A 115343-nucleotide genomic window follows, 5' to 3' on the forward strand; every position below is an offset into this window, starting at 1 on the left:
CGAATAATAGATGATGAAGTCTTTGATAAGAATCTGGGAGACCTTCCTAAATTTTGTGTAAGTATTTAATCTAAACGTCAGTTACACAGAATCTGGGATGGTCTCTTCAAGTCCTCACTAGCGCACCGATCATAGATAGAATATCTATGGTAAGTACATCATGAAGTACACTGTGGCTATCTCAGCAAGTTGAAACCTTAATAACATTAGCTCACAGCCAAAGATTCAAGTCCTCACTAGGGAACCACTCGTTGTTCCCTTAACAAAACTGACGAAAAACTAAAAAGGACGCCGAAGCATCCTTTTTATTCATACCAAGTCCACTAAAGTGCTATTTTAATGATGCTCGCCTGGCAGGATTCTAGCAAAGGCGCGCTGCGCTAAAGTAGGCTTAGTATCTGTCGTTTGCGCAGCCGATGAGCTTGGGAAGATACGATAGCCGATAGACTGAATGCCAACGTTGATGGCTGGCGCTAGCGAATAAGTTGCAGAGGCAAACTTACCCATGCCGCTGGCGATACTATTGGGTTTTTTCACGATAGCTTTGGCTACCATCATAGCCGCCTCATTAGGCATCAGTGCTGGCATGTAGCGATATAGTTTGGTCGGTGCAATCATCGGCGTGCGCACCAGCGGCATAAAGATATTGGTAATGGTAATGTTATCGCCTTTGACCTCAGCAGCTAAGCAGCGACTAAAAGCATCTAGAGCAGATTTTGAGGCGACATAAGCGCCAAAACGTGGGCTATTGGCTAGTACACCAATCGAGGATATATTGACGATTTGACCGGTTTTTTGCTCTATCATGCCGGGTAAGCAAGCCAGGATAATCTTAACTGCGCCAAAATAGTTAATATCCATGGTGCGCTCAAAATCGTGAAAGCGATTGACTGACTCATGAACAGAGCGGCGGATGGAGCGGCCTGCATTATTGACTAGAACGTCGATACTGTCGAAGTCTTCTTGAATAAGCTTGCTAGTCTTTTCGATATCATCCATGTCGGTCAAGTCACAAGGATAATAGCTGGCCTTGCCGCCTAATACTTCAATGTTTTCTTTGACGACTTTTAGCTTCTCTTCAGTACGGGCAAGTAAGATAACGTGTGCACCGCACTCACTAAGTAAAAAAGCCGTACGCTCGCCGATACCACTTGAAGCACCGGTGATGATAATATTTTTACCTTTGACGACTTTGCTAATTTTTTTCTTTGAAGGGTTTGCCATAAAACATCCTTGTTATTTAATTATTGTATATGTGACTGGCTGTGTGTACAGCGTAACCTCGAGCAAAATATAGCCCCTACTCCTATAAAGACTACATAGTAAGACCTGCGTCTTTGACTTTACTTGATTTGGAGAATATATACAATGGTCATCGAGACACTCTAAGCGTAAAAGGTGCTTTGAGAACGTTTTATCTAGTGACTTCATCTTAGCTTTGACGCTGCATACCGTTTGAGCAGAAAAATAAAGGCTTACTATCATTCGTGCGCTTGTAAGAACTCCTCCACTACTCGAAACTGTCCTGCTGTACTCTCCTCGCCATACATCGCTTGACGAAAGGCGTTAGAACTAGGAATACCTGTGGTGTACCAAGCGATATGTTTACGTGCGATACGGCATCCTGAATACTCACCATAAAAGTCATACAGCTCTTGCAAGTGCGCTAACACTATATCTTTGATCTCGCGGATAGTAGGCGCAGCTAATTGTTCACCGGTACGCAAGTAGTGCTCAATATCGCGAAACAGCCACGGCTGGCCTTGTGCGGCGCGGCCTATCATCACCGCATCACAGCCGGTCAGCTCATACACTTGTTGCGCTTTTTGCGCGCTATCGATATCGCCATTAGCAATCACTGGAATATTGATGCTGTCTTTGACCGCGCGGATAAGCTCATAACGGGCATTACCTGTGTACATATCCTCGCGCGTACGCCCATGAATGGCGATAGCCGCTATGCCTGCTTGCTCTGCGCGCTTGGCAACTCGCAAGATATTTTCACGGCCATTTTCAAAGCCCAAACGCGTCTTTAGCGTCACAGGCGCATCAACGGCATTTACCGCCGCATCAAGCAAACGCGCAACCAAATCCTCATCCTGCAATAGCGCCGATCCTGCAAGCTTACGGCAGACTTTTTTAGCCGGACAGCCCATATTGATGTCGATAATCTGGGCGCCGTTGTCGATCTGATAACGCGCCGCCTCAGCAAGTTTATCCGGCTCAGCGCCCGCTATCTGAGCTGATATTGGCGCAATCTCACCATCGAAATTGGCTCGGTATAAAGATTTTTTACGGGCATAGAGCGCGGTATCTGCGATGATCATTTCACTGACAGCATGCCCGGCGCCAAAAGATTTGCACAGTCTACGAAAAGGGTTGTCCGTCACGCCGGCCATGGGCGCGACCATCAGACGGTTTTCGATACTCAGACCACCGATATCAAGCGGCTGTAATAAGGGATGCTGAGCGGCAACTGGTGCTGAAGAATCAGCCATCGCAGAATTCGCAGAAGTATTTATAGACATAAAAAACGGCTTGATTTGCATAGAAAACAAGCCGTTATTCTAAGGGTTCGTACGCATATTGCAAGCCATTCACGTCAATCCTTTGCCGCTATGACTTTCAATATGACTTCCAAATAGGCGATGCGCCGCTTACTTATCAAACACACTGCCCTGCTCTAGGGTAATATTGTCATCATGCTCTTGCATACGCCACGGCAGGCTGTTGGGAGATTCATGTAAGAACTTGAGGTACTTCTCAAAGTGATCAATGATGTCATTAATCACTGACTCCGATTGATAGCCATAGAGATCATAGGTCTGAGCGCCGCGGCGTAGATACACTTGCGCGCGGTACTGATGCTCTTGTGTCGCTTCTTCTGTGTTATCTACTGCTGTCTTGTCGTCTGCTGAGCCATCAGTGTCTTCGGCATAGTAGTCGGGCAGCTCATGATTAGATAGGCGCACCTCATACCAAAACTCAACATCATCTCCACGCTGCAGCTCTAGTACCGCGCGATTATTGATATCATCGTAATTGACTTCAGGTACCCAGCCTCTCTCGGCGAATTTTTCAGCGACCTTAGTCATCGACTCCATGACCGTACCCTGAATATAAGCGAGCACTTCCTCACGACTTGGCTGATCAGTAATATAGTCAATACGATCTCGCCAAGCCTCAAGCTTTAATAGATGCGGCGGCAGATGATTGTTGTCGGCTAAGCTTTCATTACGATGCCCCTCGATACGGAGCGCGCGCCACATACCAAACATCGCAATCAAGATAATCATAGTAAACGGCAAGGCACTGACGATAGCTGCCGTCTGCAATGCTTGAAGACCACCTGCCAGCAGCAGTACAGACGCCACAACCCCTAAGATAAGCACCCAAAACGTGCGCTGCCAAGCTGGCGTATCACTACGGCCACCCGCCGCTAGCGAGTCTATCACTAGTGAGCCTGAGTCTGACGAGGTAATAAAAAAGGTAATAATCAGCACGACTGCTAACCCCGACACCACTTGCGTCAATGGTAGGTTCTCTAACAGTTTAAACAGCGCAATCGCTTGGTTGTTCTGTACTTCCGTAATGAGCGACTCATAGCCTTGCACCATAATCATGTTTAAGGCGGTATCACCGAAGACGGCAAACCAAAAGAAAGTAAAAATAGTCGGCACTAACATGACGCCAGCGATAAACTCGCGAATCGTACGCCCGCGGCTAATCTTGGCGATAAATATCCCGACAAAAGGCGACCATGAAATCGTCCAAGCAAAGATAAATAGCGTCCAGCTGGTGATCCAATCGCCATGCTGATAGGCTTGCAAGCTAAAGGTACGCTCAACGATATTACCCAAATAACTGCCAGTATTCTCCATAAAGGCATTCAAAATAAAGACTGACGGACCGACGACGAATACAAACAACATGAGCGCCGTTGCTAGTATCATATTCAATATTGACAGCCTTTTTACGCCCTTATCCATCCCTGCTAATACGGAAATCAGTGCCAGAGCCGTTATCAGTGTAATCGCAATGACCTGTACTGTAGTATTGACAGGGATGCTTGGCACCAAATAATTCAAACCGGTGTTAATCTGCGAGACTGAAATACCTAAACTTGTGGCAAGGCCAAATAGCGTGCCTAAAATAGCAAAAACATCGACCGCATGACCGATAGGTCCATATATCTTGTCGCCTATGATAGGATAAAGTGTCGAGCGCATGGACAAAGGCAACCCTTGACGAAAAGCAAAATAAGCCAAGGTCAGCGCCACTACCCCATTAATCGCCCAAATATGAAAGCCCCAGTGAAAATAAGCAATCTGCATGGCCTCTTTTGCCGCGGCAATCGTTTGTGGTTCTGATAGTGGCGGCGTAGCAAAATGCAGTACCGGCTCAGCCACCCCATAAAACAACAAGGCAATACCGTAGCCGGCTGAAAACAGCATTGCAAACCATTCTATAAAGTTATATTGCGCGTCGCCGTGATCCGGGCCAAGCTTGATACTGCCATAAGGAGAAAAAGCCAAAGCTACAATAAATATCAAGAACAGCGCCGTGGCAAGCATGTAAAACCAGCCGAAACCCTCTGTAGTAAAGACAAGCACTTGCTCAAATAGACCGCTTGCCAGTTGCGGATTCACCGAAGCTCCAATGACAAGCAGTATCATTACGATGGCTGTCGGTATAAAGACCGGCATCAAAATCGTAGAACGCAGATTCTCATTTTTCATAGTATTATGACTCTTTTTTAGGCGCAAAAACGTTTATAAGCATAAATAAAGCTGAACCCAATGTAAAACATAGCTCGGCATTAATCCAAAAATATAGGTAAGTTTTAACAAACTTCTGAGTCATAAATAGCCGACCAAAAGGCTGTAAAAAGAAGACGGTAAAAAAAGGGCAACTATACAGCTGCCCTTATCGAGAAATGAGCGATTTTCGATATGCCATATTGCAACGATGAAATGCTCGCCATCCTATTGAATGCATCAAATTGTTTAAGGTTATAACCTTTTCGTACTTATTGGTTTAGTACTTATCAGTACTTTAAACTATTGATTATCTATAGCTTCAGCCAGTTGTTTTGCAATAGTAGCAAGCTCATCGCTGTCAGCTTGTGTCACCGCATGACGACCTAACTCATGAATACTACTAGGTAGCAGATGTATATGATAATGAAACACTGTCTGCCCAGCTTGCGAACCATTTAGCTGCATTTGGATGATACCTTCGCGCTCAAACACTTGACGCTGCGCTTGCATGACTTTTTTGGCAGTCATCAGTACCGCTGCCGCATATTCTGGCTCCAAATCAGCCAAATCGATTGCTTTTTGTTTGGGAATGACCAGTACATGACCTTTGGCCTGTGGCATGATATCCATAAAGGCAAGGGTTTTATCATCTTCATACACCTTATGATATGGAATCTCACCCTTTAGCATTTTTGCAAAGATGTTATTGTCATCGTAGCGGCTAGGTTGATTGTTTTGACTCATAGTCTATATCCTTAATAGTAATTTTTAGTTCTAAATATTTTGAAAACGTCGATCCAAATACAAAAGAAGTCTGCAATATAGTGAGCGAAATAGCAAGAGAGCATAAATAATGACTGACAGCTTTTTAGATAGAGTAAAGAGTTATAACCGATCTTTTGCCCTGTCACTCCACTAATTTATTAACGTTTTCTAGCTATCAATGTTATATTAAACCTCTACTCTGATAACACAACTGTTATGGATTTAACTGCCTTGCCGACTCAATCAGCGACGAATATGACTACTGATCAAAATACTCCCTTAAACTCCTCAAACTTAGCGTCATCAGATAACATGACATCTACTGCTAAGGCTGAAGATGGTTCGTCACAAAAGCAAGCAAACGTCATTGACCCTAATGCGATTATTTTGGCACAAGCGCTCACGGATACTGCTATTAGTTGGCGCATTCATAACTGCAAAATCAGCGAAAAAACCGTTAGTCAGGAGTTGCCGCTGCAATTCTTATATCACTATGATAGCCTTGATGATGCTATTAAACAGGCCCATCCTTTGACGCCAAAGCTGCTGGCACAGTTTAATACTCTGATGAGTGCTAAAGAAGCGGCAGCAGCTTTGGGCATCAGCGCCGATTTGATAGCGACGCCTTGGCATGTCAAAGTGATCGGCTCGTTAGTAGTCTTTAGTGAAGCGCTGCAATTAGCAGTACGGCTACATTGGACCAATACGGCCAAGACGACTGAGCAAATTTACACCCAAAACAAAGCTGATGCGGTGATTGCTGCCTTTAAAGATTGGCAGTTTTTTGGCCGCGTTGATGTGCTCTACAAAAACGACAAACAAGCTTTAATCAGCATCGATGAGTATAGTATCGATAAAGATAGCAGTGTCGATGATTGGGTGCTGACGATTGCTGCGGGCAATGACTACCAACTGTTACCCGCTACCCACGCTCTAAGCATCCTCTCAAAACTTGAAGAGCACAAACCTAAGCTGCCTTGGTTTGAGGCGGCTATACTAGAACGCATTGAGTAGCGTTAGCCACTGATTATGTGCCGCGCGCTATCTGGCAGTCTACTATTGATATCAATACAAATTATCACTGTTACATTCTAACGATGGCATCAAAAAACAAACGTACCCTTTATTAGATTAGTAAGGAATAACACATGGATTATCGCTCAAAAACCTCTACTGGTGGCCGCAATATGGCAGGCGCACGAGCGTTATGGCGCGCAACGGGGATGACGGATGGCGACTTTGGTAAGCCTATCATCGCTATTGCCAATTCTTTTACGCAGTTCGTACCCGGTCATGTCCATCTAAAAGATCTTGGCCAATTGGTCGCACGTGAGATCGAGCGCGCAGGCGGCGTGGCAAAAGAGTTCAATACTATCGCGGTGGATGACGGTATTGCGATGGGTCACAGCGGTATGCTCTACTCGTTGCCGAGCCGTGATTTGATAGCGGACTCTGTGGAGTATATGGTCAACGCTCACTGCGCTGATGCGTTGGTCTGTATCTCTAACTGTGACAAAATCACCCCCGGTATGCTGATGGCAGCGATGCGTCTCAATATTCCTGTAGTCTTCGTTTCAGGCGGCCCAATGGAAGCGGGTAAAGTCGTCGCTAGTACCGTCGGCAAAAGCCATAATAATGAAGACTCGCAAGGTAGCGCTATTCGCAAATTAGATCTAGTCGACGCAATGATGGACGCCGCTGACGATACCATCAGCGATGAAGATGTACGAGAGATCGAAGTCTCTGCTTGTCCAACTTGTGGCTCGTGCTCAGGGATGTTCACCGCAAACTCCATGAACTGTCTGACCGAAGCGCTAGGTCTATCGCTGCCGGGTAATGGCTCGCTGCTTGCCACACATGCGCTACGCCGTGAGCTATTTTTAGAAGCGGGTCGTACTATCGTCGATTTGGCGAAACGCCGTTATGAGCAAGATGATGATTCGGTACTACCGCGCTCTATCGCTAGCAAAGCGGCGTTTGAAAACGCTATGAGCCTCGATATCGCAATGGGCGGCTCAACCAACACTATCTTGCATCTGCTCGCTGCGGCAAATGAAGCAGAGATTGACTTTAAGATGGCTGATATCGATAGACTCAGCCGCCGTGTGCCTTGCCTATCAAAAGTCGCGCCTGCCACGCAAAAGTACCACATGGAAGATGTACACCGCGCAGGCGGGGTTATGGCACTGCTAGCAGAGTTAGATAGAGCGGGCTTATTGAGCACAGAGGTGCCTACCATTCATAGCCCATCAATGCGCGCAGCTCTTGATAAATGGGATATCATGAATCCTGATAATACTGAAGCGCGGGCGCGTTATATAGCAGCTCCTGGCGGCGTGCGTACGACAGAAGCGTTTTCGCAAGATAAAGAATGGCCTAACCTCGATGTCAACCGCGAGTCAGGCTGTATCCGCAGTGCTAAGCATGCTTACTCAGAAGATGGCGGTCTTGCTGTACTCTACGGCAATATCGCCGAGCGAGGCTGCGTGGTCAAAACCGCAGGCGTCGATGAGAGTATCTTAGTGTTCACCGGTCGCGCGCGTCTGTTTGAGTCGCAAGATGCGGCTGTCGAGGCGGTATTATCCGATGAGATCGTAGCAGGTGACGTGGTTATTATTCGTTATGAAGGGCCTAAAGGCGGTCCTGGCATGCAAGAGATGCTCTATCCAACCACTTATTTGAAGTCTAAAGGCTTAGGTAAAGAGTGCGCTTTACTCACCGATGGCCGCTTCTCTGGCGGTACGTCAGGATTATCTATCGGCCACGCCAGCCCAGAAGCCGCTGAGGGCGGCGCTATTGGCTTAGTGGTCGAGGGCGATACGATTCACATTGATATCCCCAACCGTACTATCAATATGGACGTGAGCGATGCGGATTTAGCAGCGCGCCGCGAAGAGATGGAAGCACGCGGCCGCGACGCATGGAAGCCCGTTGATCGTGCCCGTCACGTCTCCCCTGCTCTACGTGCTTATGCGGCGATGACGACGAGCGCTGATACTGGCGCGGTACGTGATGTCAGTCAAGTGGAGCGCTAATCGCTTACTTATAAATACGCTATCGCCTCAAAAGTCAGCCTAAGTGCTGGCTTTTTTGTTGTCTATATAAGCTGGCTTATTATCAGTAGCCGCTGTTTGCTCTACGCGCTATTACCAAAAACCAACGTATTTTTTAAAGTGATAACGTTTTTTTGCGGAAATGTTTAGCCTTTTTCTACATGATAAGTAACGATTCAGGCCATTTAGATACTGGCGAATACTAACTTATAGGCATACGCAACTTTTATGATCGAAAATTATAACTATATTCTGTTGATAGGCGGCGTCGCGTTTTTACTAGGGGCTATCTTTCCTATTATCTCCAAACGCGTCCCTATCTCGTTGCCTATGCTGCAAGTCGGCTTTGGGATGATCGTTGGCTATTTTTGGCTGACGTTATCTTTTTTGAACCCTTTAGACAATGGCCTCCTCATCGAAAAGGTGACTGAGATTGTGGTATTGGTGTCTTTAGTTGGCGCAGGTATCAAGATAGACACTGAGCTGGCTTGGGACTTATGGCGTCCTACGCTGCGCTTATTACTGGTCACTATGCCGATCTGTATTTTTGCTATGGCAGTACTCGGCTATTACACGTTTGGACTGACTATAGGCGCAGCGATATTATTAGGCGCAGTGCTCGCTCCAACGGACCCGGTGTTAGCGTCTAGTATTCAAGTAGGGCCACCAAATAGCGGCGGTGAGGATACCCCGCGCTTCACTTTGACTTCAGAGGCTGGTCTCAATGATGGTCTTGCTTTTCCCTTTGTTTATTTAGCGATTAATATTGCTGAGGCCTACAATGATGGTCAGCGCATTACTGGGGATCTGTTGTGGTCGTGGTTTACTTATGAGGTACTATGGAAGATATTAGCCGGCGTTGTCGTCGGTATCTTAGTGGGTAAACTCTTAGCAAAAGTTGTTTTTTCGAAGTCTTCTGATGAGACCAATATCTCGCAGGGCTACACTGTTATTGCGTTAACCTTGCTGTCTTATGGGGTAGCAGAATACGTGCATAGTTATGGTTTTATCGCGGTATTTATCGCCGCCTTTGCTTTTCGCCGCTCAGAACATGAACACTCATACCATCAAAAGCTACACGACTTTGCAGAGCAATCTGAGGGCCTGCTGATGTCAGTGATCTTGGTAGCTTTTGGTATGCTTATTGGTCAATGGCTACATTCTGACATTGAGCTGACGTGGTCGGTGTACCTTGTCAGCTTGGCCTTCTTGTTTCTCATACGTCCCATCGGCGGCGTTATAGGACTCACTGGGCTGAATATGCATCATACCGAAAAGTATGCCATCTCTGCACTTGGTATTCGCGGTATTGGTACACTGTACTATCTATCCTATGCGCTTAATAAAGATCTATTTAGCGAAGCTGATGCCACTAAGCTTTGGATAGTTTGCATCATTGTCATCTTGATCTCTATCTTCATTCATGGGCTAAGCGCGCCGTCACTATTGAATATGACACCAGATAAATCACGCCGGTAAAGACTGTGTGCTTAATCCTGCGTATCAATCATCTTTATCACTGCTTCGGTCAGCGCAAATTGACGAATATCATTTAGCATTGTGACATCGAAGTTATGAATAAAAGCAAAAGACAACTGCCGCGACGGCTCGCACCAAGCCACTGAACCGTTATAACCCATATGACCAAACCCTTGCTCAGTGCTTGGAGTCACGCTATCATCGCTACTTTGACATATACTAAAGAGCTTATGATAACCCAAGCGCCAATTCATCGAAGCAGGCATCACTGCATCCATCCCTATCACTTGCGGCTGAGACAGCTGTGCAAACGTCTCTGCATCTATCAAAGTTTTACCTTGCCATACGCCGCCATTAGCGAGCATCCCGTAGATAGTGGCGAGAGCTTGCGCTGAAGCGACACCATTGGCTGCAGGTATAACCGCTTGCAGCGTTTGTGCGTCATAGTAATCGATAGGTTGCTTACTTGCTGGCACTAGTGCGGCGCGGTAATTGCTGGCATTAATAGCGCTATGATCGAAGTATAGACGGTTGATTTTCGTAGCGGTCAATGACGTAACGTGCTGTTTTTTATCAGCTGGTGATATAGACTTTTTCTCGTCAGCCAGTTGTTGCCAACACTCATAGCTTGGCAGCTGCCTATAAGCCGCTAACGTCTGCTCCGACTCCGCTTTTAGTACTGGCTTATGGCGTCTTGTTGGCAGTGACCGATTTTCTGACGCAGTATTGATAAAGTCTTTTGCTAATTTAGCGACCTTATCGACTTGATCTGCAGGCACGCCAAAATAGCAGCTGCCCACGATGCCTAAAGGCTCAGTCAGATACTTGCCTAGCGCGGCAGCTAGCGTCATATCAGTCGCTTTTTCTATCAAGCCGCCTAGTATCCATCCATATACCAGCGCGCTATAGGCACTAACAAAATGATCAGCAGCATCAATCTCATTGATCGGCATCGCCGCCACTTCTTCAAGCATTCTCGGCCAGTCTAATAAAGTCGCGTTATCCACATCGATAGCACTAATGGCGAACAAACTGGCTTGATGCGACATCAGCTTGCGTAGCGTAATCTTTGCTTTCCCATTAGCCGCAAACTCAGGCCAATAGCTGGCAATCGGCTCGTCATAAGCCAGCATACCCTCAGAGACCAAAACGTGTGCTAGCGTCGCCAGTACGCCTTTACCCGTAGAAAAATTAAGCGCTAAAGTATCTGCTTGCCACTTATCATTGCTTTGTTCATTGCTTTGTGCTTGGCCTATGCTAGCAGCAGCTACGAACTCGCCTGCCTGATAAACCACTACCGAGCCACCTGCTGGCGCGTCCTCTAGCTGCAAATCATTGAGTAAGCGTTGCAGTTTTTGTTGCAGCTCGTTATTGACACTCTTGCTCATCGTTATTTCTTCCTTAAAATTATGCTAATAAAAGTACTTAGTTATAAATAAACAGGCGACTTATATAATATAGGTCGCCTGTTTATTTATAACGTCTATGTGCCTGCTAGCAACCTTTTATCGCTTAACGCGGTACTAGTAGCCGATTATAAGTTTCTTGCTCAAGCTTCTCAGTGAGTCCATGGCTATGACCACGATCCATAGCAGTATCCATCTTCCGGCCACGTAACCAGCCTGCACGTAGGGCAACAGCTGCGCCTACTCTGCTGCCGGAGCCGCAGTGCATGACGGTTTTTTTGCCGTGATGTTGACGCAAAATATTATCAAAGGCTAAGATGTTGAGCTGCTTGAGATCAGCGGCGCTAGCGATAGGCAAATGCTCGTAAGCCATGCCAGCTTGTTGAACGGCTTTGGCCTCATCGAAGGCCAGCTCTTCATTGGCTTGTAAGTTGATGACAAGCTCCACGCCTGCCTGCGCAAGAGCGCTCACTTTTTGTTCATCAAGCGCTCCGCACACGATAGTCTGCTCAGCAGGTCGAAAATAAGGCGACAGCGCCTCGGTGAGGACGACACCATTATCAGAGTCGTAGCGAGTATCTGCATCTTGTGATGGTGTCGATTGAGTTGTATTTTGGCTCATAATGATAAAAGAAGATACGTAGTAAGTGAATAATTAAGAATGGCTGAGTTAGCTGTCTTGGCGCTAAACAGTTGTATGTTTAGTGCGGTAACCCCATAAAATACTGAGCGTATTTAGTGCCGAAATTAAAGCAGTTTAACGCTGATAGCGAATATCTATCAGCGTTACTTACTCAAATGTGAGTTACTTCAATATAAATAAAACGGTGCTGTTTATTACTGCGAGTCTTCTATTAACTTGACGACGCCAGCTAAGTGCGGCTTGTCATTTTTGGCACTATATAGGCCAAAATTACAACGATCATCGCTACTTTCAAGTTGATCGACAGGTTCAGCGATGAGCTCTACTTCTGAAGGCAAGAAGATAGGCAACTTAAAAGACACCTCAGCGCTATAAGCATCCGGCAGATCATTCATCAGCGCTAAGCACTTTGCTTTTGACCACATGCCATGCGCGATAGCTTTTGGAAAACCAAATGCTTTTGCTGATAAAGGATGCAGATGAATCAAATTAAAATCACCTGAGATAAAAGCATAACGGCGGCCGATATCCTCTGGCACCTCAAATACTTTATGCACCCCTTTTTCATTAACCATAGGCTTGACGGTCACTGGGCGCGGTTTACTTCTCTCAGTGCTATTGGCTTTAGGTTTTTTACCGCGAGCCAGATAAGTAGACGTACCCTCCCAAATGATGTCTTCTTGCGATTTTACCGTCGTCACAAAATCAAACTGCTGACCTTGCGCATGATCACGCAGATTAGCAAAACTCACTGACAAGGTCACCGTCTCACGCTCACCAATAGGACGATGCTGAGTCACTACGTTGTCAACGTGTACTAACCCTAGCATCGGAAATGGGAATGGCTCTTTGACCATCATATTCATCTGCAGGGTCTGTGATAGCACCGCAAAATAAGTAATCGGCACCTTGCCGTTGTCACTAAAGCCGCAAATTTTACGATAATCATCCAAGTTGCTTTGATCAATATGTAAATCGTCTACAGTATAAGTAGCTGATGGCAATGCATCCTTACTGACTTTAGTGTTATCACCGATTGGCAGTAAGCTTTTGATGATATTGGCATATGTGGTATGCGCTTTTGGCAGGGCATCATAATGGGTATCTGACATAAATCTATCCTAGGTAGGGCTTAGCAAACTTTTAATAAAACGAATGAGCTGACGGTTTAAGTCTTATAGCTATCTATTCCTGTGTTTTTATCATAAAAAAGCCACCCTCGGGCAGCTTTCTTAACAATTATTAGTATTTTTTTCGTAAGTATATGTGAGCTGACTTAAACTATCTTAATAAAATCAGTAGCTTGCATAAAATCTGTATATTAAGCGCCTAACATGCTTTGACCACAGACGCGTACCGTATTACCGTTCAAGCCGCCAGAGGCAGGAGACGCCAGCCAAGCGATGGTTTCTGCCACATCGACAGGTAATCCGCCTTGGCTCATAGAGTTCATACGGCGACCTGCTTCACGAATAGCGAACGGGATAGCTTCTGTCATTTGTGTTTCAATAAAGCCTGGGGCAACCGCATTGATGGTCATGCCTTTGCCTTCATTAGCCAATTGTCTGGCAGTTGCATCGACTAAACCGATAACACCTGCTTTTGAAGTCGCATAGTTGGTCTGACCTAAGTTACCGGCGATACCTGAGATTGAAGAGACGCAGACGATACGCGCATCGTCTTTTAGCACTTGTTTTTCAAGTAAGTACTTATTGAGCTCAGCTACGCTATTTAGGTTGATATCGATAACCATATCCCATTTTTTCTCATCCATATTGGCAAGCGTCTTATCACGCGTCACGCCAGCATTATGGATAATAGCGTCAAGGCCACCGCGCTTTTGCGCAGCATCAGCGATCTGTTCGCCTGCATCGGCGCTGGTGATATCTACAGTCAAGGTCGAGCCGCTGATTTCACTAGCGACATTTTGTAGGTCCGCTTGTTGCTGCGGCACATCTAAACAAATCACATGCGCGCCTTCGCGAGCTAATACCCGTGCGATAGCTTCGCCAATACCGCGACTTGCGCCAGTGACGAGCATCGTTTTGCCCGCAAGAGGCTGTGACCAATCGATATCGATGGTGTTACCTGCGCCAACACGGACAACTTGACCTGAAACATAAGCGGAGCGAGCTGAGGTAAAGAAGCGCAGCGCTGAATCTAGATTCTTCTCACTACCTTTAGCCACATAAATGAGCTGTGCGGTGATACCGCGTTTGAACTCTTTACCCACTGACTTCACAAAGCCCTCAAGCGAGCGCTGAGCAAGTGCAGTTTGCACATCGTCGATATCTTCAGGCGGGCGACCAATGATGACCACGCGGCCAGACTTTTCAACGCTACGCGCGACTTGATGAAAAAACTCATACACTTGCTTGAGCTGATCGGCGTTACTGATGTTACTTGCATCAAATAGTAAGACTTTAAACTTATCTTTGCTGCCTGTATTGGCTTTGGCTTCGATACCTGCCTCTATCAACGCATCTTTGGCGTCATCACGGCTATTGACATAAACCTCAGCATGCAAGTCAGATAAGATACGCGCAACTGAGTTACTGACACTCATGTCATCGCCTTCGGCACGGCCAACTAAGACGCTACCACGTACCAAACGTTGACCGCTCTCAAAACGATCTAGACTTACCGGCTGCGGCAACCCTAAGTTTTTGGCTACTTTTTTACCAATTGAAGATTGTACAAAATCACCATAACGGTCTGACATAAAATACTCCTGTATATAAAGATAAAAATAGAGTCTAAAAAATAATACCTATTATAAAGACTCACTTGGGCGATGATTATAAGTGTTTAGTAATTCCGGCTATACAGCTTTTGGCCACAATAAGCCTACTATAGAGTTTAACCAATTTGTCATCGCTAACGTTAGCGCTTGTCGACCGTAACCCTATTTATTAATAACCGTCTTAAACCGCTTTTAACTCGCCTTACCAAAGCGTCTAAAGCGTCTATAGTAACGAATTACCAGCCCCATCTGCAAACCAGATAAAAGTCAATAGAGTGCCGCAAGCACAAACGTAGACAGCACAGTTACTCTATAATCATTTAAAAAAAATCCGCTTATGTTAAAATCTGATCGGTACTTACTATAAGTTATGATCTACACTGTCAATGATAACAATATATTATTGAATGAGCCACTCAGTATTCAGCCTAGTCGATACTGCTCAGTCTAATCTTTGCAGGTTACTTTTTGCACTCTTGTTGCTTTACCTTGTAAATATTTGCTAAAGCCCTACAAGAAGGTTATTAAAATTATTGTGATTAGCAGCTATCATATTATGTATTGACTAATTTTATTGACGAATACTTTTATACCCTAACATTCACTACTACTTTAAGGATACTTTTATGAGTAACAAAAAAGACAGCCCTATTGTTGGAACGACAGTCGTCAAAGGTGACGATGATAGCGCCAAAAAAACGACGACTAGCAGCCAAAGTGCGGCACCATCTACAGACAACGACGCGCAGTATGACTCTATCGCTGACCTAAAGCAGCATACCGATATTCTTGATGCCGATGGCAATCGGGTTACCGAGCAAGCGAATAGCGCTGAAGCGGATAAAAAAGCAAAGATCACGGAAGACAGAGCGAGCGATAAAAAAGCGGCTAAAGAGGAAGAGCTGGCTACTCTTGGTGCAGCTCCTGAGTCTACCACCACTGACAAAGAAAAAACGGATAGCGCTGATAAAGCCAAAACAGACAGCACTGATAAGAATAGCTCTAGTAAAAACAGCGCTGACGAAAAACCAGCCAGCAAGCGCACAACTGCTAGCAAAAGCACTAATGCCAGCACTAAGACAAGCACCACGACTAAAAACAACACTACCGAGAAAGATGCTATGACAGATAAAAAAGACGAAACAAAAGCCGCCAGCAAAAAACCTCGCACTACGCCTAAAAAGAAAAGCGCAGCGTCAAGCACAGGTCAGCAGCGCGTTGCAATCTTAGGGGGTAACCGTATTCCATTTGCACGCTCAAATGGTCCCTATGCCGATGCCAGTAATATTGACATGCTTACCGCAGCCTTAAATGGTCTAGTCGAGCGTTATAACTTACAAGACGAGCAAATAGGCGAAGTGGTTGCCGGCGCGGTACTTAAGCTTAGCCGCGACTTAAACTTGACTCGTGAGGCGGCGCTGAATACTGCACTAAACCCGCATACGCCAACTTATGATATCGCTCAAGCTTGTAATACTGGTCTGCAAGCGACCTTTGCTTCAGCGAACAAAATCGCATTAGGTCTTATCGACTCAGCTATCACTGGCGGTGTTGATACCACATCTGATGCGCCTATCGCAGTCGGTGATGGCCTACGTAAGGTCTTGATCAAACTAGGCGCGGCTAAGACGAACAAGCAGCGTCTAAAAGCGCTAATGGGTCTGAATCCAAAAGACATCATCGACTCTCCTCAAAACGGCGAGCCGCGTACTGGTTTATCTATGGGCGATCATCAAGCGATCACTGCTCTTGAATGGAACATCAGCCGCGAAGATCAAGACGAGCTGGCATTCAATAGCCACAAAAACTTGGCGCGTGCCTATGACGAAGGTTTCTTTGACGACTTGATCACTCCTTATAAAGGTCTGACTCGCGATAACAACCTACGCCCAGACACCACTTTAGAAAAACTCGCTAAGCTCAAGCCAGTATTTGGCAAGAAAAACGCCAACCCAACGATGACCGCTGCGAACTCAACGCCGCTCACCGATGGCGCATCATGTGTACTATTAGCCAACGATGAGTGGGCCAAAGAGCGCGGTCTAAAGCCATTGGCTTATATCGTCCATCAAGAGACCGCTGCGGTAGATTTCATCGGTAAGTCTGGCGAAACTGAAGGCTTACTCATGGCACCTGCTTACGCCGTACCGCGTATGCTTGAGCGTGCAGGTCTTACCCTACAGGACTTTGACTTCTACGAGATTCATGAAGCTTTTGCCTCACAAGTACTATCAACGCTTGCCGCTTGGGAAGATGAGACTTTCTGCCAAGAGCGTTTAGGTCTTGATGCGCCACTAGGTTCCATCGATCGTAGCAAGCTTAACGTTAACGGTTCATCACTAGCAGCTGGTCATCCTTTTGCTGCAACTGGTGGTCGTATCTTAGCCACAGCGGCTAAATTACTCGACGAAAAAGGCTCAGGCCGTGCGCTTGTCTCTATTTGCGCTGCTGGTGGTCAAGGCGTCACTTGTATCTTAGAGAAGTAAGCTCAATACCTCTCAAGTTAAGAAGACAAGCTGAACTGTTCTTCTAATCAATACATATTTGTTGACAAAAGAAATGCCCTTTAATGTATTTAAAGGGCATTTTTTATTGTCTTTACTTTGCTATGATAGAACCGACCAAGATAGTAATTAAAAAAAGCTGATACGTCAAACAAAGGTAATGTTTATGGGTAAGACGAAAGTTTTATTAAGAAAAATGAAACAAATCATTTTTGGCTCTGACAAACAGGTGATGACAGAACCACTTACAACCACTGAATTTCAATCTCTAACCACTCATGAGCAATTAGATCAATACAATCAGGAACAGGCCATCCTAGCCGAACGTATTGAAAAAGACATTCTTGACGATGAGCTTCGTCGAAAAATGCACCAAGACTTAATCGATACCTATGATGAAGAGCTAGAAAACGAAATAGATGATTATGTGCGTGATTTTCGTTTTGATGGGCGGGAGATGAGCGAACAAGAAAGGCTGGATCGCCGACTGTACTTTCAGGAGCTGGTGCGCCTGCAGCGCGAGCTTATCAAGCTACAAGACTGGGTGGTCGATCGCGGCGAGCGCATTGTCGTTATCTTTGAAGGACGCGACTCTGCGGGTAAAGGCGGTGCGATTAAGCGCATCACTCAGCGGCTGAATCCAAGGGTTTGTAGAGTAGCCGCCCTACCTGCGCCTACCGAGCGTGAACAATCACAGTGGTATTTTCAGCGTTATGTAGCACACTTGCCAGCGGCGGGCGAGATTGTCTTATTTGATCGTAGCTGGTATAACCGTGCTGGTGTTGAGCGAGTCATGGGGTTTTGCAGTGATGCGCAGTACGAAGAGTTTTTTCAATCGGTACCTGAGTTTGAGCGTATGCTAGTGCGCTCAGGTATCCGCCTCGTAAAATACTGGTTTTCAATTACTGATGATGAGCAGCATTCACGGTTTATGAGCCGCATCCATGATCCGCTAAAGCAGTGGAAACTATCACCGATGGACTTACAATCGCGTCGACGCTGGGAAGATTATACTAAAGCCAAAGAGACGATGTTTGAGCGCACTCATATCCCAGAAGCGCCTTGGTGGGTGGTTGAGGGTAATAATAAAAAGCGCGCGCGGCTTAATTGCATCGCTCATCTACTAGAGCAAATCCCTTATGTCGAAGTACCACGTGAAGAGGTAGATCTGCCGGATCGTAAGCGTGATGACGAGTACTACCGCGAGCCTATCCCCGATGATATGTACGTGCCATCGCGTTATTGAGCAGTATTGAACGGTCTTGAGAGATAGTAGACTATTTTAAAATCTACATCTTTTAGAATAGGGCAAAAACCTACATCGTATAAGTGTTTTGTTGACTGTCTATCTTGCCGGCAAGCAGCCGCTCTACTTCGTTCTTAATTCTTTGGCCAGTGACATCTTTACCGATTTGCACCGCGAATCCTGCTGGGCGGTGGGCGTTGGCTTTATGATTGATCCAGACTACTTTGCCACTCATTGGCAAACGCTCTTTTGAGTTTGGCAGAGTAAAAGCCACAAACACCTCATCGCCTAAACACTGCTCGAGGTTGCTGGGTACAAATAAAGCGCCGTTGTCGACAAAAGACAAATAACTGGCATATAAGGTGGTGATATCTTCGATATGACAAGTAAGAATTCCACCGCGTCCTGGCATCGCCATAATCAGCTCCTTGAAGGTTAGGCTTTTGAATATAAGGTTTATTGCAGATTTGACTATATATTTATAACAGCTAAAGCAGTTGTATGAGCCTCACTGCAGTTTTTAAGGTCAATATGTTATAACTCTGCTAATGCTTGCATGAGCTTATCATAGGCGAACTTCTCTTGGACATTTTGTTGTAGAGAAATTTTAATGTGTTGCAAGCTATCGACAATATCCTGCATCGACATCTCTGTTGGCTGGTGCTGCGCTAGCGCTTTGGGTAGTTCAGTATCGTTTTGAATACTTGCTAATCCCATATTTATCCGGCGAATATCCAAAAGCATAAGCTCGGTTAATTTGATAAAGTCGGCAAGGTTCAGCTGCTGCTGCCAATAGTCGCTTGCCGCTAGGCTGCTCCGCTTGCCGCTACGCAGAGCCTGCCAAGTCGTCAGCCATAGTGCGCGTTTACTATACCAATCAGCTTGTGCCAAAGCGATCGCAGCTAAAGGTGCACCATTGGCGAGCTGAAGAAGCTGCTGGATCTCATCAATACTGACCGCTTCGCGATTGATGGTGCTGCCAAGCGCCTGCTGTACATAGTCGGCTGACACTGAAGGCTCAATATGCTGCAAAGGCAATTGCTGTACTCGGCTCTTGATAGTCGGAAGTAATTTGCTCGGCGTATCACTTAGTAAAAATAGATGGACTTGCGCTTGCGGCTCCTCCAATGTCTTTAATAGCGCATTAGCGGCGGCGATAGTCATTTGCTCGGCATAGTCCAATACACAAATCCGCACCCCCTGCCCGCCTTGATAAATAAAAGGCTGCAGCGCGCGAATATCATCGACTTTGATAGTGACTTGCGCCTTACTACTGGCTTTGGATGACTTATTACTGCTATTCGATTTTTTAGAATTAGACTTAGTGCCTTCTTGAGCATTATCTGGCTCAGCTGCAAGCGGCAAACTTGCTAAAGGCAATACTTGTAAGCTTGGATGGGTCCCTGATCTTAGCCACTGACAGCTCTCACAATGACCGCAAGCGCCTTGCCGATGACTGGCTTGCTGGTGACACAGTAGCCAAGCGACAAAGCGCCAGACAAACGCCCGTTTACCCATCCCTGACATCCCTGCCGCTAGCAATGCATGCGGTAAGTGATGCGGCGGCATGAGTAAGCGCTCAGTCAGCTGATCCCATAGCGACTGCTGCCAAGGTAATAACGGCGCAAAATAAATACTGTCGGTCATATTCCTTATTACCTTTAATTGTTACCCTCAACCGGCATCTGCAAATGAGTTTTCACAAACGTTTTGCTTAGGTTATTTAACTATTAGTTTTAGAAACCTATGAGTTATGGTATTGCTGGAAATCAATTATGCTCATAGCGTTGAGCCGATCTAAGTCGTCCTGCGTATCTACTCCCGCCGGTAATTGTAACGCGGCAGCAGCAATCGCAATGTGACCACCGTTTTCTAAAATACGCAATTGCTCTAAGCTCTCAAGCACTTCAAGCGGTGTTTGTGGCCACGCCACGAACTGCTCTAGCAGACTGACTCTATAAGCATATAAACCCAAATGACGATAAGCTGCTTTTGGCGGTTTAGGGTCTATATCTAGTGATGCTCCGTCTTTATTATCGCAAGCCATCGCTAAAGCTAGGTCACGATCGCAAGGAATAGGCGCGCGGCTGAAATAAAGCGCGCGCTGTTGCTGATTGACGGTAGCATTCACGACTTTGACCACTGAGGGGCGCATAAAGCTCTCGAAGTCTTCGATTGGCTCATATAAAGTTGCCATGACGCTAGCGCTATCCTTAACCAGTAGCGTTTTGACTTGTTCTAACAGCAAAGGTGGCACTAACGGCTCATCGCCTTGCATATTAATGACAATATCTTCTTTGCTCCAGCCTTTAATAGCAGCGACCTCTGCAAGACGATCAGTGCCTGAAGCGTGATCGTGACGGGTCATAACCACCTCAAAGCCCGCTTCTATGCAAAGCTTAGCAATGCGCTCATCGTCAGTTGCGATACACATATCGTCCGCAAAATCTGCTGCTCGGGCTTTTTCTGCCACCCATAAGATCATAGGCTTGCCATGTATCTCTAATAACGGCTTCCCCGGTAAGCGCGTGCTTTTAAAGCGCGCCGGAATGACGATGTGAGTCTTAAAAGGTACAGTTGTCATAGCTATTTCCATAATAAATCACAGCGCTAAAACTGTGGGTTAAGCGCTCAGTCGTAAGCGGCAGTATCTATTGATGCAGTGTTAATACCTAACGCTTTGAGTTGCTGCTCTAGCGTCTGATAGCAAGCAGCGGATAATTCTGCGCTTACAGGTAACACCCAAAGCCTAGCAGCGAGCGCATGCCAGTCCTGATCAATCTTAGCTGCTTCGCTACTCGCAGCGTGTTGTTGCTGTTGCAACCATAACGCTTTTATCTTCACCGCATCTTTGCTAGTGACCACGATAGGATGCTCAGTATATTGCCATAGCTCAGTTAAGCTAAAGTCATAGTGGTCAGGATAAGGGTGCTCAATGACTTGTAAACCAAGTGTACGCAAAGTATCAAAAAACCGCTGCGGATAGCCAATACCGCTAACGCCGTGTACCGTACTGCCAGCTTCAGGTGCTACAGGCTGACTGATGCTTTCCGTACCGATCTGTGATAATTCGTGCGCTAGCAGCTGCTCTAATGAACTAGGCTGTAAATGCATGGTTAATTTATCTGTCGCTAGCTGGCTATCGCTTAAGATGAGACCGTCAAGTTTTTGGTGGTAAATGACTGTGCTGTCTTTAAGCCGTGATAGCGGCTCGCGTAGATAGCCTACTGGCAACAACTGGCGATTACCAAAGCCGCGTGCAGCGTCCACCACAATCCATTCAATATCGCGCTGCATAGCATAATGTTGTAAGCCATCATCAGCGATAATCAGCTGGATATCCCCATGAGCCTCAAGCAAAGTGGTTATCGCTTGCTTACGATTCGGGCAGACCGCCATAGCCACGCCAGTTGTACCAACGATCAAACAAGGCTCGTCGCCGACGGCACTTGGCAGGCTATCTTTAGTCACCAGCGTTGGCATTTGCGCAGTGTCACCGCCATAGCCGCGACTGATGACGCCGACTTTGACGCCGCGCTGCTGCAGATAGTGCACTAAGCTGATAATTAATGGCGTTTTGCCACTACCGCCTACGCTGATATTACCGATGACCATAACCGGCACAGGAGCGCGGTAGCTTTTCAGCCACTCTAGCTGATAGGCTCTACGGCGTATAGCAGTTAGTAGTCCGTATAGCGCACTTAACGGCAGTAACAACCAAAGCCAAAGCGCTTCTCGCTGCCATGCTTTAGTAATTAGTGTTTCTAGTTTCATAGCGCTAACGATGCTCTTAGGTTGCCATCTGATTTGGGAAGTATAGTTGAATCACTTTAAAACCGATGCGGTGCAGCTGGAATTAATTTTGCGCAACATCGAAACAGCGAAGACACAGCATGCAAGAAAAATGAATACCAGTTGCGCGTTCATATTAAGCGTATCGACTTTATTTCGAACTGACTATATAGCAGTCGCTTATCTTTTACTACTCAAAATCGCGCTCATACATCTGCGCGTAATAGCCTTGCTGTTGTAGCAGCGAGTCATGCGTACCAATCTCAACGATACGCCCGCCATCCATTACAGCGATGCGATCAGCGGACTCGATAGTGGTCAGGCGGTGAGCGATAACTAAGGTGGTGCGATCTTTCATAACATTATCGAGCGCTTGCTGGATATAATATTCCGACTCATTATCAAGGGCACTCGTTGCCTCATCTAAGATCAAAATAGGCGCGTCTTTTAATAGCGCACGCGCAATCGACAAGCGCTGGCGCTGGCCCCCAGAGAGCTGCAGTCCTTCTGCGCCTATTTGGCTTTGATAACCTTGCGGCATCTTCATAATAAACTCATGGGCAAAAGCATCTTTTGCCGCGCGCTCAACCTCAGCTTGGCTTTTGGTCGCCAAACTACCATAAGCAATATTCTCAAAGACACTCGTATTAAACAGCACCACTTGCTGATTGACCATCGCAATCTGCGAGCGTAGGCTCTCCAAAGTAATCTCTTCAATAGGCATGCCATCCATCGTGATCTGACCTGAAGACGTCGCTAATGTCCGCGTCAACAAATTGACCAATGATGACTTGCCAGCGCCGCTGCGCCCGACTAGCGCTACCGTTTCGCCTGCTTTTATATCTAAGCTAAAGTCTTGTAAAGCTACCGTTGAGTCAGGATAAACTAAGCCGACTTTATCTAATTGTAGAGCGCCTGAGAGTTTGGGGTTTAAAGTGCCGGTATCTTGCTCCTCAGGCTCATCGATCAGCGCAAATATCGACTCACCCGCTGCGATGCCCTTTTGCAATTTTTGATTGACGTCTGTCAATGAGCGTACCGGTTTACTCAGTAGTCCAGCGGCGGCAATATAAGAGATAAACTCCCCTGCCGAGATGTTATTGATGACTTGCGGACGCAGCGCCAACCACACCACCACCGACATCGCCATCGCCATCAGTAGCTGCACCGCTGGAGTATTAATACTATTGGTCACAACAACTTTCATGCCTTGACGTAGGTTTTTCTTAGACGTCTTATCAAAGCGCTTCGACTCATAAGCCTGACCACCATAGTTTTTGACCACTTGATAGCCGCCAATGACCTCATTGGTGATATGACTGACATCGCCCATCGTTTGCTGAATACCCTTTGAGAGCTTAAGGTAACGCTTAGAGGCGATGCGGATCAGCCATAAGATAGGCGGCAGAACCAAAAACAAAATCAGGGTCAATCGCCAGTTACTGTAGAGTAAAAAGCCTATCAAAGCCACAACCGTTAGACCATCGCGTAACACTGTCTTCATAGAGTCGGTACTGGCAGCAGTGACCTGCTCGACATCGAAGATAAGCTTTGAGGAGATGGTACCGGCAGGATTGGCCAAATAAAACGAGCTTGGTAGCCGTAAAAGCTTGTTAAAGACCTCTACTCGCAGCTCATAGACTAAGTTTCTGGACACTAGCGCTGAATAGTAGTTCCCTAAGAAGCTCCCAACGCCGCGCACGAAAAATAAACCAATAATCAACAAAGGAAATAGGTTTTGTTTGGCTTGATCGTTTTGATTAATTGCGTCAGTAATGTACTGCAGCAGCTTAGCAATCCAAATCTCAGTAGCCGCATTAATCGCAAAGCCAAGCACAGTCAGTAATAGTGCCCACCAATATGGCTTTAAATAACGTAGCAAGCGCAGTAAGGTCTTATGTTTGGGCGGTGCTACTCGCTCAGGCTGAGCTTTAGCCTTATTATTATGAGTATGTGATAGGCGAGATTGGCTCATAAAAGCCCCAAGTTAAAACAAAAGGAATTACTCTTACCAGAGCGGCTGAAAACTGCGACAAAGTATACCATCATGAGGGAGAAGATAGCTATGTCTGCAAAAGACGGTGGATATAGGGTATGGCAGATGAACAAACGTATTATCAATGGTTTAATGACTCAATGATAATGCTGGTTTTTCTGTCGTTTTGCGCGTAATTAGGGCGGCAGCGGCTGACCTAGCGGCACGACAGTACTGATATTAATATTTAAAAATCCCAGTTTGCCAGCGACATCCATCACTTGTACTACGGATTGATGAGTGGCATTTGCATCAGCGGCAATCACGAACAGCAGCTGACGATTACTTCCTGCCTCTTGCTGAAGTAAACTGGTCAATTCTGCGGCATTACTGCTGGCAAGTGCTATACCATTGACCAGATAACTACCGTCTTCTTGTACCGCCACCTCGATACTCTCTTGCTGCTCCACAACATCAACGCCCTCTGCTTCAGGCAGGATAATATTGAGGCGGCTGAAGTGATTAAACGAGGTTGCAAGCAATAAAAATATAATCAAAAACAGCAAGCAATCAATCATTGGCGTCAGATTGATCTCAAGCGGCTCGACAGTAGGCTTTCTAAAACGCATAGCAATCTCTTTGATAGTGCTAAGTAGTGTCAATATTTCAGTATTTGAGCCAATCTTTAACTAAGACTCTAAGCTAAAAGATTTGTTTAAAGAATGATCATGGCTGTGCTGAGTATTTGAGCGCTCTACACCAGCTTTATCGCCTGCTAACAGAGCTGGATCATAGGCTGAATTATGAGCGACATTTAGCAGCTTATAATCATAAAGCTCTTGAATCATCAGCCCCGCTTCAGTCTCAAAATGAGCGTTAATATCAACGATACGCCGCTGAAAGTAGCGGTAGGCAACCAGCGCCGGTATAGCGACAATCATCCCAGCAGCAGTAGTAATCAGCGCTTGCGAGACGCCAGCGGCCAGCAAAGTCGGATCTTGCATAGCGCCATCGGTAATGGCTAAAAACGATGAAATAATACCCAGTACGGTTCCTAACAAGCCTAATAGCGGCGCTATAGCCCCTATTGTACCGAGCATATTGATATTCTTTTCCAATTGATGAATTTGCACGCTCGCCCGGTTTTGCATATGCATTGTCATAGAGTCAAGCCCATACTGGCGATAGAGCAAACCGGTCGCCAGAATATCGCCTAAAGGAGTTTTTTCTTTGACATTGACCAGCTGAGTGCGGCCAATAGTTCCGTTCTCGCGTAAGCGATTGATCAGCTGCTCACGCAGTTTTATCGGTACCACTTTATTGAACTGCAGAGTACTACTCCGTTCGATAATGATAATAAGCGCCACAACTGAACAGATGACAATGGGCATCATTAACCAACCGCCTGCTTTTACCAACTCCCACATAAGGCTTCTCTTTTTTGAGATTTTTTAATATGCTTTATTTATTAACCAGTTTCTGTATCAATAACAGCAATACAGGCTAGCTTTGCACGTTTAGATGTTTGATGAGAGCGGATAGCTCGTCTTGGTTGTGGAAGAATATCTCAACGCTACCTTGACCGCCTTTTTTGTGTTTGAGCTTAACCTGCGCCCCTAGCGCGTCTGTCAAACGCTGGGTCAGGCGCTCGACATCGTGAGTTTGTGCGGCGTTTTTATCCTGCGCTTTTTTGGTAGGCTGCAAGATAGACTTCACCAGCTTTTCAGCCTCGCGCACCGTCATATTCCCATCGATGATTTTTTGGGCGATGATGGGCTGCTGCTTGGAGGATAAAGCCAAAAGCGTACGAGCATGACCCATATCAAGCGCGCCATTTGAAAGGTGGTCTTTGACCGTATCATGAAGCTGATTGAGCCGTAGTAAGTTGGATACTGTGGTACGCGCCTTCCCTACTACCTCAGCAATCATAGCGTGACTCATACCAAACTCAGTATGAAAGCGTTGTAGCGCTGCTGCCTGTTCGATAACAGATAAATCTTCGCGTTGAATATTTTCGATCAAAGCTAGCGCTATAGCAAGCTCATCGGACAAGGCACGCTCTATCGCTGGTATCACTGTTTTATTCGCCATTTTTGCAGCGCGCCAACGACGCTCACCGGCGATGATCTCGTGCGTGACCTCATCCGTACTTTTATCTTCATTGGCGAGTAGCGGTCTTATCACAATAGGCTGCATGACGCCGTGCTGCTCGATAGAAGCCGCCAGTTCTGCGAGCGCCGTCTCACTCATATCGCGGCGCGGTTGGTACTTACCCGCCTGCAGACGACCCACATCTATTTGTACTAAGCTGATTTGATCCTCAGTCGCTGTATTATCTTGCTCATTGCTACGAGGTTTATTATTGCGCGTCTTAACAGGGTTACGAGTAGTACGCGCTGATCGCTTAGCTGGCGCTGGCTCAATATCATTATTAGCATCAGTATCAACAACGGCATCTTGATTGGCAGCTATCGATTTTGGCGCTGCCGCTTTACTGCTTGTCACATTAACGCTTGTAGGAGTGGTAGCACTCTTACCCTTACGAGCCGTGTTATCATTGGCGTCATCGTTCTCAGCATTAGCAGCGCGCGCTGCCATGTCATCCTGCAAGGCTGAGGCGGTAATTTGTTTTTCTTTTTTTATTGACCCTAATAAGGCATCTAAACCTCGATTGGCAGCCAATCCTCGTTTTTTCGCCATGATTCCTTATCCTCTAACGCTACAATAAAAACCAAATGATAATAATGAAGACATTGACTGACTCTTTGACACTGCCATCACTTATAAAAATACTGATTAATGCTAGGGCGTGTTGAACATTCACAAATGCGCACTGCTGATCGCTACTAGTTAATCAAAGCTGTGTTCTAGTCGTCGTTAAAATTGCAGGTAATGCTTATTGCATTGGCTAGCTGATTTTATTTAAACAGTCGCAACGACTAGGGCGATTTTAGCATCAGCCCTAACTACAACAACAGGGACAGGACTATTTTTTGCCACTTTATTGATAAAAATAGACGCTTAGAACGACTAAACTTACTATTTTTATCTGCAAATCGCCTAAAAAATAGTCTCTGTCAGTGCCAAGGTCGAATGTTCAACACGCCCTAATGTTTTAACTTTTTATCACTAACGACTATTTGTCGCTAACAGCTCTGTCACCCTAACCGCTTTGCTCGATGACTTCGTCCGCAAGCTTTTGATACGCTCTAGCGCCCTTTGACCAACGCTCATAAGCCAATACCGGTATGCCATGCGCAGGTGCTTCTGCCAAACGCACGTTTCTAGGAATATGGGTGCGATACATAATATCACCAAAATGCGCATCTAGCTCTTGCGACACGTCATTGGCTAAGGTATTACGCGCGTCAAATAAGGTACGCACGACGCCGCGAATATGCAGCTTAGGGTTGAGCTCAGTTAAGCGCTCTATGGTCTGTGATAAATCGGCTAACCCTTCTAGCGCATAGTACTCGCACTGCATCGGGATAATCACTCCGTCTGTCGCCACCAACGCATTCACCGTCAAAAGATTCAGGCTTGGCGCGCAGTCCAGAATAATATAATCGTAGGGCTGGCTTTGCTGATTCGCTTGCTCTGCCACTAAGTCGCTCAGTGCTGATTTTAGCAGCTCATGGCTATTGGTCTGACCCATCAGGGTAATATCCATACCAGCCAGCTCACGGTTTGCCGCGATGACATCGAATCCGGCTGGGCTTTTAACAATCGCTTCTTGTAACGACACACCATCAAGCAGCACATCGGCTATGGTTAGTTCAAGCTCGTTTTTATGCAGACCGGTGCCGGTAGTGGCATTGCCCTGCGGATCTAAGTCAATCAGCAAAACATGCTGACGCTTATCGGCTAAGCTTGCGGTCAAGTTCACAGCCGTCGTGGTTTTACCGACGCCGCCTTTTTGATTCGCAATGGCTATGATTTCCATACACTCACTCAATTTATTAGGTCTATTACTGGTATTGATATCAAACTTTTTATTTTAACATAGGGTTAGTACTAAGGCTGCTTGCAGCAAATATTGCCAAGCTTTTGTTTCTAGGCTGTTATTATTAACCATGTCGCCTTATCTTGATAACGACTGCTTTATCATACACAAAGTGGCGACAGCTTAGACACTTTTATTGCATAATTCAATTAAATGTCGGCTATCCTGCAACCGAGGCACAGCTAGTTTGATAGTTTTTATCTGCCAAGCCGGCTTTAGCGCTGATAATTCATCGGCGCTTGGCGCTTTACCTTTCATTGCACACAGATAGCCTTGCTCGGCTAATCGCGGCTGCGCCACCGATACAAAATCGGTTAAGCTGGCAAAAGCTCGCGAGGTCACTACTTGATATTGTGCTTCGTGCACTTCAATACGAGCGGCAATAGGCTGCACATTACTCAGACCAAGCTGACTACTGATCTGTCTGATAAAACGGATCTTCTTTTGATTACTATCGAGCGCGGTGCAGTGGCGTTCAGGCTGACAAATGGCAATAATCACTGCCGGCAAGCCTGCACCCGTACCGATATCTAACAAATCCCCGGCTGGTAAATGCGTTATAATAGCCAAACAATCGATAACGTGTTTGATAAGGGCTTCGACAGGATCAGTGATGGCGGTTAGATTATACGCTTTATTCCACAATAAAAGCTGGTCTAAGTACAATAATAACTGGCGCTGCTGGGTCGCGGATAGTGTTAAAGATAACTGCTCAGTTGACTGCGCCAAGATATCTGCGAGTAGCGGCAACTGCGGGCCAAGCTTTGCAAATCCAGTAGGGTCAATAGTAAGGCTGGCGGATGAGGAAGTGGCAGAAGCTGACATATAACACGTTATCCATTATTTAATTGAACCGATTATTTTATCATGCACCTCAACACTTGAATAGTTATAGATTGCGTCAATCTTGGTCATCTTATACTATCTACCTTGTATTGAGTTATGTTAGTCACAGTTACTTTTGCTACTTATCACGTTTATTCCTAGCACTTATCACTTTTACTCCTAACATTGTTTTTTCACCACATTTCTTTTATCTAGATGACTACTATACCCTATGATCAAACCGTCCACTGCTGTTAGCAAACCATCGAAGCTTTCAACTCATACCAATCAGAGTGAGGATAAAGCATCAATAGGCTCTCATCCTGTCTTCGCTGCAACCAAACAGCGCTGCCTGATCGATACCAAGCAATTGAAGCGTTACACTCAAGCTCACCCCTTACCTAATAATACTCGCTGTGCGCCGCCCTTAGATATCGGCTTTGGTCAGCAGCGTGCTATCAAAGCTTTGCAGACGGCAATCGATATCGATGCTAGTGGCTACCATGTTTTTGCCGCGGGCGAAAATGGGCTTGGCAAACGTACCATCATCAGCCGCTTATTGCAGCAAATCGCCGCTCAAAACCCTACGCCTAATGATTGGGTCTATGTGCATAATTTTGCCGATCCGCGTACGCCTTTGTCCTTACATCTGCCAGCAGGACAAGCTAAGCAGTTGCAGCAACAAGTCAATAGCTTATGGCTACAGGCCAAAAAACGCTTAAGTCAGCGCTTTCGTAGCGACTACTATCAAAGCCAGATTGAAGCGATAAAAAATGACGCGCATGAAAAAGAAAGCCATGCTTACGAGGCCTTAAACGCTGAAGGCAAACAATATGACTTAGCTTTGAGTTTTCGCGCCTCGGACAATAAAGCGATGTTTGTGCATCCTAGCCAATTGGCATCAGTAGCTGAGAACCGTACTGATGATGCCCCCAAAAATAACGCTACTGAGCAAAACAGAGCCAATAAAAATACGCAAGCCGATAACGATAAAGGTCACTTCACTCATAAAAACCATATGCAAAAACGCTTCAATCAGCTAACCATTGCCTTAGAGCAATTAGAAGATGAAGCCAATGACACCATTGAAACTCTGCATCGCGATATCGCTGAGCGAGCGCTGCAGCCTTTATTCACTGAAGTGCGCGAGCAGTTCGCGGACCAATCATCTGTGCTTGATTATCTGCAAGCGCTACTTAACGATATGATCGCGCACGCGCCGCACATCGTCAATGGGGATGATGAAGAGTTTGTCACAGCGCTACTGGCCACCACACCGAGTCGATATGCGGTCAACGTCATGGTCAGTCATCAGCCTAATAGCGGCGCGCCGGTGATATTTGAAGACTTACCGACTCACTTAAACCTACTCGGTCATGTGGAGCAAATCACTCAGTTAGGTACAGTGACGACCGATGTCAGTATGATACGTGCCGGCGCCCTACATCGCGCCAATGGCGGTTATCTACTGCTAGAGGCCAGCCACTTGCTTGAGCATCCTTATGCTTGGCAAGGTCTCAAGCGCGCGCTGCAATCGCGCAAGATCAAGCTCTCAAGTCTTGAGCAAATGCTCACCTTGACCGGTAGCTTATCTTTAGCGCCTGCCCCTATCGATCTCGATGTCAAAGTTATCTTGCTGGGTGAAGCGGATCTATATTACGAGCTGTTAGAGCTAGAGCCGGAGTTTGATGCGGTATTTAAGGTGCGCGCAGACTTTCATGACGACGTCATTCGCAGTCAAGAGCATGAGCTCGCGCTAGTCGCGAAGATGGCTGATATTATTGATCATGCCAATCTGTATCCGTTCGATAGCTACGCACAAGCGGCGCTTTTAGAGCATTTGAGCTTACAAGCAGAAGATCAAAACCGGCTTAGCTTACATAGTGATAGCTTGATCAAGCTGCTACACGAGTCCCATCGTCATGCGCGTTTAGATACCAAGACTTCTACGCAGCAAAGCACGAATCAAACTAATGAAACAATCGTTAGCGCTCAGCATGTCAAGCAAGCCATTAACGATATGGATGAACGCTCAGGCTACCTGCGCGACTTGTACTGGGATGAGTTAAAAAACGGTCAGCAACTGATTCAAACGAAGGGAGTAGCCGTTGGGCAAGTCAATGCGCTAACGGTCGTCAGCTACGCTGATAGTGAGTTTGGCATGCCTGCGCGATTGACGGCGGTGATTCAGCCTAACACCGGCGCAGGAGATATCTTAGATATCGAGCGTGATGTCGATCTAGGCGGCAGCTTACATGCAAAAGGCATGCTGATTATGACCAGCTATCTGCGCGCACTATTTAGCGAACATCATGCGCTGAACTTTAGCGCTTCCTTAGCGTTTGAGCAAAGCTACGCTCATATCGACGGCGATAGTGCTACTGTGAGCGAAGCTTGTGCACTCCTATCAGCACTTGCCAACGTGCCTATCAATCAAGCCTTAGCGATTACCGGCTCGATGAATCAATTAGGCGAAGTACAAGCCGTTGGTGGTATTAACGCCAAGATAGCCGGCTTCTTTGACGCTTGCCGCGAGCAAGCGCTAACAGGAGAGCAAGGGGTGGTCATTCCTATGGCCAATGTCAACCAGCTGATGCTCCGTGACGATATTATTAAAGCGGTCGAAGCAGGTCGCTTTTATATCTATGGCGTGCGCACTATCAATGAAGCGCTGACTTTGATGACCGGTCTACCGATTGATACCCTTAATAAAAAAGGTCGCTACCATAAAGAGACTTTATTTGGCAAAATTTTAAGGCGCCTTATCTCATGGGACGAAAGTCAAGCAGCGGATGAGCTGATCGAAGACAAAAAATCTGATAAAAAGGCCAAAAAAAAGCGCAAAGCCAAACGCCAAAAAAAGGCAGATAAGCGCCGCGATGAGCTCAGCGAAAAACGTGATCGCGATAATAACAGCTCAAGCCAAGCAAACGATGATTTAGCCTGCAACGATAATGTAGATAGCGATGAGCGCGGCAGCTAGCGATGAGCGATAAGGCGTATCAGATAGTTTAGCATGCGCAATCATCCCTAGACGCTAGTCATGTTTTCTGCGATGATAAAACCCTTTGATTATGGCGCGTCAATTCGTATTGCTCTACACAAGCAAAGCAGATTTGATGCTATAGTCGATATTGCACTAGAGCTTTGATCTTCAGATATCAAATTTTGATTTTGTTTTGACTTTATATAGGTTATCAGCCAATGACTGCGCAACATACTAAGGCGACTGACACCGATACCATAAAGAATATGGAAAAACCACTGAGCGACTCTGATGCTATGAGTTCAGCTGGCGATCTTGCGGCTGATTCGGCAGCTAGCCGCCATGGTGCCGCTACCACTGCGCGGCAATGGCAAGTATTATCGCAACTACAGCGCAATCGCTGGGTCGGTACGACTCATATTTATGAGCAGCTAAAATTAGCCGGATTTGATATTAGCTTGCGTACCGTACAGCGCGATCTCAACGCCTTAGCTAAGCGCTTTCCTATTGAGAAAAACAATGCTAATCCGCAAGGCTGGCGCTGGCGTGACGATGCGCCATTACAGAGCCTGCCGCATATGAATCTATCGCAAGCGGTCGCCTTCAACATGGTCGAGGCCAATCTGACCCAGCTGTTGCCGCCCGCTATCTTAGATGAGTTATTTCCTTGGTTTGATCTGGCGCGCCGTCAGCTCAAAAACAGCAAAGTCACCCATTCATGGCTCGACCGCGTGCGTATTGAGCCGGCAACGCAGCCGCTAATCGCGCCGCCTATCGATATAGAAAGTAAAGACAACATCTATCATGCACTATTTTATCAACAACAAATCAAAGCTCGTTATACGCGTAGCAATAAAAGTGAGGCTAGCGAATATACCCTAAACCCTATTGCCATTATTCAGCGCGGGGTTATTATCTATCTGTTAGCCACGCGTACAGATGACCCTGAGCTCATTATTCGCACCTTTGCGCTGCATCGGTTTGCGAGTGTTGAGATATTAGAGACCAGTGCGATAACGCCTGAGGATTTCCTATTAGACAGCTATCTAGATGCTGGCGGTATGGGCTTTAGCCATCCGCTACTGAGCCAGCTACCCGATCATGGCAAGAATACTGCTGTCGAGCTGACCTTTACAAGACGGGCAGGTAAAAGCTTGACCGAAAGCCAGCTCAGTGAAGATCAAACCGTCACTATCAATGATGACGATACTTTGAGCGTGAAAGCGACCGTCAATATGACCTCACAATTGGTCTGGTGGCTGCGCGGCTTTGGTGACGGTTTACTAGCTGCCAAACCTGATCTGCTTTATCAAGCGGTCTTAGGAAACAGTCATAATCCACTATAAGCTTTTACCAAACTCATTAGGCTCAAACAAATAATAAAAACCGCCGTTATTGAAGGATATTTATGTCAGTCTCTACCCCTACACTGCCTTTATCAGAGAGCTTAAGCGCTCTTGGTTTCGCCACAGATAGATTGTTTTTTGCGATGAATTATCAATTCACGCCGCCAAAAGCGACCGGACTAAAAAAACGCCTCAAACAAAATGACAAAGCTATCGATGTCGATATTGCCTGCGTACTCTATGATAATGATTGTGTCATAGATGATATCGTTTGGTTCAAGCAGCTGCGTGATAAAGCGGAGTCAGTAAGGCATCAAGGCGATAGCCTAAATGGTAAAGATCGCGGTGAGCAGGCTTTATATAATGCGCCCTTAGATCAAGAACAAATCCGCCTATATTTAGATCATATTCCCGCTCATATTCGTCATGTGGCTATGATTGTCCATTCCTACAATCAACAACCGCTTGCCGGCGTAGAAGCCGGTGAAGTGCACTTGAGTGACGACGAATACAACCGAGCTTTTACTGTCGATCTAAAACAGCTGCCGCGTGACTGCTACGGACTTTGGGTCGCAAACTTGCGCCGCGGAGTTGATGACTGGTATCTAACGGTGCAGCAGCTACCTCTAGAAGCTAAAGATATCGAAAAATTAGCGCAGCAAGTCGCCCACGAACTTGCTCGCGCGCTACCGATTGCACAGCCAACGGCCACTCCTCTTTAGAGAGCCGTTAGCGTAGTGCCTCTCCGCAGTGCGGGCAGAAGTTTTTTGCTTTAGAGACTTCTTTTTCGCGGCGCTCAAGCTCCTGCTCACGCAGCACTTGTAGCACAATATCTTGCGCCTGCTCGCGATCCAGCCCAAGCTCGCGGCGGATTTTGTCGATCATCGCCTGATTTTGCACCAGATCAAAATCACTTTCAATCAGCTGCTCACGAAAGTCTTGTTCTAGCTCATCACGGCGCTGCGTCAGCTCATTAGCAAGGCCTGTGGCCAAAATACCCGCGGGTAGCGCCGCCAAGCCTACCCCTAAGATGGTAATAATCGCGCCTAATATTTTACCAGCGTTGGTAATCGGTGTGACATCCCCGTAACCAACCGTCGTTAAAGTCACCACCGCCCACCACATCGCTTTAGGTATCGACTCAAACTCTTCTGGCTGGGCGTGATTCTCCACTAAGTAGATACCACTAGACGCTGTCACTATCATAATGATTAAGATAAAAATGACCGCTTGGAACGAGCCTTTTTCTTTACTGATGACCACCAGTAAAATACGCATTGAAGCAAAATAGCGGGTAAGCTTCAAAATACGAAATAAACGCAGTATCCGCAAGAAGCGCAGATCGATAGTCACAAAGAAGTTTAAGAAAGCTGGCGCAATTGCGATCAAGTCGATCAAGGCTGAGGGACTCTTTAGCCACTCCCAGCGTTGCTGCCAAGTGGTGTTATCAGGTTTTGCCTCGGCCACGCTCCATAACCGCAGTAAATACTCTATCGAAAACACCACGATTGAGAAGTTTTCAAATAACGTAAAATACTCTTGATAAGGGTAATACCACTGGTCAGCAGACTCAGCGATCACCGCTGTGACGTTAGCCATGATTAAGAAAATTAGGAAGTAATCAACACTACGGCTAACTAGCGTGTCATGTTCATCGTTTTGCAAAACATTATAGACGAAGAGCCGAGTTTGCCTGATGGGGTGAAAGGCCATGCTGATCCTTTTAACAAGAGCGATAGTTAAAATAGTTAAAACAGTTAAATACAGAGAAGACGTTACGAGGTTTAAAGTTTACCACTCTAAGCACATAGCTGGTATGTAGTAAAATCAAATTTATGGCAAATAGTGACTAACTTTATTAGAAGTCCTGAGCTTAAAAGATCTGTTTACACTGATTGATAAGCTTTCAATGTTTATCAAAATTCTAGGGCTTATCAAACTTTCATTGCTTATCAAACTTTCATTGCTTATCAAACTTTCATTGCTTATCAAACTTTCATTGCTTATCAAAACTGATTTAGCACACGGAATCGTTCATTACTTATAAAGAAAATTGTTTTAGATTGATAGTCCATAATAAATATAAATGAGCGCTAACAGCAAAAGGATAAAAACGACTAACCCTAGTTGTAGCACGCGCTGCTCTATAACTGAGCCGCTATTGCTAGTATCAGATACTAAAGCGAGACCACACTGAGGGCAACTATTACTTGTCTCACTTAAGACTGTCATTGACATCGCTTTGCTACAACGAAGCGGCGAATTACTACAATAACCTGTCATCTATCCCTCCTTATCACAAAGCGCTATTAATATTTTATATCCATTCTCTTTTTAACTTTAATATTCATCTAAATCCTTTTGAGACCCATCTATAATCAAAAAACCTTGCTAATATATTTTAATTCACTACTCTTTGTAAGGTTTTTATATTATAATAAACATAAGATAAACACTTTATCTTATCACTGTAACATAGGATATCAGAACTGGTGTCATCCCTCACTAGTCATTCGCTGATAGTCACTTATTACCTTAAGGATCAAATGATGAAACTACAATCCCTAGTTTTAGCTGCTGCTACTGCCCTGACTATGACTTCCGCCTTTGCCGTACCTGCTGGTACTTGGAGTATCGCTGCCGGTGCTCATATGGTTGACCCAAAAAGCGATAACGGTACTTTGGCTGACGGTGCTTTTTCTGTTGAAGTTGATGACGATATTCGTCCGACGATCAGTGGTGAGTATTTTATCGCCAATAACGTTGGCATTGAGCTACTAGCCGCTATTCCGTTTCATCATGACATCACTTTGACCGATGCAAACGGCGACACAGTTGACGGTAAAACCCAGCACCTACCACCTACGCTATCACTGCAGTATCACTTCGATGGCTATAATATGCCAATGAACCTTAAGCCATTTGTAGGCGTAGGCGTGAACTACACCACTTTTTTTGAAGAAAAGGTTGCTCTTGGCGACTTAGAGCTTGACGACAGCGTAGGCGTTGCCGGTCATGTCGGTCTTGACATTCCATTTGCACCAACAGAAGCCTTCCGTATCGATGCGCGCTACATGGATATCAAAACTGATGCCAAGCTTGACGGTAATGACATCGGCGAAGTAGACATCAGCCCTTGGGTTTATGGTATTGCTTTCGTTAAACAGTTCTAATATTGCTAATAGGTCTTACCACAGACGCTAGAAAAAGCCAGCTTATTTGCTGGCTTTTTTTTGTTTGGTTGAACGGTTATTCAAAGCCTATATTAAAAACGACGGGCACAACAAGTATAAAAAAAGACCGTCCTTAGACGATCTTTTGATAACATTAATGGTAAATATTAGATAGAAGCTATTTATAACAAAATACGGCGCGGATCCGCTAACAAAGTCGTAATATAGCGAGTAAATACCGCGGCATCAGCGCCATTGATCACTCGGTGATCATACGATAAAGATAACGGTAACATCAGACGCGGCTCAAAAGTCTGCTTACTCTCATTCCAGCGCGGCTGCATACTGGCTTCAGACACGCCTAAGATACCGACTTGTGGCCAGTTGACCAGCGGCGTAAATGCCGTACCGCCTAAATTCCCTTGGCTCGAAATCGTAAAGCTCGCGCCTTGCAAGTCTTTAGCGCCAAGCTTTTTATCACGAGCCTTACCTGCCAGCTCGCCAATCTCGATAGCGATTTGTTTGAGACCTTTGTCTTGTACGTTTTTTATCACTGGCACAATAAGACCGTCATCGGTTGCCACCGCAATGCCCATATTCACCGTTTTACGTAGAATCAGCTGCGTATTATCATCGCTTAAATGACTATTAAAGCGCGGATGCTGGGTCAAAGCATAAGCGGTCGCTTTGACAATAAAGGCCAAAATTGTAAAACCAATACCTTCTGCTTTCATACCTCCTTTGAGCTCGCTACGCAGTTTTTCTGTCTCAGTAATATCGGAGAGATCAAATTGCGTGACTTGCGGCAAGTAAGTATTGTAATTGAGCTGCGGAATCGAGACCTTTTGTAGACGACTTAAGTCTTCTATTTCAGTCTCGCCCCAAATCTCTTTATTACTCATATCTGGCAAGCTTGGTAAGCTGCCACGCTCTACACTACCGCTAGTCGTCGCAGCTTTTTGAGTGGTTAGACTCTTTTTGACATGAGCAAATAGATCTTCTTTTAAGATACGATCATTGAGCGCTGAGCCGGATACTTGGGTGATATCTACGCCCAATTGACGCGCCAGCTTACGTACGGCGGGACCGGCATACACCTCTGTGAGCTTCTCATTCACTTGCGCTTCGGTAAGCTTACCGCCAGAGCTTTTAGTCTGACTATCAGTAGTAGTCGACTTACTTGCCGATGGCGCTGCAGCTTGTTTGGGCTCGCCTGTTTTATGCTGCTCTGAGGATGCACTCTCGTTTGCTGATTGCTTAGCTTCTGATTCCTTTTTAGACGTTTGATTATCAGCAGTCGAACCATCTGAACTATTGGTGTTATCTGCACTACTGCCAACAATCACGATAAAGTCTTGGCCATTGGCGACCATGTCACCTGCTTGCACGAGGATTTTCTCAATAGTACCGGTCTCGGGTGCGGGCACTTCCACCGACGCTTTATCAGACTCGATGAGCAAGATAGAGTCATCAGCGGTGACCTTATCACCCACGCTGACCATAATCTCCGCCACTTGCGCTTCTTCGACGCCTAAGTCTGGCAACGCGTGAGTCGTTGTACTGCCAGTACTCTCTTCAGGCTCAGAAGTATCAGACTTATCCTTTGTCTGCTCTGCTTTATCGTTATTTGTAGCAGCTGCTTCTGTAGATTTACTATCCTCCGTATCCGCTTCAGGCTGTTTTTGCTCATTTTTAGAGCTATCATCAGACTCATCATCTGCGCCGCTATCGGCATCGCTATCGACCTCGATTAGCACCATGCCTTCGCTCACTTGGTCACCAACCTCAACGTTGATTTTGCTGACTTTACCAGCAGCAGAGCTTGGTACTTCCACTGATGCCTTGTCAGACTCTAATAAAATGATATTGTCGTCTTTAGCAATTATATCACCGACCGCTACCATGATCTCACTGACTTCGGCGCTCTCGACACCTAAATCGGGGGCTTTAATATCCATCCTAGTTTCTCCTTATTATATCGTCACGTAATTGTGGGCTATTCTTTGATGTCATCATCATTTAGCAATTCGGCGTCGGCTTGATCTTCGGCGCGGCCTTCGCTAGAGATTTCATCATCATCTTCACCGACAAAATCAGGAACAGGATTTGGATTGACGTTATCTGGTGCTGGAGCGTCTGGGAAATGATCATAATGGGGCTGCTGCTGCCAAGCAGGCGGCTGATCGACTTCTATGCCGAAGCTTGAGATCGCATCTTTGACTAAGCGCATCTCAACCTCGCCCTCGTCTGCTAAGCGCTTGAGCGTCGCCACCACGATATGAGCGGCATCAACGTTAAAGAAGCTACGCAGCTGCTCACGAGTATCTGAGCGACCATAGCCATCGGTACCTAAAGTGATATATGGGCGGTTATCTGGTAGCCATGCTCGAATTTGCTCAGAGTAATTCCGCATATAATCTGTGGCAGCCACGACGATACCTTTATGTGGCGCTAATTGCTCTGTGACCCAAGGCACGACCTCTTCCTCCATCGGATGCAAGCGGTTGTAGTCATCACAAGCCATACCATCACGAGTCAGCTCATTGAAGCTGGTCACGCTCCAGACGTTTGCGGTGATATTGAACTCATCGTTAAGGATTTGCGCCGCTTTTTGTACTTCGCGCAAAATGACCCCTGAGCCTAATAGCTGCACTTGGCTTGAGCCATTATCTTCAAGCAAGTACATGCCGCGCTTGATGCCTTCCTCTACGCCCTCTGGCATCGCTGGCTGCTCATAGTTTTCGTTCATCAGCGTTAAGTAATAATAGACGCGCTCACCCTCGCCATACATCCGGCGCAGACCATCATGCATAATGACGGCTAGCTCATAACCAAAGCACGGGTCGTAGGTCACGCAGTTGGGCACAACGCCAAATAAAATCTGCGAATGGCCATCTTGATGCTGTAAGCCCTCACCATTTAGGGTGGTACGGCCTGCGGTGGCGCCTAATAAGAAGCCTTGCGCTTGACAGTCGCCTGCTGCCCAAGCCAGATCGCCGACACGCTGGAAACCAAACATTGAGTAGTAAATATATAGCGGAATCATCGGCAGCGCATTGACTGAATAGCTGGTCGCCAGCGCAATCCAAGTACTCATCGCACCTGCTTCGTTGATGCCTTCCTCTAACATATGACCATCGATAGCTTCTTTATAACCCATCAGCGCTTCGCTATCCTCTGGCGTGTATTTTTGTCCAGAAGCAGAATAAATCCCTAACTGACGGAACATGCCTTCTAAACCAAAGGTACGCGCTTCATCAGGAACGATAGGCACGACGCGGTCTTGGATATCTTTGTCCTTTAGCATCGCCGATAGCAGACGCACAAACACCATCGTCGTTGATTGCTCTTTACCTTTACTACCCTTAAGCACGCGATCAAAGATAGACAAATCCGGAATATTAAGCGGGATATGACCACTACGGCGGTTAGGCAGATGTCCGCCTAGCGCTTCACGGCGACCTTTTAGATACTTCATCTCCGCAGAATCCTCTTCTGGGCGATAAAAAGGCAGCGTCTCTAATTGCTCATCCGTAAACGGCAAATCAAAACGATCACGGAAATACATCAACGACTCATGATCGAGCTTTTTGATCTGATGCGATTTATTGACCGCTTGCGCTTGCGTCGATAAACCATATCCTTTGACTGTTTTTACTAGTACAACGGTTGGCTGACCTTTGGTCTTCATCGCCTCACTGAAGGCGGCGTAGACTTTCACCGGATCGTGGCCGCCGCGATTCAAGCGAGAGATATCCTTATCAGATAATTCATTGGCCATCTCTTCAAGCTCAGGATATTTCCCAAAGAACTCTTTACGCACAAAGCTTGGATCACGCGCCTCATAGAGCTGATATTCGCCATCGACCGCTTCTTCCATACGGTGCTTGAGTACTCCAGTGTCATCTTTGTCGAGTAGATTATCCCACTGGCCGCCCCAAATGACCTTGATAACGTGCCAACCGGCGCCGCGAAATACCGACTCTAGCTCTTGAATGATTTTGCCGTTACCACGTACTGGGCCATCGAGACGCTGCAGATTACAGTTGATGACCCAAATGAGGTTATCAAGCTTCTCGCGGCCAGCAAGAGAAATGGCTCCCAAGCTCTCTGGCTCATCAGTCTCGCCATCCCCTAAGAATGTCCAAATCTTGCGGCCTTCAAACTCAAGTAAGCCGCGGTTTTCCATATAGCGGTGCACATGCGCATGATAAATCGACATGATGGGGCCCAGACCCATAGACACCGTTGGGAACTGCCAATAATCAGGCATCAAATAAGGATGCGGATAGCTCGACAAGCCTTTACCGCCAACTTCGCGGCGAAAATTCTCTAGTTGATCCTCACTCAAACGCCCTTCTAAATATGAGCGCGCGTAGATACCGGGCGCGGAGTGACCTTGATAATAGATCATATCACCACCGAAGTGATCATTAGCGGCACGGAAAAAGTGATTAAAACCCGTCTCATACAGCGTAGCGCTAGAGGCGAATGTCGCTAAATGCCCACCCAAATCATCATCGTTCTTATTCGCGCGCATCACCATAGCCAGCGCGTTGTAGCGAATGAGCGCCCGAATCTTACGCTCTATGCCCAAATCACCGGGGTACATCGGCTCGTCTTCGACTGCGATACTATTGATATAAGCGGTGTCCAAACGGTTAAATGGCAAGCCCTCTTGTACCGACATGTTATAGAGCGCTTTTAATAAAAACTGGGCACGATCCTTGTCGGCATGCTTAATCACTGATTCAAAAGCATCTAGCCATTCCTGTGTTTCGGTGCTATCGGCATCCTTGTAATAATTCATCTTTACTTGTCCTTTTTATGAGTCATTCCTGTTTGCTACAGGATGGGTGGTTTCGCTTAAATACTAAGGTGAGACTTATTGGTTATAAAATAAGGTGAAAGCCTGTCATTAAGGCTTCTATATTACTTTATGTATAACTGTTATTCATTAAAATAATGAAGAAACAGACAATTTTGCAACTTCCTTATATTGCCAAAGGGTACTGTCTACTGATTTGGGTTTCAATGCGAGGCTGACATGAGAGGACTTTGTCAATTGGGTTGAGAACAATCGCAATCTAAAAGTCAGTTTACATATAATCACTGAGCTCTATTATAGGCGCTTATGAGCTAAATGTTTATGGCTATTAGTAAATACCGATACGTTAGGCATTTTTTAGAAAAATAGCGCTGTAAAAGCGATCCTATTCTTACAATATTCCTGCTATCTACCTGCTTCCTATTTATCAATTTAAGCGCAATATAAAAAACATAAGTTCGTGAATCCGTAATAATCTAATAAACTACTCGTCTAATTTTTTGATTTTATAATTATGCTGGATAACGAATATGACCAAATTTATCATTAACATCCTAGTTTTTGACAAATTTTGGTCAATGCAGAACTTGTCCTGTATAACTAAAAGTTATTGGGTCATCTCGTCATACCTTATCTGTCTTAAATTTTAAGCTGCACTATAAAATGCAGCTAATCCTTTATACAAAAAGGCCTGTAGCGTATTTCCCTATAATTATATTAAGAGTTAGAGATTGCTTTGGCATACTTATTGCCGTGTTTATAGTCAGTAATAGTTGTATGAGCGGTATATCGTTTTATTTAACCGTTTATCAAAGAGGTATAAAAAACACTCCTTTCATTAAATAGATGCAATGAACTATAAAACAAACATAAGTTTACTTAAATAACCTTCTATCCTATGATACCTACCGTTCATCGAAAAGTTTAACAAGCTGCATAAATATAGCTAAAATTATGGCATTCATTAGCAAGAAATGTATTGCCTACGCCAAAGATATCGAATAAATAATTATATTAAAGGTGACAAAATGCGTCAGTCTCATAAATTTTTAGAAGCTATCGATATGTCTTTATATCGTAGGTACTTACAACAGCTGTTGGTTATATTTACTACATTAGTATTTAGTAGCTATACTATAGCAGCAGTAACTTGTGATGCTGGTTTTGTCTCTGATGAGTTTGCGCCAGCTGATTATGGAAATTTGGGATCTAATGCCTCTCCACCTGTGCTTGGTATTAATCAGCTTTTAAATGGTATTAAAAATGAAAGCTATATTATTGCTTCTAACAGTTTAAATACGGTCGCTACTGGAACTTTAGAGACAAGAGGCTCAAATTTTTATAGACCTAAAACGTTGACTGGCGGCGTCGAGTCGTTCGAGCTTTTCCAAGACTTTACTGATAAAGCAGGTACTCGTACTGTTTCATATACTTTTAATAATAAGTTTACTGAGAAACCGCAAGCGCTTAAAAATGTAAGTCTAAGTATTTATGATATAGATGCAAATTACGCTCGAACTGGTATTTTTACAGGTACCAGATACTTTGAGTTTTCTGACCAAGTTACGATAACAGGTATTACTAGTTCAGGCACAAGTGTAATTCCAATTCGAAAGTATAGTGGTGCTGGAATGACAACTACTGCACCTTATCGCCAAACGACCACAACTTCTGACGTTCTATGTAGCACAGACTCAATAGACGAGAAATGCAAAGTGTCGGTAGCTTTTGATCAACCTATAGTCAGAGTAGATGTAACTTACGGCAATAATCCTAATTTAGAATATTATGACTTTAATAGTATCGGCAACCCAGGTGACCAACTAATTAATATTGTGTTTGATGGCTACTGCTATCAACCGCAGCCGCGTCTAACATATACAAAAGCGCTTTCAACTTCTCGTAAAAAAAATACGGATCAATTCACTGTTCAAATTAAAGACAATGCAGATAATTCGGTAGTTACGAGTGGCATTACTTCTGTTACTACAACGGGATCGAATAACACTGTCACGACTGGTACAGGTACTACAGGAACTTTCAAAGTTAACCCTACCAAAACCTATACATTGACAGAGTCAGGCTCAGGATCGACAAATTTAGCAGATTATAATGCCTTATATGCTTGTAGAAAATCAGGACCAAATGGGGCGACAATTACTACGTTGAACCCTAATAGTTTACAGCTTACTTATGGTGATGATTGGACTTGTACAGTCACAAATGGTCTAAAGTCTTACACATTCACTGGATATGTCTTTAACGATAATGGTGGTATTTCTAGCGAAGATAAATTTGATACATCGAGCACCTTTACAGGTAACTCAGCTTACTTTAACGGCATTTATGATCGCTCAGTTGAATCAGGAATAAACGACATTAATGTTCAAATACGTCTTACCAATTGTAGTGATACAACCTACGCTACAACTTCAATTAATGAAGAAGGAAAATACAGCTTTAGTTTCCCTAGCAACTTTATAAGTGTAGGACAATCAGGCTGCGTAGTTCAAGACGAGCCGAATGAATGGACTTATAGTGTCGATACCACTGCTAACGAGATACCTATCACGATTACTGAAGGTAACTATACCTACGATAATCTAAATTTCGGTGAGGTACAAATTAATAATACTGCATTGGTACTTGAAAAACAGCAGTACGTCCATGATTGTAGTGCCACTCTTAACTACTCTAGTATTCTTGATAACGAGACTGATCCCAGTCTGGGTTTTAGTGAGGTGACGGCTAAAGTCGATCCCGGTCAGTGTATCGCCTATAAAATCACCGCGACCAATCGCGGCAATATCGTGCTTAATAACATCGTTATCAGCGACACCTTGCAAAAAGAAGGTGTTGACGGTGCTACAGTGACATCAACGCTAGCTGATGCGATTAGCACTGCTGATGGCTTCGCTACTGATCGAGCGATAGGTTATAACGGCACGATAACCACTCAACCCTTTAGTTTAAATAAAGAAGCTCCACGTTCCTTCTATTTCAATACCCAGTACGGCACCACTAACGGTAGCAATCCTTAACTTCAATCCTATCGCTCATCCCACTACCTATACTCAAGTCACAGCTATTGTGGCTTGAGTACCTTATCTAAAGCACTGATTCAAGAATTACTTTTCTACCTACGAATACCTTGCCATCTATCAGATTTCCAATACCATCTATCGGTTTTTAGATGATTATTGCGCCCTTCTCTGTAAAAATACAGCCTGTAATCAAATGCCCCATATTTGTCTATATTAAGGAACGCAGATATAGTGTTGGCATAGATATTGCTTATGTAACTTCAAACAGCTATCTAAAGTTATTATTAAAGATCGCAAATAAGCCAAATCAACACTATGACTTTTACGAATAATCGCGACATAAGCAAGGATATATTTATGAAATACGCCACTACTCTACGTAATGCACTACTCGCTACGCTAGCCTCAGTCAGCTTGATGGGCTTGGCTCATGCTGAAGATGCGCTCAAGATGCAGCTATCTGCTAATAAGGTTGTGACCAATAGTGAAGGTAAGGTTTCTTACGTGCCAGTTAATACGGCACCTGCTGGTACGGTTGTACAGTACAAAGCGACTTACTCTAATACCATTAATCAAGATATCCAAGACTTAGAAGTGGTGTTGCCTATTCCTGCCAACATGACGTTCACCGGTGAAGCAGTTCCCGCTAGCGCTCAAGCCAGCATCGATAATAAGAACTACGCCGATATGCCACTGATGCGCAAGGTAAACGGCAAGATGGTCAAAGTCCCTTATTCTGAATACAAATCACTGCGCTGGAATATCAAGTTATTACCTGCGCAAAAGTCAGCAAACGTTGCGCTCAATACTGTCGTTAATTAAGCCATTTCTAACCGTGCGTTTCTTTTAACCTTCACCTTAGCTTTTTAATACCTTTGGAGTAATACATGAAATCAAACACTTTTAATTATAGCTTGCTTGCTGTTGGCGTCGCAGCTGTGCTCGGTATGAGCACGACTGCTAATGCAGTAGAGACCGATAAGACATCAACGAGTGTAGAGATTACTAACAAAGCTAGCGCAAGCTATAACGTTAGTGGTCAGTCGCAGCCTGTGGTTGAATCCAATGAAGTTAAGATAACGGTAACAGAGCAAACATCCTTCTCATTGGTTCCTGCTGCCACTAACACTGAAAAAGAAGTAGCGCCTAATGGGTTTGTTCAGTTTACGCATACTTTGACCAACACGGGTAACCGCACTGATAACTATGCTATCACGACGCCAGCAGCTCCAGACGGTTATGACACAGCGAATTCTACTGTCTCCTATAAAATATATAACGAGAATGGAGTTGAAGATACAGCTCGTACTGTAAATAATGCGCCCTATGGTGCCTCTAGTGGCAGAGTATTTCCTTTAGAAAAAGGGCATTACATTATATTTGTTATCAATGCCAAAACCACTGGTAATAAAGGTGGCGAAACCAAACCATTAGAAATCTCTGCGGTTAGTTCGTTGTTAGGTGAAGGTGAAACACTCGTTAATACTGATACCTCTTTTACAAGGCTTCCTACCTTTAATATCGTCAAAACGCTTATTAATGGTTTAGACCTCAATGATCTTGCTAATGATACAGCTACTTATAGAGTTGTCGTCACCAACGATGGCAACACTGCATTTACGACTGATGCGACTGATATTGCTATTGCAGATATTCTACCCGATGGTCTAGTAATGGCAGAGGCACTAACACTAGCCAATATCAAACCCAGCTCTACTGCGACTACAGGCACTATCGATTCCAGTAATGCGGGTGCTGTAGACAGCGAAGGCTTTAATATTACTGGTGTTAATATCCCTGTAGGCCAAAAAATAACTATTGAATTTAAAGTCAAAAAAGGACCAGGTGCACTCGATCCTGCAACCGCTATCAATCACGTGACCGTGACTGATGACCTAGACAACAACGCTGCTACTGACAACACGCTTATCGATAGTACAGAGACTAGTAGAGAAGAAAAGATTAGTGCGTTCTATCCTACTACCGAGATTAATAATCTCAATGGTCAGACACCAGCCAGCCCAGGTGATGACTCAACACTGCCTTTATCCTTAGCGACTATTCAGCGAGCTCTAACGCTAACTGGCCCAACGTTCAGAGAGATTGCACCGACTTCAGGTACTCTCGGTCAAGTGACTCATGCAACAGTCATTACCAATACCGGTAAAGACATCGAGGGCAGTAAAGCTGGGGAATTAACTTTTACTATCACTGACGACGATGGTACTCCGCCAGATCAAATTAATATAGTTCCTACTAGCGTCACTGTCACTTATTATCCAGATGGTAACGACACCACAACACCAACAGTAATAGATCAAACTATTACCGCTGTTGATGGTGTTTATGACCTCTCTACTGCTTTACCTGGAGGCATAGCCCCTAATGGTACCGTTACTATTAAATATAACGTGTCATCAGCCGATGCAAAAATATTTACACCAGTAGACTCTACTACACCTACATTCGAAAACACTATTGTTACCTTGATTCCAGGTAACGAAGGCGCGCCTCAATCGGTTTCAGTCACTGATAAAACCACTGTTCGCGGCCTAACATTGCTGAAAACACAAGCGATAAACGCCGATTGTGTGGGTACACCCGCTGATGCAGACTTCGTCCGTACAGAAATTAAAAACGTTTCGCCTGGTCAGTGTATTGTTTATAAGATCCAAGCGAAAAACACATCTTCTGCTGACGCGACTTCTCCTACAGGCGCAGGTTTTAATATTACAGGTGTAATTATCTCAGATGAATTCTCTAAATTCTCGAATGAGGCTGATTATGTAGAAGATTCTATAACGGTTACTAGTGGTACAAAGAGTGATACTGGAGCTGCGCTTACGAATACTATTGATACGTTAGCACCTCAAGCAACTGAAACCATGCAATTTAAAGTCAAAATCAAAACTGCTAGGGTGGTTACTCCCTAGGTTGGTTACACCTACACCATAATTTTATTTTAGATTAAAACTATTACCTTAAACTGAATTTTCACTCTATAAGTATCTGCGGGTACTTATAGAGACCTTCTCTGGCTTCTGATTTAATTAAGCTAGGAGAGTTTCACCCCCATTTTGTTTTATTGGATAAGCGACACATGGCTCTATCTATTATGACACCGTCTAATCGTATTGCCTTACGTACAGCGAAGATATCTGCGCTGTCGTTTGCTATGTTGCTTATGCAATCAAATATCGCCATCGCAGCCGATGATATAAACCCAAATCTACAGATTATCAATAATATTGCTAACGCAAGCTATAACGTCAATAATAAAACTGACGTCAGCCTATCTAGCACCTCTAACCAAGTGCAAGTCAAGTCTTCTGCTCTGCCTGAGTATGGTATTGAGCTGACCCAACCTCTAATACAAACTGTTGAGCCTGGTACTACTGTCAACTGGATAAACGTCCTAAAAAACACCAGCTATAGTAATCAGACTGTCGAGCTGAGCCTTGACGTTGCTCCATCGCTTTCAAATGTCAAAGTCTATCAAGACCTAAATAACAACGGCATCATCGATGGTGAAGATAGCGAGATTATCTTCGATAACTTAACCGCGCAGATCAAGCTGGGTCAAAGCGAGAATATTGAGCTTATCGTTCAAGCTCTATCAGATGCGAATGGCGACAGTGGCGACACCGCTGATATCAAAATCGGCGCTGTGGTATTGGAAGACGAGTCGATAACCGCTTCGGCTGTCGACAGCTTAGTTATCGTTGAGCCTGAGATTAACTTTACGACCCCCAATTTCGATGGCGACAAGTCCACCTCACAGCTTGGTAGTAACGTCTATATCGAAGCCAGTTACGCTCAATGTAATGTGCAGCTAGATAAACCCGATCAAGTTTGGGTCACTATCACCTCTTCACTAACAGGCGATAAGTACTCCTTAAAAGCTATCGAGACTGGTAACAGTACCGGTAAATATCAGCTATCAGCGCCTACCCAGAATAACGCTAATGCTATCGATGACGACATCATCCAGACCCTACAGGGCGATACATTGACAGCGGCTTTAGATGCTTGTATTAAAGCAGACGGTACAAAAGAAGAAATTACTAATAACCTCAGTAGCAACCTTGATATCGTTGACGATAATCCTACCTTAGTCGTCACCAAAGAAAGTGAAGTCAAAAGTGCTGAGCTTGGCGATTATGTCAGCTACACAATCAATGTAACGAACAATGGTAGTACTACTGCTTATGATGTCGAGCTAAAAGACGCCCTACCGCGCGGTTTTGACATGGTATCGAACAGCGTTCGTATCGACAAAAACAATACCGACAACGGTGTCGATATCAACCAGCCTCAGAGCACTGAATTTAGCGCTGAAGGAAAATATCAAGTCCTTAATTTAGGGAACTTGGATGCTAATGAGACTAAAGAGATCACTTATCGCGTATTGGTCGGTGCTTCTGCACTAGGCGGCGACGGTATCAACCGCGCTATCGCTGTAGCCAATAACGAGCAAGGCCAAAGTATTGTTTCAAGAGAAGCACAGTGGCAGATCGAAGTTGAGCGCGGCGTGATGAATACTGACGGTATTATCATCGGTAAGGTCTATCACGATATCAACCGCGACGGCATCCAGCAAAAAGAAAATGGCGAGCTTGGCGTGGCAGGCGTGCGTATCTATATGGAAAACGGCAACTTCATCGTTACCGACCCTGAAGGTAAATATAACTTCTATGGCGTCAGTGCCAAGACGCACGTGTTAAAAGTCGATCGCACCACTATTCCAAACGCTACAGAACTAGTGCTTCAAAGCAACCGTAATACTGGCGATGCTGGTAGCCGTTTCGTCGATTTGAAATATGGCGAGCTGCACCGTGCCGATTTCGGTATCGTCGGCGGTATGGGTGATAGCACTGAGCGTCTAAACGAAGAGCTCATCGCTCGTAGTAAGTCTATCAGCGCAAAAAATAACGCGCTTGAGCAAGCGATTAAGAGCAAGCTAGATCTAGAGCCTATCTACGATCGCGATTACGATGACAACGTCGATGCCAGCGGCTGTAAGTCTAACGACGCGCTAGATCAAGGTATCCAATGTGATTCAGCTATCGTCAATGAGATGGTCAGTCCAGCTAACGAACGTATCGACCTAAAAGTCAATACTATCACTCAACCGAAAGAAAAAGTACTCGAAGAGTTTCTAAAAGAGGTTGCTAATAACGATGTTGCCTTTATTAATCTAAGCGAAGGCCAGCAGCTCAGCAGCTATAAGCAAATGGTACAAGTACAAGCGCCACTCGGCTCTCAGTTTACTTTATATGCCAATGGCAAAGCAGTATCTGAGCAGCAAATCGGTAAGACCGCCGAGCAGAAAAAACAAAACGTCACCGCCTTTGACTACTATGCGGTAGATCTCAAGCGTGGCCGTAATACCTTGCGCGGTGTAGCCACTGATATCACTGGCCAAGTCATCTCCGAGCAGAGCATAGAAGTAGTCACCCCTGATAGCCTGCAAGCCATCGATTATCGTACGCAAACACAACTGATACAAGCCGATGGTGTCAGCGAATATCAAGTCGTCATCAGTCTAAAAGACCGTGACAACCGTCCTTATATTGCTTCTACCCCGATCACCATCGATACCAATATCGGCCGTATCAACCTAAAAGACAGCAACAAAGACCAAGCGGGCACTCAGGTCACCGTCAGCGGTGGCGAACTACTGATTCCAGTGATTGCACCAAGTGCACCAGGTAAAGGTGAGCTGGTCATCGACACGGGTAGTACCAAGCAAATTATTCCGCTACAGTTTACCGCGCAGCTACGTCCGCTGATCGCGGTCGGTATCGTCGAAGGTGCGATCTCGCTTAAAGACTTTGATGGCGGCAGCATCACAGATGCTCAAGGCGCCTTTGAAAAGGAGCTACACGAGTTTTCGGGTAATGATGATTACTCAGCGACGGGCCGTGCCGCTATGTTTCTCAAAGGCAAGGTGCGTGGTGATTATCTATTAACCCTGGCCTACGATAGCGACAAAAAAGGCGAACGCCTGTTCCGTGATATCGAGCCAGGTGAATACTATCCTGTCTATGGTGACTCATCGGCCAAAGGCTTCGATGCGCAGTCGACCAGCAAGCTCTATGTACGCTTGGATAAAGGCCGCTCGTTTGCCATGTATGGTGACTTGAAGACTGACGTGACAGACGACGAAGGCATTAAGCTTGGTCAGTACAACCGCACTTTGACCGGTGTCAAAGCACAGTACGAAGACGACAACACTCGTATTACAGCCTTCGCTGCAGAGACCAGCTCATCACAGCGTGTCAACGAAACTCGTGGCCTTGGTATTTCAGGCCCTTATCCGCTCGCAGAAAACTTTGACGCGGTACTTGAAAACTCTGAGACCATCGAAGTCATCACTCGCGATGCCAACAATCCTGGACTTATCGTGCGCCGTGAGACCCTCACGCGTTTTGCGGATTATGAGATTGACCCAATCAGCCGCAGCTTATTTTTGAAATCGCCTATCGCTAGCCAAGACTTAGCGGGTAATCCTATCTATTTACGCGTCACGGTAGAAGTCGACGAAGGTGGTGACGATTATTTGGTTGGCGGCGTAGCCGTTAAGCATCAGCTTACGGATAAAGTCGCTATCGGCGGCAGCTATGTCAACAGTGATGATCCGCTAAATAAAGAACAGCTTGCTAGTGTTAATACCGTTATCAAGATGAATGACAAGCTAAAGCTGGTCGCTGAATATGCAATGAATAAGGCTGATAATCCAAACTTCCAGCCTAGCAATCAGATCAATGCTGAAGAACTAGATATTCAAGACGCTGACGGCGATGCGCTACGCGTAGAGCTGGATTATGATGACAAGAAAAACACTCGCGCCAAAGCGTATTATAATGACACGGATGAAGGCTTTGTCACTGGTGCTTCTCCGCAGACTGCTGGTCGTCAAGAGTCAGGCTTTGAGGTTGCGCATCTCATCAATGACAAAAAGACCGCGCTTAAGTTAGAAGGCGTACGCACCAAAGACCATACTACCGAAGCGAGCCGTCAAGGGGTGCTCGCGAGTATCGAGCAGCGCTTAAGCACTAATGTCGTCGGCGAGATTGGTGTCCGTTACTATAAGCAAGACGCGACAGCCGCCTCGCGCAATATTCAAGACGCGACCGATACCATTGACCCGTCTGACGATACTCTGTTCGATGATGATATCATTAACCAATCGGCACTTAGCGGTGTTAGTGACGCTGATAAAGATATTGAAGGTACGACAGCGCGCGCCCGTATTACCGCGCGTCTACCGAAGCTCAATAACTCGCTAGTATTTGCAGAATATGAGCAAGATATCGATAACAGCGAGCGCAATGCTACTTCTATCGGTGGTGAGACGCCGCTTGGTAATTTGGGCCGTTTATATGCTCGTCATGATCTAATCAATAGCCTATCTGGCAGCTACGGCCTTGACGATACCGAAGAGCGTCAACGCACGGTATTTGGTTTTGACGCCAACTACATGAAAGATGGTAAGGTCTATAGCGAATACCGTATGCGCGATGCGATCAGTGCTCGTGAAGCTGAAGCGGCTATTGGCCTCAAAAACAAATGGTACGTGCAAGAAGGCTTGACCCTTAATACACTGTTTGAGCGTGTTGAGTCTTTAGAAGGCGAAGAGAACAATACAGCGACTGCAGCTGGTGTTGGAGTTGAATATTTAGCACAAGAGAACTACAAGGCCTCAGGACGCTTAGAGAAACGTTGGGGCGAGACTAGCGATACGCTACTCGGTAGCGCTGGTATTGCTTACCGCTACACTGATGAGATAACTTTGCTTGCTAAAGACATCTACTCACAAGTAGATTATGATGATGGTGATCGTACTATCAATCGTTTCCAACTTGGTGCCGCTTATCGTGACTATGATAGTAATCAGCTCGATATGCTCGCCAAACTTGAATATCGTTTAGACGATAATAATATTAGCAACGATACGTATCAAAAAGATGCGATTATCTGGTCATGGAATGGTAACTATCACCCAACTCGCCCGCTTACCTTGTCTGGTCGTTATGCCGGTAAATATACTAAATTTAGTGCTGATGGCATCAGTAGCGATAACACTGCCCATGCTCTATATGGTCGAGGCCTATACGACTTAACTGAGCGCTGGGATATTGGCCTACAGGCCGGTACTTACTGGAATGAGCAAGCCGATGACATGTCCTACATGCTTGGCGCTGAAGTCGGCTACAGCCCGATGACTAACCTCTGGTTATCACTTGGCTATAACTTTATGGGCTTTGAAGATGACGACATCGCTTATGACGACACGACTCAGCAGGGCGCTTACTTTAGATTACGATTTAAGTTTGACGAAGACTTATTTAAAGGTAATGATACGAGCACTAACCCACGCTTAGATCCTAACTCTACCTTATAAGCCATCTAACATTACTTTTACCTTAATTTAAGGTCTGCTCTATGACTACTATAGTAAATAAACGCCCACCTTTGAGAGCAGCGATGCTCTCAATAAGTTTGTCATCCTCACTACTACTAGCACTAGGACTGACTACCCTTACCTCCGCACAAGCGGCTATCTCGCTCAATGAAAACGCGAAGATCAGTCCAGTAACAACTGCTAACTACTGCAACGATAACGCTGATAATAATGAGCCAGCGTCTCGCTATACCACCTTCCAAAGTCCTCGCCAGCGCGCAATCGCTTGTATGCAGTTACAGCTAAAAGAGTATCAGCTCGCTAGCATGAACGCCGAGCAGCAGTACTTTGCTTATAAGGCGCAGGCTTGGCTCAATTATGCCAATCACGAAGACAGTGTTAATAGTACGACTGCCGCTGGTGACTACGCTTTTAATGATGCACAAATGATTTTACAGGCTTTACAAGAGGGCCAAGAATATAAGCTAGATTTGATGACTGATATTCCTGAGACCTCAGCACTGATGCGCCCTGATCTTTGGGCCAATATTAGCGCCCTCAAAGATAGCGGCGGTATCGCTAGTGCGCCGCGCGAGCTTGCTTTTAGTGAGGTCAGTTTAGTGTGGGCTGCCGCAGACCACTGCGAGCATGGGTTTCGTAGCTCAGGCTCTCACTTTCGTATGGCGGATCGCTGGCTTGAGCAAGCGCGCGAAGCCTTTGTCAACGCCAATGACTCAGCCGCTAGTCTAGCGATGCAAGAGCTGGCAGTCAGCTATTATGAGCAGTACAAATCCTTAGATCCAAGCGATGATGTTTGCCGCGGACAAGTGCTGACTCCAGCTATGCCCGCCCCTATCTCGCTCTCCATAACTGATGCCGCTACCGCCGATCGAATTAACATAGCAAGTACCATCCCTAGTACCGAACCTATGGTCAGCTACTAAGTGACTGATTAGTCAGCTAATTGTTTAGTTCGCAGTCAAGTGCATCCCTTCTTACTCTATACTTCAAGCCCACTTAACTTGCTTTCAGTGGGCTTAACTATAGTCAGTCTTTAGCTCTACCCTTGAGCACTTCTGCTGCGAACTAACAGTATCCGTTTCACTGTCAGTATTCGCTCTCTTATCAGCCTCAATACTTAGTTGATACTGAATGTGAGCTAGGTCATCTTCGACTGTCTCATAGTCGATCTGTACCGCAAAGAACAGCTTGGCTAAAAACTCCTGCGCTGTAAAACGCCCATCAATATAACTGCCATCCAGCCCTAAATAGGGGTTCGACAATACGTGCCGCAAGCGCTCGCAGGCAGGTAGAGTATGCTTGGACGGATAACCGAGCATGCGGGTGATGTGTTGTGGACGCAGCTTAAGCTGATGTATTTGCTGAATGATTTGCAAAGCTAGCAGATGACGCGGCTGGTAGTCGCGAGTATATACAGAAGAGCAGCTATACTGGGTAGCTGCCAAGTGAGAGCTGGTGGGCATGGTGTACTCCTGCAACTCCGACAATAAATAATAAGGATTGTCATTATATGTTTTGACAAACAAATTAGGCACAGATGAGAGTGTCGGAGTACCAGCTCATGCGCTTTACCAGTATTATTTTATATCGTGCTGGAAGTTGCAAGATTGGTCACAATATTCATTATAAAAATAACATGACCAATCAATTAAACCCACGATAGATTTATTAAGAATAATAGCACACCATTAATGAGTAGTTCAATGATAGCCGCGCTGACAATTAAATTGAATAAGAAAATAAAACCCAGTTCACTTCAGTTCAGCACACTTCAGCCCAGTAACTTATTGGCTATCGTTATTGATACTGTCTTTTTGACGAAGTTTTAGTAACAGTTTTTGTTGCCAAGGCAGTTGCTGATAGGCTTGCAGCTGCTGCGCAAGTTGCTTTTTTTGTCTTAATATTGCCGTGTTTTGAATGACATAAACGCTGCGGCTAATTCGATTGACAACCTGTCCTGCGCTGTTTTTTATTATCGCCTGAATCGTATGCTCTCCTGGGTTGAGGTCGATTGTAGCGATAGATGCGGTTATGCCTTGCGAGATCAAAGTATCATCTAGATAGATACTGATGCTATCACCGGCTTGCAGCGCTGGGCTCAGTTGTAAATTCACGGTGATAATTTGTCCTGGACGCTGATAAGCGCGCTCAGCCTTTGGCTCAATCATAGTCAACTGGTAATTGACGGCGGTTTGCAGGGTCGGTTTTGGTACTGCTGCCGGTTGACTGGTCTGCTTATTATTTACGCTAGTATCTGCACGGTTGCCGCTAGCAGCATTAACGCTACTGCTATTGCTAGTAGTGCTGCCAGTACTGATACCCGTTTGGCTGATCTGCTTGTCCGCTTGCTGCTCATACGACTGCGGACTATCGGTAAAGGTTACTTGCCCGGTACGCTCATCAACGACTTTATAAATAGGAGCCGCATGAGCCGCTAGCATAAAACTCCCAACCGTTGTTATAGTAAAAAACGTCAGCAGACTTATTGCTGATTGTTTTATCACAAATTTTTGTTTCAGTATGGTCGTCATAGTCGGTTAGCCTAGATAATAGTGATGGTTATTATTATGCTTTATTGTTTAGGCCATTACCGTAATTGCTTTGAAACGATGAAAAAACGATATAAATTTAAGACTCTCCAATATGTCTGAACAAAAAAACCAGCCAAGATTACCTTAGCTGGTTTTGCTTATCTTAATTGGTTGCGCTTATCAGCTAGCTACTAGCAGCTGTAGTACATGTCAAACTCAACAGGATGCACAGTTACGTTCAGACGTTGTACTTCTTCTTCTTTCAAAGCAATAAACGCTTCTAGCATGTCTTTAGTGAACACATCGCCTTTTAACAAAAACTCGTGGTCGTCTTTTAGCGCCTGTAGTGCAACATCTAGACTCTCTGCAACCGTTGGAATTTGTGCTTCTTCTTCTGGTGGCAAGTCATACAAGTTCTTGTCAGCCGCTTCACCTGGATGCATCTTGTTCTGGATACCATCAAGACCTGCCATCAATAGCGCAGCAAATGCTAAGTATGGGTTAGCTGTTGGATCTGGGAAACGCGCTTCGACGCGTACTGCTTTTGGACTGCTCACGTGCGGAATACGAATAGACGCTGAGCGGTTAGACGCTGAATAAGCAAGCTTGATAGGTGCTTCGTAATGCGGCACAAGGCGCTTATAGCTGTTCGTTGATGGGTTGGTAATTGCATTCAATGCACGAGCGTGCTTGATGATACCACCAACAAAGTACAATGCTGTCTCAGACAGACCAGCATACTCATCACCAGAGAAGGTGTTTACGCCGTCCTTTGAGATTGACATATGAACGTGCATACCTGAACCATTGTCACCAACGATTGGTTTTGGCATAAAGGTTGCTGTTTTACCAAACTGGTGCGCCACGTTATGGACAACATATTTCAACTGCTGAACTTCATCCGCTTTACGTACCATGGTGTTGAATGCAACACCAATCTCAGACTGGCAAGAAGCCACTTCATGATGATGAACTTCTACGCGGCCTTCACCAACGATTTCTTCGATGCGTTCACACATCACAGAACGCATATCATGCGAGCTATCGATTGGTGGGACTGGGAAATAGCCGCCTTTGACGCGTGGACGATGCGCCATGTTGCCCCACTCGTACGTCTCATTGGTTGACCAAGCCGCTTCTTCAGCAGTGATCTTGTGGCTCACGCCAGACATATCGACTGACCATTTTACATCGTCAAATACAAAGAACTCAGGCTCAGGACCGAAGTAAGCGGTGTCACCAATACCAGTCGACTTTAAGTACTCTTCAGCGCGGCGTGCGATAGAGCGTGGATCGCGATCATAGCCTTGTAGTGTTGATGGCTCGATGATATCGCAGGTCACGACGACTGTAACGGCATCAAAAAACGGATCAACAAAAGCGGTCTCTGGATCAGGGCGCAAGATCATATCTGACGCTTCGATACCTTTCCAGCCTGCGATGGATGAGCCGTCGAACATTTTGCCATCTTCCATCACCTCTTCGTCAACGCTATGCGCTGGAAAGCTGATGTGCTGCTCTTTACCGCGAGTATCGGTAAAGCGAAAATCCACCCATTTCGCATTTGAGGATTCGATAAGATCTAATAATTTATTCGACATGAATAGTCTCCGTTGGGGTTGTCAGGATTTGGTGATTACCATCTACTATCGTTTTTAGCATTCAAATTTGTTTCTAAAAAGTCGTTACCTATACCGCGATACTTATTTGACAAGCTACTATAACAAACTTTGCTATATCCTAAACTGCTTTATGTATAAATATACTAAGGCACTATTTTAACAATATCTAGGGCGTGTTGAACATTCACAAATGCGCACTGCTGATAGCTAAAATAGTTCTAGTCTAAGTGAAAATTGCAGGTAATGCTTATTGCATTGGTTAGATTTTCACAACGACTAGGGCGATTTTAGCATCAGCCCTAACTACAACAATAGGGACAGGACTATTTTTTGCCGCTTTATTGATAAAAATAGACGCTTAGAACGACTAAACTTACCATTTTTATCTGCAAATCGCCTAAAAAATAGTCTCTGTCAGTGCCATGGTCGAATGTTCAACACGCCCTAATCGATGCTGCTCAACTGTTATAAGATAATGCAAACAGCTGACTATGACAATAATTGTGCAACTGCTGTGCCAATATATACGTTAAATCATAATAAACAGGCATTTTGCCAGTGGATACGCCCTAAAACAAGCTAATTTATCATATTAAGAGGACAGCTTTCGCTTTTATCATTGTTCACCTTGTTTAAAAAAGCCTCTTTACAACGCAAAAACGCACTATAAAAGTGCTTTCTTGAATTTAGATGCCAAAACAGTGCAACTAATTAGTGATACAACTAATTAATAGTGCAGCTGACTATCTTCAATCTATACTATCTCTCCACGATAGCTATTTTTAAATAGACAAAGCGCATTGGCACCATTACTAGCCGATGCGCTTACGAGTTAATACCCTAGAAATTTGCTCGCGCAAAAAATAGTGGTAAGATAGCAAAGCGAAACACCAGCCGCAAACCGTCCATTTAATATGAGTAAACGCTAATGATTCTAATGATCGACAATTACGACAGCTTTACGTACAACATTGTACAGTACTTCGGTGAACTACAGCAGGACATCACCGTCTGGCGTAACGATCAAGCCACAATCGAGCAGGTCAAAATGCTGGCCCCTAAGCTTATTGTCATCGGTCCTGGCCCTTGCGATCCCGATCGTGCTGGTATCTCATTGGAGCTGATTGATACCTTTAAAGGTGTGATTCCGATATTAGGTATCTGCTTGGGTCATCAAGCTATCGGCCAAGCTTTTGGCGGTCAAGTCGTCAAAGCCGGCGCAGTCATGCATGGCCGCGTGTCCTCGGTTTATCATAACCACCAAGGCGTGTTTAAGGATTTAGCAAACCCGACTGATTTTACTCGTTATCACTCATTAGTTGTAGACAAAGCGAACCTGCCCGATTGCCTAGAGGTCACCGCTTGGACCCAAAACACTGATGGTAGCATTGAGGAGATTATGGGCGTGCGTCATAAACAATTCGCCATTGAAGGAGTGCAGTTTCACCCAGAATCAATCTTAAGTACAGCAGGCTACCAGCTGCTAAATAACTTTTTGCAAACTCATAATCTAGCAGTTTTAGACGCAGATGAGTTACCGCAAGTGGGTTAATAGCTGTCAATACGGATAGCTTGCTATTACATCCAATGATAATAAACAAAACACATAATAATAAGTGAGGTATCATGAGCGCCGAAAATACGACTGACTCCCTAACCCAAAGCACGCCAGAGCAGATTACCGAACTCTCAGAAGAGCAAGTGCACAAGTTGCTGACCTCGGCTTTAGATCGGATATTACAGCGGATTGATCTGACCTTTGATGAGATGCGCGAGGTGATGCTTATCATCATGCAAGGCAGATGTAGCGATGCTTTGATGGGTGCTATCTTGACTGGTCTACGAATGAAAGGCGAATCTATCGACGAGATTACCGCTGCTGCGAGCGCCATGCGTAATTTAGCGGCGAACATCGAGCCTAAAGGTTGCGATTATTTAGTCGACATCGTTGGTACTGGCGGTGATGGTGCAAATTTATTTAACGTCTCCACCGCCTCTGCCTTAGTCGCCGCTGCTGCAGGCGCACAAGTTGCCAAACACGGCAACCGCGGAGTTTCAACCAAATCTGGCAGCTCAGACTTATTAGAGCAAGCCGGTATCAGCTTAGCGCTAGACCCTGCCCAAGCGCTTAAGTGTATCGAAGATGAAGGGATTGGCTTTTTATTCGCTCCCAATCATCATAGCGCCATGCGTTACGCCAATCCGGTGCGCCGCGCCTTAAAAGCACGGACTATCTTTAATATTTTGGGGCCTTTAACTAACCCTGCTGGCGTGCCTAATCTGGTTATTGGTGTTTTTACCGCTCAGCTGTGTGAGCCGCTGGCTAAGGTTATGAAAAACTTAGGCGCCGAGCACGTGATGGTCGTCGGTGCCAAAGACGGTTTAGATGAAATTAGTCTTGCCACCTCCACTACCGTCGCTGAGCTCAAAGATGGCGAGATCACGGTCTATGAGATGATGCCAGAAGATGCTGGAGTGGAATCACAAACGCTTATCGGCCTCGATGTCGACTCTCCTGAGCAAAGTCTTGAGCTTATCAAAGCGGCTTTATCTGGTGAAGAAACTCATGACCGCTCTGTTATAAAAGCGCGTGATATGATCGCCCTCAATGCCGGCGCCGCTATCTATACCGCAGGGCTCGCGAGCAACTATCCAAATGGCGTCAGCCGCGCGCAGAAGGTGATCCAAAACGGCAGTGCTTTAACTAAGCTTAATTCCTTAGCCGCTTACACTCAGCAGCTCGCCGCGCAAGCTTAATTGTCATTTAGCTCCTACTCAATCGCTCTTATCTATCGTTTTAATTATTATCCCTAATTATGGATATCACCATGACTGCAAGTACCACAACCGATAGCAACATTCCCTCAGTGTTACAGCGCATTGTCGCCACCAAACAGCTAGAGGTAGCTGCCGCCAAAAAACAGCGCTCACTAGCACAGCTACAAGCCAAAGCTGAAAAGGACACGCAGCCTCGCCGCGGCTTTGCCAATGCTTTACGCGCAGCCGACATCGGGATTATCGCTGAGATCAAACGAGCCTCGCCTTCTAAAGGGATTATCAATCATAATTTCTCGCCCGCTTTATTTGCCCAGCAATACGAGCAGGCCGGCGCTAGTTGTCTATCCGTCCTGACCGATCGTGACTATTTTCAAGGCGATGATCAGTACTTATTGCAAGCTTATAATGCGGCAAGTCTGCCGGTATTACGCAAAGACTTTATGATTGATATCTATCAAATCTATGAGTCGTACTTGCTGGGCGCGGATTGTATCTTATTGATTATGGCTTGTCTTGACGATGCGCAAGCTGGTCAGCTACACGCGCTAAGCCTTGAGCTGGGTATGGATGTGCTGATAGAAGTTCATACGAGTGATGAGCTTGAGCGCGCGCTACAACTGCCACGCTCCAAGCACAATATCTATGGTATTAATAACCGCGATCTAAATACTTTTGAGGTGGACCTACAAAACACCCTAAAGCTTAAAGATAGTCTGATTAAAACCTTAGCTGACGATGATTCGGCTATAGAGCCCCTTATCGTTACTGAGAGCGGTATTCATAGCAACAATGATATCGAGCTGATGCTAGCGCAAGGTATTCAGCACTTCTTAATCGGTGAGCAGTTTATGAAAACCGATCATCCAGGACAAGCGTTACAATCCTTACTTGCGAGCGTCAATACACAAGCGTAAAGTACACCTACTTATAGCGCTGTGAGAGCACTGCAGCTTAAAAGCTTCCTTATTTATTTTATCAACAAAACAGACTTATACTTATTATGGCAAACTCTCTATTTTCAAAAGAAATGCAAGATCAGCTCAAAGAGCTCAAAGGACAACTCAGTAAAGGCCGTGATACCAATAGCCCTGAAGGCGAAAATCAAAAGCCCACTGAGCCTGTCGCTTTGCCAACGCAAAAGCAAGTCAAAAAGACCGTTAAACAAATGGACAGCGAGCATGTCGACGATGATAAAGTGCTGTTTATGCAAGCGATGCATGGTGTTCAGCAACTAGAAGACAAAAATGTACGCTCACCAGTCAAAGCGAATAAAGCCGGCAAACCTGACGCGGCGACCTTGTCGAAACGTGCTGCTGCGCAAGGCAACGAAGACGGTGATCTAAGTACTGGCCTATCAGATATGCAAGCGCTATTGAACCCAGTTGCGAGCGAAGCTTATCTCTCTTATAAGCAGCCAACGCTACAAAACAAAGTCTTCACTCAGCTTAAGCAAGGTAAGCTTCGTTGGTATGACGCGGTAGATATCCACGGCTGCACCATCGAAGAGGCGCGCGAAGCCATGACTCAGTTACTGGTGCAAGCTAAGCGAAATAACGAAACCATGGTAAAAATTGTCCATGGTAAAGGCTCTGAGGCTATCTTAAAGACTTGCGTTAATGGTTGGTTACGTCAGCTTCCAGAAGTGCTAGCGTTTTGTTCGGCGCCGCCAAAAGATGGCGGTAACGGTGCGGTTTTAGTACTACTAAAGAAACCTAAAGCAGATAGTGAATAAAGTATAAGTATGTTAATAGAGGACTGCCTAACGCGGTCCTTTTTTGTGACTGGTTTATGGATAATTTACAGCTCGTTTATAATTAGGAGCGCCCATTATGAGCATGACTACCCTTGATAGCTCAGCTGAGCTAAAAACACATATTCAAGCGCTTATCGAATTAGAACCCAGGTTTGCGCCTGTTTATGAACAAGTCGGTGTGCCAAGTTTACGGCGTAATGAAGGCGGGTTTGCAGCCTTACTACGAGCGATAGTCGGGCAACAATTATCTGTGGCAGCGGCTAGTAGTATTTGGCAAAGGTTGGTGGATGCAAACCTAATAACGCCAAAGACGCTTATACAAGCCGATGATGAGGACTTAAGAGCGCAAGGACTCTCCAGACAAAAAATCCGCTATGTGCGCTCTTTGGTAGATCATGATATTGACTATCAGGCACTCACAACAATGAGTGATGGCGAGGTCATTGCCACTTTGACTGCAGTTACCGGTATAGGGCGCTGGACCGCTGAGATGTATTTACTCTTCTCTTTGGGCCGCGCTGATATCTTGGCTGTCGATGACTTAGCGATTCGAGTCGCTGCCATGGCACTGCTAGAGTTGCCCGAGCGCCCTACTCCAAAACAGCTCAAAGTAGCAACGCAATCTTGGTCGCCTTATCTTAGCGCCGCAAGCTTATTGCTGTGGGCATACTATGGCGGGCTAAAAGATAAAGAAGCGATGCCGGTATAAGTGCCGGTAACGTAGCTATAATCTCTTATTTCATCGCCGTTTTGTGCATAAGTAATGAGAGTTAATGCTTGTTCCAAGGCTGATTCCAGATAGAGATATTGAAGCTTTTTTTAGTGCGCTCAAAGTGGCGTTTGGCCAGTCTCAGTGTGGTAATTTGCTTAGACTTATTGGGATTACTGACTTTATCTTTGGCCAGCTTTGCTGCTTTTTTCTCTTTTGTCGCCCTCTTGCGACTATCTGTTTTGCTATCCATCTGACTACTATCAGAGCTATCTGCCTGAGCCGATGTCTCGGCAAACTGCGCATCGCTATCCTTCTGAGCAATTACAGCTTGCCTGCTTACTTCGTCCGCTGAGCCATTGTCAGTAGTGTCAGTTTGCTCATCAGAGATAGCATCAGCAGTCTTAGGCTCTGAATGGCTATCGAAATCACCTTGATTGACAAGTAACTGCTGCGTGGGTAGTGCGTGCTCCACTTTGTAGTCTTTGACTTTGCTCAATACATCGACTAATAAGGTATCTTGCTTGCCATAAAACTCAATCGTATCGAAGGCATTGATATAAGCTCGTAGCTGGATAACATAACAGTCTTGACGCAGCTCCAAGATATTAGCCTGATTCCATTCTTTGTTGGTCAGTTCATGCTCTTTGAGTAGCGTATCTAAATCGTTGACCATCTCAAAGATCTCATTGATATCGGCACTGCGTTTAATATATAAATTATGCAAAAACTGGAACATATCACGCGAGGTAAAGTTTTCAATTTGCATGGAAGAAAAGTCGCCATTAGGTACAGTGACAATCGTTCGGGTTAAAGTACGCACGCGAGAAGAGCGAATACCGATATCGATAACAGTCCCCTCATAAGTACCAAACTTACAATAGTCGCCTATGCGTACCGGCGAGTCCGCGACCACCACGACACTACCGACCAAGTTTTCAATAGTCTTTTGCGCACCAAGTGCTAAAGCTAGACCACCGACACCTAGAGCAGCAATACCCGTAGTCAGATCAAAGCCCAAATTACCAAAGATGACAATTACGGCAAAGATAAGCAGCAGCGCTTTGGTTAACTTACGCATCAGACCTAGAATAGAGACGCGCTCAATGTAGTTCTTTTTATAGCTTAGATTGACGGCGCGAGTAAATATCACATCTACCATACGTAGCAGCAGCCAAGTCACCGCGACCCAAGAAGCAATATCCGTGAAGCGATTGATTGGCTCACGCAGCGTCACAGACACTCCCGAGTAGACCATGACCTCAGAGAGTATCAATGCCATGATGACGACTGAAAGCGGCAGAATAATTTTATCTGGTAGCGGTAAAGGCTGACCGCGCACTCGAGGATAAGCGATACGCAAAAAGTGGTAGCAGAGCCATACTGCGATATAAGTGACTAAAAAGCTACCCAAAGCTAGCATGATAGCAGCCACCAAATCTGCCAACTGATAGCCGAATAACTTTTCGTCCTCTAAGCTCTCCATGGTATAGCGAGAGATGAGCGTCGGTTCCGTGTTTTCAATCACATCTGGCACTAAGCTTAGCGTACCGCTAGAGAACTGCCAGTACTGCTTACCATTTTCAGCGACGACTCGCTCTAGTATGAGCGAGACATTCTTATCGTTGATATTGATGTTACCGACTTTTTCTTGATTGGACGGCAGCTGATCGGCAAGGTTGCCCTCTGGCGTATTATTGATTTGCAAATCAGGCTGAAAACGCCCTCCTGCATCTAAAGCCTGCTTAAACTGGCGAACGATAGGCGTTGGGTTATCTGATTTGGACAAATTCAGATAATTACTCGCCAGTAAATAATCATTATCGCTCAAAGCATTGATAAAGCTTTGTACCGTTTGTCTAGGGGTATCGCGCCCAAAAGAATCTGGTATTGGGGCACGAGCGCTACCCTCACTATCCTCACTAGCATTATTACTGCCGACGCCCAAAGCATTTGGCTCTGCTGCGAATGCAGGCGCCGATGGTACTCCTAACAGTGTCGCTAGCAGTAGCGTAATCATCGTGAAGATCTTGAGTGACAGTGTCGGTGCTGTGACTGACTCTTTGTGACGCGCGATAGACAAAACGGACCTCATCATTTAGTTATTGGGCTCGGTAAGCTGATTTTGAGTGAGTATAAACTTGAGTGGGTATAAAGTAGTTAAAACACTACAGCATGAAACCCTTGCTATGATAACAATTATTTATTACTGAAGTATTTATGTTTACCTTTTTTTAGGCACATTACTTTGTCAGCTACAAACACCTCGATTCAGTTAATAAAAAAACTCGCCTGCCAGTTCGTGGCCAGACTTATCTTAGTTCATTTGCTTACTTATCAAAATGAGCAGCACTCAGCTTATACTGAATAATTATTGGCTTAAAAACGCTTGCAAACCGTTATAATTCAGCAATAATAAACGCTTTATAAAGGCACTGCTTTTTTAGCAGCGCCAGCATTGTTCTGTTTCTTTCAAGCCTTTATTTAACTTTTATAATTTTTAACCATTTCTTTGTGATTGGTATTTTTTCGGCTCCCTTTTGATTTGATAATTTTGGAAAACACTATGCTGTTTTTAGCTCCTCCCGCCTCTTATCTACGACTTTGTATTTTGAGCGCACTCGGTTTATGCGCTATGAGTGCTACCGCAGCGCCTACCAACCCAATTAGCGATGACTCGTTGCCACAGGTTGAGCTTGACGAGATCGTGGTCACTGCGACGCGTACACCGACTAAAACAAGCAATGTGGTTGCGCAGACACGGGTGATTGATAATGAGCAGTTGCAGCGCTATCAAGGTCAAACCGTCGTTGATGTGCTTAAGAGTCAATCTGGTATTAATATTTCTCAAAGCGGCGGGATGGGAACGATTAGTAATTTTTATATGCGCGGGTTTGATAGTAAGCAAGTTCTAGTAATCATCGACGGTGTCCGCTATAGCTCTATCTCGACCGGCACTCCTTCATTAAATCTACTGCCTATCGATCAAATCGATCGTATTGAGATCTTATATGGCGCTTCAGGTTCTAGTGTCTACGGCTCAGACGCTATGGGCGGTGTAATTCAAATCTTTACTAAAGGTAATAACGTAGAGCAGTCCAATATTTCTACTAGCGCAGGTTATGGCAGTAACAATCATTATCAAGTGGGTATAACCGGTCAGCTCAAAAACGATACTTCCTCATTGAGCTTGGGTGTCAGTCGCAATGAAACGGATGGTTTTAATGCGATTGCCAACTCAGATTCTTATGATTATAACAATGATGACGATGGCTTTGAGTCTACTAATGCAAGTCTAGTATTACAGCACCGATTTACTGATGCGTTAAGTGCAGGAGTCAGCGGTTTATACTCAGACTCTACAACTGAGTATGATTCAGGGGGAGATGCTTTCCCTGATACTCATTCAGATCAAAAAAACGGCAGCGCTAATGCTTTTATTGAGTATCAAACGCCATTAACTGCTACTAAACTGAGCTACGGTCAAAGTATCGACAAACTCACCTCTTATGATGCAAACTCCATTGACTATAATGAAGGAAGCGAGTTTAACAGCACACAAGAGCAGGCACGCTTAGAGACTAGCATCAACGCACAGCCCGGCACAGTTATCGTTGGCGCAGAATGGTTATCGCAAAAATTAGATGCCTCAGACGTCTTGGTTTATCCTCCTTACCCTGAAACCAATCCTCCCGTTCAGACTGCTTACAACCCTGATGACAGAACCGTCAAAAGCGCGTTTGTGGGTTACCAATTATCAGACACTTATTACGATCTGCAAGCCAACTACCGCGTAGATGATAATTCACAATACGGTAATGAAAGTACTTATAATATAGGCGCCGCTATTCGTCCACTAGATGGCATGCGTATTGGTGCAAGCTACTCTACTGGATTTCGCGCCCCAACCTTTAACGACTTATACTACCCTGGCTATAGCAACCCAGAGTTAAAGCCTGAAACCAGTAAAAATACTGAGGTATTTGTGGAGTACAATAAAGGCAATCAAGTCTCTCGTTTGACGGGATATCACACTGACGTTGAAGATTTAATTGGTGGCAACACCAATACTGCTGAAGCAAAAATCAAGGGGCTGAGCCTGACATCAGATTGGCAGGTTGATGATTTCATTTTTGGGTTAGGCTATGATTACCTAAAAGCAGAGAATGATACCTCAGGCAGTGTTAATAAAGGCAATAAGCTCGTCTACCGCCCCAAGAATAGTGGTTTAATCTATGTCGGTTATCAGCAGCCTAGCTTCGATTTACGTCTTGAAGCTAAGCACACTGATGATAGGTTTTCGGATGTCGCCAATCAAAATAAGTTAGATAGCTATACCTTAGTCAATCTAAGTAGTAGTGTTTATATTAATCCCAATCTGCGAGCTAATTTGCGTATAGATAATCTCACTGATGAAGACTATACCCTCGCCAGTCAATTCGGTAATGAATATGCCACCGATGGGACTAGTTATTTCACCTCACTAACCTATAACTGGTATTAAGCTTTTTTAGCACCGATTAAAACTTAGATTATCAATAATAAAGGCTATCACTGGATGGCCTTTTTTTGTATGAGTAAATACTCCAAACGCTTACTATTTATATCAAGCAAAAGGTGACAAGCTGCATCGCATCTATTACAATAACCCTCCCGAGAGGTGTTGCGCCATAATAGTGATTTACTGCATTAATATTCTATAGTTATGCAATCACAGGTTATGTTAGGCTCGGTTAACTGTCGAGAGTCCATCGTTTTGGTCGCTCACAGCGCAAATAACGGCACCTGCGTTTTTATTCTTTTTATCATTATCAACGATAGGAGCATATTATGGACGCAGTGTCTAACATTCCCTCTGCCCATACGATCGATCCCTCTTTTACTGACTATAAAGTCGCTGACATCAGCCTTGCTGATTATGGTCGCCGCGAGATCACCCTTGCTGAAGCTGAGATGCCAGCCCTAATGGGTCTGCGTCGCCGCTACGAAGCGGATCAGCCGCTAAAAGGCGCTAAAATCGCCGGCTGTATTCACATGACAATCCAGACTGCTGTACTTATCGAGACGCTAACCGCGCTTGGTGCCGAAGTACGCTGGACCTCTTGTAATATCTTCTCAACCCAAGACCATGCCGCCGCCGCTATTGCCGCAGCTGGTATCCCAGTGTTCGCTTGGAAAGGCGAGACTGAAGAGGAGTACGAATGGTGCTTGCGTCAGCAAATCCACGTTGGCGGCGAAGAATCAGGCCAGCTTTGGGATGCCAACTTAATCTTAGATGATGGCGGCGATTTGACCGCCCTTGTTCACAATGACTATCCGCAAATGCTCGATATTATCCATGGTATCTCTGAAGAGACCACCACGGGTGTGCACCGTTTGGTTGAGATGCTGAATAAAGGCGAGCTCAAAGTACCGGCCATCAACGTCAACGACGCGGTCACGAAATCTAAGAACGACAATAAATACGGCTGCCGCCATAGCTTAAACGATGCTATCAAACGCGCCACTGATATGTTCTTAGCTGGTCGTCGCGCTCTAGTCATCGGTTATGGTGATGTCGGTAAAGGCTCAGCACAAAGCTTACGTCAAGAAGGCATGATCGTACGAGTATCAGAAGTTGATCCTATCTGTGCCATGCAGGCTTGTATGGATGGCTATGAGGTATTATCACCTTATATCAATGGCGATAATACTGGTGGTAGCGACAGCATCAACACGCGTCTACTACAAGATACCGATCTAATTGTTACCACTACCGGTAACTATCATGTTTGTGACAAGCACATGCTAGCGGCATTGAAGCCTGGTGCGGTCGTCTGTAACATCGGTCACTTCGATACCGAAATCGATACTCAGTTCATGCGTGATAACTGGCGCTGGAGTGAGGTTAAGCCGCAAGTCCATCAAATCTTCCGCTCAGACGATGAGAATGATTATTTGATCTTGCTCGCTGAAGGCCGCTTGGTCAACTTAGGTAACGCAACCGGTCACCCATCGAGAGTAATGGACGGCTCATTTGCCAATCAGGTACTCGCGCAGATGTATTTATTCGATGAAAAATTCGCTGATCTGCCCGTTGATGAGCGTTTTGATAACTTATATGTCAAAGTATTGCCCAAAAAGCTTGACGAAGAAGTCGCAGCAGCGATGGTAGCGGGCTTCAACGGTACGCTGACTAAGCTGACCGAGAAACAAGCGCAGTACTTAGGTGTACCTGTCGAAGGGCCGTTTAAGCCTGAAGAATACAAATACTAAATCTGATAGTAATGACTAAGGAATGTGACTATGAGTAAGCCTGCTTTCTCCTTTGAGTTCTTCCCGGCCAAAACTGAGCAGGGACATGAGAAGCTGCTCACTACCTTTGATGAGCTCAATCAGTTGTCACCAACGTATTTTTCAGTGACCTATGGCGCTGGCGGCTCGACTCGTGATCGTACTTTGAGTATCGTACAGGCATTACTTGAGCGCAGTGATACGCCAGTGGCTCCGCACATCTCTTGTATCGGTGATGACAAGGCAGAGATTGCTGAGCTGCTAGATCTTTATAAAGCTTTAGGTATCAGCCGTCTGGTGGCGCTACGTGGCGACTTACCTTCAGGTCAAGTCGGTATGGGTGAGCTGCCGTTTGCTTTGGATTTAGTCAAGTTTATCCGCGAGCACTCGGCTGATCATTTTCATATCGAAGTCGCCGCATACCCTGAAATGCACCCGCAAGCCAAAAGCTTCTTATTCGATATTGACAACTTAGTCAATAAGTATAAAGCGGGCGCTGATACGGCGATTACGCAGTTCTTTTATAACGCGGATAGCTACTTGCACCTACGTGACGCGCTTGAGCAGCGCGGTATTGATACCGTAGCGCAGCCCTTAGTCGCCGGTATTATGCCGATTACCAACTCGAGCAATCTGATACGCTTTGCCGACAGCTGCGGCGCTGATATCCCGCGTTATGTGCGCCGCCAGCTAGCTGACTTCGGCGATGATCGCAAAGCCATTCGCGAGTTTGGTTTTGATGTTGTCTACCGTCTCTGTGAGCGCTTGATTGCCGAGGGCGTACCGGCGATGCATTTTTATAGTATGAACAAGGTTGAGCCAAATAAGCGCTTGGTTGAGGCTTTAGGTCTCGTCTCTGATGAGTTGGTTTCTAATGATTTGAGCTCTAAAACCTTGAGCTCTGAATCAGCTAGCGTATAAAGCTATAGATAAAGTCGCTCATTGCTATATTAGCTTAAGCAAGTATAATTACTGGTACTCTTGGAGTGCCAGTTTTTTTTGGTTGGTCTTTTTATCGTATTTTATCCTGATAGGAACTCTTTAGCGTGCGACGTTTTTTTTATGCCACTAATAACAATGAATATCCAAAGCTTAGCAGCATAGCCATAGGCCAAAGCCTTGAGCTGACTGCGGCCATCGCTCACCATTGGTGCCGCGTACTGCGAGCCAATATCGGCGATCAAGGTATACTGTTCGACGGTTTTGGCGGCGAATATCAAGTCGAGCTACAAACCATTAGCAAAAAACAAGCGACAGCTACCCTACTCGCTTATCATGATATCGATCGCGTAGCCCCCGTGACGACTAAGATCGGCTTAGTTATGAGCCGCGGAGAGCGTATGGATTATGCAATCCAAAAATCAACAGAGCTTGGGGTAACCGCGATTCAACTGCTCAGCAGCCAGCATGGCGAAGTCACCCTCAAGCCGGCGCAAGTCGAGAAAAAGCTTGCGCACTGGCAGCAAATTGCTATTGCCGCCTGTGAGCAATGTGGCTTGAATCGCGTGCCACTAATCTTAGCTCCTTTGCCCATTCAGCAGTGGTTAACGCAAAACGAGGCTGACAATAGTATGGATGCAGCAGATATGTCATCATCATCCTTGTCATCAGCAGTCAGCGCCAACCTCTCTACTCTAAGCCAAGATGAGTATTATCAGAAACTTAAGCGCCCCGTGGATTTGCGTTTGCAATTGAGCGTACCTGCCGCCGATCAGCCTTTGATGCCAGCTGCGCTCAAAGAAGTATTAGCGATACCAAATCCTTATCTGCAGCTCCTCATAGGCCCTGAGGGAGGATTAAGCGTCGAAGAATGCCAGCAAGCAGAGCAAGTCGGGTTTTTGCCTTGGCAAATCGGCGAGCGCGTACTGCGTACTGAAACTGCGCCCGTCGTCGCGCTGTCTACTTTATATGCTCTGTCACAATCAGCTTTGTCTCAGGCTTAGTCCGCTGAGCCTTAACGGTATAGACTAGCACTTTTAAACAAGGATAAGTCAAGCACTATAAAACAATAGTTCGTTCAGTCTACAGCAACATTTTTATAAACCTTTTCGTTTATAATGGTTGTTTGACACCACTAATTGGTACACAGCCTAATGTTTTTATTACGAGATTCGCCATGACGCCTTTTGAGCCTCTCTCAGTCATGTCCAAACAACATCTGCTCACTAACTATTATCAGCAGCGAGATCAGGCTGTCTTTATTTTGGACGCGGACAAGCGCTATGTATCGATGAATAGTGCCTATGAAAGACTCACCGGCTACCGTGAAAATCTGCTTATTGGCTATCCTTTTGGCACTTTTATCACTCAGTGCCTCACAAAACATAAGCCTGAGATTTTAAAAGACTTGGCTAGCCATCTAGCAAATCATAATAGCTACAAAAAAACCTTTACCTTACCCAATAAAGACCATCAAGTTTTAGATTACCTTATCGTTTTTCAACAGTCTACCATCGACAATAAGGTTTTTTATATTGGTACGCTACAAGACCCTACCTGCAACCAAGTCAAAGAGCCGCGATCAGAATACTTGCTAGGTGAAGATAAGACAGATAATCTTTATGTCAATAACAAGCCCTCAGCAAGTCTACCCGATCAAAAGCAGCTACTTGCCCAAGCTATTGCTGATAATCAATTCGTCGCATACTATCAGCCAAAATTCAATCTAGCGACCAAATCTATTGTGGGGTTTGAGGCTTTAGTTCGCTGGCAACATCCAACTCGCGGGGTTTTAAAACCCAAAGACTTTATCGCTGATATCATCAGTTATGGTCTCTCCTTTGCGCTATTTTCTCAGTTATCAGAGCAAGCCGCGCAGCTGTTAGTTCAATGGCAAGGCATGCAATGTACCCAGCATATTTGCATCAATGCTGATGCTACCGAATTTAGTCATCCTGACTTTAACAAAATCATTAGCCAGTTATTAGCTCGTTATCATATCGCTCCGTATCGTCTGCATATAGAGATGACTGAATCATCGCTGCTGCCTAGCAATGATAATATAAAGCAGCGCCTCACCGAGCTCAAAGCACTCAAGGTTTGTCTTGCGCTAGATGACTTTGGTACCGGCTACGCCTCTTTGAGTTATTTACAACAGTACCCTTTTGACTTCATCAAGATTGATAAAAGCTTTGTCTCTGAGCTTGACTCAAATCCAACTCAGCAAGCTATTGTGCAGGCGATATTAGACTTAGCGCTTGCTTTGGATATGCAAGCTGTCGCTGAGGGCATAGAAACGGAGCAACACTATGAGCAGCTGCGTAAGATGGGCTGCTTATATGGACAAGGATATTGGCTCGGCCGTCCGGTTGATGCACAAGCTGCCACTCAACTGCTTGAGAGCTCAAATCACTAGCTCAAGCTACAATATTTGAATAAACAAGGGGCTGTCCTAGATAACTAGCTCAAACCCTGTTTAACCCATTGTTTTAATTGTAGTAATTGCGACTTTGGGTCACTGTGATTAAAACGCCACTCACATTCCTTTAAATAGAGGTGAAAATGCTCTTTTGGGACCCCGTTAAACTTACGTAGATGCCGTTTAGCTTGGTTCCAGAAGTTCTCTATACCGTTAATATGATTCTTGTCATTAACAAAGGTTTTAGAGTGGTTGATACGATAATGAGTAAACTCACTGACATCTAATGCGTTATAGCTTTTAAATGAGTCAGTATAAACAATGCTATCAGGCTTCACTTTTTCTCTTATGATGGGGATCAAAGTATCTGCTTTAGCATTGGGTATAATACAAGCGTAGACCTTGCCATTACGCTTTAATAGGCCAAACACGGGCACTTTGCTACCAGCACCTCGCCCTCGCTTGCCTTTACGAGTGCCACCAAAGTATGACTCGTCTACTTCGATTTCGCCTTCAAATAGACCAGGGTCTTGGCTATTCTCGTAAATAAGCAGTCTTAGCCTATGAAAGTAATAACTGGCTGTCGTTTTATTAACACTAACTAAGCTTGCTGCTGTTCTGGCGGTAGAACCGGCAACAAATAACTCGATGAGTCTGTTTTGTTTATACCAACTTAGTTTACTCTTTCTCATAGTGCTATCCTAAATAATTTTACTTATCTAGGACAGCCCCATAAACAATTGACGCTAATGCTTATCCCGTAAAGGTTGCAAGGCAGGTTGATGACTTATCAGTATTAGCTCAAAACTTGTATAATTGCTTCTGAAAGCCTATCTTTTAGGGGTAAGCGTTGAAGGTTGAGTGATACTGTCACCGGCCTATTTTTCAGACCTCTATGGTTATCATTATAGTTATCCCTCTTTGATGGTTATCATGGCAATTTTAGATAGCTAATATCAGCACTTTTCATCGATAGTAAACGGCTATAGGTATAGACCGTCATTGGCTACATCCAAAAACAAAGGACAAAATAACATGCAATACAAAGCGCCCCTACGTGATATTCAATTCGTCATGCATGAGCTGCTTGATAGTGAAAGCCACTATAAGCGTCTTCCAAAGTTCCAGGAAGCAGATCGCGATTTGATGAACAGTTTGTTTGAGATGGCAGCAAGCTTTGCAGAAAACGAGCTATCGCCATTGAATCAAAGCGGTGACGCCGAAGGGTGCCATTTTGACAATGGAAAAGTAACCACTCCTAAAGGCTTTAAAGAAGCTTATAAACAGTACTGCGAGCTTGGCTTCCCGGCTTTATCTGCCGAAGAAGAGTTTGGTGGACAGAACCTACCATTCTCTTTATCAACTGTTATTAATGAGATGGTAGGTACAGCGAACTGGTCATTTTCTATGTATCCTGGACTGTCTCATGGCGCTATTCAGACCATCGAACACCATGGCACTGATGAGCAAAAAGACACCTACCTTGAAAAAATGGTCACCGGTGAATGGTCAGGTACGATGTGTCTGACCGAAGCACATGCAGGCTCTGATCTGGGTATCATTCGCACCAAAGCGCAGCCCAACGACGATGGTACTTACAGCATCACTGGGCAAAAGATCTTTATCTCGGCTGGCGAGCATGACTTAACGGATAATATTATTCATATCGTGTTAGCTCGTCTACCAGGCGCGCCTGCTGGCACTAAAGGCATCTCATTATTTATTGTTCCAAAAATCAATGTCAATGCAGATAGCAGCTTGGCTGAGCCAAACCAAGTCACTTGTGGATCTATTGAGCATAAGATGGGCATCAAAGCCTCTGCTACTTGTGTGATCAACTTTGATGGTGCAACTGGTTATCTGATTGGCCCTGAAAACCGCGGCTTACAGTGCATGTTTACTTTTATGAACGTGGCACGTATTGGTACTGCTGTTCAAGGCGTAACTGCTGCTGAGTATGCATTCCAAGGCTCACTTCCTTATGCAAAAGATCGCTTAGCGATGCGCTCGCTATCAGGAGCCAAAGCGCCAGAAAAAGCGGCAGATCCTATCATTGTTCATCCCGCAGTACGCAATATGCTCTTGACCGAAAAGGCATTTGCAGAAGGCGGACGTGCTTTGATTTATTATCTCTCACACTTTGCCGACACCGTAGCTAAAGGCGAAGGTGAAGATCGTGAATTTGCTGATCAGATGTTGTCGTTACTGACACCGATTGCCAAAGCCTTCTTGACTGAGACAGGGCTTGAAGCGGCGAACCACGGTATTCAGGTCTATGGCGGTCATGGCTTTGTCAGTGAATGGGGGATGGAACAAAACGTTCGTGATACGCGTATTTCCTGCTTATACGAAGGTACAACCGAGATTCAGTCTATTGACCTATTGGGTCGTAAAGTACTGGGCTCGCAAGGCAAACTACTTGCCAACTTTGTCACTATCATTCAGCAGTTCTGTGATGAGAATAAAGACAATGATGACATGGCACAGTTTACAGCGCCGCTCATGCAGCATGTCAAACAATGGGGTGAGCTGACTACTGAAATTGGTAAGCAAGCTGCTGAAAATCCAGAAGCAGTTGGCGCTGCAGCGGTGGATTACTTATATTTCAGTGGCTATGTGACTGTCGCTTACCTATGGGCACGTATGGCATTAGTCGCGCAAACTGAGCTTGCCAACGGCAATAGTGAGCAAGCCTTCTATGATGCAAAAGTCAAAACAGCGCAGTTCTATTTTGCCAAATTGCTCCCTCGTACCGCTACTCATGCGCAGCGTATCGGCACGGGTGTTGCGCCATATATGAGTATGGATGTTGAGCAGTTTGCTTTTTAAGTTGCCATTGTAATGAGCGGTGAATTCGCTTGATCTTAATGAGTATTATCAGAGGCAACATACTTAAGTATGTTGCTTTTTTAGTATTATGAAGTCTTATGGCAGGCTGTAGTGATCAGTCCTTGCTGTCTATTAACTATACTTTAGTTGTCTCATACTCTTTTAAGTCAAATTTAAGAACCACAAAGCTATTGTGAAACTTTTGGTGCACCCAGTATTCACGAACAAACACACATGATAATGCGCTAATTTGCTAAACTTTAATGATTGCAATACTCTTAGTATGTTTGATAATCGATATGCTGACCTAGCTTGTCACATTTATCAGTACCTGATTTTAGCTGGACTCTAGGCCAGTTTCGCCACTGATACTTGCCCATTTTTCTACTACATTTGAATGAAAGGATTTTTTATGGCTGTTTATAATGCCCCTCTTAATGACATGCGCTTTATCTTAAACGATGTCTTTCGTGCCCATGAATTTTGGCAAAGTACTGATAAGCTTGCTCATGTTGACATGGATACTGTCGATATGATCTTAGAAGAGATGGCAAGGTTATCAAAAAATGTCTTATTACCAATCAACCGCAGCGGTGATGAAGAAGGCGCAACCTTTGAAGGTGATGGCGTAGTCACGACTCCTACTGGCTTCAAAGAAGCTTATAAGCAGTACGCTGAATCTGGTTGGGTGGGCTTGAGCGGTGATCCTGAGTACGGTGGTCAAGGCTTTCCTAAAATGGTCACGATGCTGACCGAAGAGATGATCTTTACCACTAACCAATCTTTTGCCCTCTACCCTAACCTGACGGTTGGCGCAACCCTATGTATGAACGCGGCGGCTAGTGAAGAGCAAAAAGAGACATATCTTGAGAAAATGTACGCCGGCGAATGGTCAGGTACGATGTGCTTAACTGAGCCGCACGCTGGTACTGATTTGGGTATTATCAAAACCAAAGCTGTGCCTAACGATGATGGTAGTTATGACATCTCTGGTACTAAAATCTTTATCACTGGCGGCGAGCATGACCTCACTGATAATATCATTCATTTGGTATTGGCCAAAACGCCAAACGCGCCAGAAGGTTCAAAAGGTATTTCTTTATTTATCGTGCCTAAGTTCTTGGTCAATGAAGATGGCAGCTTAGGCGAGCGCAACACCTTAGCCGTTGGCTCTATTGAGCACAAAATGGGCATCAAAGCCTCAGCCACTTGTGTGATGAATTTTGACAATGCTAAAGGCTGGATGGTCGGCGCTGAAAACACGGGCCTATCGTCAATGTTTGTGATGATGAACTACGAGCGTGTCACTATGGGCTTACAAGGCCTTGGCGGTACTGAGCTGGCTTATCAAAACGCCGTTATCTATGCCAATGATCGTGGTCAAGGTCGTAGCGATACTCAATTGCAAAGCCCAGAAAAGCCTGCCGATGCGATTATCCATCATGCGGACGTGCGCCGTATGTTACTTAATGCCAAAGCCAACTCTGAGGCGTCACGCTGCTTTGCCATGTATGTGGCGCAGAATCTCGACAAAGAAAAGTTCAGTGATGATCCCGAAGTGGCTAAAGCGGCAGCAGCTCGCGTGGCTTTATTGACGCCTGTTGCTAAAGGTTTCTTAACCGATAAAGCGCTTGAAGCCACGATTGATTGCCAGCAAGTCTTCGGCGGTCACGGTTACGTGCGCGAATGGGGTATGGAGCAGATCGTTCGTGATACGCGTATCGCCCAGATTTATGAAGGCACTAACGGTATCCAAGCGCTTGATTTATTAGGCCGAAAAGTGGCGCGTAATAATGGCAAATATATCAATAACTTCTTAAGCGAGATTCGCGACTTTGTGAACAACATGCAAGCGGATCATCAAGTGAAGCAAGCGACACTAGCAGCGACTGACAAGATTGAAAACTTGACCACAACGGTACTTGCTAATATCGGTGAGCGCAAAAATGAGATCAACGGCTGTGCAGTAGACTTCATGCATGCCTTTGGTTATCTATGCTACTCGTATATGTTTGCGATGATGGTCGAAGCTGCTGACGGTAAAGAGGGTGAGTTTTATACCAATAAAGCCAAGCTTGCCGATTATTTCGTTGGCCGTATTTTGCCGCGCATCGATGCTCATGTACAGATGGTCGAGACTGGTAGCGATCCGATGATGGACTTTGATCTTGCATATTTTGAGACTGCTACTAACTCATAGGGCTACTTGCCAAATAATAGTTGCCTAATAGTTATTAAAAGCTATTTCATAAAAAAGGACAGTTCATTTCGAGCTGTCCTTTTTTTGTCCGTGTTTTTTGTCCATGTGACTTTGCTTTTTGAGCCTCGTAAATAACTACTAACAAAATAATCAACCTTAAACGTTAGGTTGCGATTAAAATATCGTGTGAGCTTGCCTAGATCAGCAGCTGACTGAATGCTTGTTCATCTTTATCGCTAAACGGCCTACTCTATAAAAACAACTAAGGGTACCATGTGTCTGAAATAAAACGTATTTTACAGCAGATTACTGCTTTAAGTGATGTGCCAGAACCTTCGGTGCTCAAACGCTTAATCGATGAGCTGCGAGTCACTGACAAAGAGCCTGCGCTTGCCAATCAGAAGATACAGGCACTTATTGATATCTTGCAACAACATCCAGAATACGGAGATGGGCTTGCCAGCTTTGTGTTAAAGCTAATTACCGAATATCGTCAAATTACTTTGTATACCGATACCGGTATCATGTCAGATCAGGGGTTTTTTAGTAGTTTACGACGACTGATAGGACATCGTTTTCTACCTTTGCTGCCGCAAGAGGACTCTGTTGTCGAGCTGGTCAGCTATCTGTTTGACAAAAGCACTGATGAGCGCTGGCTTGCTCATATCGACAAAGACAAATGGGATACGCTAGTTGCCCTCCTGCAGATTAAAGAGGAGCATTTACACTTAGTCGCTACTGCCAAAAACAGCATACTAAACGCTATTATTATCCTCTCCTACCGAGTCAGCGGTATAGGTCTACACCCTGAGCTTATGGAGTCCTATCCACAAATACTGAACTATTCCGCCTCTTTTGTCGCACAAAATCAAGAAGCGGTACTATTTGTCAATCAGTACCGTCAAGCGCATGAGCTTGACACTTTAACTGATATCACCCCTGAAAAGGCGGTGGATGCTGCACCGTTGTTGGTTATGTTAGAGCAATGTGAAGAGGTGGTAGCGACCGTTCGTAAGCGTATCTATAAGACGGGTATCTCTATTCGCTTAACCAATATGATGATGCGCCTTGAGCAAAGCCTGCAGCGTATTCGTATCTTAACAGAGCTGGTTTCAGATGTAGACCATAAGCGTGACGGCGCTATCATTGAGCTGATTCAATCACTCATCAGTACCGCCAGTCGTCGTTATAGTATCGGCTATCTGATCGATAATAATACTAAGCTGCTCTCCAAAAAAGTCACCGAAAATGCCAGCCGCGTTGGTGAGCACTATATTAGCACTGACAAAGCCGGCTATAAAAAGATGTTCAAAAAGGCCTCTATCGGTGGTTTCTTTATTGCCTTTATGGCGACTTTGAAGATATCTGCTTATCACTTAGCCCTTGCCCCTATGGGCCGCGCCTTCGTCAATAGCATGATATATGGCTTAGGGTTTGTCTTTATCCACGTCGTCCATGGTACGGTGGCGACCAAACAACCAGCGATGACGGCAGCGGCTATCGCATCGACTATCTCTGATGGCTCCGGTAAAAAATCCCATCAGTTAACTAAGCTCTCTGAGTTGGTCGTCGATATTTTGCGCACGCAGTTTATCGCTATCATGGGTAACATCATGCTCGCCATGCCAGTCGCCCTGCTTATCTCTTTTGCTTGGTGGCAATACAGCGGTGTGCCGATGATCGATCCTGATAAAGCCGCCAGCTTACTGCATGATCTCGACCCCTTTCGCTCGCTTGCCCTGCCTCATGCTGCCATTGCTGGGGTGTATTTGTTCTTATCGGGGCTTATCGCTGGCTACTATGATAACTTGGCGGTTTATAACCATATAGGCGCGCGTATTCAGCGCCATAAGCTGCTAAAGTTTATCTTACCAAAATCTTGGCTCATGCGTTTGGGCGGCTTTGTAGAAGCCAATCTCGGCGCGATTATGGGCAACTTTTTATTTGGTGTATTCTTAGGCAGTACCGCGACGATAGGCTATATCTTTGGTCTACCTATTGATATTCGCCACATTGCCTTTGCCTCAGCCAACCTAGCTCATGGCCTGTTTAATTTACCCGCTGCTGATATGAGCTGGGGCTTAATTGCCATCTCGATTTTGGGAGTGGCCTTAATCGGTATTGTCAATTTGATGGTGAGCTTTTCGCTAGCGCTGTTTGTGGCCTTACGCTCAAAAGAGGTGCGCTTCTTTGGATGGAGTCGTCTTATACGACTGGTCTTTGGACATGTAATCAGCCATCCTTCTGACTTCTTTTGGCCCCGTCCTCAGCCGATGAGTTACGCTCGTATCGATAGACAAGGGCACATGATATTTGAAGACAGCTCGGCACAAAAAGGTAACCAAGCCCTACCAAGCAACTATGTAATAAGACGTCTATCTGATGTCAAAATATCACCAGAAGTGGTGCAATCGGTCGCGCAAGAAAATACCGATATTCATTACAACAACCCCGCCTCTGCTACGCAGGCAGACGTTACAAGAGCTTCAGTACAAAATAATACGCAAAATACAGCGCAGCACACTGGTGCTAATAACTCCAAAAAAGTTATCGATTTAGATGATGGGCTAAGAGATGAAGAGCTAAATAGCGTGCCTTATGCCAATGATATCCAATATGAGCAAATGACGAAGGCTTTAGATTCTGAAAACTTAGAATCAGAGACATCAGGGCCCAAAACCGTAACATCAAAGTCGGCAGCTCAATCTGATGAAAAAGCCGTTGGTAATGCGAAGTCGCCCTTGCCGAAACCTAAAAAGCCTCCCAAACTACCCAATTAATTAAGGTAGTTTGGACGGTTTAGCTCTAGACTGAAGACGGCAAATGAAGGTTAGACTATCTCTTTATATAGACGCTGTATTAAGGCTTAGGACAATGAGCGCTTGAGCTAATGACTTCACCATCGCTAAGTCGGTAGGTCAGTAGACAGTTACCCCAAACGCAGCCACCATCGAGCGCGCGAGCATACGGTAAGTCCACATCTCCCTTTAGGGCTGCCCAATGACCGAATAATATCTTACGCGTCCGTGGCACCTGCCATTCAAACCAAGGCATAAAATCATCGGGCATGGCCTCCTCTAAGCTTGCGGTAAAACTAAATTCTAAGCTGCCATCTTGCTGGCATAACCGCATGCGCGTAAAGTAATTACTAATAGCGCGTAATCTGGTATAGCCACTAATATCATCATGCCAAACGTCGGCTTTTTTGCTATATAAATTTGGTAGTAGCTTATCAAGAGTCTTTTTACTGCCTTGCAGCTGCGCTTCTAATTCTCTAGCATAGCCTGCCGCCTCATCAATACTCCAGTGCGGCGGAATACCCGCGTGCACTAGCACCGTTTGCGCGTTGGGATAAGTTAAGATCGGCTGATGACGCAGCCACTCTAATAACTCGTCGCAGTCCTTTGCGGCAAAGATAGGCGCGGTTTTATCTTTTTCCTTAAGTTTTGCCGCACCGCGCCATACCGCGATTAGATTGATATCGTGATTACCAAGCACGGTCGCAGCAGCGCCTTGCTCGCACAGCACCTTTACGTGTCGCAAAGTGTTTAGCGAATCCTCTCCGCGTGCTACTAAGTCTCCTGCAAACCATAACTTGTCTTGTTTTGGATCAAAATCTAAAGTCTTTAGTAATTGCTGAAAGGCTGCATAGCAACCTTGTAGGTCGCCTATGACATACTGATGACGAAAACTCATAAAACCTCAAGAGTTGATTATTATTGCTAAAACGAAAAGCTTAATTTTTCAAAGTAAGTCTTAAAGAGCTAAAAAACGCTAATACCCTACTTTGTTTTTATTACTCTGTAACCATTAAAGTGCCCGAGCGATTACTCAGGGTGACAAAGTCGCTAACACTTAAAGTCTCAGGCCGCGCTTGCGGATCTATAGCGCAAGCAGCAAAGTCATTTTCGTTTAGTGTGGGCAGTAAGGCTGATTGCTTAAAAATAGCACGTAGCGTTTTGCGGCGATGGTTAAAGGTTTCGCGAACGACGATAGCGAAATGATCTTCATCTTCAGCGACTACAGGCTTGGTAGTATGAGGCGTCAGACGAAAAACCGCGCTTGTGACTTTCGGCGGCGGATTAAACGCACCGCGCGGTACTGTCAGCAGATAGTCGGTCTCGCAGTGATACTGCATAATCACTGACAGACGGCCATAAGTTTTGCTACCGACATCTGCGGTAATACGTTCAACGACTTCTTTTTGCAGCATAAAATGCATATCTTCAATGACATCAGCAAACTCAAGCAAATGAAACAAAATTGGGGTAGAGATATTATAAGGTAGGTTGCCAACCACTCGCAGCTTGCCTTTCTCTTCGCTATACAACTCGCGATAGTCAACATCCATGGCATTGGCTTTAATAATCGTAAAGTTAGGATGGCTATTGGCACCTATGCGAATGCGTAAGCTATCTGCTAAGTCGCGATCAAGCTCCACTACGCTCATAGCATTGACTTCCGCGAGCAGCGGCTCAGTCAAAGCGCCCATACCAGGACCAATCTCAATCAAATTATCATCGCGCTCCAGACGGATGCTATCGACGATTTGGCGAATAACGCTAGTATCATGCAAGAAGTTTTGACCAAAGCGTTTACGCGGTTGGTGTTTGGCAGTGCGCAAACTGGCCGAGAGAGTTTTAGCATCGAACGACGGTTTTGACATAAAGGTTCTTTATATAAAATGAATAGATATACAGGGTTTGTGCAACAAAGCTGTATAAGCCTAAGCGCTTAACGTAATCAGAATTATAACATAGCTCATAATTAAGCTGCATTGGCTCTAGCGTTTATAGTGTGTGGCAGCCCTCAAGCTATAACGCTTCATTGGCCATATCGTTTGCCATCAATAAAGCTTGATACAGACTGTTGTCGTTAGCGCCGCCTTGCCCTGCTAGGTCAAGCGCGGTGCCATGATCGACAGAGGTGCGAATATAAGGCAAGCCCAAGGTTAAATTAACAGTATCGCCAAAGCCATGCGACTTAAGTACTGGCAAACCTTGATCATGATACATAGCGATGACCGCATCGCAGTTGTTTAAATGTCTAGTGGTAAACAGCGTATCAGCTGGCATCGCCTCAGAGATATCGACACTTGCATTGATAAACTCCTGCAATACTGGATTAATAATATTGATCTCCTCAAGCCCCAAATGCCCGCCCTCGCCTGCATGGGGATTCAGACCGCAAACTAAGAGACGCGGATTATTCATACCGAATTTTGTGTGCATATCATCGAGGACGATTTGTATTGTTTGCCGCACATTATCTGGAGTAATAGCATCAGCTACATCTCTGAGCGCCAGATGAGTGGTCACTAGCGCCACTTTCATGGCTTGATTAGCCAGCATCATTACCACTTTGTCGCAGCCACTTTGCTGCATAAAAAACTCAGTATGACCGCTGAACATAGTGCCATCAGGCAGTTTGATATCGGCATCTATTAGCGCAGACTTTTGCAGTGGTCCGGTGACGATAGCAGCGATTTGTGCGCTAGTGGCAAGCTTGTGCGCTAGAGTGAGTTGCTGCGCGACCATCGCGGAATTATTGGTGTCAATACGACCTGCCACTACCGGAGCATGACAAGGTATATTGATTAAGGTAAAGCCGCTATCATTCAGCTTATTTTGCGCGCCTTCTGACGCTATAGTTTTTTCACTGTCATCTTTATTATTATCAAAATCGTCTTCTAATATTTGCCAATCGACCACTTGCCATTTAGGATCGTTTTTTATTGTGCCGGCTTTGAGCAATCTATCAGCGCGCGCGCTCATCGCCTCGTGGTCAGCCGTGACCCAAATGGGCCGATCGAAATCCTGCAGTTTACCAGCATCAGCAAGCATCAATACGACATCCATGCCTATGCCAGCAGGCTCTCCGGTAGTAATGAGTAAGGGCCGCTTAGCTAATAGATCTTGCATATCAAACCATCCTTTTATTTATAACACTTATATTTATAGCATTGATTTTATTATTTTTTTTATTACATCCTCTTAGTCTTTACCTAAATCACAAAAGCCAATGAAACAGTGAGTAGCGACTGAGCAAGATAAAGATACTTAACGATTATGGCTAAAAAAAGGGCATAATGTGTTAAACTTCGCTGTTAATTGTAGCATCAATACGCTGAGTTTTATTTTGCGTTTTAGAAGTCTCAGCACTCCTCACTTATCAATAATTGGCTTCAAACCTATAGTAGTTATTGCATCATTTTGTATTGTTTTTACTTTAATATTAGGCGCTCATGGCATATAACGACAAAACCGACGACTTACTCAATCAGCAGCCCCCGCACAATATCGATATCGAAAAGGCTTTGCTGGCCTCTTTGATGAGTATTGAAGAGGCGTACGACAAGATTGCCGATATTGTTACCAAGGACGATTTTTATGCTGGCCGTCATCAGCATATTTTCGCGGCTATTGCGCACTTGGCGGCAGTGAACGAGCCTTATGATACGGTGATGGTACATGATTGGTTAGAGGCGCAAAAGCTTCTTAAGAGCGCCGGCGGCGATAGCTATCTAGCGGATATTCTGAGCCAAAGCCCAGCGACTCTATTTAACCTGACCGCTTACGCCCAGCGGGTTCGCGAGCTGTCGACGCTACGCCAACTCATTACTGCTAGTAACGATATGCTCAGCCTCGCTTATAACCCCAAAGATCAGTCGGTCAGCGATATCTTAGACAGTGTTGAGGCGACTATCTTTAGTATTAACGAGCAGCATAATAAACGCGCCGAACAGCGCGGCCCTGTCGGTATCACCTCGGTACTGACCAATGTCATCGACCAAATACAAGAGCTCAAATCCAACCCTGATGGCATGATAGGCCTACAAACGCCTTTTACTGAGCTGAATAATAAAACCCAAGGCTTGCAAGCAGGTGATCTAGTTATTGTCGCGGCGCGCCCCTCTATGGGTAAAACGACTTTTGCGATGAATCTGGCGGAAGGTATCTTATTTAATGAGGAGTTACCCGTTGTGGTCTTCTCGATGGAGATGCCCGCTGAGTCTATCGTTATGCGTCTGCTGTCTTCTTGGGGCGCGATTAACCAGACACATTTGCGCTCAGGGCAGATGAATGAAGATGAATGGGCGAAGATGATGAACGCCATACAGCATCTACAATCCAAGCATCTGTATATCGATGACAGTACGGCGCTACCCCCATCCGAGCTGCGCTCACGCTGCCGCCGTATCGCCAAAAACCATGATGGTAAAATTGGCGCGGTTATCGTCGATTATCTGCAGCTGATGAAAGTTCCTAGCCTCGATGGCAACCGTGTGGGCGAGATCTCCGAGATCTCACGTAGTCTAAAGGCGCTTGCCCGTGAGCTTGAATGTCCAGTTATTGCGCTCTCGCAGCTCAACCGCAGTCTTGAGAATCGCCCTAATAAGCGCCCGATCATGTCTGATCTTCGTGAATCTGGTGCTATTGAGCAGGATGCGGATTTGATTATGTTTATCTATCGCGATGAGGTCTATAATGAAAACTCAGACCATAAAGGCGTCGGCGAAGTCATCATCGGTAAGCAGCGTAACGGCCCTATCGGTACGATACGCCTAGCTTTTGAGGGACAATTTACCCGCTTTACTAACTTAACCCCTGAATACTATCAAGGCGCGACTTTTGATGATGAGTAATGCTTGCTATTTACCTGTCCCGCGGCTTTGAACTCACTTAAAAACTTATATAATCAATTCACTTTACAACCGATACGATGCTACTAGGATGATTTTTCGTAGCCTCTGCAGTGCAAAGCGCACATTAAGCAAAGAAAAACTGGTACCAGTAGCACGATGATACTATCGTATCTATTTTATTTTCGATTGAATATAACCTAAAACCCGCCAAAATTTTGCTAAAAGAAATCTATTATGCGTACCGCTACCGTCACTATCGATCCTCTTGCCCTCACTCACAACTTGATGCAAGCCAAACGCTTAGCGCCTAAATCAAGGGTACTAGCGATGGTCAAGGCCAATGCCTATGGTCACGGCGTCGCTATGATATTACCAGCCTTGCAGCAAGCGGATGGTATTGGGGTCGCAAGCTTTACCGAGGCGCTTGAGGCGCGGCAGTTGGGCTGGGATAAAGGCATTGGTTTAGTCGAAGGGGTATTCAGCGCAGATGAATGGCAACAAGCTATCGACTATGATTGCAGCTGCGTGATTCATCATCAGCCGCAGCTTGATTGGGCGCTCGCGAATATCCCAAGCTCTGATAGTGCGACGCGAATAGTTTGGCTTAAATATAATACCGGTATGAACCGTTTGGGTTTTGATTATCAGCAGACAATTGAAGCGGCAAAGCAGCTACATCAAGCTGGTTATCAGCTTATTTTAACCACGCATTTTGCCAACGCTGATGATCGCAAACATCCGTTAAATGCGCTACAGATTCAGCGCTTTGATGAGATGCTAGCACTATTAAAAAAGACAGTTAGCGAAGATATCCAAGGTTCGCTATGTAATTCAGCAGGACTCGTGAACTTCCCTGAACACCACTATGATTGGGTACGCCCCGGTATCATGCTCTATGGTAGCTCGCCCGTCATTGATAAGTCAGCGTCCGAGTTAAATTTAAAACCGGCGATGGAATTTAGCGCTCAAATTATGGCGTTATCTACGGTCAATACAGGTGAGGCTATTGGTTATGGCAGTCGCTGGATTGCGGATAAGCCCACTAGAACGGCACTCGTCAGCATAGGTTATGGTGATGGCTATCCTCGCGTAGTAAATGACGAGACGCACGTTTGCGTACTGGTTAAAAGTAAAACAGAAGACTCAGAAAAAAGCGATCAAAGTGATCAAAGTGATCAAGGCTATACAAGCTATCTTTGCCCGGTGCGCGGACGCGTAGCGATGGATATGATCGTTGTCGATGTCAGCGCTCTGCCCGAAGCTTTACCACTAGATAGTAAGGTGGTCCTTTGGGGTAATGCGCCACATGTCGATGACGTCGCCGCCCAAGCAGGCACTATCGGTTATGAGCTTCTTTGCCGCTTAAGCGCAAGGCCTGCGCGTGTGCAAACCATATAATCTGTCTGATCTTTAAGCCTAGTCTATTATTCGAAATCTGCAAAAATTGGGCATTTACATTAAAGGTAATTACGCTATACTAAAAGTTTGTTATCTCCGCGGTCAGTGTGCTGAGGCACAACTACCAACACCGGCTGATAGCCCACCATTATAATTGACCGTGATCGACTGCTAGGACTGCTATGAGCTTGCGCCATTTTTTGACTTTATCTGATTTAAGCAAACAAGAACTAGAAACCTTAATCAAACGAGCCAGCGAGCTGCGTAAAATGCAACACGCAGGTGAGATTTATCAGCCTTTTGTGGGCCGGACGCTTGGCATGATATTTGAGAAGTCCTCTACCCGTACGCGTATTTCGTTTGAGACCGGTATGGGACAATTTGGCGGCAGTGCGATTTTTTTATCACCAAATGACACGCAGCTTGGTCGCGGCGAGCCTTTAGAGGACTCAGCCCGCGTCATCTCGAGCATGGTCGATATCATAATGATTCGCACCTTTGGTCACGAAAAAGTCGAAACCTTTGCTAAATACTCTAGTGTGCCGATTATCAACGCTTTGACGGACGACTTTCACCCCTGTCAGCTCCTCGCTGATATGCAAACCTTCTATGAGCATCGCGGCAGTATCGAGAACAAGACCGTCACTTGGGTCGGCGATGGTAATAATATGTGCGCCTCCTTTATGCAAGCGGCGAGTCAGTTCGGCTTTGAGCTACGCGTGGCCGCGCCTTATGGCTTTGAGCCTGATCCTAAGCTGATGGAGCGTTTCTCGCATTGCGTCAGCTTAGTCGAAGATGTGCAAGATGCGGCAAAAGACTCGCACCTTATCGTCACTGACGTCTGGGCCAGTATGGGTCAAGAGTCTGAGCAAAATACACGCGCGCGCCGCTTTGCACCCTATCAAGTGACGCCATCGCTATTAGATAAAGCTGATCCAGATGTTGTCTTTATGCACTGCTTGCCTGCGCACCGCGGCGAAGAAATCTCTCACGACATGCTTGATGATCCGCGCTCCGTGGTCTGGGACGAAGCCGAAAACCGCTTACATGCGCAAAAGGCCTTGATGGAGTTTTTGCTCAAGGATAAGATTAAACTATCGGTTTAACTGATGGATAATCGATTTGTTTAAAAGCACATATTTTTAAAACAGATAGCAAAAAAGGCAGATTACTTATAGTAGTCTGCCTTTTCTTAGTTTTAAGTTTTAAGTTCTAGCTTCAAGCGTTAAAAGCTAAACGATAAATAATGACGCTTATTAACGCGTTATCGTTTCAACCCCATTACTACTCGCCTTTAGCAAAACATCGGCTTGATTGGCGGCAAAGATACCATTACAGACCACACCCACGATATTATTTAGCTCTTTTTCAAGCGCTATAGGATTGCTGACATCTAGGTCATAAGTGTCGAGAATGACATTGCCATAATCAGTGACAAAGTCCTCACGGTAGACTGGCTCACCGCCCATTTGTGCTAGCTGACGTGCCACATAGGAGCGCGCTTGCGGCAAGACTTCGATCGGTACAGGAAACGATCGGCCTAGTATATCGACACTCTTACTCTCATCAACCATACAGACAAACTTATTGGACGCTGCAGCGACGATTTTTTCACGCGTCAGCGCGCCGCCGCCGCCTTTGATGAGTTGCAGATGGGCATTAACTTCATCAGCACCATCTATATAGACATCAAGCTGGCCGGCAAAGTTTAGATCGACAATCTCGATACCCAAAGCACGCAATTTGTCTTCTGTCACCTGTGAGCTGGCAACGGCACCAGCAAGCTTGACCTGCGGCAATAGCTCAATCAAGCAGTTCACCGTACTACCTGTCCCTACGCCAAGTATCATGTCATCTTCGATATAACTTAGAGCAGCTTGGGCTGCGGCTTGCTTTTGTGCTTGCTGATCACTCATCATAAATCCTTGACAGAATAAACGTACCGTCTTAAAAGTTAAAAAGTTAAAATGCGCGGCTATTATAACCGATGACTTCGATATATGTCAGCGTAAAACCAATTCTAATAATGAGGTCTTCCACCTGGAATTGATAACCCATATAAATGCCTTTTAAATCCCAGAGACATGAGGCAACCAAAACACCAAAGCTAGTAGCGTCGCTAATAATACTGGCGGCGTAATAAGCAGGCCGATTTTCATATACTGCCCCCAGCTAATTTTATAGTCCTTTTCTGCTAAGACATGTAGCCATAATAAGGTCGCAAGGCTACCAATGGGCGTAAACTTCGGCCCCAGATCATTGCCAATCACATTGGCATAAATCATCAGCTCACGAGTCGCTGCGGGTACTTGCGCGCTATCGATAGCCAGCGCGCCTACCAAGGTAGATGGCATGTTATTCATAATAGAAGCCACAATCGCTGAAAGAAATCCTGTGCCTACTGTGGCGATGATATTGCCTTGCTGCCCTAGCCAGTTGAGTATTTGAGCACCATAAGCCGTCAGTCCTGCGTTACCCAAGCCATACACCACCAAATACATACCGATTGAAAACAAGACGATTTGCCAAGGCGCTTTACGTACGACGTCAGATACAGAAACAACCGCATCTCGCCCGCCCTGCCACCAGCGACCTGCAATTGCCATCAGCACCAGCGCAGCAGCGCCAGTCACGAAGGAGATAGGAATACCTAATGATTCAGTGGCAAAATAAGCAACAAGTAATAGTCCCAGTAGCGGAAAGGCGGCTTTAAACACCAGCGGATCTTCGATAGCGGATGCAGGTGCGCTAAGATTGGCAATGGAATATTGTGTTGGAATTTGGCGCGCATAGACTACCCACAGCACTGCTAATGTCGCGATGACAGAGACAATATTGACTGGCACCATGACCGCCGCATAACGTCCAAAGCTGATATCAAAATAATTGGCGCTGACGATATTAACCAGATTAGAAGTCACTAACGGCAAACTTGCGGTATCAGCGATAAAGCCCGTCGCTATGATAAAAGCCAATGCCGATGGCGGTGAAAACTTAAGCCGGAGCAAGATAGCGATGACAATCGGTGTTAGAAGTAATGCAGCGCCATCATTGGCAAAAAACGCGGAGATAAACGCGCCCAATATCACAATCATGGGAAACAACAACCGTCCCTGCCCATTGCCCAGTCTCGCCACATGTAGCGCCGCCCAACCAAAAAATCCCGCCCTATCTAAGATAAGCGAGATGATAATTAGCGCCACGAAGGTAAAGGTAGCATCCCAAACGATGTCCCATACAATACCGACATCGGATAACTGCACCACACCAAAAGCCAAGGCGACCAAGGCTCCTCCCAGCGCGCTCCAACCAATGCCCAAACCTTTAGGCTGCCATATCACCAAAACCAAAGTCACGATAAAGATAATGAATGCAAGCATGGTACAACCTTATTTGAGCTGGCTTTTTTAACCGAATTGGTTTAACCGGCTTGTTTTAACCGATTTTGTTGAGCTATTTGGTTTAGCCGATTGAATCTACAAAAGACTAAATCGACTTTTGATTGACACGTTGCGACACTGCTTCGGCACTTTCCACCCGCTCAGAGTATCTATCAGTCAGATAGGCCGAGCGTCCACGAGTGAGCCACGTAAACTTCACTAGCTCCTCACAGACATCAACGAGACGCAGATATAAAGGCGACTTATCCATACGATTGTCATCATTAAACTCTAAAAAAGCCTTTGGAATCGATGATTGATTGGGGATAGTAATCATGCGCATCCAGCGCCCCAGAATGCGCAGCTGATTGACGGTATTAAAGCTTTGACTGCCACCGCTCACTTGCATCACTGCCAAGGTTTTGCCTTGAGTGGGGCGTACGCCGCCCAGTGCAAGCGGTATCCAATCAATTTGTGCTTTCATAATGCTGGTGATGCTGCCGTGACGCTCTGGACTCACCCACAGCATGCCCTCTGACCACTGCGCCAGCTCGCGCAGCTCTTGCACCTTTGGGTGATTGCTGTCAGCCTCATCAGGCAGCGGCAACCCCGACGGATTAAACATCCGCACCTCGCAGCCATACCAACGCAGCAGCCGACTTGCCTCCTCAGCCGCTAATCTAGAAAATGAGCGCTCACGTAATGACCCGTATAGGACGAGTATCTTAGGTGGATGACGTGGGTCATTTGGTGCAATCAATGACTCAATATCAATCGGTTGTAATTGACTGGCATCAATATTAGGCAGGTCATCTAACTTTAACGACCCCTCTGTGTGAGGCTGATTATTATTGGCTATTGTCATGATAAATCGTCTCGCCGTCTTCTTTAGTAAAGCTGCTCACCGGATTTTCTAACAATGCAAACACTCGCTCTGAAGGTCGGCATAACGCTGCGCCCTTATCCGTGACCACGATAGGACGATTGATTAAGATAGGGTGCGCGATCATCGCATCGATAATATGGTCATCAGATAGCTCAGGATTGTCTAAGCCCAGCTCATCATTGATGGCTTCTTTGCTACGTAATAACTCTCTTGGCGAGATATTCATCTTTGCCAATAGGTCAACCAACTCGTCACGGCTCGGCGGGTTTTTTAGATACTCCACCACTTCTGGCTGCTCACCTGATGCCTTTATGATGGCAAGCGTATTGCGAGAGGTACCGCAGTTGGGATTGTGAAAAATCAAGGGTTTCATAGCGATTTCACCTATTTTTTGAATCTAGTTATTAGGGTGTGCTTTACAGACTGTCTTTTTTATCAGATTTGGCAGCCTCACAGCCGCTTAAGCTATCTATGAGCGAAGCACACAGCTCTGAATGCCCTGCGCAGCAGTCCTGCAATAAAAACTGCACGACCGCCTCCATATGCGACAACGACGCGCGATAGATAATTTGCCGACTTTGGCGTTTTGACACTACCCACCCTGCTCGCGCCAGTACTGATAGATGCGCGGACATGGTGTTATGCGGCACACATAGCTGACGGGCTATTTCACCTGCAGGTAGGCCGTCTGGCTCTTGACTGACCAGTAACTTAAAGGCTTTTAGACGCGTGTCTTGAGACAGTGCGGCAAAGCTTGCGATAGCGTTAGTTATTTCCATATGTCCAATAATACAGACATATCAAAATAATTCAATACTTTTAAATTCATCATCCTATAAGAAGACTGTTTTTTACTCAAAAACCATTAAGGCAGTAAAACTGCTATAAAAACTGCAATTGTGTCTTGCAAGATAGGCAAAATCAGCATAGGCTAATCTATTTAAATTTTTTGTCTCCATTTGCTTTTTTAACTCTCTTTTAGGAATTATTATGCTGTCACATTGGGTACGCGCCATCTTGCAAGCCACCGTCTATGACGTTGCTATTCAAACGCCACTAGAAGCGGCTCCCAAGCTGACCCAACGTTTTGCTAATGATATTCGCTTTAAACGCGAAGACCTGCAGCCTGTCAAGTCCTTTAAATTGCGCGGTGCTTATAATCGCATTAGCCAGCTGTCCGATGAGCAAAAAGCTCGCGGCGTCATTTGTGCCTCAGCAGGCAACCACGCGCAAGGCGTGGCTTATTCTGCACGCAAGCTTATGCTTAATAACATCATCGTCATGCCTACCACCACACCCGATATCAAAGTTGCGGCTGTACGCGCCTTAGGTGGTAATGTCGATCTGCACGGCGACAGCTTTGATGAAGCTAACCGCTATGCGATCAACCGCGCCAAGACTGAGGGCCTGACCTTTATCCCGCCTTATGATGATGAGTTGGTCATTGCCGGTCAAGGTACCATCGGGCTTGAGCTCACCCAGCAGTGGCGCAACATGGATTATGTGTTTGTGGCGGTTGGCGGCGGCGGCCTCATCTCAGGGGTTGCCGCATTTTTAGGCGAAGTTGCGCCGCATGTCAAAGTCATCGCTGTAGAAGCGGAACAATCAGCCTCGCTTAAAGCTGCTCTTGAAGCCAATGAGCGCGTTAAGCTTGAGCAAGTCGGTCTGTTTGTCGATGGTGTGGCTGTGGCGCAAATCGGTGAGCTGCCTTTTGATGTGGTGCGCACGCAAAAAAGCGATGGCTCCGGGCCTATCGTCGAACCAGAAGTGGTGACTTGTACTAACGATGAAGTCTGCGCAGCGGTCAAAGATGTGTTTGAAGAAAACCGCAGTATCGTTGAACCAGCGGGTGCCCTGTCGGTCGCTGGTATGAAAAAATATATCAAAGCGCATGACTTGCAAGGTAAAAACTGCGTCGGCATCATCTGCGGCGCTAACATGAACTTTGACCGCCTGCGTTATATCGCTGAGCGCACCGAAATCGGCGAGAAAAAAGAAGCCATCTTTGGCGTGACCATTCCTGAGCAGACTGGCGCTTTCTTAAACTTCTGCCGTAGCCTACATGGACGTAATATTACTGAATTCAACTACCGCGCCGATAGTCGAAAATCACCAGACTCGATGGAGCCTGCCTCAATCTTCGTCGGTATCGCCCTAAAAGAGGGCGAAAAAGAGCGACACACCATCAGCAAACAGCTGGCAGATGATGGCTATACCGCTCACGATTTGACCGACGACGACATCGCCAAATCACACATCCGCCATCTTATCGGTGGCCATGCTCATGTCGAAAACGAGCAGCTACTAAAAGTGGTCTTTCCCGAGCGTCCTGGCGCGTTGCTGACTTTCTTAGAAAAACTTGGCGATGATTTTAATATCACCTTGTTCCATTATCGCAATCATGGCGCCGCTGAAGGTCGCGTGTTGGTTGGCCTACAAGCCTCGATGAGCAACTCGCGTCAATTGCAAGATGCGCTACTTGATATCGGCTATGACTGTACTATGCTCAATGATAATGTCGCTTATCAGCTGTTTTTAAAATAGCGGTTTTTATAAGAGACCGAGCGCTCTTTTAATTTATAAAAAAAACACCATTTACTATCATAGTTTATTGATATTAATGAGGTTTTGATGCGTAAACATAACAAAAACCATAACCGGCCTAGCCATAGCCAACCTGAAGCGGTACGTATGCGTATTGATAAATGGCTATGGGCGGCGCGCTTTTATCGGACACGTACGCTCGCCAAAGAAGCGATTGAGAGCGGGCGTGTGCATTATGCTGGTAGCCGAGTCAAAACCAGCAAAGAGATTGCCGTTGGTGATGAGCTACAGATTCGGCAGGGATCCGCGACAGCAATGACTGAAAAAACGGTCATCGTTGAAGCCCTAAGCGCCCAGCGCGGTAACGCCTCTGCTGCGCAAATGCTCTATTCAGAGACGGATGAAAGCACTGAGCGCCGCGCCTATTATGCTGAGCAGCGTAAACTGGCCAATTTAGCGCGTCCTGATAATAAGCCTAATAAAAAGCAGCGCCGAGAGTTGCAGCGGTTTAAAGACAAACAAGACTAAATCAGCTTTTAATAACGTCTGTAACCACTGATACTTTAGCACTACAGCCCTTATTATTACTAGCGTTTATCTCTTCGCTCTTCTTGCCTTTGTCATCATTTATCGTTACGCTAGTGGCTATTTTATAACAGTGTGATTGATCGTTACGTTTTTACTTAAACACATTGTTGCTCAGTCATAGCACTGTGCCATAATTCGTTTTATATTGAAAGTAGACGCCAGCTGCTCTTTTTAGGGGAGCTTGCGCGCTATAGAGTCAATACATAATCAATATGCTGATAAAAAAGGTTATTTTATGCCAATTAAAGCCTCTGCCCCCTCGTCTGTACTCTTGGTTTGTTTGGGTAATATTTGCCGCTCGCCTACCGCTGAAGAGATTTTTCGTCAACAGGCTGCTATAGCTGGTCTAGATATCAAGATAGACTCAGCCGGAACCGGCGATTGGCATATTGGTCACGCTCCTGATACGCGCGCGCAGCGTCATGCCAAACTCAACGGCTATAACATTAGTAAATTAGTGGCTCGGCAAGTGACTGCCGATGATTTTCGGAATTTTGACTTAATTTTGGCTATGGACACTCAAAATCTAGCGGATTTGCAAGCAATAAAGGACGGGATAGATGAGCCTGAAGAGACCTTAGCAAAACTGGCTTTGTTTAGTGAAGAAGATCCTACTTATGGCGGTGATGATGTGCCTGATCCTTATCAAGGCGAAAGCGAAGCGTTCGAGGACGTTATCGAACGTATTGAATCGAGTACGCAAGCTTGGATTGAGAGCTGGAAGACGAATTAAGGAGCTTATATAATACTCCTCCCTTGATTGTTTGGTTTACTGAAGATTTTTCGCATTTACTTTTATATCATTCTTTATTAGTCGCATAGGACTATTTATGGCCTCAGTTTTACCACCTCGCTCAAGCGTTAGTGCGAATGACTTAAGCTTCTCCCATAATCTAGCACACGATTTGTCACATGCTAATACTATGGCGTTAGCTTGCGTAGCGGACAAAGCGGTGACTATCACTGAAGAGTCTCAACTAGATGCGTTTATGGCGGAATTTAATAAACGAGATGACGGTCAGCTACCTTTATTTGTTCTGTCAGGCGGTAGTAACGTCTTACTCCCCGCGCAGCTGCACGCTATTGTGCTACGTCCCTTTATGCGCGGTATTGAGGTCACCAATCAGACCGCAGAATATGTCGATATCGAAGTGATGGCAGGAGAAAACTGGCATGAGTTAGTCACTTATACCGTCGCTCAAGGCTGGTACGGCTTAGAGAATTTAGCCCTTATTCCAGGCTTAACCGGCGCCGCTCCGGTCCAAAATATCGGCGCTTATGGGGTACAATTAGAAGACTACTTACAATCAGTGCGAGCTTATCATTTGCCTACGCAAACTTGGCATGACTTGTCCATTGGCGACTGTCAGTTTGGCTACCGTGACAGCCTGTTTAAACGCAGCCCTAATACTTGGCTCATCAGCCGAGTGAGCCTGCGTTTGCATACCGATCCGGCGCGAGTCGCTGTTAATTATGGTGATGTGAAATTGGTAGCACAGCGCTATGCTGAGCAGCATAACCGGTCTCAACCTGCGCCTAGCGATGTGATGCAGGCCATTATCCATATTCGTCAGCAAAAAATCCCAGATCCTAAGCAGCTGCCCAATTGCGGCAGCTTCTTTCAAAACCCGATCATCGATCAAGATCAGTTCGACGATTTGCAAAGCCGATATCCTGATATCGTTGGCTACCCGATGCCAGAGCAAAAGGTCAAAGTAGCTGCCGGTTGGCTGATCGAGCATGCTGGGCTAAAAGGCGGCGGCATTGCGCCTATTCTCACTCATCAGCGGCAAGCTTTAGTCTTAACCAATCACCAGCCCTACCAAGCGAGGCAAATAGATGTCGCAAAATCCCAAGAGTTTATTGGTAGCCAAGTCTATGATAAGTTTAAGGTCGCTCTAACCCGCGAACCTATTTGGGTCAATACTAACGCTAGTATTGGACAAAGTGGCCATGCCGACTAAACGACCATTGTCAAAACGTTTATGGCGTTATTATCTGCGCGCAGCTGAGCGTATGGTCAAAGTGTTTCGTATTATTAATATCACCTTTTTAGTGGGTTCTACTGCTGTTGTCTTAGTACTCATTAGCTTATTTACGCCGCTATTTTCGCAAGCCGTGGTCTACGTGCTGACGCGCCTGCCTCTCCCTAATACGGCCTCGTCGGCCATAAGCTCGCCGCCAACCGCTTATGTGGTACTAGGCGGCGGCTTGACCAATGATAATAATAATCAAATTGTTCTCAATAGCTACAGCCTGAACCGGGCACAGACTGCGGCAGCTGCGTATCATGATCTGCCCTTACCCATCGTGCTTAGTGGCGCAGAAGCCCCTTGGCTTGGCCAATGGCTACTTGAGCATGGTATCGATGGTTTGATTAGCGAAAATGCCAGTATGAATACTTGCGAAAACGCACGTTTTACCGCGAAACGTGTGCCTTTGCATCATGTTTATTTAATCACTGATCGTTATCACATGCCGCGTGCGCGCAGGCAGTTTGCTCTAAATGGTATTAAAAGTACTGCTCTCAATGCTCCGTTGCCGGTTAAGCGAGATTGGATGGAGCCGGCGCAAAACTTGACCCATTCAAGGCGTGCAGTCTATGAGATTGCCGCCTACTTACGCGATATCATTCGCCCGCAGAATAACTGCCGTGACGCTAAAGAGGTAAGCACAGAGCAGCTATTAACCCCAAGAGGCAAAGCGCAAAAAACCAATGAGTAGCGATAACAGATTTTTCGCCTGTGCCTTTCTCCTAATTGAGTCTTATTAAGCGTATAATAACCGCTGACAAACGTTTTTTAGAGTTAACCGTTAGAGGTTTATGATGCTCAGTATCTTTTTGTTGATTCCTTTGAGTTTGATGCTATTTGTCGTCGCCATTTGGGCGGTGCGTTATGCGGTAAAATCCAATCAATTTGAGGATTTAGATAACGCCTCTCAGCGTATTATCTTAGAGGATCGTCAAGAGCGTCGTCAGGTGATTCAAGCCCATGAAGAGGTCACGAGTCAACCCTCTGATACCGCTGATACTCATATCGATAACAACGAAGATAATTCACACTCCAACTCCTAATTTTTATTTACCTTTGTATCAAGACCGACAGTGCTCTTGTTTGCTAGGAGAAGTTCTGTATGACCACAGCTTTACTTATTGCCGCATTATTTATGGGTTTTTTTGGTTCTCCGCACTGCTTAGGTATGTGTGGAGGCTTAGTCACGGCTTTTAGTCTATCGATGAAGGATGTCAGCCTAGCCAAGCGCCGCGCTCTTGTCTTTACTTATCATTTTGGCCGTCTGAGCAGTTATGCACTGTTAGGTCTGCTGGCAGGATTTATCGGTACGACGGTGTTAGAGCCACTCATGAAAGGCAATAGCTTGCCACGTATTTTACTGGGCGCAGTGTTGGTCTTTGTGGGTGTGACCATGCTTGGCGCGCCTTTTTTGAATAAGCTTGAGCGCTTTGGTATGCGCTTTTGGCAGTTCTTAAGCCCGATACGCCAAAAGGTATTTCCCCTAAACACCTTTCCACGTGCATTGACAGCTGGTCTACTTTGGGGCTTTTTGCCTTGCGGTTTGGTATATGGCGCCCTACTCATCGCGGTGGTCGCTCACAATCCTTTGGGCGGTGCAGCGTTGATGTTTGTTTTTGGTCTTGGCACGGTGCCGATGCTGGTCGCCACCCATGAGACGGTCGGCTGGTTACGTGAAAAAATTGGCCGCTTTCATCTAAGACAGCTCAATGGCGCAATCATGGTGCTATCTGGCTTGGCTGTCGTTGCCATCCCTATGGTCATGGCAAATATGCACGGTGGACACGGCGGTGGCCATGGGCAAATGGATCATGGCAGTCACTCAGCGATGATGTCTGATGCAGACAGCACAGCCCATCATGATATGAGCCAGATGGATAGCACAGTCGATCATAGTATGCATGATATGAGTGATGATGCCATGAGTCATCATACACACCACGAGCCGTCTTCGTAGACATCATACATATAAAAGTATCGACAGCTAAGGCTCGTCTTTATTTCGAAATAATCGTATTTTACTAAGACACTTTAGCCAAAAGCCCTTAACCTCACTACTGAGATTAAGGGCTTTTTGTATTAGGGCGTGTCCTTAATTTAATTGCTAGTCACCTAAATGGCTTAAAAATAAGGGCACGCCCGAGTCTAGACGATACATATCGCCCTACTCTTGCCACTGCTCAAGACTAAACTTAGTATCCAAATGCTTCTCTAAGGCTGGCAAGTTAAAAGCATCGTCTTCGCTCACAAAGCTGATACTAATTCCGGTTTGTCCAGCGCGCCCGGTACGGCCAATACGGTGCACATAATCATCTGGCTGATCGGGCAAAGTATAGTTGACCACATGGCTGATATCGTCAACATGAATGCCGCGTCCTGCTACATCGGTTGCGACCAACACAGACGCATTCCCGTCTTTGAAGCGCTGCAAGTACTTTTCGCGTTTTTGTTGGATGACATCACCCGATAACATGACCGTTTTATGGGTTTGGCGCAGCTTATGATATAGGCGCTTCACTTGATCTTTACGGTTAGCAAAGACAATCACTTTATCGACGCTATTATCTGCAATGATACGCTGCAACGCGGCCAGCTTTTGCTCTTCAGTCAACAGGTAAAAATGCTGCTCGACCAGCTCGCTGGTTTTGTGCTCAGGCTCAATCTCTACAAACTGCGGCTCATGTAGCCAGCGATAGGCTAGATTCATCACGTCTTGATTAAAAGTCGCTGAAAACAATAAGCTTTGACGATCACTATTCGCTGGCATCCGGCCGACTAGGCGCTTGATATCAGGGATAAAGCCCATATCGAGCATACGATCCGCCTCATCTAATACTAATACCTCTACCCGATCTAAATAGACCATCCCTTTATGCATCAGATCAATGAGACGTCCAGGAGTAGCAATCAATATATCGATATATTTACGTTCAAGCTCATGCTGCTGAGTATCATAGCTCGTCCCGCCCATAATACAAACGCTATGCAAGTCAGTGTATTTGGTCAGCTCCACACAATCATCAAATATCTGCTGCGCAAGCTCCCGCGTTGGTGCCATCACCACCGCTCGCGGCTCCCCTAGATAGCGCGCCTCATCATTATCAAAAGGTCGCTTCAGTAGCGCCTCTATAATCGTAATCAAAAACGTCGCGGTCTTACCGGTACCAGTTTGTGCCTGTCCAATAGCGTCTTGATGCGCTAAAGTATGCGGCAATATTTGCGCTTGAATAGCGGTGAGCTCAGTGAAGCCCAAATCTTGAATAGCGCGTAATGTCGGCGCTGATAATGGTAAGTCACTAAAAGTGGTAAAATTACTCAAAAAATCATCCTTATAGGTGAAGCGTCTATTAACACGCCTACAGCCCATGCTGATCAGCATTAACACTACTTTCACTACGATTACTTTTAAAGTAATGATAGCGTCTGCTAGTACTAGTGCAAAGCAAAAGCCAATATCCTAGCTATAAAACGCAAAAGAGCCAAACCTAGTGGCTCATTTTACCTGTACATATGATTATACATACAATACGGGCTAAATGAGACAGGTTTGACTCGGTAGTATAGCGTAGTTGCTACCAATATTATGACAAAGCGCCATAACGCCTGCAGCGTCTACTCTTCTAGTTTTCTAACTTCTTCAGCTTGTAGGCCTTTTTCGCCTTCAACCACACTGAACTCCACTTTTTCACCATCTTTCAAAGAGCGGTAACCATCGCCTTGAATCGCGCGAAAATGGACAAAGATGTCCTCGCCGCCATCACGTTGAATGAAACCAAACCCTTTTGAGTCATTAAACCACTTAACGATACCTTGCTCACGAGCTGACATAATAAAACTTCCTAAACAGTGCGCTTAGCCCCAAATTCCTTTGCAACATTGCATATAAACGGGTACTAAGATAATGATATTAGAATTACAGACCCATTAGTTGCTATTATATCGTTATAAGATAGCAACTAATGGTAGGCAGACGACAAAACTATTATTGAACTCACCAGTAATAAATTTGTAACCTATGTTGCTTGAAAATATCATAGCACGGGTTTTTAGTAACTTAAAGGCTTTTAGTACGATTTTTACGGGTTAAAGTCTTTTTGGATAAATTTTCAGCAATATTGCTTAAACTGTTATTATAACTGGTTACTAACAAGTCAGATTTTTGTCGCTAGCGTTCTTTATCTTATGTTATCTACTTATTATCTCCTTTATTTATTGTTATTGAGCTATTTTATTTACTGAGGCCAGTATGGATGCATCTACTTATAACCGTAAGCTACTCGTAGTCAATGGCGTCAACCTAAACTTATTAGGCAAACGCGAGCCTGAAATATATGGCCATACAACTTTAGCTGATATCGAAGCACGCCTGCAGTCGCAAGCAGCCAAACATCATATTGAGCTTATCTGTATTCAGTCCAATCACGAAGGTACACTTGTCGATGAGATTCAGCACTATGGTTTGTTAGCGAATAAGGATACACAAGTCGATGCCGTCATTATTAACCCCGGTGCCTTTACGCATACGTCGGTGGCGCTCCGCGATGCTCTACTCGCCACACAAAAGCCTTTCATCGAAGTGCATTTATCCAATATTCATAGCCGCGAGCCGTTTCGCCAGCACTCTTATCTGAGCGATATTGCAACCGGCGTCATCTGCGGCCTTGGACATTTAGGCTATCAGATGGCGTTGGAGTATTGGCTAGCTCACTTATATCAAGCAAATTTAGCGGATTAAGCAGAGTGTTTTAAGCCTAAATTTTGGTGGTTAATATAAATAGAGTCGCTTGATTAAAACAAAAACGCCTTAATAAAAAGGTGACGACTCAATACTCGATAGATGGTGATATGAATGGCAAAAACGTCCGGAAAACGCTTTATGAAGCTTGCAGGTATGACCGCAAGCATCGCAGGTAAAGCTGCTAAAAACTCTTTTAAACATCTATCGAGCGATGAAGAAAAGCGCTTGCAAGCTCGATCAGAGCTGATGCAAGATGTGGGTATTCAAATCGCTGAGACGCTAGGTGAAATGAAAGGCGCGGTGATGAAAGTGGGGCAAATTGCTTCGCAATATAAAGACGTCTTTCCGCCAGAGGTTGCAGAGGCTCTAGAGAAGCTACAAAAAGACGCACCGCCTATGCCCTACTCGCAGATACGCTCGCAAGTTGAGCGCGAGCTAAAAGCGCCTATTAGTGAGTTGTTTGCTGATTTTGCAGAAACGCCTTTCGCCGCCGCCTCTATCGGGCAAGTACATAAAGCAACCCTGCCTTCAGGTCAAAACGTAGTCGTCAAAGTTCAATACCCTAATGTCGATGAAAACTGCGATAGCGACCTGAAGCAAGTACGAATGGCGTTGAAAGTCGCCGGTGTGCTCAATATGAGTCGCGAGCTACAAAATCAGCTCTTTGATGAGATTCGTAGCAGCTTATATGATGAGCTAGATTATATTAAAGAAGCGAGTAACCTCAGAGTGTTTGGCGCGTTTCATGCTAGCGATACCGGGCTTGTTATTCCTAAAGTGATCGGCAGTCACTCCTCAAAGCGTATTCTTACTTTGAGCGAAGAGATGGGCGAGAGCCTAGCGACCGCTGCTACTTGGGATAATGATATCAAACAAAAAATCGCTAAGCGTCTGTTTCATTTTAGTGCCGGGCAACTATTTGGCTTGTACCGAATGCACTGCGATCCGCATCCAGGGAATTTTGCGTTTCGTCCTGATGGCAGCGTCATCGCTTACGATTTCGGCGGTATCCGTAGCTATAGTGATCATGAAGTACAGCTATTTCGACGCTTTGCTCAGCATGCCGTGCGCAGCGATGTGACCGCGCTTGAGCAAGATCTTATTGCGCTAGGCATACGCCGTGACGATGATACGGATATTCCAGGGGAGTTTTATAAACAGTGGCTCGCTATCGGCCTTAAACCTTTATCTATTGCCCCTTATCACGAAGGCGATTTTGACTTTGCAAGCAGTCAAGTCCATCACGAAGCGATCACGCAAATGCGTACTTCATTGAAGTACTTTAATCAGTTTCAGCCCTCAGCGACCACGATGATGCTCGATCGGACAGTGTCAGGACAATACTGGAATCTCGTTAATCTTGGCGTGGAGATTGATTTGTCGCCTTTGGTTGATGAATATCTAGAAGTCACGACAGCAGAATCCTCAGCAGCTAACCTAACCAAAGCAGAGCCGGTAGCACCTATCTCGCCGCAGCTTACTGAGACTCCAGATCAGTAGGCTTTAATAGTAGTCTTAGCATCAATTAATTAGTACCAGTACTTAGTACAAACGACTTACTACTAAGCACTCCGATACTAGATTAAACATGTAGCGCGTGGCCGCAACGATCACAGTATCCAGCCCCTACCGCATGACCAAATTTACCACAGTTTGGACAAGTAATAGGGTTGAGCTGAGGGCGCATATTACGCGCCAGCTCAGCGGTAAAAATACCCGTAGGCACGGCAATAATCGCATAACCGGTGATCATCACCATCGATGCAATCGCTTGCCCGATCGGTGTCTTCGGTGACATATCGCCATAACCGGTAGTCGTTACCGTCACTACTGCCCAATAGATGGAAAGCGGAATACTGGTAAATCCATTTTCTGGGCCCTCCACCACGTATACCACCGAGCCAAAGATGGTCACGAGCAGCACTAAGGATAAAAAGAAGACGGTAATCTTTTGCTGACTGGTCTTCAAGGCTGAGGCCAAAAAGCCCGCTTGCTGCATGTAAGCTTTGAGCTTGAGCACCCGAAATACGCGCAGAATCCGCAAAATACGGATCACTAATAGATACTGCACGCCCACAAACAGTAAGCTTAGATAGCTTGGAAGTACCGACAGTAAGTCAACAATACCAAAAAAGCTAAAGGCATATCGAAAGCGGTTTGGCGCTGAAAATAAGCGTAGCAAATACTCAATGGTAAATAAAATCGTAAAAAACCATTCAGCGTAAAAAAACAAAGTGCCATATTGCAAACGCATATAAAGCACACTATCGAGCATCACCACAGCGACACTGGTCAAAATGGCAATCAGTAACACGATATCAAAAAGCTTACCTAGACGCGTATCTGTGCCCTCAATGATGACATGGATACGATTACGCATATGAGTAATAGCTTCAGCGGTTGGTTGCTTCATAGAGTTTAGGGCTTAAGTCGGAAGGTGATTCTGATAAATAGGCTTAGTCGCCAAAGAGGAGTTTTGTCAAAATAGCTATAAGTGGTTTATAATACTGCTCATTCACTCAGGCTAATTTGCGTACTAACCCACAATCAGGTTGTCACAGTGTAGCAAAAAATAGCTTTTAACAATATACAAATCGCACACTTAGACATCAGCCGTTTAGGTAAACTTTAAGGATGTAATATGGCAGGTCATTCCAAATGGTCAAACATTAAACACAAAAAAGCTCGTCAGGATGCGATAAAAGGTAAGATATTTACTAAAGTCATTCGTGAGATTGTGTCAGCTGCCAAGCAAGGCGATCCTGACCCTGATAAAAACCCGCGTCTTCGAGCCGCTGTAGAAAAAGCGCTGTCTGTCAATATGACCCGCGATACTATCAATCGCGCGGTGGATCGCGGCACCGGCGGCGGTGACAACGAAAACATGGAAGAAGTCAGTTATGAAGGCTACGGTGTTGGCGGCGTAGCAGTATTAGTTGAGACTATGACTGATAACCTCAACCGCACAGTCAGCGAAGTCCGTCATGCTTTTACTAAGTTTGATGGTAACTTGGGCACGAGCGGTTCTGTCGCTTATCTGTTTACCAAACGCGGCGAGATTCGCTTCGATGATGTCAGCCTCGAAGACGATGTGCTACTGACTGCACTTGATGCTGGCGCGCTCGATGTCGAGAACGATGGCGAGTCGTTGCTTGTTACAACTGAATGGGAAAGCTTCGGTCAAGTCAAAGATGCGCTTAATCAAGCAGGCTTAGTCTCTGACAGTGCTGAGGTCACTATGGCCCCTGCAACTAGTGCGGAGATCGATAATGTAGATGACGCTGAAAAAGTGATGAAAATGCTCGATATGCTAGAAGATATCGATGATGTACAAGAGGTTTATAGCAATGTCCATATCTCAGATGAGGTTATGGCGCAGCTGGAGTCAGAGTAACTAAGTGCATCATGCATCATGACTCAATTTGATTAAACTCTAATATTTATAAAAGCTAAACGTGTACAACGTTTAGCCTTTATTTTTATATAAAACTAGGGCGTGTTGAACATTCAAATATTAGGACTGCTGATAGATAAAATCGCACCAAACTAGGCGTAAACCGACGATAATGTCGAGGCCTTAGCTAGGTTTACAACACCGTTTGGGGTGATTTTAGCATCAGCCCTTTGGGGCGGGGCTCTTTTTTGCCAATACATGGTGAAATTGTCTATCCTAGAATGACTAGGATTCGAAAATTTCACTGCGTATTGCCTGAAAAATAGCCGCCGCCAGTGCCACATTTGAATGTTCATCACGCCCTAAGCGTAATTTTACCTCTTGCACTTCACGCCTTCGAGCGCTAGCAGATACTGTTTTTTGTCTAGGCCGCCCGTATAACCGCCAAGTTTGCCATCGCTAGCTATGACTCGGTGACAAGGAATAACGAGACTAAAAGGATTGTTGCTGTTGGCATTGGCGACCGCGCGAAACGCTTTGGGGTTGCCGATGCGGCGCGCTAAAGTAGCATAGCTTATGGTTTCACCATGCTTAATCTCTTGTAGTGCTTGCCAGACTTGTTGCTGAAATGTAGTCCCTAGTGATAAGTCAAGCGGCAAATCAAAAACCCTCCTTTCTTCTAACGCATACTCCCGAATTTGAATAATAGCGTCAATCAATACCGCTTGTGCCGGCTCGTCTGTGCTTAGGCTATTTTTTTCAATAAACTTAAAGTCGCTATCTGCCAATTGATATTGCTTTTTGAGCTTGGCAAATGATTTTGCGTCCGTCCACCATTGATCCTGCGACAGCCAGCTGACTTGCACAAGCTTCGGCTCGTCTTTATCAGCTGAGCTGCCCTCACTTTGAATCACCATCAAGACGAGCCTATAGGTTTGTAGTTTGGTCGTGGTAACTAGTATCATTATCTCTTGTCCTCAAAGACCTATGTAAATGCACTAAGCATCAGCTGCTACTCTTTATCATCCGTCTCAAAGAGCGCCGCGACAAATTGTTTAGGACTAAAGGCGCGCAAATCATCAATAGACTCGCCAACGCCAATATAGCGAATAGGAACATCGGTAGTTTCAGCGATATTGAAGACTACCCCGCCTTTGGCAGTACCATCAAGCTTAGTCACTGTAATACCAGTCAGCGGTACTGCTTCATTAAATAGCTTAACTTGATTAATCGCGTTTTGGCCAGTACCAGCATCGAGGACAATCATACCTTCGTGCGGCGCTGTTTCATCCGCCTTACGCATGACCCGTACGACTTTTTCAAGCTCGCTCATCAGATGGGTTTTATTTTGCAAGCGCCCAGCAGTATCAGCAATCAGTACATCGATGTTTTTTGCCTTAGCCGATTGCATCGCATCAAAGATAACCGAGGCACTATCTGAGCCATGACCTTGAGCCACGACAGGGATATTATTACGCTCACCCCAAATCTGTAGCTGCTCAGTCGCGGCCGCTCTGAATGTATCTCCAGCGGCAAGCATTACTGATTTACCCTCGCCTTGCAGGCGTTTGGCAAGCTTACCTATAGTCGTGGTTTTACCCACGCCATTGACGCCAACCATCAAAATCACAAAGGGCTTTTTACTAGTATCAATCATCAGCGGCGCAACTTTTGGCGTCAAAATATCGACCAGCTCGTTTTGTAGCGCTTTATAAAGAGAATGCGCATAAATCAGATCGCCACGAGCGGTCTGCTCAGTTAAGCTCTTGATAATACGATTAGTCGCATTCACCCCGATATCTGCAACGAGCAGCTGATCTTCCACTTCCTCTAGCAGCTCATCGTCAATCTCTTTGCCACCGATAAGGATACTGACCATCCCCTCAGCTAGATTTTTGCGCGATTTACTCAGACCTGACTTCATCCGGTTGAACCAACTGCCTTTTTTACCGCCTTTAGGCTCAGTGGTTTGTAGATCGTCTTGCGCTGTCGCCTTTGTGCTTGGTTCTAAATGAGCGTCCTCTTTGCTAGCGTTTGTAGCTTCTCCTAACTGTGCTTGTAAGGGCATTTTTGGTACGTCAACCTTAGAGACATCAAACTCAGCTGAGTCATTATTGATATCAGTCTTGTCATCACTAGCTGCTACGTCTATGGACTGGTTTGGCGTTTCGCTGTCTGCTTCCGGCGACACAATAGGGGATCCTAACGCTATATTACCCACTTGCGTAGCGTTGGCAGCTTTATCTGATGCGGTTTCCGTAGCCTCTGTAGGCTCAATAGGAGTCGTGTTCGCAGACTTCGCCTCATCAATAATATCGACCGATTGCACCGGCAAACTGGGTAAGGTAATATCATCGTCATCTAAATTATCTAGATCACCATCTAGATTGATAACCACGCGATTGGGATTGTCAGCATTATTCATAAACTTGCCCTAAAATTGATCAAAGTATTATTTAGGATCTGTTTAATAGACCCTAGTTTTAATGAGTTACCGTGTTATAAGAAACGTATAAGAAGCATAGATGCATATACCTTAGTTTAGCATAATTCGGTGCAGCCTCATTAATGCTAGTTGTCGAAGCTTATAAAAATAAGCTTATAAAAACACAGCTACCAAATTCTAATGAGATACCAATTAGATATGTTACTAGCTATACACTTAATAAATAAAGAGCTATGCAAGCTTCGCTTAAGATTTAGACACAAAACTCCGACCTCAGTTTAAATAAGATTGGCCTATCCTTAGCCATCGATTTGTTTAGTGCCATTATGATCAAGTAGGATCAGACTTTTATTACTAGGCTTTTATTACTCGATTTTTACTATCAGGAACGCTCATGTCATCTACCCTATCCACTCATAACATTAATAAAAAACCTCAGCCCAAAACGACTGTTTCTAAGACAGTTCTGACAGGTGCTCTAGCTGTAGCCATCGCGGCATCCGCTTTGGTAACGAGTGGTTGTCACACTACGCAAGGTCTTAAACCTACCGCAAGCGTCATGGTTGGCGGGCATAAATCCATCTAATTGCGTAGCACTTTAATGGATATAGCCCTATTTATCGTTTTTAACATTTGAGAATATTATGCTTGTGAAGCGTTACCATTATTCATCCAAACCGTCTCGTTTATTACGGCGAACTGCGGGCATGCTAAGCTTGATAGCTACGCTCGCTGCCTGTCAGACTACAACAGTGACTGCAACTCCAGCAGCGCAGACCGCTACTTCACCAAACGTGGCTAGCGAGACGGCGAATAGCGCATCTGATTTACAAATGGATCTCTCAGGTCGTCATGAGTATCTGTTAGATAATGGTCTTAAAGTCATTATCAAAGAAGATCACCGTGCTCCTGTCGCTATGACCCAGATCTGGTACTGTGTCGGCTCGACAGATGAGCCCGTGGATAAAGGCGGTATCTCGCATTTACTTGAACATATGATGTTCAAAGGCACCGCTGACGTTTCAAGCGATGATTATGAGCGTCTAATCGCTAAGTTTGGCGGCTCAAACAATGCCTTTACTAGCTACGATTACACTGGCTACTACGAGCTGTTTCCGGTCAATCGCTTGCCGCTCGCATTAGAGCTTGAAGCCGATCGCATGACAAATTTGTTGTTCAATGAAGAGGAGTTTGCCAAAGAGCATCAAGTGGTCATGGAGGAGCGCCGCCAACGCACCGATGATAACCCGCTAGCCAAAGCTTATGAGTCGTTTCGTCTGCTCGCCCTACCTGATAGCCCTAAAGGTGAGTCGGTAATTGGGCCTATGGATGAGCTTGAATCTATCACCCTAGGCGAGCTCAAAGACTGGTATCAGGCTTGGTATGCGCCTAATAATGCTACGTTAGTCATCGTAGGAGATGTGCAGCCTGAAGCGGTATTGTCGCAAGTCAAACGTTACTTTGGTGAGCTTAAACCAAGCGCGCTGCCTGAGCGTCCATCCGTTCGTCAACAAGGCTTTCGCGGCTATCAAAAGGTCGACTCAGAGCAAGCGGTAAAAGTGCCAGTACTGCTGATGGGCTTTAACGTGCCAAGCTTACTGACCGTAGGCTTAGGTCACGAAAACCAAGCCTATGCTTTATCGTTAGCACAAGACGTCCTCGATGGCGGACTCTCAGCCAGACTTGAGAGCCGGCTCATTCGGGAGCAGAACTTACTGACTAGCGTCGGTACTTCTTATGATTTGTTTGATCGCGGCGATGGACTGTTTCTCATCCAAGCCACGCCGCGTGAAGGCGTCAGCTTAGAGCAAGCGCAGCAAGCTATTAGCAATGAGATCGATAAGCTCATGCGCGATCCTATCGAGGCGGACGAGATTGCTCGGGCAAAAACCAATACCGTGACCGGTCTCGTCTACGCGCAAGACAGCATGGCAGGACAAGCGCGTATGATTGGCTCGCTACAGACCATCGGTATTGATGATCGAATAATCGCCAACCTACCAGCTAAGCTCGATAAAGTCTCTGTGGCTGACATTCAGGCTGCCAGTCAAAAGTATCTCGTCGAAGACAATTTGACCGTTATGCACATTGTGCCGCCTAACAGCACGGCTAACACCAGTACTGATAATGCGGTCAAAAAGCATCGCTAATGAGCACACTGCTACTCAAATGCCTACTACAAATAAGAAAGAGCTATGAATAAAAAACCGTCATTGGTCACTAAGTCAACTACCAAAAAGGCTACGCCAAGCGCCTTACTCACCACTTTAACCAGTAGCCTCCTGTTAGGCCTAGCTGCGCTCTCTAATACTGCTCTTGCCGATACTGATATTGCTGAAGACTATAAAGGTTCAGCTACAAATGTTGATAGCCGTGCGCCTATTGCCGCCCTGTCAAAACTCACAAGCCTTGATAACGTTGCTCCTTTGAAAATGACTGTGCCTGATATTGAGCATTTCACGACTGTCTCCGGCGTGCCCGTCTCTTTTGTCCGTACTACTGCCCTCCCTATCGTCGATATCGATTTGCGTTTCAACGCCGGTAGCGCCCGTGATGGCAGTATTCGCAAGCAAGGTTTTGGTATCGCTAACATGACCGCCACTATGCTCACGCAGGGCACTGAGACCAGAGATGAAGATAACTTCACTCGCGCGGTGGAGACTCTAGGTATTACGCTAAATAGTAGCGCTTATAAGGATATGTTTATCGTCTCTCTCAGAAGTTTGTCTGATGATGAGCATCTGCTCCCCGCTATCGACTTGATGACCCAGATGCTCACTGAGCCGACTTTTGATGAACAAATACTGGCCCGCAATAAAGCTAGACTCCTAGTCGGTCTGCAGCAACAAAAACAAGATCCAGGTAGCCTTGCCAGTCTCGCTTTTAACAAAGCGCTCTATGGCACGCACCCTTATGCTCACCCCTCCTCTGGTACACTTGAGACGGTGCCGACTCTGAACCAAAAAGACTTGCAAGACTTTCAGAACCGCTATTTGGTCGCAAATAACGCCTCTCTTGCGATGACAGGTAATTTGACGTTAGCGCAAGCGAAGCGGCTGGCAAATGACATCACCAATAACTTGCCAAGAGGCAAAACGGCGCCGATATTACCTGAGCCTAAGCCATTAACGCAGTCACAAAACATTCATATTGACTTCCCCAGCACTCAGACCACTGTGTTAATGGGGCAACTGGGTACTAAGCGTGCCACTGACCCTATTGCCCAGCAGCAGCAAACCAACTTTGCGGTGGGTAATGATGTGTTAGCAGGCGGAAATTTTAATGCGCGATTAATGACTGAGATTCGCCAAAACTTGGGCTACACTTATGGTATCTCAGGCGCTATGAACCCAATGCTTGCGCGCGGCCCCTACCAGATTGGCTTCTCAACGCGCAACGATAAAGCGCGCGCGGCTATCGATGCCAGCTTAGGCGTGATTAACGATACTTTAGAGGAAGGAATTACGAAAGATGAGATGCGCCTAACCACTGATAATCTAAAGAATAGCTTTCCTATGAGCTTCGCTAGTAATGCAGGCATCAACGGCTTGCTTGGTATGATGAATTTTTATCACTTACCTGACAGCTATCTGAAGGATTATATGAGCCGTATTGATAGCGTCAAGCTCGCTGAAGTCAACGAAACGTTACGCAGCACATTAGATACCGATAAGTTTTTGATTGTGACTGTGGGAGCGGATGACCCTTCGCAGGATAAAGGCGATAGCGCTAAAGAGTAAAGCGCGAATAAAAAGACAGGAAGATAAAAACAATCCTAGTAGGGCGTTTGAACGTATAGCCATTTAACTTTAAACGCGCTGTACTAGTTTTTTATTAGGGCGTATTGAACATTCGACCTTGGCACTGACAGAGACTATTTTTTAGGCGATTTGCAGATAAAAATAGTAAGTTTAGTCGTTCTAAGCGTCTATTTTTATCAATAAAGTGGCAAAAAATAGTCCTGTCCCTGTTGTTGTAGTTAGGGCTGATGCTAAAATCGCCCTAGTCGTTGTGACTGTTTAAATAAAATCAGCTAACCAATGCAATAAGCATTATCTGCAATTTTAACGACGACTAGAACACAGCTTTGATTAACTAGTAGCTATCAGCAGTGCGCATTTGTGAATGTTCAACACGCCCTTACAAGACAGCTTATTCTGTAATGGCTATCGTCACGTCATAACTAAATTGCTCAGGCTTGTAGCCTGCGCCATCATAAGACAGGCGTATCACGTGCTTGTCGTAAGACAGCACTTCGTAGTCGCCATTAGCAAAGTTGTAAATCTTTGGGGTAAGCAATAACGCTTCTATCTGATCGTTATTAAGACTGACCGCTATGTGTTCGCCTACTTTAGGATATAAGAAGTAATCACAGCTGTTATTTACCATAACCTCAGCTTTGCGTTCGATTACAGTATTATCTACCTCTTTTTGAACGAGCTTTGGGCATAGATCCGGTTTTTTAGCAGCAACACGGGCGTATGAGTTCACAATTTTATCTTCGATATCAGACTGGACTTGCTCTCTTACTACAGCTGGCTCATCTGCTATAGGCGAATTCGCCTTATCAGAAGTACAAGCAGAGATAAAGAGCAATCCTGTACTGACTGTTAGAGCCAAAAAGCTTGAGTATTTTTTAGTGAGCCCTACCGGATTACTCTGAGCTAAATAGCGGTTCGCTACTCGAGACAATTGTTTATCTGACACTGTTATACCCTTTGCTTTTTAAGCGCTTCAACCTTAAAATAAAATATTTTATAGTAAGCTCTGATATTTGATAGTACTACCCAATGACAGCAGAGGAATAACTTATCCTCTCTGCAAAAACAGTCTAGGCATTAAAACATACTATAGGCTTTTATTAAACATTATTAAATGACCTATAGGTCTAAAGGGTAAACAATTATTCAGAATGGTTTACTAGTAGCGGCAAGAAGAGCTACTACTGGTGTTACCAAAGCCCCATTTGCGGTAACCTTGCGAGTCTAAATGTACCGCCCCTGTCGAATATAATCCTAAACCAAAGTCCATAGCTTGACCTTGATATTGCCAAAACTGACATAAGCTATCTTGCATACGGCTCAGCTGCCACAGATTTCCGTCATATTCAGGCACCCAAACATCTATCGCGCCCGCCGTCATGTGCTTGCTATTTCTGGCACCGCCTGCACAGGAGTTGAGGCTGGGACTGCGATAGGCAGAACGAATCTCGGTACTAGCAGGCAGCACGCCTTGGTTTTTTAGCTGACTATATAAGCTTAGCGTCGGTACCATATTTGACCAAAGCTCCCGCGGCGGCAACTGAAAAGGCTCATAACCACAGCGATCCCAGCTGCGAGCGGTAGTCAGTAACTGCTCCATCGGAGGTACGTTTCGTGTCCCTAACTGTGAGCTGAGATAACGCTGATAGTCGCCGACTTGCTGCGCGCGGAAGCGATTACTGTTTAACCAAGTATTGAAGTCCGCACTCCTATCACCATAGTAGCTGTCGTGGTTGTTATTCGGACTGCCGTACTGAGTATTATAAGCTGTGTTATAAGAGGTGTTATAACGCGGTGAGCGGCTAGGCGTGATAACCCGCTGATTCTCTTCGATAGAGAGCTTGGCATCGAAATTGTACTGCCGGTTTTTTTGGGCAATCAGTCCTTGCATACTGTCGCCTCTGATGACACTGGTATTGGCAGGGGAGATATAAACCTGACCAGTAGTCGTACTACTGCCCTGACGTACTTGAATACGGCGCTCGCTACTATCATTTAAGATAGCAGCATTCGTATAGATACTAGTCGTGCACGCCAGCGTTAATAACGTCAGCTTGCTAAGCGCTGCCATATTTTTTGTGTTTATCATATGCAATTATTACCACTAGATATTTATCGAATTTATTAAGACACAGCGCCTATCGCTAGATGATCAAGTCAATATCGCTTGCAAGCACTCACAAAGAGTATTGAGTCTATAGCTGTAGTATAATCTATGGATACTATCAAATTTTGAGTAAGCAGGCTAAAATATCGTCTATCATAATAAGCAATAGCTTCGCTTTTAACATTTATTATCATAATCTTTATAATCACGTGACTTTTTATAATCATTTACAATCATGTGTTTTTGCGCCCTCTTTATAGTTTAGCGTTATCCGTAACGTCTCATTGACCTTCTCTCTTTAGTATCGACTCTATCTATGTCCTCTAATTTGCAATATCGTTTTTCACGTCAAAGCCATCACCTCGGCCAGCGTCATGAGCCTAACATTTGGCAGCGCATCCACATTGATCCTTGGCTCACCTTACTGCTGCTAGCGTTGTGCTGTATCGGCCTGACGATTTTATATAGCGCATCGACTCAGAACGTAAGTATGGTCATGCGTCAAATGGTCAGTTACGTGGTAGCCTTTGCCGTGATGTTTACTATGGCGCAGATACCGCCAACTATATACCGTAGCTTTACACCTATATTTTATGTATTAGGGCTGTTTTTATTAGTACTAGTCGAGCTCATTGGCGAGGTGCGTATGGGGGCGCAGCGCTGGATCAACTTACCAGGCTTTGGTAGCGTACAACCTTCTGAATTTATGAAGCTTGGCATGCCGATGATGTGCGCTTGGTTTCTCTCTAGGCGTGAGCTACCGCCATCGTGGACGAGCATCGTCGGTACACTAGCGCTTATTATGATCCCTGTTCTATTAATCGCCAAAGAGCCTGATTTGGGGACGTCGCTGTTGGTCGCAGCTAGTGGTATTTTTGTGTTATTTTTGGCGGGTCTATCATGGTGGATGATCGCTGGCGCTGTCGCACTATCAATACCGCTTGTGACCTTTGCTTGGTATTTTTTATTACATGATTATCAGCGCACGCGAGTTTTGACTTTGCTTAATCCAGACGCAGATGCTCAAGGCGCGGGCTGGAATATTATACAGTCGAAGACCGCTATTGGCTCTGGTGGTATAACAGGTAAAGGCTACTTAGACGGCACGCAATCGCACCTGCATTTTTTGCCTGAGGGTCATACAGATTTTATTATCGCGGCATTCTCAGAAGAGTTTGGCTTAGTCGGCGTCATGTTATTGATGTTTATTTATGCCTGTTTATTAAGCCGTGCTCTATTCATCGCTTTTACTCATCCAGACAATTACAGTCGGCTATTGGCAGGGGCTATCGCCATGTCATTCTTCGTCTATATATTTGTCAATGTAGGCATGGTCGGCGGTATCCTGCCTGTAGTTGGTGTTCCGCTACCCTTTATCAGCTATGGGGGTACGGCAATTGTCACTTTGATGGCAGGCTTCGGTTTGCTAATGTCTATCCATACGCATAGAGCCGCCTAGCGCTTTTTATTCAACGTCTTAGTTATAGTTACAGTGCTTTAATAGCTTTATTTTTATGTCCCTTGTCCTTATATAGACGCTAGACATAAACTAGCTGAGAACAGAGTAACTTTATAAAAAGGTTGCTTTAATTAGCTAAACTTAACTAGAGCTGTAATTTGTATAACATTGCAAGGTTTTTTACTTGTCATTACGGTTCAATTACGATAACCTGTTTAAATCGTAATATGGTACATAACTTATACAGAGCTGCTAAGCAACTTTTCATAAGTATATAGTGAAGCCATAACTTGCAAGTATAGTCCGACATTGATTATTTTATTTGTTATTGAATTGTTTATATAAAGATAAACTTACCCTACTTTAAAAATAATGGCTTTTATCTGCTAGTACTAGAATACATAGCAGTATCACTCTAAACAGCCAGCGCGATTAAAGCCGGTCTACTGGTAATCGGCATAAGTTACTATGATTTAATATTTCTGCGCTCAAGTTTTAGAGTACAAGTCAAAGAGGTATATATGAATAAGCGTCTATCTGGTTTACTGACAATGTCAGTGGTTCTATTTACTGGTTCTGCTGTTATCTCTAATGCTCAAGCAGCAGAGACGAGTCCTGCGCTGTCTGCAATATCTCAAGATAACGCCTCCCATATTGATCGCGTATTAGGTGAGTTAACTCGCCAGCACGATGGTGCATCAAGCCTAGTCAAATCAGCCCGCAAGCCAACTTCACTGGCATTAAACAGCCCGTTACTAGCTGCCGACAGCTCGCAGGCGAGTAATGACGAAGATGTGCTAGAGCGTTTGACCGCTGTGGCTTCCAATTCTGTAGGCAAATTTAAGCAAACGGGTCTGGCATCATGGTACGGTCGTAAGTTTCATGGTCGTAAAACAGCCAGCGGTGAAACCTTCGATATGAACGCTCTAACCGCTGCTCACCGCTCACTACCACTGAACTGCTATGTAAAGGTGACCAACAAAAACAATGGTAAAAGCGTGGTAGTAAAAGTCAATGATCGTGGCCCTTTCCATGGTAAGCGAGTCTTAGACTTATCTTACGGTGCAGCTAAGCAGTTGGGCATCACCAGTAAAGGCGTCGGTAACGTCTCAATCGAACGCGTTGCTGGTCCCTAATCTTGATTAGCTGTTATTATTGCAGCGGATAGCTTTATTAAGCTAAAAAGAGCGCCTAGTTTAACGAACTAGGCGCTCTTTTTGTTGCGCATAATAAACGGATACAGCAATTAATAGCTAAAAGTCTATCTCAAAGGCGCTTTCAATAGCATCGTCAAGACGCTCTACGGCTATGACATTGATGCCCTTAAACTGAGCTGAGTTGGCAGCGGGTGCATTGGACTTAGGGATGATGGCATGCTTAAATCCATGCTTCATCGCTTCTTTTAGGCGCTCTTGTCCGTTCGGCACAGGACGTATCTCACCGGACAACCCGACTTCACCGAATACCGCTAATGAAGAAGGTAGCGGTTTCTCCTTTATACTAGAGGCACAAGCGAGCAGCACTGCTAGATCAGAGCCGGTCTCAATCACCTTTACACCGCCCACGACGTTGACGTAGACATCCTGCCCACTCGTATGGATGCCGCCATGTCGGTGCATTACCGCAAGCAGCATAGACATTCTTTGATAATCAAGCCCTAGCGCCATACGCCTTGGCTGCCCTTGTGAGTCATCAACTAAAGCTTGCACCTCCACTAATAGTGGCCGTGTGCCCTCTCGGCTCACCATGACCACCGACCCTGCCACTGGCTTATCATAACGGCTTAAAAATATCGCTGATGGGTTAGCGACTTCCTTGAGCCCCATATCCGTCATACCAAAAATGCCTAACTCATTCACCGCACCAAAACGGTTTTTGACGGCGCGAATCATGCGAAAGCGCGAGTCAGACT

General features: G+C 45.4%; 87 protein-coding genes (1 of these 87 running past the window's edge). 45 read left to right on the forward strand and 42 right to left on the reverse strand.

Going from position 1 to position 115343, the window contains the following annotated elements; genetic code table 11:
* Positions 1–336 precede the first annotated feature (336 nt).
* The 4 genes from AAEY83_RS02375 to AAEY83_RS02390 all read right to left on the reverse strand — a co-directional run bounded on the left by AAEY83_RS02375 (position 337) and on the right by AAEY83_RS02390 (position 5504).
* On the reverse strand, positions 337–1224 hold the full coding sequence (locus tag AAEY83_RS02375) for an SDR family NAD(P)-dependent oxidoreductase (RefSeq protein WP_025646661.1): 888 nt from the start codon (positions 1222–1224) through the stop codon (positions 337–339).
* Between the two features lie 257 nt (positions 1225–1481).
* A complete protein-coding gene (dusB, locus tag AAEY83_RS02380) occupies positions 1482–2528 on the reverse strand; it encodes a tRNA dihydrouridine synthase DusB (protein ID WP_084212653.1) in 1047 nt (348 codons plus the stop codon).
* 129 nt (positions 2529–2657) lie between these two features.
* Positions 2658–4739 (reverse strand): BCCT family transporter, encoded by a 2082-nt coding sequence (locus tag AAEY83_RS02385; protein WP_025646659.1) that lies wholly within the window; start codon positions 4737–4739, stop codon positions 2658–2660.
* Between the two features lie 321 nt (positions 4740–5060).
* On the reverse strand, positions 5061–5504 hold the full coding sequence (locus AAEY83_RS02390; RefSeq protein WP_025646658.1) for an HIT family protein: 444 nt from the start codon (positions 5502–5504) through the stop codon (positions 5061–5063).
* Positions 5505–5741: 237 nt separating this feature from the next.
* Between AAEY83_RS02390 and AAEY83_RS02395 the strand changes: the two genes are divergently transcribed.
* From AAEY83_RS02395 to AAEY83_RS02405, 3 genes are all read left to right on the forward strand, one after another.
* Positions 5742–6539 (forward strand): hypothetical protein, encoded by a 798-nt coding sequence (locus AAEY83_RS02395; protein WP_025646657.1) that lies wholly within the window; start codon positions 5742–5744, stop codon positions 6537–6539.
* Between the two features lie 134 nt (positions 6540–6673).
* Positions 6674–8560: a dihydroxy-acid dehydratase gene (ilvD, locus tag AAEY83_RS02400; RefSeq protein ID WP_025646656.1), complete on the forward strand. Its 1887-nt coding sequence runs from the start codon at positions 6674–6676 to the stop codon at positions 8558–8560.
* Between the two features lie 246 nt (positions 8561–8806).
* Positions 8807–10057, forward strand: a complete 1251-nt coding sequence (locus AAEY83_RS02405) for a cation:proton antiporter (RefSeq protein ID WP_025646655.1) — start codon at positions 8807–8809, stop codon at positions 10055–10057.
* 11 nt (positions 10058–10068) lie between these two features.
* Here the strand turns inward: AAEY83_RS02405 and AAEY83_RS02410 are convergent, their stop codons facing one another.
* The 4 genes from AAEY83_RS02410 to AAEY83_RS02425 all read right to left on the reverse strand — a co-directional run bounded on the left by AAEY83_RS02410 (position 10069) and on the right by AAEY83_RS02425 (position 14828).
* Positions 10069–11445: an EstA family serine hydrolase gene (locus tag AAEY83_RS02410; protein ID WP_037059516.1), complete on the reverse strand. Its 1377-nt coding sequence runs from the start codon at positions 11443–11445 to the stop codon at positions 10069–10071.
* Between the two features lie 124 nt (positions 11446–11569).
* Positions 11570–12085, reverse strand: a complete 516-nt coding sequence (locus tag AAEY83_RS02415; protein WP_025646653.1) for a protein tyrosine phosphatase family protein — start codon at positions 12083–12085, stop codon at positions 11570–11572.
* 215 nt (positions 12086–12300) lie between these two features.
* Positions 12301–13218, reverse strand: a complete 918-nt coding sequence (locus tag AAEY83_RS02420) for a MaoC family dehydratase (protein ID WP_025646652.1) — start codon at positions 13216–13218, stop codon at positions 12301–12303.
* 209 nt (positions 13219–13427) lie between these two features.
* A complete protein-coding gene (locus AAEY83_RS02425; protein WP_025646651.1) occupies positions 13428–14828 on the reverse strand; it encodes a 3-oxoacyl-ACP reductase in 1401 nt (466 codons plus the stop codon).
* A gap of 647 nt (positions 14829–15475) precedes the next feature.
* Between AAEY83_RS02425 and AAEY83_RS02430 the strand changes: the two genes are divergently transcribed.
* Positions 15476–17335, forward strand: coding sequence for an acetyl-CoA C-acetyltransferase (locus AAEY83_RS02430; protein WP_025646650.1), 1860 nt, complete (start codon positions 15476–15478; stop codon positions 17333–17335).
* Positions 17336–17519: 184 nt separating this feature from the next.
* Complete coding sequence (gene ppk2 / locus AAEY83_RS02435) at positions 17520–18599, forward strand: polyphosphate kinase 2 (RefSeq protein WP_264673184.1); 1080 nt, start codon at positions 17520–17522, stop codon at positions 18597–18599.
* 70 nt (positions 18600–18669) lie between these two features.
* Here ppk2 and AAEY83_RS02440 read toward each other — a convergent pair whose 3' ends face one another.
* The 10 genes from AAEY83_RS02440 to rsmG all read right to left on the reverse strand — a co-directional run bounded on the left by AAEY83_RS02440 (position 18670) and on the right by rsmG (position 29194).
* A complete protein-coding gene (locus tag AAEY83_RS02440) occupies positions 18670–19017 on the reverse strand; it encodes a PilZ domain-containing protein (protein ID WP_025646648.1) in 348 nt (115 codons plus the stop codon).
* Positions 19018–19133: 116 nt separating this feature from the next.
* On the reverse strand, positions 19134–20246 hold the full coding sequence (locus AAEY83_RS02445) for a DNA polymerase III delta subunit-related protein (protein WP_025646647.1): 1113 nt from the start codon (positions 20244–20246) through the stop codon (positions 19134–19136).
* A gap of 97 nt (positions 20247–20343) precedes the next feature.
* Positions 20344–21183 carry a 3-deoxy-manno-octulosonate cytidylyltransferase gene (gene kdsB / locus AAEY83_RS02450; protein WP_037059515.1) on the reverse strand — a complete coding sequence of 280 codons (840 nt, stop codon included), beginning with the start codon at positions 21181–21183 and terminating at the stop codon, positions 20344–20346.
* Between the two features lie 47 nt (positions 21184–21230).
* Positions 21231–22373 carry a tetraacyldisaccharide 4'-kinase gene (gene lpxK, locus AAEY83_RS02455; protein WP_025646645.1) on the reverse strand — a complete coding sequence of 381 codons (1143 nt, stop codon included), beginning with the start codon at positions 22371–22373 and terminating at the stop codon, positions 21231–21233.
* Between the two features lie 208 nt (positions 22374–22581).
* On the reverse strand, positions 22582–24366 hold the full coding sequence (msbA, locus tag AAEY83_RS02460; protein ID WP_025646644.1) for a lipid A export permease/ATP-binding protein MsbA: 1785 nt from the start codon (positions 24364–24366) through the stop codon (positions 22582–22584).
* Positions 24367–24563: 197 nt separating this feature from the next.
* A complete protein-coding gene (locus tag AAEY83_RS02465; RefSeq protein ID WP_025646643.1) occupies positions 24564–24995 on the reverse strand; it encodes an ExbD/TolR family protein in 432 nt (143 codons plus the stop codon).
* A gap of 60 nt (positions 24996–25055) precedes the next feature.
* Positions 25056–25793: a MotA/TolQ/ExbB proton channel family protein gene (locus AAEY83_RS02470; RefSeq protein ID WP_025646642.1), complete on the reverse strand. Its 738-nt coding sequence runs from the start codon at positions 25791–25793 to the stop codon at positions 25056–25058.
* A 76-nt stretch (positions 25794–25869) separates the two neighbouring features.
* Entirely contained in the window at positions 25870–27066 is a 1197-nt protein-coding gene (locus AAEY83_RS02475; protein ID WP_025646641.1) for a ParB/RepB/Spo0J family partition protein, read from the reverse strand.
* A gap of 463 nt (positions 27067–27529) precedes the next feature.
* Positions 27530–28309, reverse strand: coding sequence for a ParA family protein (locus AAEY83_RS02480; RefSeq protein ID WP_025646640.1), 780 nt, complete (start codon positions 28307–28309; stop codon positions 27530–27532).
* Positions 28310–28492: 183 nt separating this feature from the next.
* Complete coding sequence (gene rsmG, locus AAEY83_RS02485) at positions 28493–29194, reverse strand: 16S rRNA (guanine(527)-N(7))-methyltransferase RsmG (RefSeq protein ID WP_037059514.1); 702 nt, start codon at positions 29192–29194, stop codon at positions 28493–28495.
* A 232-nt stretch (positions 29195–29426) separates the two neighbouring features.
* On the opposite strand from rsmG, the gene AAEY83_RS02490 reads away from it, so the two are divergent.
* From AAEY83_RS02490 to AAEY83_RS02500, 3 genes are all read left to right on the forward strand, one after another.
* Positions 29427–32177 (forward strand): Lon protease family protein, encoded by a 2751-nt coding sequence (locus AAEY83_RS02490; protein WP_025646638.1) that lies wholly within the window; start codon positions 29427–29429, stop codon positions 32175–32177.
* Positions 32178–32476: 299 nt separating this feature from the next.
* Complete coding sequence (locus AAEY83_RS02495; protein ID WP_227501941.1) at positions 32477–33526, forward strand: helix-turn-helix transcriptional regulator; 1050 nt, start codon at positions 32477–32479, stop codon at positions 33524–33526.
* A 62-nt stretch (positions 33527–33588) separates the two neighbouring features.
* Positions 33589–34248, forward strand: a complete 660-nt coding sequence (locus tag AAEY83_RS02500; protein WP_025646636.1) for a TerD family protein — start codon at positions 33589–33591, stop codon at positions 34246–34248.
* 7 nt (positions 34249–34255) lie between these two features.
* On the opposite strand, the gene AAEY83_RS02505 is transcribed toward AAEY83_RS02500, so the two are convergent.
* Positions 34256–35239, reverse strand: a complete 984-nt coding sequence (locus AAEY83_RS02505) for an ion transporter (protein ID WP_025646635.1) — start codon at positions 35237–35239, stop codon at positions 34256–34258.
* A gap of 836 nt (positions 35240–36075) precedes the next feature.
* Here AAEY83_RS02505 and AAEY83_RS02510 point away from each other — a divergent pair.
* Positions 36076–36699 (forward strand): OmpW/AlkL family protein, encoded by a 624-nt coding sequence (locus AAEY83_RS02510; RefSeq protein ID WP_025646633.1) that lies wholly within the window; start codon positions 36076–36078, stop codon positions 36697–36699.
* Between the two features lie 182 nt (positions 36700–36881).
* Here the strand turns inward: AAEY83_RS02510 and AAEY83_RS02515 are convergent, their stop codons facing one another.
* On the reverse strand, positions 36882–38657 hold the full coding sequence (locus tag AAEY83_RS02515) for a 2-oxo acid dehydrogenase subunit E2 (protein ID WP_025646632.1): 1776 nt from the start codon (positions 38655–38657) through the stop codon (positions 36882–36884).
* 38 nt (positions 38658–38695) lie between these two features.
* Positions 38696–41509, reverse strand: coding sequence for a pyruvate dehydrogenase (acetyl-transferring), homodimeric type (gene aceE / locus AAEY83_RS02520; RefSeq protein ID WP_025646631.1), 2814 nt, complete (start codon positions 41507–41509; stop codon positions 38696–38698).
* 1046 nt (positions 41510–42555) lie between these two features.
* Here aceE and AAEY83_RS02525 point away from each other — a divergent pair.
* From AAEY83_RS02525 to AAEY83_RS02545, 5 genes are all read left to right on the forward strand, one after another.
* Positions 42556–44568, forward strand: a complete 2013-nt coding sequence (locus AAEY83_RS02525; protein WP_025646630.1) for a hypothetical protein — start codon at positions 42556–42558, stop codon at positions 44566–44568.
* Between the two features lie 360 nt (positions 44569–44928).
* On the forward strand, positions 44929–45393 hold the full coding sequence (locus tag AAEY83_RS02530; protein WP_025646629.1) for a hypothetical protein: 465 nt from the start codon (positions 44929–44931) through the stop codon (positions 45391–45393).
* A 65-nt stretch (positions 45394–45458) separates the two neighbouring features.
* Positions 45459–47504, forward strand: coding sequence for a hypothetical protein (locus AAEY83_RS02535; RefSeq protein ID WP_025646628.1), 2046 nt, complete (start codon positions 45459–45461; stop codon positions 47502–47504).
* A 167-nt stretch (positions 47505–47671) separates the two neighbouring features.
* Positions 47672–52978, forward strand: a complete 5307-nt coding sequence (locus AAEY83_RS02540; protein WP_025646627.1) for a DUF11 domain-containing protein — start codon at positions 47672–47674, stop codon at positions 52976–52978.
* Between the two features lie 41 nt (positions 52979–53019).
* Positions 53020–53922, forward strand: a complete 903-nt coding sequence (locus AAEY83_RS02545; protein ID WP_025646626.1) for a hypothetical protein — start codon at positions 53020–53022, stop codon at positions 53920–53922.
* Between the two features lie 93 nt (positions 53923–54015).
* On the opposite strand, the gene AAEY83_RS02550 is transcribed toward AAEY83_RS02545, so the two are convergent.
* The 3 genes from AAEY83_RS02550 to glnA form a co-directional block, all read right to left on the reverse strand.
* Positions 54016–54462 (reverse strand): hypothetical protein, encoded by a 447-nt coding sequence (locus tag AAEY83_RS02550; protein WP_025646625.1) that lies wholly within the window; start codon positions 54460–54462, stop codon positions 54016–54018.
* A gap of 321 nt (positions 54463–54783) precedes the next feature.
* The gene (locus AAEY83_RS02555; RefSeq protein WP_198013351.1) at positions 54784–55440 is read right to left on the reverse strand and encodes a DUF4124 domain-containing protein; all 657 of its coding nucleotides are present in this window, start codon (positions 55438–55440) and stop codon (positions 54784–54786) included.
* Between the two features lie 281 nt (positions 55441–55721).
* Complete coding sequence (glnA, locus tag AAEY83_RS02560; RefSeq protein WP_025646623.1) at positions 55722–57131, reverse strand: type I glutamate--ammonia ligase; 1410 nt, start codon at positions 57129–57131, stop codon at positions 55722–55724.
* Positions 57132–58080: 949 nt separating this feature from the next.
* On the opposite strand from glnA, the gene AAEY83_RS02565 reads away from it, so the two are divergent.
* The 5 genes from AAEY83_RS02565 (at position 58081) to AAEY83_RS02585 (ending at position 62392) form a co-directional block, all read left to right on the forward strand.
* Positions 58081–58704, forward strand: coding sequence for an anthranilate synthase component II (locus tag AAEY83_RS02565; RefSeq protein ID WP_025646622.1), 624 nt, complete (start codon positions 58081–58083; stop codon positions 58702–58704).
* A gap of 74 nt (positions 58705–58778) precedes the next feature.
* On the forward strand, positions 58779–59909 hold the full coding sequence (gene trpD, locus AAEY83_RS02570) for an anthranilate phosphoribosyltransferase (protein WP_037059512.1): 1131 nt from the start codon (positions 58779–58781) through the stop codon (positions 59907–59909).
* Positions 59910–59980: 71 nt separating this feature from the next.
* The gene (gene trpC, locus AAEY83_RS02575) at positions 59981–60844 is read left to right on the forward strand and encodes an indole-3-glycerol phosphate synthase TrpC (RefSeq protein WP_025646620.1); all 864 of its coding nucleotides are present in this window, start codon (positions 59981–59983) and stop codon (positions 60842–60844) included.
* Between the two features lie 86 nt (positions 60845–60930).
* Positions 60931–61662, forward strand: a complete 732-nt coding sequence (locus tag AAEY83_RS02580; protein WP_025646619.1) for a Smr/MutS family protein — start codon at positions 60931–60933, stop codon at positions 61660–61662.
* Positions 61663–61759: 97 nt separating this feature from the next.
* On the forward strand, positions 61760–62392 hold the full coding sequence (locus tag AAEY83_RS02585) for a DNA-3-methyladenine glycosylase family protein (protein ID WP_025646618.1): 633 nt from the start codon (positions 61760–61762) through the stop codon (positions 62390–62392).
* Positions 62393–62453: 61 nt separating this feature from the next.
* On the opposite strand, the gene AAEY83_RS02590 is transcribed toward AAEY83_RS02585, so the two are convergent.
* Positions 62454–64475: a mechanosensitive ion channel family protein gene (locus AAEY83_RS02590; protein ID WP_227501939.1), complete on the reverse strand. Its 2022-nt coding sequence runs from the start codon at positions 64473–64475 to the stop codon at positions 62454–62456.
* Positions 64476–65027: 552 nt separating this feature from the next.
* Here AAEY83_RS02590 and AAEY83_RS02595 point away from each other — a divergent pair.
* The 5 genes from AAEY83_RS02595 (at position 65028) to AAEY83_RS02615 (ending at position 72020) form a co-directional block, all read left to right on the forward strand.
* A complete protein-coding gene (locus AAEY83_RS02595) occupies positions 65028–66896 on the forward strand; it encodes a TonB-dependent receptor (protein ID WP_227501938.1) in 1869 nt (622 codons plus the stop codon).
* Positions 66897–67222: 326 nt separating this feature from the next.
* On the forward strand, positions 67223–68647 hold the full coding sequence (gene ahcY / locus AAEY83_RS02600; protein WP_037059511.1) for an adenosylhomocysteinase: 1425 nt from the start codon (positions 67223–67225) through the stop codon (positions 68645–68647).
* A gap of 30 nt (positions 68648–68677) precedes the next feature.
* On the forward strand, positions 68678–69586 hold the full coding sequence (metF, locus tag AAEY83_RS02605; protein WP_025646614.1) for a methylenetetrahydrofolate reductase [NAD(P)H]: 909 nt from the start codon (positions 68678–68680) through the stop codon (positions 69584–69586).
* A gap of 125 nt (positions 69587–69711) precedes the next feature.
* On the forward strand, positions 69712–70608 hold the full coding sequence (locus AAEY83_RS02610; RefSeq protein ID WP_025646613.1) for a 16S rRNA (uracil(1498)-N(3))-methyltransferase: 897 nt from the start codon (positions 69712–69714) through the stop codon (positions 70606–70608).
* 173 nt (positions 70609–70781) lie between these two features.
* Positions 70782–72020 carry an EAL domain-containing protein gene (locus AAEY83_RS02615; RefSeq protein WP_025646612.1) on the forward strand — a complete coding sequence of 413 codons (1239 nt, stop codon included), beginning with the start codon at positions 70782–70784 and terminating at the stop codon, positions 72018–72020.
* Positions 72021–72064: 44 nt separating this feature from the next.
* On the opposite strand, the gene AAEY83_RS02620 is transcribed toward AAEY83_RS02615, so the two are convergent.
* A complete protein-coding gene (locus AAEY83_RS02620; protein WP_025646611.1) occupies positions 72065–72715 on the reverse strand; it encodes an IS1595-like element ISPssp3 family transposase in 651 nt (216 codons plus the stop codon).
* A gap of 343 nt (positions 72716–73058) precedes the next feature.
* On the opposite strand from AAEY83_RS02620, the gene AAEY83_RS02625 reads away from it, so the two are divergent.
* The 3 genes from AAEY83_RS02625 to AAEY83_RS02635 all read left to right on the forward strand — a co-directional run bounded on the left by AAEY83_RS02625 (position 73059) and on the right by AAEY83_RS02635 (position 79832).
* On the forward strand, positions 73059–74852 hold the full coding sequence (locus AAEY83_RS02625) for an acyl-CoA dehydrogenase C-terminal domain-containing protein (RefSeq protein ID WP_025646610.1): 1794 nt from the start codon (positions 73059–73061) through the stop codon (positions 74850–74852).
* Between the two features lie 412 nt (positions 74853–75264).
* On the forward strand, positions 75265–77052 hold the full coding sequence (locus AAEY83_RS02630) for an acyl-CoA dehydrogenase C-terminal domain-containing protein (RefSeq protein WP_025646609.1): 1788 nt from the start codon (positions 75265–75267) through the stop codon (positions 77050–77052).
* Between the two features lie 275 nt (positions 77053–77327).
* Positions 77328–79832: a site-specific recombinase gene (locus AAEY83_RS02635; RefSeq protein WP_025646608.1), complete on the forward strand. Its 2505-nt coding sequence runs from the start codon at positions 77328–77330 to the stop codon at positions 79830–79832.
* Between the two features lie 79 nt (positions 79833–79911).
* Here the strand turns inward: AAEY83_RS02635 and AAEY83_RS02640 are convergent, their stop codons facing one another.
* The 3 genes from AAEY83_RS02640 to pdxA form a co-directional block, all read right to left on the reverse strand.
* A complete protein-coding gene (locus tag AAEY83_RS02640; RefSeq protein ID WP_025646607.1) occupies positions 79912–80748 on the reverse strand; it encodes a symmetrical bis(5'-nucleosyl)-tetraphosphatase in 837 nt (278 codons plus the stop codon).
* Positions 80749–80848: 100 nt separating this feature from the next.
* Positions 80849–81718: a 16S rRNA (adenine(1518)-N(6)/adenine(1519)-N(6))-dimethyltransferase RsmA gene (gene rsmA / locus AAEY83_RS02645; RefSeq protein ID WP_025646606.1), complete on the reverse strand. Its 870-nt coding sequence runs from the start codon at positions 81716–81718 to the stop codon at positions 80849–80851.
* 148 nt (positions 81719–81866) lie between these two features.
* Entirely contained in the window at positions 81867–82973 is a 1107-nt protein-coding gene (gene pdxA, locus AAEY83_RS02650; RefSeq protein WP_025646605.1) for a 4-hydroxythreonine-4-phosphate dehydrogenase PdxA, read from the reverse strand.
* Positions 82974–83296: 323 nt separating this feature from the next.
* On the opposite strand from pdxA, the gene dnaB reads away from it, so the two are divergent.
* The 3 genes from dnaB (at position 83297) to argF (ending at position 87201) form a co-directional block, all read left to right on the forward strand.
* The gene (gene dnaB, locus AAEY83_RS02655) at positions 83297–84697 is read left to right on the forward strand and encodes a replicative DNA helicase (protein ID WP_025646604.1); all 1401 of its coding nucleotides are present in this window, start codon (positions 83297–83299) and stop codon (positions 84695–84697) included.
* Positions 84698–84931: 234 nt separating this feature from the next.
* Entirely contained in the window at positions 84932–86095 is a 1164-nt protein-coding gene (alr, locus tag AAEY83_RS02660; RefSeq protein WP_025646603.1) for an alanine racemase, read from the forward strand.
* Between the two features lie 182 nt (positions 86096–86277).
* Complete coding sequence (gene argF, locus AAEY83_RS02665; RefSeq protein WP_025646602.1) at positions 86278–87201, forward strand: ornithine carbamoyltransferase; 924 nt, start codon at positions 86278–86280, stop codon at positions 87199–87201.
* Between the two features lie 150 nt (positions 87202–87351).
* Here argF and rpiA read toward each other — a convergent pair whose 3' ends face one another.
* From rpiA to AAEY83_RS02690, 5 genes are all read right to left on the reverse strand, one after another.
* Positions 87352–88011 carry a ribose-5-phosphate isomerase RpiA gene (gene rpiA, locus AAEY83_RS02670; RefSeq protein ID WP_025646601.1) on the reverse strand — a complete coding sequence of 220 codons (660 nt, stop codon included), beginning with the start codon at positions 88009–88011 and terminating at the stop codon, positions 87352–87354.
* Positions 88012–88164: 153 nt separating this feature from the next.
* Positions 88165–89475: an arsenic transporter gene (locus AAEY83_RS02675; RefSeq protein WP_025646600.1), complete on the reverse strand. Its 1311-nt coding sequence runs from the start codon at positions 89473–89475 to the stop codon at positions 88165–88167.
* 106 nt (positions 89476–89581) lie between these two features.
* A complete protein-coding gene (gene arsH, locus AAEY83_RS02680; RefSeq protein ID WP_025646599.1) occupies positions 89582–90340 on the reverse strand; it encodes an arsenical resistance protein ArsH in 759 nt (252 codons plus the stop codon).
* Positions 90324–90734 carry an arsenate reductase (glutaredoxin) gene (arsC, locus tag AAEY83_RS02685; RefSeq protein WP_025646598.1) on the reverse strand — a complete coding sequence of 137 codons (411 nt, stop codon included), beginning with the start codon at positions 90732–90734 and terminating at the stop codon, positions 90324–90326. The genes arsH and arsC overlap by 17 nt, the downstream gene beginning before the upstream one ends.
* Before the next feature lie 43 nt (positions 90735–90777).
* Positions 90778–91140, reverse strand: a complete 363-nt coding sequence (locus AAEY83_RS02690; RefSeq protein ID WP_025646597.1) for an ArsR/SmtB family transcription factor — start codon at positions 91138–91140, stop codon at positions 90778–90780.
* Between the two features lie 211 nt (positions 91141–91351).
* On the opposite strand from AAEY83_RS02690, the gene ilvA reads away from it, so the two are divergent.
* The 7 genes from ilvA (at position 91352) to AAEY83_RS02725 (ending at position 97483) form a co-directional block, all read left to right on the forward strand.
* Positions 91352–92905 carry a threonine ammonia-lyase, biosynthetic gene (gene ilvA, locus AAEY83_RS02695; protein ID WP_025646596.1) on the forward strand — a complete coding sequence of 518 codons (1554 nt, stop codon included), beginning with the start codon at positions 91352–91354 and terminating at the stop codon, positions 92903–92905.
* An 87-nt stretch (positions 92906–92992) separates the two neighbouring features.
* Positions 92993–93433: an RNA-binding S4 domain-containing protein gene (locus tag AAEY83_RS02700; RefSeq protein ID WP_025646595.1), complete on the forward strand. Its 441-nt coding sequence runs from the start codon at positions 92993–92995 to the stop codon at positions 93431–93433.
* A 295-nt stretch (positions 93434–93728) separates the two neighbouring features.
* Entirely contained in the window at positions 93729–94226 is a 498-nt protein-coding gene (locus tag AAEY83_RS02705; RefSeq protein ID WP_025646594.1) for a low molecular weight protein-tyrosine-phosphatase, read from the forward strand.
* A 97-nt stretch (positions 94227–94323) separates the two neighbouring features.
* Entirely contained in the window at positions 94324–95457 is a 1134-nt protein-coding gene (gene murB, locus AAEY83_RS02710) for a UDP-N-acetylmuramate dehydrogenase (protein WP_025646593.1), read from the forward strand.
* Positions 95447–96217 carry a YdcF family protein gene (locus AAEY83_RS02715; protein WP_025646592.1) on the forward strand — a complete coding sequence of 257 codons (771 nt, stop codon included), beginning with the start codon at positions 95447–95449 and terminating at the stop codon, positions 96215–96217. The genes murB and AAEY83_RS02715 overlap by 11 nt, the downstream gene beginning before the upstream one ends.
* 103 nt (positions 96218–96320) lie before the next feature.
* Positions 96321–96569 carry a cbb3-type cytochrome oxidase assembly protein CcoS gene (ccoS, locus tag AAEY83_RS02720; protein ID WP_025646591.1) on the forward strand — a complete coding sequence of 83 codons (249 nt, stop codon included), beginning with the start codon at positions 96321–96323 and terminating at the stop codon, positions 96567–96569.
* 59 nt (positions 96570–96628) lie between these two features.
* On the forward strand, positions 96629–97483 hold the full coding sequence (locus tag AAEY83_RS02725; protein ID WP_025646590.1) for a sulfite exporter TauE/SafE family protein: 855 nt from the start codon (positions 96629–96631) through the stop codon (positions 97481–97483).
* A 207-nt stretch (positions 97484–97690) separates the two neighbouring features.
* On the opposite strand, the gene AAEY83_RS02730 is transcribed toward AAEY83_RS02725, so the two are convergent.
* Both AAEY83_RS02730 and AAEY83_RS02735 read right to left on the reverse strand, forming a co-directional pair.
* On the reverse strand, positions 97691–98845 hold the full coding sequence (locus AAEY83_RS02730) for a DEAD/DEAH box helicase (RefSeq protein WP_025646589.1): 1155 nt from the start codon (positions 98843–98845) through the stop codon (positions 97691–97693).
* Positions 98846–99138: 293 nt separating this feature from the next.
* Entirely contained in the window at positions 99139–99354 is a 216-nt protein-coding gene (locus tag AAEY83_RS02735) for a cold-shock protein (RefSeq protein WP_025646588.1), read from the reverse strand.
* A 418-nt stretch (positions 99355–99772) separates the two neighbouring features.
* On the opposite strand from AAEY83_RS02735, the gene aroQ reads away from it, so the two are divergent.
* Positions 99773–100261 carry a type II 3-dehydroquinate dehydratase gene (gene aroQ, locus AAEY83_RS02740; protein ID WP_025646587.1) on the forward strand — a complete coding sequence of 163 codons (489 nt, stop codon included), beginning with the start codon at positions 99773–99775 and terminating at the stop codon, positions 100259–100261.
* A 114-nt stretch (positions 100262–100375) separates the two neighbouring features.
* A complete protein-coding gene (locus tag AAEY83_RS02745) occupies positions 100376–101764 on the forward strand; it encodes an ABC1 kinase family protein (protein ID WP_025646586.1) in 1389 nt (462 codons plus the stop codon).
* 82 nt (positions 101765–101846) lie between these two features.
* Here AAEY83_RS02745 and AAEY83_RS02750 read toward each other — a convergent pair whose 3' ends face one another.
* Positions 101847–102677 (reverse strand): ion transporter, encoded by an 831-nt coding sequence (locus tag AAEY83_RS02750; RefSeq protein WP_025646585.1) that lies wholly within the window; start codon positions 102675–102677, stop codon positions 101847–101849.
* Positions 102678–102905: 228 nt separating this feature from the next.
* Here AAEY83_RS02750 and AAEY83_RS02755 point away from each other — a divergent pair, with 228 nt between their 5' ends.
* The gene (locus AAEY83_RS02755) at positions 102906–103658 is read left to right on the forward strand and encodes a YebC/PmpR family DNA-binding transcriptional regulator (protein WP_025646584.1); all 753 of its coding nucleotides are present in this window, start codon (positions 102906–102908) and stop codon (positions 103656–103658) included.
* 374 nt (positions 103659–104032) lie between these two features.
* Here AAEY83_RS02755 and AAEY83_RS02760 read toward each other — a convergent pair whose 3' ends face one another.
* Together AAEY83_RS02760 and ftsY are read right to left on the reverse strand one after the other, a co-directional pair.
* Positions 104033–104623 carry a methylated-DNA--[protein]-cysteine S-methyltransferase gene (locus AAEY83_RS02760; protein ID WP_413771577.1) on the reverse strand — a complete coding sequence of 197 codons (591 nt, stop codon included), beginning with the start codon at positions 104621–104623 and terminating at the stop codon, positions 104033–104035.
* A gap of 47 nt (positions 104624–104670) precedes the next feature.
* A complete protein-coding gene (gene ftsY / locus AAEY83_RS02765) occupies positions 104671–105582 on the reverse strand; it encodes a signal recognition particle-docking protein FtsY (protein ID WP_238063290.1) in 912 nt (303 codons plus the stop codon).
* 916 nt (positions 105583–106498) lie between these two features.
* On the opposite strand from ftsY, the gene AAEY83_RS02770 reads away from it, so the two are divergent.
* The 3 genes from AAEY83_RS02770 (at position 106499) to AAEY83_RS02780 (ending at position 109844) form a co-directional block, all read left to right on the forward strand.
* Entirely contained in the window at positions 106499–106690 is a 192-nt protein-coding gene (locus AAEY83_RS02770) for a hypothetical protein (RefSeq protein WP_156923985.1), read from the forward strand.
* Between the two features lie 121 nt (positions 106691–106811).
* On the forward strand, positions 106812–108254 hold the full coding sequence (locus AAEY83_RS02775; RefSeq protein WP_156923984.1) for a M16 family metallopeptidase: 1443 nt from the start codon (positions 106812–106814) through the stop codon (positions 108252–108254).
* Positions 108255–108299: 45 nt separating this feature from the next.
* Complete coding sequence (locus AAEY83_RS02780; RefSeq protein ID WP_025646580.1) at positions 108300–109844, forward strand: M16 family metallopeptidase; 1545 nt, start codon at positions 108300–108302, stop codon at positions 109842–109844.
* A gap of 412 nt (positions 109845–110256) precedes the next feature.
* Here AAEY83_RS02780 and AAEY83_RS02785 read toward each other — a convergent pair whose 3' ends face one another.
* A complete protein-coding gene (locus AAEY83_RS02785) occupies positions 110257–110811 on the reverse strand; it encodes a hypothetical protein (RefSeq protein WP_025646579.1) in 555 nt (184 codons plus the stop codon).
* A 213-nt stretch (positions 110812–111024) separates the two neighbouring features.
* Positions 111025–111936 (reverse strand): D-Ala-D-Ala carboxypeptidase family metallohydrolase, encoded by a 912-nt coding sequence (locus tag AAEY83_RS02790; protein ID WP_351058428.1) that lies wholly within the window; start codon positions 111934–111936, stop codon positions 111025–111027.
* Between the two features lie 352 nt (positions 111937–112288).
* Between AAEY83_RS02790 and rodA the strand changes: the two genes are divergently transcribed.
* Complete coding sequence (rodA, locus tag AAEY83_RS02795; RefSeq protein ID WP_025646577.1) at positions 112289–113431, forward strand: rod shape-determining protein RodA; 1143 nt, start codon at positions 112289–112291, stop codon at positions 113429–113431.
* A 521-nt stretch (positions 113432–113952) separates the two neighbouring features.
* Entirely contained in the window at positions 113953–114567 is a 615-nt protein-coding gene (locus AAEY83_RS02800) for a septal ring lytic transglycosylase RlpA family protein (RefSeq protein WP_025646576.1), read from the forward strand.
* A gap of 117 nt (positions 114568–114684) precedes the next feature.
* Here the strand turns inward: AAEY83_RS02800 and radA are convergent, their stop codons facing one another.
* Positions 114685–115343 carry the 3' portion of a DNA repair protein RadA gene (radA, locus tag AAEY83_RS02805; protein ID WP_025646575.1) on the reverse strand. The gene runs 784 nt beyond the window's last position, so only the last 659 of its 1443 coding nucleotides appear in the window; its start codon lies off the right edge, out of view; it ends in the stop codon at positions 114685–114687.

The sequence above is a fragment of the Psychrobacter sp. TB20-MNA-CIBAN-0197 genome (genome assembly GCF_040309765.1).
Taxonomy (GTDB): Bacteria; Pseudomonadota; Gammaproteobacteria; order Pseudomonadales; family Moraxellaceae; genus Psychrobacter; species Psychrobacter submarinus.

Coding starts and splice junctions, on each gene's coding strand:
- AAEY83_RS02675 (WP_025646600.1), bottom strand. CDS start 89,475: ATGCTTGCATTCATTATCTTTATCGTGACTTTGGTTTTGGTGATATGG.
- AAEY83_RS02725 (WP_025646590.1), top strand. CDS start 96,629: ATGACCACAGCTTTACTTATTGCCGCATTATTTATGGGTTTTTTTGGT.
- AAEY83_RS02420 (WP_025646652.1), bottom strand. CDS start 13,218: ATGTCAGATACCCATTATGATGCCCTGCCAAAAGCGCATACCACATAT.
- AAEY83_RS02375 (WP_025646661.1), bottom strand. CDS start 1,224: ATGGCAAACCCTTCAAAGAAAAAAATTAGCAAAGTCGTCAAAGGTAAA.
- AAEY83_RS02545 (WP_025646626.1), top strand. CDS start 53,020: ATGACTACTATAGTAAATAAACGCCCACCTTTGAGAGCAGCGATGCTC.
- ilvA (WP_025646596.1), top strand. CDS start 91,352: ATGCTGTCACATTGGGTACGCGCCATCTTGCAAGCCACCGTCTATGAC.
- AAEY83_RS02500 (WP_025646636.1), top strand. CDS start 33,589: ATGTCAGTCTCTACCCCTACACTGCCTTTATCAGAGAGCTTAAGCGCT.
- AAEY83_RS02745 (WP_025646586.1), top strand. CDS start 100,376: ATGGCAAAAACGTCCGGAAAACGCTTTATGAAGCTTGCAGGTATGACC.
- AAEY83_RS02430 (WP_025646650.1), top strand. CDS start 15,476: ATGAGTAACAAAAAAGACAGCCCTATTGTTGGAACGACAGTCGTCAAA.
- AAEY83_RS02620 (WP_025646611.1), bottom strand. CDS start 72,715: ATGAGAAAGAGTAAACTAAGTTGGTATAAACAAAACAGACTCATCGAG.
- AAEY83_RS02385 (WP_025646659.1), bottom strand. CDS start 4,739: ATGAAAAATGAGAATCTGCGTTCTACGATTTTGATGCCGGTCTTTATA.
- AAEY83_RS02790 (WP_351058428.1), bottom strand. CDS start 111,936: ATGGCAGCGCTTAGCAAGCTGACGTTATTAACGCTGGCGTGCACGACT.
- glnA (WP_025646623.1), bottom strand. CDS start 57,131: ATGTCGAATAAATTATTAGATCTTATCGAATCCTCAAATGCGAAATGG.
- AAEY83_RS02690 (WP_025646597.1), bottom strand. CDS start 91,140: ATGGAAATAACTAACGCTATCGCAAGCTTTGCCGCACTGTCTCAAGAC.
- AAEY83_RS02425 (WP_025646651.1), bottom strand. CDS start 14,828: ATGTCAGACCGTTATGGTGATTTTGTACAATCTTCAATTGGTAAAAAA.
- AAEY83_RS02800 (WP_025646576.1), top strand. CDS start 113,953: ATGAATAAGCGTCTATCTGGTTTACTGACAATGTCAGTGGTTCTATTT.
- AAEY83_RS02415 (WP_025646653.1), bottom strand. CDS start 12,085: ATGAGCCAAAATACAACTCAATCGACACCATCACAAGATGCAGATACT.
- AAEY83_RS02535 (WP_025646628.1), top strand. CDS start 45,459: ATGAAATCAAACACTTTTAATTATAGCTTGCTTGCTGTTGGCGTCGCA.
- AAEY83_RS02780 (WP_025646580.1), top strand. CDS start 108,300: ATGAATAAAAAACCGTCATTGGTCACTAAGTCAACTACCAAAAAGGCT.
- AAEY83_RS02640 (WP_025646607.1), bottom strand. CDS start 80,748: ATGAGTTTTCGTCATCAGTATGTCATAGGCGACCTACAAGGTTGCTAT.
- AAEY83_RS02750 (WP_025646585.1), bottom strand. CDS start 102,677: ATGAAGCAACCAACCGCTGAAGCTATTACTCATATGCGTAATCGTATC.
- AAEY83_RS02395 (WP_025646657.1), top strand. CDS start 5,742: ATGGATTTAACTGCCTTGCCGACTCAATCAGCGACGAATATGACTACT.
- AAEY83_RS02700 (WP_025646595.1), top strand. CDS start 92,993: ATGCGTAAACATAACAAAAACCATAACCGGCCTAGCCATAGCCAACCT.
- aroQ (WP_025646587.1), top strand. CDS start 99,773: ATGGATGCATCTACTTATAACCGTAAGCTACTCGTAGTCAATGGCGTC.
- AAEY83_RS02585 (WP_025646618.1), top strand. CDS start 61,760: ATGAGCATGACTACCCTTGATAGCTCAGCTGAGCTAAAAACACATATT.
- AAEY83_RS02495 (WP_227501941.1), top strand. CDS start 32,477: ATGAGTTCAGCTGGCGATCTTGCGGCTGATTCGGCAGCTAGCCGCCAT.
- rsmA (WP_025646606.1), bottom strand. CDS start 81,718: ATGTCAAAACCGTCGTTCGATGCTAAAACTCTCTCGGCCAGTTTGCGC.
- AAEY83_RS02505 (WP_025646635.1), bottom strand. CDS start 35,239: ATGGCCTTTCACCCCATCAGGCAAACTCGGCTCTTCGTCTATAATGTT.
- murB (WP_025646593.1), top strand. CDS start 94,324: ATGGCCTCAGTTTTACCACCTCGCTCAAGCGTTAGTGCGAATGACTTA.
- aceE (WP_025646631.1), bottom strand. CDS start 41,509: ATGAATTATTACAAGGATGCCGATAGCACCGAAACACAGGAATGGCTA.
- AAEY83_RS02515 (WP_025646632.1), bottom strand. CDS start 38,657: ATGGATATTAAAGCCCCCGATTTAGGTGTCGAGAGCGCCGAAGTCAGT.
- rodA (WP_025646577.1), top strand. CDS start 112,289: ATGTCCTCTAATTTGCAATATCGTTTTTCACGTCAAAGCCATCACCTC.
- alr (WP_025646603.1), top strand. CDS start 84,932: ATGCGTACCGCTACCGTCACTATCGATCCTCTTGCCCTCACTCACAAC.
- ftsY (WP_238063290.1), bottom strand. CDS start 105,582: ATGAAGTCAGGTCTGAGTAAATCGCGCAAAAATCTAGCTGAGGGGATG.
- AAEY83_RS02555 (WP_198013351.1), bottom strand. CDS start 55,440: ATGCTAGCGGCTCATGCGGCTCCTATTTATAAAGTCGTTGATGAGCGT.
- AAEY83_RS02715 (WP_025646592.1), top strand. CDS start 95,447: ATGCCGACTAAACGACCATTGTCAAAACGTTTATGGCGTTATTATCTG.
- AAEY83_RS02705 (WP_025646594.1), top strand. CDS start 93,729: ATGCCAATTAAAGCCTCTGCCCCCTCGTCTGTACTCTTGGTTTGTTTG.
- AAEY83_RS02525 (WP_025646630.1), top strand. CDS start 42,556: ATGCGTCAGTCTCATAAATTTTTAGAAGCTATCGATATGTCTTTATAT.
- AAEY83_RS02540 (WP_025646627.1), top strand. CDS start 47,672: ATGGCTCTATCTATTATGACACCGTCTAATCGTATTGCCTTACGTACA.
- argF (WP_025646602.1), top strand. CDS start 86,278: ATGAGCTTGCGCCATTTTTTGACTTTATCTGATTTAAGCAAACAAGAA.
- AAEY83_RS02490 (WP_025646638.1), top strand. CDS start 29,427: ATGATCAAACCGTCCACTGCTGTTAGCAAACCATCGAAGCTTTCAACT.
- AAEY83_RS02565 (WP_025646622.1), top strand. CDS start 58,081: ATGATTCTAATGATCGACAATTACGACAGCTTTACGTACAACATTGTA.
- AAEY83_RS02735 (WP_025646588.1), bottom strand. CDS start 99,354: ATGTCAGCTCGTGAGCAAGGTATCGTTAAGTGGTTTAATGACTCAAAA.
- AAEY83_RS02625 (WP_025646610.1), top strand. CDS start 73,059: ATGCAATACAAAGCGCCCCTACGTGATATTCAATTCGTCATGCATGAG.
- rsmG (WP_037059514.1), bottom strand. CDS start 29,194: ATGTCAGCTTCTGCCACTTCCTCATCCGCCAGCCTTACTATTGACCCT.
- AAEY83_RS02550 (WP_025646625.1), bottom strand. CDS start 54,462: ATGCCCACCAGCTCTCACTTGGCAGCTACCCAGTATAGCTGCTCTTCT.
- AAEY83_RS02445 (WP_025646647.1), bottom strand. CDS start 20,246: ATGACCGACAGTATTTATTTTGCGCCGTTATTACCTTGGCAGCAGTCG.
- dusB (WP_084212653.1), bottom strand. CDS start 2,528: ATGTCTATAAATACTTCTGCGAATTCTGCGATGGCTGATTCTTCAGCA.
- ccoS (WP_025646591.1), top strand. CDS start 96,321: ATGCTCAGTATCTTTTTGTTGATTCCTTTGAGTTTGATGCTATTTGTC.
- AAEY83_RS02465 (WP_025646643.1), bottom strand. CDS start 24,995: ATGCGTTTTAGAAAGCCTACTGTCGAGCCGCTTGAGATCAATCTGACG.
- ppk2 (WP_264673184.1), top strand. CDS start 17,520: ATGGGTAAGACGAAAGTTTTATTAAGAAAAATGAAACAAATCATTTTT.
- AAEY83_RS02480 (WP_025646640.1), bottom strand. CDS start 28,309: ATGGAAATCATAGCCATTGCGAATCAAAAAGGCGGCGTCGGTAAAACC.
- metF (WP_025646614.1), top strand. CDS start 68,678: ATGAGTAAGCCTGCTTTCTCCTTTGAGTTCTTCCCGGCCAAAACTGAG.
- AAEY83_RS02440 (WP_025646648.1), bottom strand. CDS start 19,017: ATGGCGATGCCAGGACGCGGTGGAATTCTTACTTGTCATATCGAAGAT.
- trpC (WP_025646620.1), top strand. CDS start 59,981: ATGACTGCAAGTACCACAACCGATAGCAACATTCCCTCAGTGTTACAG.
- rpiA (WP_025646601.1), bottom strand. CDS start 88,011: ATGAGTGATCAGCAAGCACAAAAGCAAGCCGCAGCCCAAGCTGCTCTA.
- AAEY83_RS02475 (WP_025646641.1), bottom strand. CDS start 27,066: ATGGCGAAAAAACGAGGATTGGCTGCCAATCGAGGTTTAGATGCCTTA.
- AAEY83_RS02410 (WP_037059516.1), bottom strand. CDS start 11,445: ATGAGCAAGAGTGTCAATAACGAGCTGCAACAAAAACTGCAACGCTTA.
- AAEY83_RS02615 (WP_025646612.1), top strand. CDS start 70,782: ATGACGCCTTTTGAGCCTCTCTCAGTCATGTCCAAACAACATCTGCTC.
- AAEY83_RS02580 (WP_025646619.1), top strand. CDS start 60,931: ATGGCAAACTCTCTATTTTCAAAAGAAATGCAAGATCAGCTCAAAGAG.
- AAEY83_RS02630 (WP_025646609.1), top strand. CDS start 75,265: ATGGCTGTTTATAATGCCCCTCTTAATGACATGCGCTTTATCTTAAAC.
- AAEY83_RS02755 (WP_025646584.1), top strand. CDS start 102,906: ATGGCAGGTCATTCCAAATGGTCAAACATTAAACACAAAAAAGCTCGT.
- msbA (WP_025646644.1), bottom strand. CDS start 24,366: ATGAGCCAATCTCGCCTATCACATACTCATAATAATAAGGCTAAAGCT.
- ilvD (WP_025646656.1), top strand. CDS start 6,674: ATGGATTATCGCTCAAAAACCTCTACTGGTGGCCGCAATATGGCAGGC.
- AAEY83_RS02390 (WP_025646658.1), bottom strand. CDS start 5,504: ATGAGTCAAAACAATCAACCTAGCCGCTACGATGACAATAACATCTTT.
- AAEY83_RS02760 (WP_413771577.1), bottom strand. CDS start 104,623: ATGATACTAGTTACCACGACCAAACTACAAACCTATAGGCTCGTCTTG.
- trpD (WP_037059512.1), top strand. CDS start 58,779: ATGAGCGCCGAAAATACGACTGACTCCCTAACCCAAAGCACGCCAGAG.
- arsC (WP_025646598.1), bottom strand. CDS start 90,734: ATGAAACCCTTGATTTTTCACAATCCCAACTGCGGTACCTCTCGCAAT.
- dnaB (WP_025646604.1), top strand. CDS start 83,297: ATGGCATATAACGACAAAACCGACGACTTACTCAATCAGCAGCCCCCG.
- kdsB (WP_037059515.1), bottom strand. CDS start 21,183: ATGACAACTGTACCTTTTAAGACTCACATCGTCATTCCGGCGCGCTTT.
- AAEY83_RS02530 (WP_025646629.1), top strand. CDS start 44,929: ATGAAATACGCCACTACTCTACGTAATGCACTACTCGCTACGCTAGCC.
- AAEY83_RS02775 (WP_156923984.1), top strand. CDS start 106,812: ATGCTAAGCTTGATAGCTACGCTCGCTGCCTGTCAGACTACAACAGTG.
- AAEY83_RS02770 (WP_156923985.1), top strand. CDS start 106,499: ATGTCATCTACCCTATCCACTCATAACATTAATAAAAAACCTCAGCCC.
- AAEY83_RS02595 (WP_227501938.1), top strand. CDS start 65,028: ATGAGTGCTACCGCAGCGCCTACCAACCCAATTAGCGATGACTCGTTG.
- lpxK (WP_025646645.1), bottom strand. CDS start 22,373: ATGAAACTAGAAACACTAATTACTAAAGCATGGCAGCGAGAAGCGCTT.
- AAEY83_RS02470 (WP_025646642.1), bottom strand. CDS start 25,793: ATGTGGGAGTTGGTAAAAGCAGGCGGTTGGTTAATGATGCCCATTGTC.
- pdxA (WP_025646605.1), bottom strand. CDS start 82,973: ATGCAAGATCTATTAGCTAAGCGGCCCTTACTCATTACTACCGGAGAG.
- arsH (WP_025646599.1), bottom strand. CDS start 90,340: ATGACAATAGCCAATAATAATCAGCCTCACACAGAGGGGTCGTTAAAG.
- ahcY (WP_037059511.1), top strand. CDS start 67,223: ATGGACGCAGTGTCTAACATTCCCTCTGCCCATACGATCGATCCCTCT.
- AAEY83_RS02405 (WP_025646655.1), top strand. CDS start 8,807: ATGATCGAAAATTATAACTATATTCTGTTGATAGGCGGCGTCGCGTTT.
- AAEY83_RS02510 (WP_025646633.1), top strand. CDS start 36,076: ATGAAACTACAATCCCTAGTTTTAGCTGCTGCTACTGCCCTGACTATG.